Genomic DNA, 114,467 nt, shown 5'->3' on the forward strand with positions numbered 1-114,467 from the left:
CATTTGGAACAGTAGGACTTCCAGTTACAACAATGATTTCAAACTTTGGATTAAATCCTCAACAGACAGCATTATTTACATCATTGCTATTGTTAATATTAACTTGTATTATTCCTTTTATTTTAGTAGTTTTTGCAAATAAAGAAATGGATGGCGGAAAAAATCCAGCTTTTGGAAAAGGAATTTTGCCAGTAATTATCGCATCAATTATTGGGTATATGGTACAGCCATTAATAGCTATGGCAACTGGAGCTGAACTTCCTACAATTATTTCAAGTTTATTAGCAATGATTTTAATGATTATTGCAACAAAAATGTTTGTTAAGGCGGAAGAAGGATTTGAAACTGTGGCTGTTTCTACTAAAGATGCAATTTTAGCTTGGCTTCCGTATATTTTAATGGTAGTTTTAATCGTAGGGACAAGTCCGGTTGTTAAAGTTATAAATGAGCCTTTGCATGAACATACAATTTCAACAATTGATTTTTCATTTGGGCATTGGGCAACTTGGTTTAGAGATGCAAAAAGCGCAAAAGAAGCTGGAGTTGCGTTTAAATGGATTTTGGCACCAGCCGCACCTTTATTTGCAGCAACAGTTATCGCAGGATTTATTCAAAAAGTAAAAGTAAAAGACATGGTTGAAGTACTAGGTCATACAATTTATCATAAATTAGATAAGATGTTAGTAATCATGGGAATTGTAGCACTTTCAGTAGTTATGAAGCACAGCGGAATGACAGCAAGCATTGCTGACGGTCTTAAAACATTGACTGGATCAGGATTCCCATTCATTGCACCATTCTTAGGTACAATTGGAACATTTGTTACAGGAAGTGATTTGTCATCTAACTTGTTATTTGGTGGAATTCAAGTAGGAGTAGCGAAGGGATTATCACAAAATCCAGCACTGCAGTCATTGTTAATTGCGGCTAATACCGCTGGAGCTACAGGTGGTAAAATGATTTCACCACAAAATATCGCAATTGTAACATCAGTTTCTGCAGCATTAAATGGAAAAGACGGAGAACTTTTAGGAAAAACTATTAAATATTCTGTACTGTATGGACTTGTGCTAGGTATTTTGACATTTGTTGGAGCAGGAATGATACATTAGTAACTAAAAATTTGAATAAAATTTAAAAATTTAGATATAATAATTAAAGAAAAAGGAGAATACTAAAAATTTGGTATCTCCTTATTTGTATATTTAAGGACAATAACTAAGAAAAAAATAATATATAAAGCTGAGTTATTTTAAAATGTATAAAATTGTGATATAATAAAAAACATAAATAAAGAGAATAATTTAAAATAAAAATATGGGAGGAAAAATGTCGGAAAATAATAATGTGGAAGACAAGGTAGATTATGCAAAAACGCTAAATTTACCAAAGACGAGCTTTAAAATGAAAGCTAATCTGGCTCAAAAAGAACCTTTAACATTAAGGGACTGGAAAAAAGCTGAAATTTATGAAAAATCATTAAACGAAGGGGCACCATTTTTTGTGTTACATGATGGACCTCCGTATGCAAATGGAGATATTCACATTGGGCATGCATTAAATAAAATATTGAAGGATATTATCTTAAAATACAAAAGATTAAGAGGTTATAATGCACCATATATTCCAGGATGGGATACACATGGTCTTCCTATCGAGTGGAAAATAATGGAAGAACTTGGAGAAAAGGCAAAAAATATGACCCCATTGCAAATTAGGCAGGAATGTAAAAAATATGCTTTAAAATGGGTAGAAAAACAAAAAGAAGGATTCAAAAGGCTTGGAATTTTAGGAAACTGGGATAATCCTTATATTACTTTAATGCCTGAGTATGAAGCGGAACAGTTAAAAGTATTTAAGGAAATTTATGAAAACGGTTATGTTTATAAAGGGCTAAAACCAGTTTACTGGTCTCCTACTACTGAAACAGCTTTGGCTGAAGCGGAAATTGAGTATAAAGATGTAGAATCTCATTCAATTTATGTGAAATTTGAAGGGACACAGGATTTATTGGATAAATTAGGAGTGGAAGAGGCAAGTATTCTTATTTGGACAACAACGCCTTGGACATTGCCTGCAAACTTGGGAGTATTTTTACATCCTGAATTTGACTACGGATTATACAAAACAGAAAAAGGGAATTTAGTTTTAGCAAAAGAACTAGCTGAAACTGTATTTAACACACTTGGAATTTCTTATGAATTATTGAAGGAATTTAAAGGAACTGAACTTGAGAAAACTCATTACAAACATCCGTTCTTGGATAGAGAAGGGCTGGTAATGCTTGGAGATTACGTTACGGCTGATGCAGGGACTGGAGCAGTACACTCGGCACCTGGACACGGAGCGGACGATTACAATTATTCACGAAAATATGAACTTGGAGTATTGTCGCCAGTTGACGACAGAGGGCATATGACAAAGGAAGCTGGAAAATACGAAGGAATGTTTTATGCAAAAGCAAGCAATGTAATTGTGCAGGACTTGACAGAAAGCGGGCATTTATTGCATCACAGCAAATTTGTTCACTCGTATCCGCATGACTGGAGAAGTAAAAAACCTGTAATTTTCAGAGCGACTGAGCAATGGTTCATTAGTGTTGATGAAAGCGATATTAGGGAAAATGCTATAAAAGCGCTAGATGATGTGGAATTTGTACCATCTTGGGGTAAAAATAGAATTGGTTCAATGTTAGAAACTCGTCCAGACTGGACTATTTCAAGACAAAGAGTATGGGGTGTACCGATACCATTGTTCTACAACAGAGCGACTGATGAAGTTATCTATGAGCCAGAAATTATGGACAGAGTAATTCAAATGGTAAAAAAAGAAGGAACTGACATTTGGTGGAAATATGAAGCCAAAGAAATTATCGGGGATGAACTTTTGGAAAAATATAACTTGAAAGATGTGGATATTAGAAAAGAAAGAAGTATAATGGACGTCTGGTTTGACTCAGGAGTTTCACATAGAAGTGTGCTAGTGCCAAGAAACTTGCCAAGACCAGCAGACTTGTACCTTGAAGGAAGTGACCAGCATAGAGGGTGGTTCCAATCTTCATTGTTGACATCAATCGCAAGTACAAAAGATGCACCTTACAAGAGAATCCTAACTCATGGATTCACAATGGACGGACAAGGAAGAAAAATGTCTAAATCACTTGGAAATACAATACTTCCAAAAGATATTACAGAAAAATACGGAGCAGATATTTTAAGACTGTGGGTTTCTTCAGTAGATTACAGAGAAGATGTAAGAATTTCAGAAAATATTTTACAGCAAATGTCTGACGCTTATAGAAGAATCAGAAATACAGCTAGATTTTTGATGGGTAACTTAAATGATTTTGATTATGCAAATGATAAAGTTGACTATAAGGATATGTTTGAAATTGACAAGTGGGCAATGCACAAACTGGAAGAATTGAAGGCTAAAACAACAGAATTTTACGATAAATACGAATTTTACAGTCTATTCCAGGAAATTACATATTTCTGCTCAATGGAAATGTCTTCATTCTATCTGGACATCGTAAAAGACAGACTTTACTGCGAAGGGACAACTTCAATTGAAAGAAGAAGCACACAGACTGTATTGACAGAAGTTCTGAAAGTGCTAGTAAGAATAATTGCCCCAGTATTGTCGTTTACGGCTGATGAAATCTGGGAAAGAATTCCAGAAACACTAAAAGAAGAAGAAAGTGTACATTTATCAAAATGGATTGAAGCAAGACCTGAATGCTTAAATAAAGAATTAGCACAAAAATGGGATAAAATCGCACGTCTAAGAAGAGAAGTGAACAAAAAGCTGGAAGCAGAAAGACAAAATGGATTAATAGGACATTCTCTTGATGCAAGAGTTCTTTTAAACATTGCCAATGATGAATATTCATTTATAAAAGATTATACAGAAAATGAAGTTTCTGACTTGTTTATCGTATCTCAAGTTAAATTTGTAAGTGATAATTTAGCAGAAAGCGAAATCGAAGGAATTAACATCGCTGTGGAAAAAGCGTCTGGAGAAAAATGTGAAAGATGCTGGAAATACGATGAGGAAGTAGGCCATAATCACAACCACCCAGATGTATGTCCAAGATGTGCAAGCGTTTTGGAAAAAATGTAACATAAAATTTATTTTGTAAAATAAGACTAAATAAAGCTAAATTAAAAATAACTTATTTAGTTCGTTTTTTACAAATATGTGTTAATAAAAAATGTGAGGAGAAAAGAATGCCTTATATAATTATTATTTTGGTTTTAGCTGCATTAGATCAGATTACAAAGCAGTTAATGTACAACGTATCAGGTGGAACGCAAGGTTTTTCAATACCAATAATAGATAAATTCTTTCACTTGACTTATGTTGAAAATCACGGCGGAGTTTTTGGTCTATTGCAAGGAAAAATCAATTTATTTACAATAGCAAGTGCAGTTCTAATTATATACGTAATCGCTGTAGAGTACAAAAACTTTAAGAATTACAGCAAATGGACAAAAATAGGAGTAGCAGTAATTGCCGCTGGAGCTGCAGGAAATATGATTGACAGGATTCTTCGTGGATATGTAATTGACATGATAGATTTTCGAGGAATCTGGGCTTTCGTATTCAATGTAGCAGATATGTATGTGCATATTGGGATTTATATTATTGTAATTGATTATTTAGTAAGAAAGTGTAGAAAGAAAAAGAGTGGTGAATAATTGATGTTTGGAGGGCTAATCTTAGTATTGTTATTTTTTGTTCTAATTATAGTAGTGATTATTTTGATTATAAGCATAATAATTTCAAAAAATAAACTAAGAACAACATTTAAAATAAATATTGGAATACTAATTTTTGTGCTCTTATTTTTCTTTATTTGGTTTCCTGTTAAAGAAAATACAGTTTTAAAATTAAAAAATGGATATTTGGTAGAAATAGAAGATTTTGAACATACTGCTTATTATTTAACAAATGTCGGTTATTTAGAAGGTTTAAAAAAAGAAAAAAATAATTGGATTGGCTATATTAATAAAATTGAAGAGCTTCCAAGTGATATTTTTTATTTGGCAGGTATGATGAATTAACTGAAAAAGAAAGAAAAAAAATAGATGAAAAATCAGGATATTTTATCATTAATTCAAAAGAAGAAATATTTAATTTAACAGAAGAACAATTAAAAGAAAAATTAAAAATAAAAAACCTTAATTTGAAATATCCATTTAAAGTTATACGACAATATGGAGAAAAAAAGAAATTATCACCATACTATAAATTTATAGAGGATAATTATTTATCAAATAAAATAAATATAACAACGTTTAATACTATTAAATATACAACTATAGCATTATTGACTTTAGTAGCAGTGATTTTGAAAATAAAATTAATAAAAAAGAGAAAGGATAGAGATAAATGACTTTTCAGGAAATTATATTAACTCTTCAAAAGTTCTGGGGAGATAAAGGGTGTATAATATCAAATCCGTACGATATTGAAACAGGTGCGGGAACGTTTAATCCAGACACTTTTTTAATGTCGTTAGGGCCTGAACCTTGGAATGTTGCCTATGTTGAGCCATCACGTCGTCCAAAAGACGGAAGATATGGTGAAAATCCCAACAGAGTGTACCAACATCATCAGTTTCAAGTAATTATGAAACCATCGCCAGAAAATATTCAGGAACTTTACTTAGAAAGTTTAGTGGCATTAGGAATTAATCCTAAGGAACACGACATAAGATTTGTGGAAGATAACTGGGAAAGCCCTACGCTTGGAGCGTGGGGATTAGGATGGGAAGTTTGGCTGGATGGAATGGAAATTACACAGTTTACATATTTTCAGCAAGTTGGAGGACTGGAAGTTGACATTGTTCCATCTGAAATAACTTATGGACTTGAAAGAATTGCGCTTTATTTGCAAAATAAGGACGATGTAAAAGATTTAGAATGGACAAAAGGCGTAAAATACGGAGAAAGAAGATTCCAGTTTGAGTATGAATTATCAAAATACAGCTTTGAAGTGGCAGACGTTCCAATGCACTTCCAACTTTTTGATATGTACGAAAAGGAAGCTCAAAACTGCCTAAACAACGACTTAGTATTTCCAGCCTACGAATACGTTCTAAAATGCTCACACACATTCAACAACCTTGATGCAAGAGGTGCAATCAGTACCACAGAAAGAATGTCTTATATTTTAAGAATCAGGGATTTGGCTAAGAAATGTGCAGAGAAATTTGTGGAGGCAAGGGAGAGATTGGGATTCCCGTTGTTGAATAAAAATAATTAGAATTTAGAAATTATAGGGGAAAAGGGAACTTTTTATAATTTATAAAAAGAGAGGTGATAAAATTTGAAATTGAGTATAAATAATATTGGGAAATTAAAAAATGCAAAAGTAGAAATAAAGGGAATAACTGTAATTGCAGGGGAAAATGATACTGGGAAGAGCACAGTTGGAAAAATTTTATTTTCTGTATTTAACAGTTTTTACAAATTAGATGAAAAAATTATAAAATTAAAAAAGACAAATATTCAAAATTATTTGCAAAGGCTTATTACAACTAATCCATTTGAAGACTATCCAGATTTTTCAAAATTAATAGAAAAAATTTTTAAAGATAGTTCGATTTATGATAAAAATGATTTGAAGCTGAGAAATGATATTTTGTATTTTATTGCTGAAAACAAGACAAAAAGTGAAGTAGATGAAATTAATGAAACAAACGATGATTATTTTGAAAATCAGATAAAAAAAATACAGGAAATACTAAGAATTTCAGAAGAAGCGTTTATAAATTTTATTTTGACTAAAAATATTGGAAATGAATTTAGCAATCAAATCAATAATATTTATTTAAAATCAACTGGAGAAATTGAACTGGAAATTAGAAATAAAAGAGTGGCAATAGCAGTGGAAAATGATGATGTAAAAAGTCTGGGATCTAAATTTTATCTTGATAATGAGGCTATTTATATGGATGATCCATTTATACTGGATGAATTAAACTCAAATAAGAAAAATCGGAATAATGAAAATGATGTGATTTTAGCAAATCATAAAGAACATTTGCAAAATAAGCTGATTGATAAAAATCCAAATATAATAGAGGAAATAATTTTAAATTCAAAACTTGAAAAATTTTTGAAAAAATTGAATGAAATATTTAAAGGCTCAATCAGTGCAGATAGAAACGGGTATTTTGTTTACAAAAGGGAAGGACAGCCAAAAGAACTGAATATAAAAAATCTTTCTGCTGGATTAAAGTCTTTTGGAATATTAAAAATGTTATCTCAAAATAATTTGTTAGAGGAAAATGGAACAATAATTCTAGATGAACCTGAAATTCATTTACATCCTGAGTGGCAAATAAAATTTGCAGAATTAATTGTGTTGTTACAAAAAGAATTTGGAATGCATATTTTACTTACAACACATAGTCCTTACTTTCTCAAAGCTATCCAAGTTTATTCAAAAAAGTATGAAATATCAGACAAATGTAAATATTATATGAGTGAATTGGATGGAGAACAAGCAATTTTAGTTGACAAGACTAATAATTTGGAGGATATTTTTTACCAATTAACAATTCCTTTTGAAAATTTAATGAACAAGGAAGAATTATTATGATAAACAAAATATCAGAAAATTTTTTAGAAATTTTGGAACAATGTAGAACTACGATGAAAAAAGCGTCTTGGGATAAAGAAAATAAGGAATACATGGTTAAATCTGAATTAGAAGTTATTAATTTTGATAATTTGAAAAGTAAATATTGTAAAATGATGAAATTAAATGGTGAAGGTATCAAATCAAACGATGTTTTATTTATAAAAAATGATAAATTTGTATTTATTGAGTTTAAAAATGGTAAAAATATTAAAAGGTATGATTTACAGCAAAAAAATTATGATAGCATTTTGATATTTAATGATATTTTTAATAAGACATTGAAAGATACAAGAATAGAAATGGACTATATATTGGTGTATAATAGTAAGTACAATGAAAAACTCGGAGGACAATTTTTAGGAAAAATGAAAATTGTAACTGAGAAATTAGGATTAGAAAAGTTTGAAAACTATTTTTTCAATAAAGTACATACTTACTCAAAAGAAGAATTTGAGGAAAAATTTGTAAAAAATATGGAAAATTAAGAATATTGTTTAGAAAAATAGTTAAAAAAAATGTAAATTTGTAAAGGAGAGAATTAATTATGAATTTTCTTTTTGAAATAGGATTGGAAGAATTGCCTGCACGATATGTGGATCAGGCGGAGAAAGATCTGAAAAAAATAATAGAAAATGAATTAAAGGCTGAAAGAATTAAGTTTTCAGGCATTGAATCGTTTAGTACACCTAGAAGAGTTACTGCGATTATAAAGGATTTGGCTGAAAAACAGGATGATTTAGATAAAAAAAGCGTAGGGCCTTCGGTTGAGATTGCTTATAAGGAAGGACAGCTTACGAAAGCTGGAGAAGGGTTTGTGAAGTCGCAAGGTGCTACGACTGATGATATAAAGATTATTGAAAATGAAAAAGGAAAATATATTTCGATTGAAAAATTTATTGCAGGAAAAAATACTAAGGAGATTTTACCTGAAATATTGAAAAATGCGATAAAGAAAATAGAGTTTGAAAAGTCAATGAAATGGGCTGACAGAACATTCAGATTTGTAAGACCGATTAAATGGTTTGTAACTTTGTTTGATAATGGAGAAATTTTACCTTTTGAGTTTGAAGGGCTAAAAGGTGGGAATAAAACTCGTGGAATGAGATATTTTGCTTCTCAGGACATTAAGATTAATAATCCGCTTGACTATGAGAAAATATTGCTTGAAAATTTTGTTATTGTAGATGGTGAAAAAAGAAGAGAAGAAATTTTGAAAAGCATAAGGGAAAATGGTGAAAAGGATGGAGATACTGCTATAATCAATAAATATTTATTGGATGAAGTGGTTAATGTGGTAGAGTATCCTTATGCAATAAAAGGTGAATTTAGCAAGGATTATTTGCAACTTCCTGAAGATATTATCACGATTACATTGGAAACTCATCAAAGATATTTTCCGGTAAAAGATAAGGATGGTAAATTATCTAATAAATTTATTGTTATAAGAAATGCGCCTGAATATTCTGAAACTGTAAAAAAAGGGAATGAAAAGGTTGTAGAGCCAAGACTTGCTGATGCGAAATTCTTCTTTGACGAGGATTTGAAAAATAAATTTGCGGATAATGTGGAAAAACTGAAGGAAGTTACTTTCCAAAAGGATATGGGAACAATTTTTGAAAAAGTCAAAAGAAGTGAGAAAATTGCTGAATATCTGATTTCAGAGTTAAATTTGAATGATAAGAAGGAAAATATCATAAGAACTGTAGATTTAGCAAAAGCGGATCTTGTTTCAAATGTAATTGGAGAAAAGGAATTTACAAAATTGCAAGGATTTATGGGTTCTGTTTATGCTGAAAAGCAAGGCGAAGAGAAAGATGTAGCACTTGGGATTTTCGAGCATTACTTGCCACGTTATCAAGGAGATGAACTGCCAACAACTGTGGAAGGCTCTATCGCTGGAATAGCTGATAAGATGGATACAGTAATTGGATGTTTTTCAGTTGGATTAAAACCGACAAGCTCTAAAGACCCTTACGCATTAAGACGTGCGACACAAGGAATTATCCAAGTTGTATTAAATTCAAAATTATCTTTTGACTATAAAAAATTAATCGAAAAGGCTTATGAAATTTTTTCAAATGATAAAAAAGTGCTGGAAAAAGATGTTGTAAAAGATGTGACCGAGTTCTTTAAACAAAGAATAATTAACGTGCTTTCAGAAAAATATAAAAAAGATCTTATAAATTATGAGATAAATCTTGAAAGTAATATTGTGGAACTTGATAAAAAATTATCTGAACTTCTGAAATTATCACAGACTGAAAATTTTGAAATTTTGATAAATCTTTTGAAACGTGTAAAAAATATTGTGAAAGATGAAAAAAATGAAAATCTAAATATTGACACTACTTTATTTGAATTGGAAGAAGAAAAGACATTGTATAATTTAGCAAATCAATTGGAAAGTATTGAAAATACAGAATTTTCAAATTATATTGAAACATTGTTAAATAATGCATCTACGATTAATCAATTTTTTGATAATGTAATAATTAATGTTGATAACGAAAAATTGAAAGAAAATCGTATTGCATTATTGAAAAAATTAGAAATTTCTATTGATAAAATGATAAATATCTAATTTTTATCTATTTTTTTCCGATTGGCAGTAAATTTGAGAATAATTTTTGAAATTTATTTTAAAAGGAAAAAAATAAAATGAATGACTCAAGAGTCATCTAAATAGCTGTTTTGTTGAAAATGTACTGAATACAACGGATAAAACAATCTAAATAGTTGAATTTTTTTATTGACTTTTTATTAAAACAATGGTATCATATACTTGTAAACGTGAAGTTTTGGCTAAAGAATATTTTTTAATTATAAAGTTAAAGTATTGATTTTTTTCTTAAAATAGTGTATAATCTTAGAAGAGGATTAGAAGAAAACAGTACTAACTAAGTTAGAGAAAAAACAAAATGACATTCAGGAGGAATTGAAATGAAAAAATTAGTAATTTTAGGAACAGCTTTATTAGCTTTAAACGCTGTAGCATCTGAAGTCCAAATTAAAGGTGGATATGATTTCTACAGAAAATACAAATCTGGTTCAGACGTTAATGGTTCAGATTTTAGATTAAAACCAGGTCCAGTAGCTGGTTTAGAATACATCGTTGACAACCAAGGTGAATTTGAATGGGGAGTAGGTTCAGAATATAAATTCTCTGCTAACTCAGGAAAATTAAAAGATAAAAAAGAAAACACAAAAATTGCAAGAAGTGTACCTGTATACGCTTTAGGTAAATTCAACTTAATTACAACTAATAGTGGAAATGATGCACTATACGTATTAGGAAGAGCAGGATATAACTTTGCTAAAGAAGCAAAAGAAGCTAGAAGAGATGACTTGAAAGTATCAGGTGGACCATATGTAGCAGCTGGATTAGGAACAGAGTTCGGACCAGTTTCATTAGAAGCTATATATGAAAGATCTAACTTCAAAACTAGAGATACAGTAGCAGGAGACAGAAACAGAGATTATTCTGATTCAGTAGGAGTAAGATTAGGATATAGATTTGGACAATTGAAAAATGACAGATCACCTAAAATCATAACTCAAACAGTTACAGTGCCTGTACCAACTCCAGTGCCTGCACCAGCACCAACTCCATCAAGAGACATTGATCAGCCAAATACAGCTATATTACCATTTAGCTGTTCAGTTGATGATAAGAAGTGTGTAATTAGAGGATTTAAAGTGGATGGTAGAGTACCTAATGAAGGTGAAGCTGCTGACTTAAGAGCTATTGCAGGTGTAATTAACCAATTTGCTGATGGTGGATCAATTGATTTCGTTGGACATACAGATTCAACTGGATCAGCTGCATACAACCAAAAATTATCAGTAGCCAGAGCACAAAACGTTGCTAAATTGTTGAGAGAATATGGATTGAAAAACACAATTTCTTATGGAACAATCACTGGACAAGGAGAAAGCAATCCAGCAGATACTAATGATACTGTTGACGGAAGATACAATAACAGAAGAGTTGAATTATTCTTCCAAAACGTTGATTTCAGTAACGTAAGATTTATCAACAAATAATTGAAATTTAAAATTTTTTATAAATTAGGGAGATATTTTTAATATCTCTCTTTTTATATAATTTTAAAAGACTTTTAGTTTATCTTTATTAAAAAATTCATAAAAAATCTATATAAACATTGATTTTTAACTTAATAAATGATATTATTTACGTAAGATTAGCTTTATAGTCAAAGCTTTGTTGTAAAATTTAATAGGAGCACTAACATGAAAGGGGGGGCTATGACAGAAATTACTGTGGAAATAAAGAACGAGCAGGGGCTTCATGCCAGACCAGCTGGACAGATTGTCAATATCGCAAAAAGGTACAACCTGAAATTGGAAATAGAAAAAATTGGAGAAAATGAAGTTGTTAACGGAAAAAATGTATTTGGAGTGATGACTCTTGGAGCAGCAAAAGGAGAACAATTAAAACTTAGGGCTGTTTCAGAAAATGGAGAGAACAGCGATGAAGAAAGTAAACTATTGGACGAATTAAGACAACTGATTGAAATTGATAAATTTTTTGAAAAATAATTTTATAAACAAAATATAAAGAAGGGAGAAAGAACTAGCTAATATAAGTAGTTCTGGAGTGCAAAATGAACGAAAAAGAATTTGAAGTATTGTTGGAAGATTATTTGCCAGAAGAAAAAAAATCTGGAGATGTAGTGGAAGGAGTGATTACTAGAAAAGAGCTGGATTTCGGATTTCTTGATTTGAATGCAAAAAAAGAAGGAAGAATTTATGCTAGCGAAGTTAAGGATTTTGAAATAGGAGATAAAATTGAAGTAAAAGTTTTAAGAGAAGATGAAGACAATATCATTGTTTCAAAATTTTTATTGGATAAGGCAAAAGAACTGGCATCATTTAATGTAGACGACATTGTAACTGGAGAAATTATAAAGAAAATCAAAGGTGGATACACTGTAAGAATTGGGAAAAATGAAGCATTTCTACCATTTTCACTTGCCAGATTCGACAAAAATAAAGATTATACAGGACAAAAATTTAAATTTTTAATAAAGGAAAAAAATAAGAGCAACATAACTGTTTCAAGAAGTGACTTAATAAAAATTGAAGAAGAAAAATATTTTGAAAAAGTAAATATTGGAGATGTTGTTACTGGTAAAATTAAGGAAGTATTTGATTTTGGTATTATTCTGGACTTGGAAGCAACTAGCGGATTTATCCATATATCTGAAATTTCTTGGAATCAAGTGGATAATTTGACTGAAAAATATAAAATTGGTGATGAAATAAGTGCTAAAATTATTGAAAAGGATGCTGAAAAAAATAGATTGAAATTAAGCATAAAACAATTATCAGAAGATCCTTGGGTTGCATTTGCGGCAAGCCATAATGTAGGAGATGTAGTTGAGGCAGTTGTGAAGGATGTACTTGATTTTGGGATAGTTGTAACTGTTGACGGAAATTCTGGATTTGTACATGTTTCAGAGCTGGCTTGGCACAATGGAGCTAAGGAGCTTAAAAACTACAAGGAAGGGGATAAATTTTCTGCAAAGATTATTCAAATTGAAGATGAAAAGAAAAATGTCAAGTTAAGTGTAAAACAACTGTTAGAAAATCCTTGGGATACAGTTAAGGAAAAATACCACATCGGAGATATTATCGAAAAACCAATAACAGAAGTATTTGACTTTGGATTGTTAATTTCGCTGGAAAAAGATATTGATGGACTTTTACATGTGTCTGACTTGTCATATAAGAGAGAAACCAATTTAACTTCAAAATATAAGGCAGGAGACGTAATCAAATTTAAAATAGTTGACTTTAATGACGAAAAAAATAGAATTACTCTAAGTGCTAAAGCGTTGCTTGATGATAGATGGGAAATTCTTGAGGAAACTTATGACTTTGATAATGCATTTAAAGGAAAGGTCATGAATGTTCAGGATTATGGAATTTTTGTAGAATTGGAAAAAGGGATAGAAGTGTTTGTTCATAAAAATGAATTTTCATGGGACAGAAAAGAGCATAAGGAATACAAGGTTGGCGATGAAGTGGAATTTAAAGTAATTGTAATTGATAAACTTGCCAAGAAACTTTCTGGAAGTATCAAGCAACTTGAAAAATCGCCTTGGAAGGAAGTTACGGAGCAATATAAGAAAGGGAATATTGTAAATACTGAGATTGTGGAAATTCAGGAAAACTTTGTACTTGTTAAATTGACAGACAGATTTAACGGAATTATACCAAAACGTGAATTGGCAGATGAATTTTTGAAGGATATTTCTGAAAAATTCTCTGTTGGAGATAAAGTTGAGGCTGTAATTACAGATATTAATGATAAGAGAAAATCAATTGCGTTATCTGTAAAAAAAGTTCAGGAAATGGAAGAGAAAAAAGAGCTGGATGAACTTATGAAAGTTTATGGAGTCTAATTTTACAAATTCAAAATATAATAAAATTAAGAAAGAATTATAATCTTAGCATTTAAATATATATAATATATATAGTTAATTATAAAAAATAAATTTTACATAATTTTAAAAAAGTGCTAAAATATAAAAGTAAATATTAGAATACTGAAATACATGGAGGTAAAATTAGATGGCAAAGACAGAATTTATGAAATTTGCATATTTCGATAAAGAAATAGTGGAATTTGAAAAAGCAACAGTTAGTATTGCTACACACAGTTTACAATATGGAACAACTTGCTTTGGTGGAATCAGAGGATATTACAGAAATGGGAAAGTAGCGATTTTCAGATTGCAAGATCATTATACAAGACTTATGAATGCGTCAAAAATGTTAGGATTTGAATATTTTATAACTTGGGATGAATTTAAGGATATTGTTACAGAGTTAGTTAAGAAAAACGATGTAAAAGAAGACTTTTATATGCGTCCGTTCGTATTTTGCAAGGAGCCTAGATTATCGCCTAAAAAAGCAGGATTAGACTTTGATTTGGCAATTTACATGCTGCCGCTTGCAGATTATGTAAGTACAGAAGGTGGACTGAACTTAATGAGTTCGACTTATAGAAAATATAATGATTCGGCAATTCCTACGAAAGCGAAAGCAGGAGGTTCATACATTAACTCGTTCCTTGCGACAAGTGACGCTCAAAGAAACGGATATGATGATGCATTAATGTTTGATGACGCTGGAAACGTGGTAGAAGTGTCAGTTGCAAATATAATACTGGTTTACAGAGGGCAAATAATAATCCCTGACACTGGAAACGCGGCTCTTGAAGGGATTACAGTAAGATCGGCATTGGAATTACTGGAACACAATGGATATAAAATAAATCGTGGAAAAATCGACAGATCAATGGTATTCACAGCAGACGAACTGCTAGTAACAGGAACAGCAATGAAAATTACTTATGCAGAATCATTGGACAAACGTCCTATTGGGCAGTTAGACTTTAATGCAAAACCACAAGCAGGTAAATTTCATAAATTGTTAAAATCAGAATATGAAAAAGTAATCAATGGAGAACATGAATTGTCTTCTGAATGGTTATTTATTGTAGAATAAAGGTAAGTACACTGGAAATGCTTGAAAAAGGCATTGAAGGTGTACTTTTACATTATTGGTGGAAATTCTTTTATTATTTTGAAAAAAAACTTGTATTTAAGATAAATTAGGAGTAAAATATAGTTGAAAGGGAAGAAGGGATAATAGAAGATTATTGAAAATTTATAAATAATATGATTAAAAATGGAATTTCGATATAATTTTTTACGTTAATTAATTTAATTGAGAGAATCAAGGTGTGACAAGAGATTGAAACTTCTTGGGAAATTAAATAGTAATGTAAAATTTGGGAAGAGAGATGGTTATTTAAAATCATCTCTCTTTTTGGATAAATTTGTTTGGATTTTACTTGAATGGCGAGGTTTAGGTTATCAAGCAAGTATTAATTAAAAAAAAGAATAAAAATTTCTTGAAATTCTAAAATAAAAATGATACCATTATGATAAGCAAAAATAAACTTGAAAAATTCAGATTTATACTTGGATAGTATCGAAATGCTATTTAAGTGGTAAAAAATTATCATATTTAAGCAATTCAAAAACTGTTCGGGAGAAAATCACAGACTTTTAAGAAATAGAACAAAAATTTGGAGGGAAAAAGTGGAAAAGAGAGCAACAATAATAACTTATGGTTGTCAGATGAATGTAAATGAAAGTGCAAAAATGAAACAAATGCTGCAAACAATGGGGTACCAGATGACAGAAGATATTGAAAATACGGATTTGGTGTTTTTGAATACTTGTACAGTAAGAGAAGGAGCCGCTGTTAAGGTGTATGGAAAACTCGGAGATTTGAAAAGAATAAAGGAAGAAAAAGATGGGAAAATGATTATTGGCGTTACAGGATGCCTTGCTCAGGAAGTAAGGGATGAATTTATTAAAAAGACTCCTTACGTGGACTTGGTACTTGGAAATCAGAATATAGGAAGAATTCCTGATATTTTAGAAAGAATTGAATCTGGGGAAGAAACACATATTGTCATGGTGGATGATGAGGATGAATTGCCAACAAGGGTTGATGCTGACTTTGGGGATGATATTGTAGCTTCAATTTCCATAACTTATGGATGCAATAATTACTGTACATTTTGCATAGTTCCCTATGTACGTGGAATGGAGCGTTCTGTACCGCTTAACGAAATAGTTAGCGATGTTGAACAATACACAAAAAAGGGATACAAAGAAATATTATTTTTAGGACAGAATGTAAATTCGTATGGAAGCGATTTTGCAAATGGGCAGGATAATTTTGCAGAATTATTGGAGGAAAGTGCAAATGTAGAAGGAGATTTCTGGATAAAATATGTGTCGCCACATCCAAAGGACTTTAGTGATGAAGTAATTGATACAATCGCAAGAAACCCGAAAATAGCAAGAATGCTGCATCTGCCACTGCAATCCGGTTCTACAAAAATTTTGGATGCAATGAACAGAGGATACACAAAAGAGGAATTTATTGCACTTGCTAAAAAAATTAAGGAGAAAGTACCTGATATTGGGCTTACAACAGATATTATCGTAGGTTTTCCAGGGGAAACAGATGAAGATTTTCAAGACACGATGGATGTTGTGAATGAAGTTGGATTTGAAAATGCGTTTATGTTCATGTATTCAAAGAGAACAGGGACTCCTGCGGCTACGATGGGCGAACAAGTCGATGAGCAAATAAAAAATGAGAGACTGCAGCAGCTTATGAGATTACAGAATATGAAGGCAAAAGAAGAAAGCCAGAAATATCTTGGAAAAATTGTTAAAGTGCTTGTGGAAGGACCGAGCAGAAAAAATCCTGAAATGTTGACAGGAAGAAGTTCTACGCATAAAATAGTTTTATTTAAGAGCGATAGAAAGGATTTGAAAGGGAAATTTGTGAATACAAGAATTTATGATGCAAAAACATGGACATTATATGGAGAGTTGGTGGAGGAATAAATGAAGACAAAAGAGACAAAGATAGAAGTCGAGATGGGAAAAAATCAGCAAGAGCAGATTGAACCTGTAAAAAAGAAAAGAGGACGTCCGAAAGCGTCGGAAACAAAGGAAATTTTAGGACTTAGCGAAAATTTAGAAGAAAAAAAACAAATTGAAAAAGAAGAAGAAACAGAGAAAAAAAATAGTTCAGAAAATTTGAATCTTGAAGAGGAAATGATAAAGGATATTCTTTCACAAAATGTGACAAAACTAAAGAAAATGGCAAAAGAATATAAAATTGAAAATTTTTCAGGAATGTCAAAACATGAACTTATAAATGCTATTTTGATAAAAAAAGGGGAAGAAAGAGGAAAAACTTATGGATTTGGGAAACTGGATGTAATTGGAGATGGAAATTATGGATTTTTGAGAAATACTTCAATTGGTCCTGATGTTTATGTTTCAATGTCACAAATAAAAAGATTTTTCCTGAGAAATGAAGACATTGTATTTGGAGAATTAAGAATACCAATTGGTACAGAGAAGAATTATGGAATTTTAAAAGTACTGCTAGTAAATGGAGATTTGCCTGAAAAATCACTCGAACGTCCATATTTTGACGATTTAGTGCCATCATATCCAGATGAGAAGTTAAATTTGGGAAGCGGAGAAATTTCTTCAAGAATTATTGACTTAATTTCACCAATTGGAAAGGGTCAGAGAGGGCTTATAGTTGCACCGCCAAAAGCTGGGAAAACTGTACTCCTTTCTACAATTGCAAATGATATTATAAAATATAATCCAGAAATTGATGTGTGGATTTTACTAATTGATGAAAGACCGGAAGAAGTTACAGATATTAAGGAAAATGTGAAGGATGCGGAAGTGTATGCCGCGACTTTTGATGAAGATCCAAGAGTGCATACAGAAGTTACAGAAAATGTGCTTCGAATGGCAAAAAGGCAAGTGGAACGTGGGAAGAACATTTTAATTTTAATGGACAGCTTAACAAGATTGGCACGTTCGTATAACATAACAATCCCATCAAGTGGAAAATTGATTTCAGGAGGAATTGATCCGAATGCCCTTTATTATCCAAAAAGATTTTTAGGTGCCGCAAGAAATATAAAAAATGGCGGGAGCCTTACGATTATTGCAACCGCACTTGTTGAAACTGGAAGCAGAATGGATGAAGTAATTTTTGAAGAATTTAAAGGAACTGGAAATATGGAAATTATTTTAAGCCGAACACTTGAACAATTAAGAATATTTCCTGCAATTGATGTATTAAAGAGTGGCACAAGACGTGAAGAATTATTAATTCCAAGAGAAAATCTGGAAAAAATCTGGAAGTTGCGAAGAGAACTAAGTGAAATGTCAGAAGTTGAAGGGATGAGAAACTTAATTGAACTAATAAAGAAATACAAGAATAATGATGAATTGTTGGAAGATTTATATAAAGTAAAAAAAGGAAAATAAAAATAAATTATTAAGGAGAAAAAGATGTTTGGAAATGTAAAAAATGAAGCAGGATTGCTGTTTAACAAGGGAAATTTTAAATTGGTAAAGAAAATTTTGAAAAAAGATGAGAAAATTGCTAAGCACAATCATGAAGATGAGGAAATTGTTTTTACCGTTCTAAAAGGAAAAATGGAAATGTACCTGAATGAAACTGAAAAACATGTTTTAGTACCAGGAGATATTTTACATTTTGACGGAATAAACTTTATTAATGGAAGTGCTTTGGAAGATTCTGAAGTTAGTGTAACATTGATAAAAAAATAATTATATAATGAGGGTATAATTTTTTATGCCCTTATTTAGTTGAAATATACTAAAAATAATGGAAAAATGGTATTTTAGTAAAAAAAATCAAGAAAAATTGAAATTATCAGAAAAAAGTGTTGACATTCATTCTGATTTATGATATTATATTTCTTGTCTGAGAGTATTTGAAAAATTGAAGATATTCTTTAGAACGGTGTATAGCGCAGCTCGGTAGCGCACCTGCCTTGGGAGCAGGGGGTCGTAGGTTCAAATCCTACTACACCGACCATTATAGATTTTGCGGGAGTAGCTCAGTTGGTAGAGCGTCAGCCTTCCAAGCTGAATGTCGCGAGTTCGACCCTCGTCTCCCGCTCCATTTTATTTATAAGAACAATTTGGTTATAAATATATGGTGACCGTAGTTCAGTTGGTAGAGCGCCAGTTTGTGGCACTGGTTGTCGCGGGTTCAAGTCCCGTCGGTCACCCCATAACTGCGAGCCATTAGCTCAGTCGGTAGAGCACTTGACTTTTAATCAAGGTGTCACTGGTTCGATCCCAGTATGGCTCACCACTATGATAATTAAATAATAGATTTGCGAGAGTGGCGAAATTGGTATACGCACTAGACTTAGGATCTAGCGTCTTCGACATGTGGGTTCGAGTCCCACCTTTCGCACCATAAAACCCCACATAAAATAGTGGATTAGTTCAGTAATATCAGCACTTCTAAAGGTTGATATTTTTTTATTTTCACCCTTTTTATTAGCATTCTGAACATCAAGAATAAATTATATCTATCTGTTTCATCCATATTTTCTAACACTTCTTTTAAGATTTTTATATTGTCCAATTTTTCTTCACTTATTGTTTTATCTTTTATTATTCTATCAATATCATTCAAGGAATCTTCAAATACTCGTTTTCTATTTTTCAGTTCCTCAAGTTTATCATTTAATTCAAATTCATTTATCAATTCTTTAGTAAATAATTCTAAATACTTAGTTCTTTCTCTATCTATTTTTTTGATTTGCTTGTCTATATTTTCTCTATCTCTTTTATACTTTTCTAAATTAGGCTTTTCGTTTAAAAACTCTAATTCTTTCAAATTCAATAATTTACGTATTATAAACTTTTCGGCTTTATTCATGGATATTGCCTTTTTACATTTATCACATCTGTAATTAACGCTGTTTTTAAACATTTTTCCACCACAGGTACATTCCAGTATGCCTGTGAATAAAAATTTGCCTTCTTTACGTATTACACGTTGCTTGAATAACATTTGCCGCTGCACTTCTCTGAATAGATCTTCACTTATTAATGCTTGGTGATTTCCCTTAAATATTGTTATTTCCTTGTTTATCTTAACTTCTCCAGTATTAATATTATTTTCTTTTCTACCATACATAAGATTGCCGATATAAAACTCATTTTGTAGAATCCATTTAATAGATGAAATATTTCTATTAAATATACTTGCTGTTTCAGAAATACTTTTAGTATTTAAGTATGTATTAAAAATACTTATTACATCTTCAGAAGTTTCAGGATCTATTACAATATTATTATGTTCGTCTTTTTTATAGCCAATTGGGATATTTCCACCTTGCCATATTCCTGCTTTGGCTCTAGCCCATTTATTTGACTTTACCCTCATTGATATTTGTTTTCTTTCGTAGTCTGCTAACACAGCAAATATTTGAAAGAACAACATACCGGTGGGGGTTGTTGTATTTATTTCAGATTGTGAGATAGATACAAATTTTATATTACTTTTTTGAAGTTCCAAAACAAAATTTAACATAGTTAAAGTTATACGTGAAATACGAGAACTCTCGTAAACCACAAGCACATCAAATGATTTCTTTTTGATTTCCTGTTGTAATTTAAGAAAGCCTTCACGATTATCATTACCTCCGCTTTCTACGTCCTGTATAACTTCTTTTAATTTGTAACCGCTCATTTTACAAAAATCTTCGCATTTTCTTATCTGAAACTCAAGTGAACGCCCCTCTTCCTGCATTTCTGTGCTAACCCTAGCATATATAATGGCTTTCATCTATGCTCTCCTTTTGTCCTGTTCTGCTTTGATTTTGTATAATAGTTTTAATATTTCTTCCTTATTTTTCATTATCCCTCCGTTTCCGTCATATCAAAATAATTCGATATAACACAATCTTTTGAAACGTGTTTAGCAGTCTCTTCAAAAGTTGGACCGCTAAAACTTTCTTCTTGTATTTCTTCTCTGTCAATATACACTTTTGCTATGAATCTTATTTCATTTTCAATTTTTATTTTGTAAATTTCGGCATGTTTTATCATTGATCCATTCTTTCCCAATCCTCAACTTCCTCTCCTGTTTTGAGAACTTGAAAGCCTGTTTCTATAGTATCCCATAACCAAACATCAAATTCTTTTTCTAACTTTTCTTCATCATTTATTATTTCTTCCGCCTCTTTTTCTGTATAGCCGTAATCATCGACTAAATCTATAACTTCAGCATTTGTACAGAAAGCATTTGCATTGCTGTTTGCATAAAATCCTACCTTGTATTTGCTCATTTGTTCTCCTCCTGTTTGTTACAAAAAGTACCCTCAATTAATCCTCTCTTTTATCTTACAAGTAAACTTTGCGAAGTCTCCAAATGTACTCCAGCAATTTCTTCTCCGTTCTTAATTGCTTTTTTGATTTCTTCTTTTTCTATTTTATCGCTCTGAATCATAGTTACAAATTTTGCTGGTATTAAACTTTTGTCGTCAATCACTAAAGATGGATTGTTATTTTTAATTGTAAATGTACCTGTTTCAGTTTCTATTCTCTTAACATCCAATCCTTGCATGGCTTCTAAGATTAAACTTTTTAGTGCTTTTTTTCTTTCGCTTGCTTGTTTTGCTTTTTTAGTATAGAAATCAGCAATTTCTTTGCATTTTTCTGCTTTTAATTCTAAATCTTTCAATAGTAATTCCAGTTGGTCCGATTTTTCTTCTAATAGCAATGAAACACTTTCTTTTGTATCATTTATTGTTTGTTCGTCCAATTCATTATTTTGGTTATCCAAAAAATTTATTATATTATTTATTTCTTTTAATTCGTATTTTATTAAACTCAAATTATTCATTTTGTTTTCTCCTTTCTATCATTTCTTATTCTTATCAAAAGGAAATCCTTCGTCCTCATCAGAATCATAACGATTTCTGTTATTATTTTCACCGTTACCACTGTTTTTGCTGTCAATAAATTCAAAAGTATTTGCCAAAACTCTTGTAAATTTCCTTTTTTCTCCGTTCTGTTCGTAACTGTTTACGCTTAAACGTCCTTGTATTAATATTCTGTTGCCTTTCCCAAAATATTCTGCTATATTCTCAGCCGTCTTTTCCCAAGCCACACAGTCGATAAACTCAGCTTCATCTTTTGTTTTCTGTACAGCCAATGTAAAAGTTGTATATGCCTTTCCGTTTGATGTATATTTTAGCTCAGGATCTCGTGTTAATCTTCCCATTAATATTGCTACGTTCATAATTTATGCTCCCTTCTTTTGCTTATTGTTTTTTATATAGTTACATAATTTTTCTAAATCTTTAATTGGAACTTTGCTTAAATTGTCTGTTGAATTAGCGAGTAAATATTTATCTATCTCTTTTTCATTTCCTTTTAAATGTTCATTTATATATTTAACTGCTTTTTGGATTTTCTCCTCTTCTGTCGAATATTCTTTAGGTTTATTTTGTTGCTTATCTTTGTCAATTGTTGCGTTAATCATATCGTCTTCCACTATTTCTAAAGCGTTTAGATAACAGTAACGTTTTAAATAAGTATGCGTACTTCCTATCATTTGTAATCCATTCTGTCCTTTTAAAACTATTTCAGCCTTTGGAGTTACAAAAGTGATTGTTTCGTCCGTTTTCTCTGTATTAATTACAGTTAATACACCTTCGTTTTTCTAGCAAATCAAATTTTGAAAAAAGTTTTAAGTTTTCAAATATTTCATTCACTTTTGGCAAGAAGTCTTTTAGTTCAAAATATTTAAAGCCGGAAAATTTATTATGCCCTCCCATTTTCAATCCCAAACTTTGCAATTCAACTCTAGCCTTTTGTAATTTTTCGTAAATGTTCATTATTCTTTTCCTCCCATTTATCATTGTCTTGTTTTAATTCCTTGTTAAGTTCCTGCAAGTTCTTAGCAGCATTCTTAAAAAAGTTAAGACTTGCGTTTTGTTGTTTTATATAGTCATCTGTAAACATTATTTTCCCTCCAGCAATAATTTCTCGATTCTTTCAAATTCTCTATCACATTCTTCTTGTGTATCAAAACGAAGAACAAAGACTTCTTGAGAATACGAAAATTTTATTTCAAATTCCCTTTTTCCTATAGTATGAAAATTTGACAAATTAAGTAAAATATCTTTAATTTTTATCCACATAGTTTTTCTCCTTTAAAAAAATTCTCCCCTTTTACAAGACCCATAAATTCCTTAATTCTGCTTGGCACATACCATAGTAGTAGTGCCATTAAAAATGGAAACACTGTATTACCGCCAAATATCCAATGCCCTTTAACTCTAATCGTTTCAATCTGCATTAGAGCAGTTGTTATAATTAGAATTATCCATTTTATTGCACTCTTTGTTGTCAGCATTTTCTTCCTCCATTTCTTCAATTTCCTGTTTATCCATTTCTTTTTCCAGCTGTTCTCTTATTGTCATATTTTGCCTCCTGAAATTTATTTAAGATTATTAATATCTTATCCAAACCCACAATCGCTTATGGGCTTGGTAAAATATCAATTTATTTCCAGTTCGGATTAAAAAGTAGTGGCTTTGGTTGTTTTTTGTTAAACAGCCTTTTGATTCTATTTTTTAGTTTCTTAGCTTCTCTTTCCTTTTTCACTTTCTCGTTATTGCTGTTTACTAATGTTACCGATTCAAAATTCATTGTTATTCCTCCTATGCTATTTTTTTAGTTGTTACAGTTACATCTACAATTTCATCTTCCCACTCTGCTTCCTGATGTCCGTTGTCGTATGTTATTACTCCAACTTGATAACTTTTTTCAACTTGTTCCTCATATTCAAAGTTCTCAAAATATTCACGAATTTTCATAACTTCCTTTGTTGTGGCTCCGTCCAATATCCAGCTCATAAGCCAATTGTTCAACCATTCTTGAGTATATTCGATTTCATCGTTATCGTTTACCTTTAGTTCTTCACTATCAATTAAATCGAATATTACGCCTCTTACTTCTTTTTCTAAAGCTGTCATTTTTATCATCTCCTATTTATAACATTATGTAACGTTTTTGTTACATAAATTCCTTTAAAAAAGTAGTCTTATCTTGACTACAAAATTATTATAACACATTTGTAACAAAAATGCAACACTTTTTTGTAACAAAATTGTTACTTTTTGAAAAAATGTGGTAAAATTAGAATAAGAAAGCAGGAGGAATACTTATGAAACTAGGGGAATTATTAAAAGAAAAGAGAGAGCAAAGAAATTTAACTTTGCGACAAGTAGAGAATAAATTAAAAGGAAAAAATATTAATTACAGTCACACAAGTATAAAAAGATTAGAGAATGAGGAACACGAAAAAGTTCCAATAAAAGTTTTATCGGCTTTAGCAGAAATATTTAATCTAAATAAAATAGAATTGTTTAATCTGGCTGGTGCTGCCTTAGATAAAATAGACGATGATAGGGTTTTACAATTGAACAGAAGAGAAAAATTGCAAAGAGAGAAATTTTTAGAAGATAATGCCGTATTTTTCTTTAATGATGAAAATGTTTCGGAAGAAGACAAAGACAAGTTAATGCTTGCTCTGAATAACGCATATTTTAGATCAAAAGAAATAAAAAGGGATAAGAAAAATAAAAAATAGCCATTATTGGAGGAATATGAAAAAGAATTTTGTATTAAGAGTAAAAAATCTGATAGAAAAATACAGAACAAAGAATCCTTTTGAAATTTGCGAAAGAGCAGGCGTTGAAATAATATTTCAGGATTTAGGAAAAATAAAAGGATTTCATGTAAGAAACGCTGGAGTCAGTTTAATAATGATTAACAGCAAACTTTCTGAATTAATGATAATTATAGTGCTGTTACACGAGTTAGGACATGCCGTATTGAAGCATCCAACAAAAGATATTTCTTTTATGAAAGATAATTTTTTTGGATTTTCCAACCAGCTAGAAAACGAAGCAAATTTATTTTTGGCAGAATTTTTATTTAATTACATTCCGCTAGAGGATTATTTTGTTGGAAAAGAAGAAGAAAAAGCATTGATGAGATTGGCGGAGTTGAAAAGTAGATTTGGGAAATAAAGATAAATAAAAAAGAGATTTAAAAAGGGTTTATTGAGGAAAACTATAGTTAAGATACGGAGAAAAATGTGGAACATATAGATTTTCCTGAAGAAATGAAAAATAAATTTGAAATAATACAATTTTTAAATAATTTGTTATCTGCAAAAGATAACAAGCTATACTATAATATGAAAGAGATAAGGTTTTTTGAAGCTTCGTTGCTTCCGCTTTTTCACACTATTAACCAGCAGTTGTTTCAGACACATGAAAAAATATATTACAATGAAATAAAGAGTGAAATAATAGATTTTTTTGCAAAAAACAAATATTTAAAATTATTTAATAATGAAATTAGAATATCTGAAGATAATTATAAGACAATGCTGGATTTTACAATGTTAAAGAAGCAAGAAAATGAGAATGATACATTTGGAAAAATAAAAAATATAATATTAGAGAAAAAGTTATTGAATAATAGTAATTTGATTTATAGCTATCTATTAAGTAATATTGGAGAAATTACTAACAATAGTTATGAACATGGAGAAACAGCGGTAGCATATATATGTGGGCAGTATTATCCTAGACTTAGCAAACTTTCTTTTTCGGTAAGCAATTTAGGAAAAACAATAAATGAAAAGGTAAAAGAAGTTAAACCTAATTTATCAAATAAAAAATGTATAGAATGGATATTTAAAGAAGGTACAACCACAAGAAAAGATGGAACATCGGGCGGTTATGGTTTGTATGATTTAAAAGAAATGGTTGAAGAATTAGAAGGGAATATAACAGTAGTTTCAGGGTATGATTATTATTCTGTTGATAAAAACAGAAAAACAGTTTATAATAGACTAACTAACAAATATAAAGGAACAACGATTATTATTGATATTTATTATAAAAGATAATGATAGCTTAAAGGAGGAAAAATGGAAATAAATGTAAAAGAATTAATTAAAACAGAATTTGCAATTAAAGCTGAAAAAGGAGAAATTTTGCACAAAGAATTAGAAAAAGGGATAAAAAAGAACGAAGAAATCGTGTTAGATTTTAGTGGAATCGAGGCGAGCACAACAAGATTTTTTAATGTTTCAATAGGGAAACTTTATGGAGAATTTTCAGAGGAAACAATTGACAACATAAAAATAAATAATGCCAACGAAGTTGTAGCTAATCAGATAGAGGTGTCTAAAAATGGATCAAAAATATTTTACTCATCTAAATAATTATGATTTAAGAACAATTAATGAAAAAAAAGTAATATTTGATACAAATGTTCTGGTAAACCTCTATCATCCTGAAATAAACAAAAATAATACGATAAACCAAAACTACATTTCAAAAATAGAAGATTTACTCATAGATTGTAAAATAAAAAAAATAAAAATAAAGATAATAATTCCCATTATATCAGAATTTTATAATTTAGCATTGAATGCTGCTTTTGAAGACTATAAAATAAGTAAACTTAAAGATGAAAAATTTACTAAAAAAGATTATCGAAAAACTCCTGAGTTTAAAATTTCAAACGCAGGAATAATAAAGATAATAAATGACATTCTTCTGCATCAAGAATTTGAAGTTGAGCATTATAATTTTGAATATGAAAAAATAGAAAATAAAGAAACGTTGTTATCTAGTTTGGATTTTACAGATTTAATAATAAGTAAATATTGTGAAGAAAAAGATGTTTGTTTAGTAACTTTAGATAGTGATTTTAGAAAAACTTTTAGAAGAAATTTAAAATTTAGTATAATATCTAACTGATAAGTAAAGGCACTTTTAACTGGTTTCTTTTTTAATACTTTCAATTTTCTTTGAAATATGATATAATTTAATAAATTATAAAATAGAAAGCGAGGAAAAGAATGAAAAAGATATTATTGGTTTTGACGATGATGTTATTTGTATTCAGTTGTGGAACACCGCAAGCACAGAAAGATTTAGAAAGTGTATTAAAGGCACTTCAAACTGGAGATGCAAAAAAAATAAAGGAGTTGAATCCTAATTCGGAAATGTCGGCAAACGATGAAACTGTAAAAATTTTCTTAAGCGGATACAAAAAAATGAGTTACAAAATCAAGAAAACAAAAGTGGAAGGAGACAAAGCAATTGTAAATCTTGATATAAAAGCTCCTGATCTGAGTTCTTATTTTCCAGAATTTATGCAACAAGGAATGGCATTAGCTTTTTCAAATTTTGGAAAAAGTGAAGAAGAAATGAAAAAACTTGGAGAAGAATTTACAACAAAATATTTTGAGGAAAAATTAAAGTCAAAAGATTTGAAGTTTAATGAGAAAAATATGGATGTTGTGTTGAAAAAGAATGGTAAAAATTGGCAAGTTTATGGACAAGACGAAAAAAATAAAGAATTTTTTGAAGTGCTTACTTTTGGTTTTTCAAAATTAGCAGAAAATACAAATGGAGCTTCCGAACAAAAGCAACCTACCAAGTATTTTAAAAAAGGTGAAAGAGGCGTAATTGAAAATACGGCACAAACTGTAACAGATGTTAAAGTTGTAGAAAAAGGAGAGTATTCACAACCTAAAGAAGGGAATGAATACATAGTTATAAAACTTACTAAAGAAAATGTTTCAAAAAATATAGTGCCAGGTGCAATATCAGAACATTACCAAATTGAAACTAAGGATAAAAAACTAATTAAACCAGACGTAAGTGTTGTTGAATTTGGAGAATTTAATTTTGATGATATACCAGTTGGAAACAAAATTGACCAGACAATTGTCTTTGAAGTTCCAAAAGGGCAAGCAGGAACTTTTAACATAATAGAAAACGGACATAAACTGGCTGTATATGATATAGGATTATAAAAAATAAAAGGAAGCTGTAAAAAGCTTCTTTTTTGTTTTAAAAATTTTGTTGCAAAAATGTTACAAATGAGGTATAATGATTTTGAGGTGATAAAATTGAAAATAGAAGAAAAAAGAATGAGGACTATTAAAAGCCTTATTTTTTCAAGAGGTTTAACAATGAAAGAAGTGATGGAAAAATTTGGATACAATAGTTATGAAGGCTTTAAAAGAGCCATAAAACAAAATAGAAGAAACAGATATAATGAAGTCCTTAGTTATTTGAAGGATTAATTTTTTTGATTATTTTGTAACATTAAAGTTACAAAAACAAATCCCAAAAGAAAAGGAAGGAGGTGTGAGATGAAAATAAGAGTTAAGAAAGGAGAGAAATGAAAGATATAATAGCACTGATAATTTCTATGATAATTTATCATTTTTTTCAGGAAAAAATTAAAAAGATAGTGATGTATTCACTACCTTTTGCAATGTTGTATTTATTGATTAAATCAATTTTGTACGTTACTTTTTAGAAAGTTTTCTAAAAATAAAAGAAATAAAAGCAGGAGTTCCAATAGCAAAAGTAAGTTCAGCAAATTTCTTTGGAGTTTTATATTCCAAAACTATAACACCAAAAGATTTTAAAACTTCAACAATCCATTTGAGAACTTCTAATAAAACAGGCTCTAAAGCAGGAACAAATGTCGCATATGGTGCAAGCCAAAGAAAAATATAACTTGCAAATCCTAAATAAACAGAAATATTTTCAGGAATTTCCAAGTTTTGAAATATCCTGATATATTCATTTAATCGAGGTTTCAAAAAAATAACTGGAAAATTTTCGATAACAACTTCAAATTCCTCTTCTTGAGTAGAATTGTAAGCGTCAATAGCGGAATTTATAACATTATTCCAGTAATTATGATTTTTTAGATAAACTTCAGATAAAATTTTAAGATTTGAACTTATGGATTCAAATTGTCTGTGAATATCAGGAAAATTAATTTGTTTTGCCAAGATGTTTAGATTAGTCAAATTAGCAAAACTCATTTGTTGATTGATTAAATTAACACTTTGGAATGCTGAATTATTAATAGCTTCTTGTAATTTTTGAACATTATTCATTGCTAATTGGATTCTTTGAATATTAGGATTATTCATCAATCTTTGAGCAGCTTCCATAGAAGCAAGTGAATTTTTAGGAATAAGCATAATAACACCTCCTTTCAGTTTTAATATGTTTGGCGATATTATTATAACTCAAAAGGAGGTAAAAATGAAATAAGGGAGGCGTGAGAAATGAATTGGAAAAAGATATTGCTACAAATAATTTTATCAGCAGCAACATCAATAATAACACTGTATATTTTGGCTAGATACTTTAGTTAGTAGCTTTAAAAATCAAAGCGAACCATTTCCAATGATTTATTAGATACCATACAACAATTGTTGTTAAAATACTTGTTAATATTGGAACAAAAATAGAAGTTAATATTTTAAGTGAAAAGATTTTAAGTTCAGTAATAAATTTATTTTTACGTTCAATTTTAAAATCTTCAAGAAAGGCAATGCCGTTAGGATTAATTTCAATAATATCGTCATTAATGTTATTGTCGTAATAATTTGAAACATATTCAAAAATATTATTGATCCTTATATCTAAAACATCTCTTGAATGATGATTGAATCGTTTTAATAAATCGTTATACCTAACTTTTTTCTTTTCAGAAATATATTTTAATATTTTCAAATCAATAGAGTTCATAGTAGTTCTCCTTTGTTTTTGTTGATATTATAACACAAAATCAAAAAAGGAAAAATAAGGAGGCAAGAGAAATGCAAACAAGAGGTACGAATCCTAAGCCGACAACTCCTAGACCGTCAAATCCGAGAATAAAGCAGTTATACATCAATCCAAGAGAAAATATAAAAAGAGTGCATGGTGTAACTTTGAAAGTTTTGAAAATTATTGAAGAAGAAGGTGTAACCGAAGATGAATTTGATATAATTGTCAAATCAATTAGAAACGAATTTAAGAGATTGAACGGAAATAGGAACAGAAATGCTGAGTTTAAAATAAAATTTAAAAAGGCTTCGTTTGAACGATTTAAAGAAGTGCTTGAAAAAATATGTGATTCAAAAGGTGTTTTATAACAAAAAAGCACTTCAAATGAAGTGCATACAAATATTTTCATAATTTGATTATATCAAATTTAGTAAATTAAGTAAAGAGGTGTAGGAAATGAGATTCTCGACATATTTAAACAATGCCAAATGTATGGAGTGGAAAATAAATGCACAGCAAGGAATATTATTTGCTTTGTTGTATGAAGCTCCAGCCTGGGCAAAAGAAGAAATAATTGAAAATAAAACTTATTATTTTGTATCAAGAAATTTGATACTTGAAGAATTGCCGATGTTTTTTGAAAAATCTGATACTGTATACAGAAATTTAAAAGTATTGCAGGAAAAAGGGCTTATTGAATATATAAAGCAAGGCAAAAAAGATTTAATAAGAATTACCGCAAAAGGTAAAACTTGGAACGAGTTTAAAGATAATAACTCGGAGAAAAGTCCGAGTTCTGAACAAAATTCGGAAAAAAATCCGAATAATCTCGGAAAAAAATTCGACAAAGAGCCAAAAAACTCGGAAAAAAATCCGACAAATAATAATACTATATATAATTATAATAATACTAATATATTAAATAATATATATAGTCAGGTTATTAATTATTTGAATAAAAAAGCGAACAGCAAATTCAAAACAACAAGCAAAGATAATCAAAAACATATAAAAGCTCGTATAAACGAAGGATATGGTTTTGATGACTTCAAAAAAGTTGTAGACAATATGTGTTCAGCTTGGAAAAATACAGAATTCGAGAATTATTTAAGACCAAGCACCTTATTTGGTGTTAAATTTGAAAATTATTTAAACTGGAAAAAAACGGGAGGAAATAACAATGGCAACACCGCAAGAAATAAAAGATTTAATACAGGAGAAAATAGCAAACACACAAAAAGACCAGACAGAACCAACGATGGAAACGGATGGAATTAGGGTAGAGAGAGTAAGTTTTAAGAAAATAGACAGGGAAAACAAAATAAGGGAATATCAAAATTTATCAAGCCAAATGATGTTTTATGATGATTACAAGTGCGATTTCAAAACTTCATACATAAAAAACGAAACCGAGAAAGAATACAAAAAATCTTTTGAGAAATTTTGCGAAAATTTTGAAAAATTTAGATATGAAGGCTTTGGAATTTATATGTCTGGAGAAGTGGGGACAGGTAAGAGCCATTACACAAATTGCATTTATAACGAGCTGAAGGACAAATATATTGTGTACAAGACAAGTTTGCAGACTTTATTTGACGAAATAATTGAAAAGTTTGGAGAGAAGACGGCTACAAGTTTTTTAAGGGAAAGATTAGGCAAAGCTGAAATAATCATTTTGGAAGATTTAGGAAACGAATTTATGAAAGACTGGGCAAAGCAAAATATGTTTTTCATATTTAATTTTCTATTCAATGCTAGAAAATCAGTAATTATAAATACAAACTTGTCAGACGATCAAGCAAGTGATTTTTTCAGAATAATGGGGACAGATAAGCTGTTTTCAAGGCTCAAGAGTAAGTGTAAATACTACAAATTTGACTGGGAGGACAGAAGAATAGGAATGTATAAGGATGAAATAGATAAATGGTATTAGGAGGATAAATGCAAAATTTAAAAAGAGAAAAACCAGGAACTTATAGAATATAGAGAAGAAAACTGTACATTAGACTGGAACTGGAGGAACAAATGAAAAGATGTAAAAAGGACGTGACTTTAGGCGAAATAAAGGACATAGAGTATCTTTTTTATTATGAAAATCTTAGTGCTTATGAAACAGCAAAAATTTTGGAGATAAAAAAAGGCAGAGTGGACAATATTAGCCACAAATATTTGAAAAATCAAAGAAAAAGAAAGAAAATAGACACGGAAGAAAAAAATAAAATAGTAAAAATGTTTGAAGAAAAACACCTGCATTATATCACGATAGCCCAAAAAATGAAGAGAAGCAAGTATACGGTAAGAAATATAATAAGGGAGGAAACAGGAAATTATAACAACAACAGATTTATTTTTAAGAATTCAAGAAAAATATGGACAAAAGAAGAATTTGATTATGTGAGAAAAAATTACAAAGAACACACAGCGAAAGAAATAGCCAGAACTTTAGGAAGAAGTGAAGTGGCTGTTTTTACTAAAATAAGAGATTTGAGAAAGAATGAAAAAATCGACTACAAGCCAAGGGGAGGACATCCTAACTTTCGCATCGTTCTGAAATTATAGATTCTGGATAAATTTAAGCTGGAAGAAGGGAGAGAAAAGGATTGATAAAATTAGAATTACCCATAATGCCACCGTCCGTAAATACATTGTGGGTAAATAAGCATAGAGGGCGGTATAAATCAAAAAGGGGCAAGGAGTTTGAAGAAATAGCCAAGCATGAATTAAAAAAGCAGTACAAGGGCGAGGCAACAAAAAAAACGGCTCAAGGTTGAAATATGGCTATATTTTAAAACTAGAGCCAAAAGGGATATAGACAATTACAACAAGGCTATTTTAGACAGTCTTAAAGGAATTGTGATTGAGGATGACGAACTTATAGACGATTTGGCTGTGCACAAAATAAAAGGGTATGGCAAAGATAAGGTTTATATCGAAATTTTAGAGAGAGGGAATTAGAAAATGGTAAATGCAGAAATAATAAATTTAAGAAAAATGGATATGAGGTATTTAGAAAAAATGAAAAAACTTGTTAAGGAGTTCTATGTGGCTTTTGGACAAGAAAAATATCTGAACAAAGAAGTATATAGAGAGATAAGCGTTGAACGGATGAAACTAAGAAATAAATTATTTGATGAAGAACTAAAGGAATTTTTGGAAGCTGAAACAGATGTGGAGAAATTAGATGCTATTTGTGATATGTATTACATAGCGATAGGCACAACGCTTGAACTAGGAATATACGGTAATCAGTTTTTTGTAATTGATTATTACAAACAAAGAACTTGGTTTAACGATGAATTAATTATGGAAGCATTTGAAGAAGTTCACAGAAGCAATATGTCAAAACTTGAAAATGGGAAAGCAATTTTCAGGGAAGATGGGAAAATATTGAAAGGGAAAAATTATTTTAGACCGAATTTAAAAAAATTTATTGAATAAAATAGGAGGAATATTAATGAATGAATTGATGAATGTAGAAAGCAGAAACACATTGACAAGTTTGGAAGTGGCGGAGATAACAGGAAAAAGGCATGATAATGTTTTATCCGATATTAGAGATGAAATCGATAAACTAGGAGTAGAGAGAGGACTCCTAATTTTTCAGGAGTCCTATTATATAAATTCACAAAACAAGCAACAGCCAATGTTTCTTTTGAATTACAAAGGAGTTTTACAACTTGGGGCAAGATATAATGCTGAAACAAGATTTAGGCTTATTGAAAAGATTGAACAGCTTCAAAAACCAATGACAATAGAAGATATGATCATATTGCAGGCAAATGAAATGAAGAGTGTCAAGCATAGAATTGACATCGTGGAAAACAAAGTTGACAACGAGATAAGGATAGACCATACGGAACAAAGAAAATTACAAAAAGCAGTTTCGATAAGAGTTTATCAAAGGCTGGATGTGATAGATGCTGACAGAAATTTAATGTTTCCTGCAATTTACAGAGATTTAAAGGACAGGTTTGGAGTTGCAAGCTACCGTGATATTAAGAGAAAAGACTTAACTGAAGCACTGGCATACGTACAGAACTGGATAGAAAAAGCGGAATTAAGGAATTGAGATAGAAGAGATTAAGTTGATAAAAGGACAATGACAACTGAATAATAACTGTGATAAATAATTTTGAAATTTTTAGATTTTTAGGTATAATAAATATTATCAGAAACAGGAGGTAATCAATGAAATATAAGAAATTTAGAATAAGAAATTATAAGGCGATTAAAGATCTAACAATAGAATTGGATAATCAAAATTTGGTTCCAATAATAGGTTTAAATGAAACAGGAAAGAGCTCTATCTTACAAGCATTATTTGCATTTGATTGCTTTAATGACAAGCAATATAGTGGCGAATTTATAAATTATGACTATATAAAAAATAAATTCGAAAACAAACAAAATCCTATTATCGAAGCCGAAATAGAAAATATAAATAAAAACGATTTGATAGAGAACGCAATAGGATATATAATTACACAAAAAGAAGATTATTTTATTTCTAACAGCCGATACAAAGATAATAGTGAATTTAAAAAGCATCAATATTTAAATTTTATTCGAGATAAATTATTAAGTTTTATGGAAAATGTATTTTTTGATATAAAAGAAGATAGTTTAAAAATCGCAAGAGAATTTTCAATTACTCAAAATGGTATGTACAATAATAGATATTTAATTTCACAATTAAAAATCAAGGAGTTTAATGAAACAATATCAGTAAATGGTTATTCAATCGAAGAACTTTTATTTTATATACCAAAAGAAGAAATAGAACAATTAATAGGAGAATCAATTTTAAAATATTTACCTCATATAGTATATATTGATGATTTTAAAGATGCGATTCCAAATAGAATCAAAGAAAACGATGATTGGTATTTGTACATCAAGGAAATATTTTCTAGAAATAAAATGAATGTAAATGACTTTTTGAATAGCACTTTATCAGATAAAGGGACAATGCTGGAAGATATAAAATATGAACTTAATGAAAATCTAGCCAATTTATGGGATAAAATGCATGAAAACAGAATAAAAGAAGAATTTAAAACTATAGAAATTGATTTAAAATACGAAGATAAAGAATTCCAATTTTTAATAAATGATTTGAGAGAAAAAAGAGAAAACGGAAGACCAAGAACAGTGGTATTTCCAGTAAATATGCGTTCTAAAGGATTTCAGTGGTTTTTCAATTTTTTCATTAAAATGAAATATAATTGGAAACATATAAGTGATGAAAATTATGGGAGTATAATTTTATTGGATGAGCCAGGAGTATACTTACATACAACTTTTCAGTCAGAATTAGTAAAAATATTGAAAGAATTATCGTTAGAAAACAAAATATTCTATACAACACATTTAGAAAATATGGTTAATCCAAAAGTAATAAAAATAAATCAAGTTCATATAGCAAAAAGAAAAAATGAAAAAGTGATATTAGAAAGAATCACTAAAATTGAAGACAATAAAAATTTAGGAGAAATGACACCGATAATAAATGCTCTAAAAATAGATAATTTTCCATTATTACATTTTAATGAAAAAATTATAATAACAGAAGGAATGACAGATAAAATATTTCTAGAGATGCTAAAGGAAATTGAATTGCTGGATACAAATATAAAGATTATTCCTGGTGTAGGAGTTACAAATCTTAGTATTTTAATAGGTTTATTTAGCGGAATTACAGATAATTATACTGTAATTTTTGATAATGATGATGAAGGAAGAAAATTTTTTGAAAAATATAAAAATGAATATGGTAAAAGAGAAAGTAAAAAATGGATATTACATCGGTCAAAGGATAAGGGAAAACAAGATATTGTATTGGAGAGTTATTATAGTCCTAAAATAAAAGAAATTTTAGAGAAATATCCGAATGGAATAAAAACAGGATTAATAGAGTTTTATTATTCTGCAACATCCGAAGAAAAAGAAATATTTTATAAAGAATTAAAAGATTTAAATAGAAAGGGAGAGGATATTCATATTCTTATAAATCAAATAAAATCAAAATTGAAGTAAATTGAAATAAATTGAAATCACAGTTATTAATTTAGCTGTGATTTTTTTATGGAGGGAAAATGGATGAAAATGTATTGGAAAAAATAAAAATTAGATTACTAAGTGGAATCGAAGTAAATGAAAGTGATTTTAATTTCATGAAGTTGAACGCTAATCTATTTAAGAATATTAAATTTATCAAGAAAAGAAAGGCTAAAAAGAAATGGCTTACACGGAAATCAAAAACAGCGAGATAACAATAACATTAGCCGTAGAAAAAGTTTATCCAGGACTTAAGCAACAGCTGGAAGAGCGTCTTAATAATTTTCCAATCAAAGTTATTCCTGTAAAAAAATTGTCTAAGGCACAGAACGGACTGATACACGTTTTGTTAAAGCAGTTCGGAGATGAGATTGGGTACACTTTAATAGAGATTAAGGAACTAATGAAAGAGCAGTTTGCAGTATCCACAGATAGATTAGACTTTTCTACAGCAAAATGCGATATGGAAACAGCAAATGAATTTATTTCGTTTATCATAGAACAAGCGTTAGAACTTGGAATAAATTTATATATACTTGGAAAACACGATAAAAGATATAAACATATATTGGAAATTGACAATATAACACAAAGATACGTGATTGCCTGCTTGAGAAAAAGAGTTTGCTGTATCTGCGGAAAAGAGCATAACGAGTACAGCACAATAGAACTGCATCATTGGAATTCGGTAGCGAGCATAGGCGGATATGAAAACTGTGACGGATTAAAAACACCATTTATGAGCTTATGTACCAAGCATCATCAGGAATTCCACGCAACAGGCAAGGAAACGTTTAAGAATAAATATTATATTGAAGGGGTTTGGTTAAATGTGGAACTTGTAAAAGAGTTGAAAAAGATTTACAAAAATCATTTTAGAGCATTTGAGGAGGAATAAAATGAAATTTTTAAAAATATATTTGTTAGGATTTGCAATAGTTTTTGCATTTTTAACAACAACTGAAACAATAGCGAAAATAGCATCATATAGAAGAACAGGAAGATGGAATAGCCGTAAGTTCGAGTGGAAATATGTTATATATTTTTCACTCTACAGTTTTGGATTCGTTGTTTTGCTTTTACATGATTATATCGAAAACAGGAGATAGTTCAGTCACAGAAAGTCGATTGGATTAGAAAATTGCTGATGTCGGAAAAATGATATAAAGAACGTTTGGACGATGTAGGGAAAACGATAAATTAGGAGGAATAAATGGAAATAATAATAAGAATCATAAACGCTTTAATCACAGCAACAACTACTTTGGTGCTGGTAAATTTTATTTACGGATTAGTAATGAAATTTAAAATCAAGATGAAGACATTTAAATTCAACATAAGCAACATAATAGCATTTTTGATTGCTATGATTGTAAATCTATCCGTGATTTACGGATTGATTTGGATTATAAAGTTTTTTGCTATTAAAGTATAAAGTGGTATAATTAATTATAATAAAAAAAGCATTTAAGGAGGATGAAGAATGAGTGATATTCTAATAGACCAAATAGAAGACAAAATATTTATTTTAAGAAAAAAAACGAACGCAGTTAATAGCGAAATAGAAGAAAGAGAAAGAGATTATGAAATAAAATATCCAAATTCATACGTGATAATTGATTTTAGACTATTTGATTTATACAAAGAAAGAAAGTGTTTAGAAAACGAATTGTCGGAGTTGAAAAAATTTTTACCATGTGGTTACGGTATTTTGTTTTAGTTCAGCAAAAAAACATTGGCAAAGAGGAGTGGACAAGTGGGAAATTATGAATTAATAGATGAAAAAAAGTTTTTTTATGAAAATTTAACAGATTTTGGTTGGGGAGAATTTCGTAAATTTAAAATGGATTTCCTAAAAGAACATTTTCCAGAAAAATTTAAAAACAAACAAGTGATTGTACTTTTTAAAGGAGAATTTACAGAAGAAATGGAATTAGAATTGATAAGAGAATTTACAGAGAAAATGATTCGAGAAGAAGGGAAAAGATTTCTTGAATTTGCGGCAAATTATCTAGAAGAAAAAGAAAAACAGGAACAAAAGCAAAAAAAAAGGGGATGAAAAACATCAAAAAAGTTTATTGTTTAAAATTTTAAATTTTTTCAAGAAAAAACAAAGCTCAAACACTTGAAAAAACTGATAAAATAAGGTATAATTAGGAGGTAACGTGAACACAAAAAAAGAACTTACAAAAGATGATATAACAGAATTATTAAAAGATGAAGAAATTTTATATTTACTTGAGGATCTAAAAAAATCTAAAGAGCGTCAAGAAGATATAAAAATAACATTAGTATTAAAAAAAGGTAAAATTACTGGAAAAGAATATACGGTAAGAAAATTTAATAATAAAAACAGGGCAAGATAAACCTCAGATGAGTGAGCCGCTGAATAGATAGATTAGAAATAGTCTATTTGTTTAGTGGCTCTTTTTTTGTCTAAAAATCAAAGAAAGGGGGAACAAATGTCGGTTATATTATTGATTGCAAGTTTTTTTATTAATATAGCAGTAATATTGATACTATTTCAAATTATTTGTTATGGGACAAAAAAATACATAAAAGAAAGAATCAAAAGAAATTTGGAACTCTTAGACAAATTAGAAGAGATTGAAAAAGATATAGACAACAAGATAGATGGATTAAAGATAATGATATATGATAAATATCTTGATAGATGTAGAGTAGGAATGAAGAAACAAAGAGAAGAAGACAAAGGATTGAGAGATAAGCTAGTAGAATTAGAGAATAAATACTCGAAATAGCAAATACACCAAACAATCGTTAAAGCGAAAACAAAGAAAAAAAACAAAATTTTGATTAAAAAGGTACTTCCAGAGAGACAAAAAAGAGCGAACGGGTTCGAAGCCCCAGAAAAAATATGGGTACAATGTTTTTGAAACTTTAGTTCCGTACCAGAAAGGCGGTGTTTATGGTAGTTAAGGAAGGTCAAATTGTAAGAGCAATGGATTTAGCAAAAATGCTTGGTGTTTCAGATAGGCATATTAGGGATTTAGCTAATGAAAATGTTGTAAAAAAAACGGCACAAGGAAAATATCTGCTTTTAGAAAGTGTACGTGGGTATATTGAGTATTTAAAATCTAGGAATGATGCTGATATTAGCTTAAAAGATGAAAAAATTAAGGAAGAAACTAAAAGGATTATTAAAGATACCGAAATTAAGGAACTCAAAATTAAAGAATTGAAAAATCAATTGCATTCGGCTGATGTTATTGAAAAAGTAATGACAGATAGTCTTATAAATATGAAAGGTAAATTGCTTTCCTTATCTAACAAATTAGCACCGCAAATAATAGCATTAGATAATTTGGGAGAGATTCAAGATGTTATCCAAGATGGAATATTCGAAGCGTTGGAAGAACTTAGTGAATATAATCCAGAGATGTTCAGAAGTAAAAACTTTGTTGAAGACGATGAAGAAGAGGAAATGGAGGTTAAAAATGAAAAAAGAAAGCATGGCAGACCTAAAAAGAGCCAATGATTTATTTAAAAAGATTTTTTCAGTACTTAAACCTCCGCCAAAACTTACAATTGACACTTGGTCTGACAAATATAGGATTTTATCAACTAAGACTTCTAGCGAACCAGGACGGTGGAATACTGATAGAGTTCCATTTCAAAGAGAGGTAATGAGAGCGATATCAGATAAAAGGACTGAGAAGGTTGTAATGATGTATGGAGCTCAACTATCTAAAACTGAAATACTTATGAATACATTTGGGTTTTATGCTGATTATGATCCAGCTCCAATCATGTTTTTAATGCCTACCAAAGATATGGCTCAAGATTTTTCAAGCACTAGGCTTAACGATATGATTTTGAGTACTCCACAACTTAGAAACAAAATAATTGAGAGCGATAATTCAAGGGATACTAAAAGGCAAAAGGAATTTGCTGGGGGTTATATAGTTTTGACTGGAAGTAATTCTGCGGCGGAATTGTCAAGTAGACCGATTAGGATTTTATTAGCTGATGAAATTGATAGATTTCCGTCTAATGTAAAAGGCGAAGGTGATCCACTTAATCTAGCAATTGAAAGGACCAAAACATTTTGGAATAAAAAAATTGTGCTTACAAGTACGCCAACCATTAAAGGTGGAAGTAGAGTAGAACTGGAATACGAGAACAGCACAAAAGAAGAGTATTATGTGCCTTGTCCAAAATGTGGAGAAATGCAAACGTTAAAGTGGAGAAATATCATGTTTGAAGATGTGACACACAAATGTGAAAAATGTTTGGAAACTTCTAGTGAGTACGATTGGAAAAGAAATCTTATCAAAGGAGAATGGAGAGCACATAATAGTGAAGTTGACAGGTTTCAAGTAAGAGGATTTCATATTTCGGAACTTTATAGTCCGTTTTCTAAATGGAGTAGCATTATTAATAAATTTAAAGCGGCAAAAGGTGATGAACAGCTTATGAAAGTATTTGTTAATACAGCTCTTGGGGAATGCTGGGAAGAAAAAGTTGAAAGATTTAACTTTGAGGAAATACAAGCGAGAGCTGAAGATTACGGCGAATACTTGAATCATGAAGATGGAACTTATGAGGAAGTAGAAATTCCTGACAAAGTCAATGTGCTTACAGCTGGTGTCGATGTTCAAGACAATAGACTTGAGGTTGAAATCGTTGGATGGGCAAAAGGTGAAGAAAGCTGGGGTATTTATTATAAAGTTATTATGGGAAATCCTGCTTTGCCTTATGTTTGGAATGAATTAGACCAAATTTTATTGAAAGATTATTCTTATCAGAACGGAGAAAAAATAAGGGTTGCTTGTGCTTGTGTTGATACAGGTGGGCATCATACTGATGACGTTTATAGGTATGTGAAAGCAAGGGAACAACTAAATATATTTGGTATAAAAGGAAGTGGAGAAACTGGGAGACCTCTTATTTCGCGTCCTAGTAAGAACAATAAAGGAGGAATTTCCTTATTTGTCTTGGGAGTTAATACTGGGAAAGATACAATAATGAGTAATCTTAAAGTAAAAGAACCAGGAGCTAAATATATGCATTATCCAAGCAATCCTAAGCGTGGATATGATGAAATTTATTTTAAAGGACTTACGTCCGAAATAAAAGTTGTTACATTTAGCAAAGGACAAGCTAAAATCGAGTGGAAAACAGTAGGAGATAAAAGAAATGAACCGCTCGATATTCGTAATTATGCACAAGCTGCATTAAGAATTGCTAATCCAGATTTAGACATTAGGTACTCAACCGATTTGTTAAATGGATTAAGAACACAGAGAGTTAGTAGAAAAAGAAAAATACTGTCGAAAGGAATTAAGTAAATGGGAAAATCGAATTATTCAAGAGAATATATTTTAGAAATGATAGTTGAATATGGTAAAGCTGAACGAGCAGTTTTAACAGGAAAAAGCTATAAAATTGGGACAAGAGAACTTACTCGAATGGGAATAGATGAAATAAGAAAAGGGAGAGCTTATTGGGAAAATGAATTACAAAAATTAAATAGTATTGGAAAAAGAAGAGTGAGAAGAGGAGTTCCTAGAAATCTTTAAGTTAGAAAGAGAGGTGTGATATGAATTTAATTGACAATTTAGTGGCAGTATTTAATCCGCAAAAAGGAGTAGAAAGATTTAAAGCAAGAAGAAAACTGGAAATTTTAAATACAGGATATTCCAATCACGGAGCTTCAACTACTAAAAAAGCAATGATAGGTTGGCAAAGTACTGCGGGCGGTGTAAAAAAAGATATTTATAAAAATCGTAAGAAATTGATTGAGCGTTCAAGAGATTTATATATGGGAACTTCTGTTGCAACTGGAGCATTGAAAACCATTAACACAAATGTTGTGGGAAGTGGTTTGAAATTAAAAGCGGCTATTGATAGTGAAACAATAGGGATAAGTGATGATGAAGCGGCTAAGGTAGAAGAAATGATTGAAAAAGAATTTGAACTTTGGTCGAAAGATAAGATTGATAATTTAGGAACTATGAATTTTTATCAAGTTCAAGAACTTGTATTTTTGACAGTGCTACTAAATGGAGAATGCTTTATAAAATTAAATTATTTTGAAACACCTAAAAATCCGTATAGTTTGAAGTTAGAAATTTTAGAGCCTGATAGAATTTATACTCCTAATAATATGATTTCGGATAAAAGTGTAGTTGAAGGAGTAAAGATAGATAAAAATGGAAGAGTTGAAGGTTATTATGTTTCATCTGAACATCCATTGGACGCAACTGGTGCAGTAACAGAAAAATTTATTAAAGTTTATGGAAGTGAGAATCAAAAAAACATAATCCATCTTCTTTTTACCGAAAGACCTGAACAAGTAAGAGGAATCCCAATATTGTCACCAGTTATCGAAAATTTAAAACAGCTTGGAAATTATACTGAAGCAGAATTAATGGCTGCTGTTATAAGTGGATTGTATGCAATTTTTATTGAAAGTGAAGCTGATAGTCCGAGCGGGGCTGATGTCGGAGAACTTGAAGCGGTTGAAAATGATTTGCTGGTAGATTCAGAAGATGAAACCACTATAGAACTTGCACCAGGAATGATTGCTTCACTTAATCCAGGAGAAAAAGCAAAAGCCACTAATCCAGGAAGACCGAATGCGCAATTTGACCCATTTGTAACGAGTATTTTAAGACAAATAGGGAGTGCTTTAGAAGTTCCGTATGAACTTTTGATTAAGCATTTCACGGCGAGTTATTCAGCAAGTCGTGCGGCACTTTTGGAAGCATGGAAAATGTTCAGAAAAAGACGAGAGTGGTTTTCTGAAAACTTTACTCAACCAATTTATGAAGAATGGTTAAATGAAGCTTATTTATTAGGGAGAGTAGAACTTAAAAACTATGGAACTGATTTCCTTATAGATAAAGCTTGGTGTGGGTCACAATGGAATGGACCTTCGCAAGGGCAAATTGACCCATTAAAAGAGGCTAATGCTGCTGTTATAAGAATTAATAATGGATTATCAACTAGAACTAGAGAAACGGCAGAGCTAAATGGTGGAGATTTTGAACAAAATGTAAGAATTTTAGCAAAAGAAAATAAATTATTAAAAGAGAAAGGAGTGGTAATAAATGCCGAAACAACTAAAATTTTGGAATCTAGTGAAGAATGAGGAAGAAAAAACGGCGGAACTTATACTTTATGGGAGTATAGGAAGTGATGAGTATTGGGATGATGTATCCGATAAGGTATTTAAACAAGATATAGAAAACCTTGGAGATGTGGAAAATATTACTTTATATATAAATAGTCCAGGTGGGAGTGTATTTAGTGCTGTGGCAATAGCGAATACTCTTAAAAATCACAAAGCTAAAGTGACGGCAAATATTGATGGTTTGGCAGCAAGTGCTGCAACTATTATAACAAGTGCTTGTGATACTGTAAGAATGCCTAAAAATGCTTTATTTATGATTCACAATCCAATTACTTTTGCTTATGGGAACAATCAAGAAATGCAAAAAACTGTTGAAATGCTTGATAAGGTTAAAAACAGTATTATTGAAACATATTTAAATAAAACAAAAACTGATAAGGAAACTTTATCTGAATTAATGGATAATGAAACTTGGATGGATGCGGAAATGGCTAAAGATTACGGATTTGTTGATGAAATTGTGGATGAAGAAGTAGGGAAAGAATTTGTAGAAAATAAATTAATTATAAATAACATGGCTTTTGATATTTCAAAATTTAAAAATTTTAGAAAAGTAAAAGGTGTAGTTATTAATAATAAAAAAAATACTAAGGAGGTAAAAATGACTTTAGATGAGTTAAAAAACCAATTTCCTGATTTGTATGATTATGTATTAAATGAGGGAAAAAAGATTGGAAAAGAGGAAGAAAGGGAAAGAATAAAAGCTATTGATGATATAGGGGTCAATAATTATTCTGACTTAATAGAAAATGCGAAATATGTAAATCCTATGTCAGCTAGTGAATTGGCTATTAATATTTTGAAAAAGCAAAAAGAAGAAAAAGCTCAAAAGTTGCAAAATATTAAAAACGAAAGCCAAGGTAATTTTATACCACCAGCTGCGAATGATGGAACAACGCATGGCAAAAAAGAAGAAAAACAGTTTATGGGACTTGATATTATGACTATTTTTTCTAAAATGAATAAAAAAACAGAGGAGGGGAAATAAATGGATTTTGTAACAAAAGGCAATGAATATGCCAGTGAACAATTTTTGAGCGGTACAGGACACAGATATATGGAATTTGAAGTGCCGCAAGGTAAAAGTGTAAAAAGAGGTGATGCTGTAAATGTAACTGCCGAACTTTCAGATGGAACTGATTTATTTGGAATAGTTATGGAAAATGCTGACGGAACAACTGTGAAAACTAAAACAACTGTAGCTATTTCAGGGGAATTCATTTTTGAGGGATTAAATGTGAAAGCAGGTACACAAAAAGCAGATTTTACAAAAGCAGCTAGAGATAAAGGTATTGTAATAAAAGGATTAGGAGGTAAGGAATAATGCCAGCAGTAATAGAATTTATTGGGTTGTATGACCAGAATGTGATTAGACCGAAATCATTTATAAGAGACAGTTATTTTAAAAATAGAAAAACATCAGAAAATCAAAAAATGGAAATAGAATTTAGAAAAGGAAGACAACTTGTAGCACCTTTTGTATCTGAATTTATTCCAGGAACAGAAATGGTAAAGAACACTTATGAAAGTAAATTTTTTCAAGCTCCAAAAGTAGCACCAAAAAGAACTTTTTCGGCTTTTGAGTTGTTTTTTAATAAAACGGCAGGGGAAACAATTTATGGCGGGAAAAGTCCCGAGGAAAGAAAAGCAGACTTACTTGCAGAATCTTTTGCTGAATTTGAAGAACAAATTACAAGAAGAGAAGAAAAAATGTGTGCTGAAGCGTTGTTTGATGGGAAAGTAGTTGTAAAAGGTGAAGGAATAGAAGGGGAAATTAAATTTGGAACAGTTGAAGAAATTACACCAGCTGTTTTATGGACTCAACCTAATGCTGATATAATTGGAGATTTACAAGCGGCAATAACAAAAATAGGAGAAAACACAGGTTTAAGACCTGAAATGATTTTAATGGACCCAGTAACTGCAAAATTATTTGTAGAAAATGAAAAAGTTCAAAAATTATTAGATGTAAGAAATTATCACATGGGAGAAATTGATCCTAGAGAAATTGCAAGTGGAGCAATCTATATTGGAACTCTTGCACCATTTGGACTTCCTATTTATTCTTATCAGTCACAACATTCTGTGTTAAATGCTGATGGAAAAACTTATTCAACAAAAAATATTGTTCCTGAAGGTAAAGTGTTGTTAGCACCAAGCAATAATACAATTATCTACGGACCAGCAGCGGATGTAAAACAAGGAATTATTGTAGCAGAGCGTTCAGTTTTTACAGATGAAGATTCAAAATCTAACACTGTAGAAATCAGGACAGAATCAAGACCACTTCCTGTGGTTTATGATATCGAAGCTATAAAAATATTGAAAGTTAAATAGGAGGTAATGATGAAATTTAGAACATTAAAGCCTATGATTTATGGTGGAGTTAGTTATGAAGTAGACGGTGAAGTAGATATACAAGAAAAGTCAGTAATAAAAAGCTGTCTTGAAAGAGGGCTTATTGCTGAAATAAACGGTAAAACTGAAAAGTCTGAAGAATCAATTGAAACAGAAAATACTGAAGAAACAGATAAAAAAGATACAAAAAATAAGAAAAAATAGGTAAAAAACATGAATTTTAAAGATATTTTAGAAAATGATATACAAAATACATTTTTAAATTCAGAAGAGTTTGGTGAAACACATAATTTGAATGGTACTGATGTTATTTGTGTGACAGATGAGGACAGTTTTCAAGAAAAGGAAATTAGTGGAAAATTAACAATAGAAAGTGGATTTTACAAGGAAGGGATTACGGTATTTATTGACAAAAAGTATTTGAAGTATAAGCCTGAAGGCAATATGAGGATAGATTTTGACAATAAGGAATGGATAGTTGCAAACTGTAAAGAGAACTTTGGTATGTATGAACTTGATTTATATAGATACACGGATTATTAGGAGTTGATTTAGATGTTTACGATTCAATTTGATGAAAGTGTCCTTAATGATATTGAGAATAAGTTCGTTGAATTTCCGCAACAAGCTCCAAAGGCTTTAGCAAGTGCTTTAAATAGGGTTTCAACTATGAGTAAAACTCGTATGGTTAGAAATGCAACTAAGACCTATACGGTTAAATATGGGGATTTATTAAGCGGATTGACTATGAAAAGAGCTAATCCTGGTAAGCTGATGGCTGAAATCAATTCTAATGGAGGTTATTTGGGATTAGACCATTTCCAATTGAATCCGAGCACAAGAACAGGCAGAACATCGGTAACGGCTACAGTAAAGAATGGTAATGGGATAATGCTTAATGATAAAACATTTATAGCATATAAAGACGGTCATTTAGGGGCATTCGAAAGAGAAAGAAATGGACGATTGCCAATCAAAAGAAAATACGGACCGTCTGCTCCACAAATGTTAGGACCTACGACTTTTTTACCTGATCTCGATGAATTTATGTCTCAAAAGTTAAATGAAAGGTTTGAACATGAGTTGAATAGGCTCTTGTCAATGTAATTTATGAGTATTAAAGTGATTGAAAAAAGTTTGTATGACTTTTTGTGTGAAGAATTTAAAGATACTGATTATCAGATATTCCGAGGAGCGTTGCCAGTTAGGAGATACGGTGAAATTGACAAAAATACAGGACAGAAAAAGCCGTTTTTTCCTTGTGTGACATTAAGGGCTTTGAGTTCTAGGCAAGTTGCAGAAGGAATGGATAGCTATGATTGCGACGCTACTTTTGAAATAATAGTTGGTACTAAGAATGAAGATTATATTGATAATCTTTATAAAGGTGAAGAAATTAGAAGTAAACTTTTAACTAAAGTTTATGATGAAAGAGGATGGGCAATACGGGAAGATAAAGAATTTAAGTGTGATTTATATAGTGACGAGTTCGGAGATTTTATATTTTCAAGAATTACATTTACAGTTTGGGATTATCCTGTTGAGCCTGAAATTTTTAAGGAGGAATAATGGAAGATAAAAAGCAATATATTTATTTAGGAGATACGCTTGAATTTAAAGATATTAGATTTACAAAAGGTGTTATTTACTACAGTAATGAAGTGATCGAAGAAAAATTTGAGAAATATCCGCTTTTGAAAAGAATTTTGGTGGATGTTAATCAAGCTAGTGAAGCATTACAAAACGAAAAATTGCTTGAAACGGTAACACAGCAAATTAAAGACCAAATAAGGGAGGAGGCTGAATAATGGGTTATAAACACGGAACTTATCAAACTGAGACATCGAGTGATATATCACTACCAATAGTGCTTGATTATGGGCATTTTATTGTAGGGACTGCACCGATGAACAAAGTAAAAAGAGAAAACAGAAGAGCGAATGAGATTGTAAGATTAGGAACTTATAAAGAAGCTATTCAGTATTTTGGGGACACTTACGACTTAGATTTTTCAATTTCACAAGCTATAAAAGTGTTTTTTGAACTATATAAAGTAGCGCCGCTTTATGTTGTGAATATCTTAGATCTTGAAAAACATAAAACAGCTAAAAAGACTCAAAATGATTTGAGCTTAACAAATGGTAAAGTTGTTATTCCGAATCATAAATTGATAACAGATACATTAGTAGTTAAAGAGAATGCGACATCACAAGTTATTTCGGACGCTGTAACGATGTGGACAGACGAAGGACTTGAAATATATGCTAAACTGTCAAATGGCACTAAAATTGATATTGAATATGAAGAAATTGATTTGTCAAAAGTAACGAAAGCACAGGCTCTAGGTGGATATGATATTTCAACAATGAAAAGAACAGGATTAGAGCTATTAGATGAAGTTTTTTTAAAATATTCGGAATTACCAGCTTTCATTGACATTCCAGATTTTTCAAGTGATAGTGAAATTGCTGCGATTATGCAAACAAAAGCTAAAAATATAAATGGGAATATGTTTGAAGCAGTTGCATTGATTAATGCGCCGATTGACAAGCCTTATGACCAAATTCCTAAATGGAAAGATGATAATAATATTAATGGAAATGACCAAATTGTATTGTACGGAACATTAGGATTAGCTGGTAAAAAATATATTCAGTCTATTCAGTATGCTGCGTTGTCGCTATCAGTAGATAATGAAAATGGTGGAGTTCCATCACAAACTCCGTCTAATTATTTATATAAATGTGACAGTTTATATTGGAAAAATTCGATTGGAAATCTTGAAGAGATAATTTTGGATAAAGAACAACAAGCTAACTTATTAAATAAAAACGGAGTAGTAACCGCTATTAATTTCAAAGGTTGGAAATGTTGGGGGTCTGAAACTGCACTTAATCCAATGGCAACAGATCCGAAAGACAAATTCATATATACTCGTAGAATGTTTAAGTATATAGGGAATGAACTGGTTATAAGTTATTTTGATAAAGTGGATAAGAAATTTTCTAAAAAATTAGCTGAAACAGTAACAAAATCAATGAATATTAGATTAAATGCTATTGTAGCTAGAAATGATTTGTTGAGTGCAAATGCTGCTTTATCAGCTGAAGACAATGACACGATTAATGTTGCAAATGGGGATATAACTTGGGTTATTAAATTGGGAGTAATTCCTGGTATGAAATCAGCAACATTTAAGAAAAAATATGACGCAGACGCATTAACTGAGTTTGCGAATAGTTTAGGAAAATAGGAGGATAAAGAATGGCTAAAAAGAAACTGCCTTTGGGAATCGTTGACGCTGACCTTTATGTCAATGGTTCGAATGCATTAGAAGGAGTTGGAGTAGTAGAACTTCCAAATGTGGAATCAGCGACAATAACGACTGAACAGTTTGGTATGGCTGCAGAATTTGAAGCTCCGTTGATTGGACATTATAAAAAAATGTCAGCTAAGGTAAAAATGGATAGTATGAATGATACATTATTAAATTTTAATAATAATGATTCAATCACACTAGAGTGCTTAGGAGCTTTGCAAGAATTAGATAGAATGTCGCACTCGCCAAAAGTAACTGGTGCAGATGCAACATTGAAAGGATTTATCACAAAATTTGATGGTCCAAAAGTTGAGAACGGTAAGAAATTTGAAGGTTCATTTGATTTGAGTATAACTTATTACAAATTAATGATAAATGGTAAAACGATCATTGAAATTGATGTGTTGAATGGAATTTCAAATGTAAATGGAAGTTTGAATAATATCATAAGACAATTATTAGGACATATTTAGGAGGAATAGAATGATTATAAAATTAACGAAAGAATATGATTTAGGAAGTAAAAAATACAAAGAAATAGATTTGAAACTGGATAATTTGACAGGGGCAGATTTATTGGAATGTGGAAAAGATTATAAATCAAGAATGAAATCTAATGCCGAAAACTTTAAAGATTTTGATGATGCTTGGGCTTTGACTGTAGCTGAAAAGGCATCAGGCATTAAATACGGGCATTTAATGACATTAGGCGCTGAAGACTTTTTAAAAGTAGTAAATCAAACTAAGAATTTTTTAGTAAAAGGTTGGGGAACGGACGAAGACAAGGACGAGAAAACTCCAACGGCGGAAGTGTAACAGATGACTTTTTAGACTTGATTACAGATTTATTGAGTGGGCTCAACTATTTTAAAATGAATATTAGTTATGAAACACTTATGAAATGTACATTTGATGAGCTGGATTACTGGATAGCAAGGGCTAATAAGTTGATTGAGGAAGAAAAGGCAAGGCAAGAAGAAAGCGAATAAAAGGGAGGAAGGAGGTAAATTGTGGCAAAAAATTTAGAGTTGAACATAGTTCTGGGTGCGGCAGTAGCTAGTGCTATTAGTGGAATGAGTCAAGTTGCAAACGCTTTAAAAAATACGACGAAATCTGTCAAAGAATTTGAAAAAGAAATCAAAAGCATGGAAAAAGCACAAAAAGCGTTCCAAAATATGGACAAGGCTCGTGATGGATTAAATAAAATTAATTCAGAGTATAAAAAAGCTTCCGAACATTTGCAAAAATTGAAAGCTGAATATGAAAGAACTGGGAGTAGTAATAAACAGTTAGCTAAGGAAATAGAACAGGCTGAAAAAAATGTTGGAAAATTGAATAAGCAAAAAGAACGACAACAACATGCATTTGAAGCTGCAAGAAGTAAGATAGAAGCTGAAGGCGCTAGTTTATCTAACTACAGAAACAAGGTTCAAGAAGTTGAAAAAGAAATTGAAAAAATGAATAAACTGAAAGAAGCTCGAAAAAGATATGACGCTAGGCAAGAAACTGTCGGTAAAATGAAAGACTTTGGGGATAAGCAAATAATGCAAGGTGTGGGAATGGCTGGAGCTTTGACTGTTCCTGTTAAATTAGCAGTTGATTTAGAAAATGCTCAAGCAGACTTAAAAAAAGTTGCTGATTTTAGTTCGAAAGAAATGGAAACAGGATTTTACAAAGCAATGAGGAACTTTAGTGAAAATAGTCCACTTTCTCAAGTAGAATTATTTCAAATTGCAGGAGCGGGAGCTCAAGCGGGAATAAAAACAGACGAATTAGAAAGATATACCAAAGACGCTGCTAAAATTAAAGTTGCATTTGACATGAATACTGAAGCAGCAGGGAACTTTTTAGCAAAAACTAGAGCACAACTTAACTTAGATCAAAATGGAGTAATGGAATATGCTAACGTAATCAACTATTTGGCAAACAATGTAGCAGCAACAGCTCCAGAAATTGCTGATATTTCAAGCAGAGTTGCTGGGTTAGGTGGAATGGCTGGTATTTCCAAAGAAGGAGTTGCAGCACTAGGAGCAAGTTTAGTATCGGTTGGAGTACCTTCGGAAGTTGCAGCAACTGGATTAAAAAATATCTCATTAGGATTAATGGCTGGAGCATCGGCAACGAAAAAGCAATCAGCAGCTTTCAAATCTTTAGGGTTAGACGCAGAAGATGTAGCTAAAAGAATGACGAAAGATGGAGAAGGTACATTAATTGATGTTTTCCAAAGGATAAAGAAACTTCCAAAGGATGTACAGGCGGCGACACTTAAAAATTTATTTGGTAAAGAATCTATTCAATCTGCATCAGAATTGGCAAAACATATTGACGAAGTTGGAACAAATATAAAAAATGCTCATGACAAGATGAAAACATCAGGGAGTGTTGATGCAGAATATAATCAAAGGTTGAAAACAATGGGGAATTCTTTTGATACTTTGAAAAATAGAATTGTTAATATGGGAGTAGATTTAGGTTCGGCATTGGGACCGAGTTTAGTTCAAGTTGCAAATTCTATTGGTCCACTTATTACTAAATTTTCTCAATTAATACAAAAACATCCACAACTGACTGCAAATATTCTAAAAGCTGTAGCCGGATTTGCAGCATTTAAAATAGGAATTGGTGGCTTGGCAAAAGGATTCGCACCAGTTTTTAGCGGAATATCAAAAGGAATGTTGATATTTGATAAATTCAAGGCTGCTGGAAGTTTTACAGAAGGATTTAAAACAGCATTTCCAACAATTTCTAAAATTGGTAGTGGGCTAAAGAAATTAGGACAATCTGGATTAAAAGTAGGAAAAGTACTCGGAAAAGGATTAGTAAAAGGAGTACAAGCAACAGGAAAAGTTGCAAAAATAGCAAGTAGCGGAATAGTCAAAGGTGCTAAATTTGTTGGAAGTGGTGCTATAAAAGGTGCAAAAGCAATCGGCTCAGGAGCAAAGGCTGTTGGTGGAATGGCAATTCAAGGAGCAGCTAAAGGAATGCAGCTTTTAGCAACAGGAGCGCAGAAAGCTATTGGAGCAGTAAGAGCAGTTGGTGTGGCTTTGAAAGTTGCTTTTATGGCAAATCCAGTTGGATTTATTATTGCTGCAATAGTTGCTGTTGTTGTGATATTAGTTGTGCTTTATAACAAATGTTCGTGGTTTAGGAATGGTGTAAATGCAGCTTTTAGAGCAGTAGGTAATTTCATAAAACAGGTTTGGCAAGGTATTAAGCCAGTTGTAATGGCTGTTATTTCAGGTATCGCAGCTTATATAAGAGTGTACGTTGCTATTTGGAAAGCTATATTTAAAGGGATAGGTATTATATTTAAAGCTATTTGGAACGGAATAAAAGTAGTTGTAAAAGTAGTAATGGTCGCAATATCGGCTTACATTAGAACGTACATAAATGTCTGGAAAACAATTTTTAAAGTAATTGGTACAGTTGCCAAAGCTGTATGGAACGCTATCAAATCAACAGCATTAGCATTATGGAATGCTCTAAAAAGTGGGATAACAACAGTAGGCTCATTTTTTAAATCGACTTGGGAAGGAATAAAAGGAGCTGCAATTGCTGTATGGAATGGTATTAAATCAGCATTTGATAAAGTTGTTGAAGGATTAAAAAGTGCAATTAGTGGTGTTGTAAAATTTTTCACGGATAAATGGAACAGTTTAAAAAGCATGGTTTCTAGTGGACTTGGAGCAGTTGGAGGACTTTTAGGAATTGGAAAAAATGCAGCGGGAACTAACTACTGGAGTGGAGGACTTACAACAGTAGCTGAGCGTGGAGCAGAATTAATCCAAATGCCTGGTAAACCAGCTTTCTTAGCAGAACACGAAATGTTATTAAATTTACCTCGTGGTACTCAAATCTTGAATAATCGTGAAACTAGAAATAGTTTTAGAGATAAAATTAGTGGACTAAAAGAGCGAATGTCAGGGCTTAGAAATAATGAAGGTTCGAGTGGCGGAGACACTATTAATATTAGTATAACAGTAAATGGAAATGCTGATACAAGTGCAATTGAGAAAGCAGTAATGAGAGCATTGGCGAAAGCTAAAAATAAAAAAGAAAGGACGGCGTTTGGATAATGGCTAACATTAGAGTTTACAGGACACAAAGTGGTGACACTTGGGATTTGATAGCTTATAGAGTTTACGGAAGTGAAGGCTATTATCATGACCTTATAAGAAGTAATTTAGCTTTAATTGACATCGCCGTTTTTGATGCCAACATTCCAATTATTCTTCCTGAAATTGCTGAAGAAAGTGATAATGATACAAGTTTACCGCCGTGGAAGAGAGGTGAATAGGAATGGCTTTTGCTAGAAATATTAGGGTTATAGTTATATTTAATAAAGTTGATATTTCTGAAGAAGTAGCGCATTCTATTTCATCTCTTAACTACACGGACAATTCCAAAAATGCTATAGATGATTTAGAAATAGAACTAGAAAATCTAGATTATAGATGGCTTAAAGAGTGGTATCCTGATGAGAACGCTCAATTACTTGTTGGGATTCACGAAGAGCTGGAAAATGAAACTAATTTTTTAGATTTGGGAACTTTTTATGTGGATGAGCCGACTTTTGAAGACCATAAACTTACTTTAAAATGTTTGGCTTTACCGCTTGACCAAAACATTCGGGATCAGAAAAATAGCGTTGCTTGGGAAAATGTAACTTTGAAAGAGCTTGTTACACAGATTGCGAATAAACACGAAATGAATGCAGAGATTTATGCAGAGAATGTGTTTTTTGAGAGATTGGACCAGAATCAGGAAACAGATTTAGCCTTTATTAATCGAGTTGTAAAAGAGATTGGCTTGAATATGAAAGTATCCGACGATAAAATAATTATTTTTGATGATGAGGAAATGGAAAAAAATGATACTATTGAAGTTTTTAACATTAAAGACTATCGAATTAGAAGTTTTAGCTTGAAAAAGAAAAACAAAGAGATTTACGATAAAGTTGAAGTTTCCTACTATGATCCTGATAAGAAAAAAGTCGTTAAGGAAATCATTACAAAAGAGGAACTTGACAAGCGTAATCAAGTTACAACTGAAGAAAAAGAATCTAAAAATAAAGATAATAAGAAAAATAATAAGAAGAGTCAGAAAAAGACTAACAAAAAGCCAGTCAAAAAGGTTAAATCTAAGAAAAAATAAGAGGTTGAAATGAAGAAAAAGACAACTGGTAAGAAAAAAGGTAAAACAGTTAAAGAATCAAAAGAAAAATTACAGAAGAAAGCCGAAAGCAAGAAAAAAAGAACTAAAAAAGAAAAAACATTAAAGGTAAAAACAAAAGGAAAAACAGAGCCAAAGAAGGTTGCAAAAAAGACTTTGAAAGACAATCTTAAACAAGAATATCAGATAACTTTAAATGTTGATGGAAGTACTAAATACTTAGCTGGAGCAATAATTGAGCTTGATGAAAGCTGGGGAAAGTTTGAAGGTAAATACGTAATTGACAAGGTAACACACGAGATAAGCGGTGATTATACTTGCGAAATTACAGCAATGAAATTAGGTGCGAGAGAAAACGCAGAGAAAAAAGCAATAGCTCAAACTAAAGAAGAACAAAAGAAAAAAGAAGCTGAAAAAGCTAAGAAAAAAAGTGCGAAGAAGTCGAAAAGTAAAACAACTTCTAAAGGTAAAAACACTGTGAGAAAATCGGCTAAAAAAGTAAGAGATAAGAAAAATGGTAAAAAAGATAAAAGCATTAAAAAATCTGGTAAAAGGAAATAGAATTTTGTAGGACAATGATAATTGAATAATGACTGTGAAACTAAAATATTTGTTTTTGAGAGATAACAAGCAATTTTAATTTTCTTAAAAATAAGGTATAATATAATAAAATTATTTTTAGGAGGAATTAAGATGAAAAAATTACTAATCGTTTTAATTGTGTTGATTCTAGTTGCCAGTTGTGGAGAAGAACAAAGAGATAATTCTAAAGCGGAATCAACAAAACAACAAGTGGAAAATAATAATTTAAATTATGAAGTATTGAAAAATTCAAGAGATACAAGTAACTTAACTAAAAAAGAAAATACAATAGATATCTTAGTTAAAGATAATATTTCTGAAGAAAATCTAAAGAAAGTAATGAGAAAAGCAGGAAAAGAGCAAATAAAAGATGCGGATATTCTGTTTATTCGTGCTTATGGAGATAAAAAATTCTTTAATCTTGGTGGCGAAACACACGGAATGATAACTTATTATCCTGATGGAACTGTGAAAGATGAAACTTACAGGGCTAAAAAAGAAATTCCGAGTGATAAAGAAAAAGATATTTATATTGATTATTCAAAAACACTTCACGAAACTTTAAAATCAAAAGGAAACTACACTAAACAAGAAGAAGAAAATATTGAAGAAGAAATCAATAAAAAAATAGCTAAGAAATATGGAATTTCACAAGAAGAAGTAGAAAAAATCTTTGATAAAGTTGTTATTTATCAGGGCATGTAGTTTATAAAAAGGAAGATTGTTTATTCGTACTTTGTTAGAAATATTAGGAATAAAAGCAAATATGGATAGAGAAAAAGAAGGAGCATAAGATTTAAAAGAAAATCACAGTCATTAATTTGATTGTGATTTTTTTGTTGCAAAATTTCGAAAGGCGGTGATTGATTTGGTAGAAACATTAAAATCTGGAGAAGTAAGTGCAATAGACTCGAAAACTGGAAAAGTTAGAGTGCTATTAAAAGGTGATGACGATAAGACAACAGATTGGCTTAATGTATTAGTTCCTTATTCTGAAAGCCATAGTGATAATTATACACTCAGTCTAGGTCAAACTGTTTATTGCTTATTCTTTTCAGAAATGCCTGAGCAAGGAGTAGTACTTGGCTGTCCTATGCGAGGTGCTTCTAGTAGTGAAAGTGAAGTAAAAAGAACTTTTTCTGATGGCGGAAGCTGGAGTTATGACAAAAACACGTTGACTTTAAATATTAAAAAAATTGTGATTAATGGAGATTTAGAAGTCAGTGGAACTACAAAAACTGGTGGAAGTATTAATCTTAATATACATAGACATAGTGGCGTTATGATTGGTGGAGATAAGACAGGAGGACCTGAATAATGATAGGAAGTCTTGGAGATGTAATATTTGAAGCGTCAGAAGATCAGATTGTATCACTTAATAATCAAATAAGTAGGTCATACAAGGCTAAAATATCAGAGCATCAAGCGATTTGCGGTCCTGGAATGTTAAGATTCCAAGGGAGAGATTTACTAGAAGTTAGTTTTACGATGACTTTGGTATCATCTTTAATACAGCAAACTACTTTAAAAGAGGAGCTAGATACAATCAAGCAAATGTTTGAACTTGGAGAGTATGCTAATCTAGTTTTTGGCGGTCAAGTATTTGGTGAATACCCTTTTTTGATAACAGAATTATCAGAAGAAAGCAGTTATTTTAATAAAGAAGAGGGGGGATTTGATGTTGTTAAGTTGAATATTACGCTTAAAGAGTATATTGAAAATCCTAAGTTGTATAATCAATTAATTGAACAAAGAAAAATGCAAAAAAATCAGCAAGTCACTGAAGAAAATCAAGACGACATCGAGAATGAGCAGAAGGAGGCTGTAAACAATGATAACAGTAAATAGCTCTGAAGAAATAAATTATAATCCAAAAAACACTTTAGAAGAAGTAGTTGCAAATGTAGGAATGATTTTAAGAGTTTGCAAAGAAGAACAGCCACTCAATCGAGATTTTGCATTTGACAGTGATTTGATTGATAAGAACATTAATGTTGTGCAGAATAGGATCACAAGTCACTTGACTAAAATTATAAGAGAATACGAGCCAAGGGCTGTTTTAAGACAAACTAGAATCATTATGAAAGATACATATAATAATGATTTTGACATTGAATTAGGAATTGAGGTGGTAAACATTGAGTGAACAGATAGATGAAAATTATGAAATTATAGATGCTGATTCATGGGAACTTAAAAGAGATATGATTGATAAATTTCAGGAATTAAGTGGAAGAAAGCTTACAGAATCAAGCCCAGAGACATTGATTTTTGAAACAGTAGCGTATTTATTTGGATTAAGAGAAGAAAAATACAACGATGAAATGAAACAGAATTATTTAAGATTTGCAAGAAATGAGCGGCTAGATTTGAAAGGAGAGTTTTACGGAAATAGAGGTAAAAGACTTGTAGAACAACCAGCCGTGGCGACATTTAGATTTTATATTACTGATATTCAAGTAACGGATATAATAATTCCGAAAGGGTCAAGGATTCAATACAATGAGTTGTATTTTTCAACAGATGAACAATATAAAATAGAGAAAGGCGATTTATATGTAGATGGAATCGCAACTTGCAACACATCAGGAACTGTTGGAAATGATATTCCAGTCGGACAAATTAACACGATGGTCGACATTTTTCCACATTACGATAAAGTCGAGAACATTACAGCATCAAATAATGGAGCTGAAATAGAGCAAGACGATAATTATAGAGCTAGAATCAGAGAAATCCCTGAATCGTTTACAACAGCTGGAAGTAAAGGAGCTTATGAATTTTGGGCTAAGTCGACAAGTACGAATATTGTTGATGTTGTAGCGTATAGTCCAAGTGCAACAAATGTGGATATTTATGTTTTAACTGATTCTCTGACACTAACAAATGAGCTAAAAAAGAGAATTGAAGAAATGCTGAATACTGATAATATAAGACCTCTAACGGATAATGTAACAGTAAAACAGGCAATAAAAACATCATACACAATTGATTTTGACTACTACATTGATAAATCTAATGAAACGCTTGTAAATGTTATTAAAAATAATGTTGAAAAAGCCGTGAAAGATTTTAAGATTTGGCAACAAAATAAAATGGGCAGAGATATTAATCCAGACGAGCTTATAAAGTTACTAAAATTAGCTGGAGTAAAAAGAGTTGTATTAAGAAGTCCAACATTTAGAGTTTTAGATTTTAATGAAATAGCAGAGAATACAAGTGTTACAAGCAATTATTTAGGAGTTGAAAATATATGATAACTATTGATGATTTAAAATTAACTGATATAGCAGCAAAATCAACTTTGAATGATAAAACGACGCATTGGATATATGAATCAATAAATTTTGCTATCAAAAAGAAGCATGAAGCGATTAAAAGAAAATTTTTTTTGGAGTTATCAGAGTTAAATGATGTAGAATTAGATTTTTTGATGTGGGAATATCATGTTGATTACATTGATTCTAATATCACAAGAGATACTAAAATAAAATTAATAAAAAGATCTGTTTTTTCACACTTTAACAAAGGGACTGTAGGCGGAATTAAAGAAATATGTGAAATATTATTTAATGGAAACGTTGAAATAATAGAATGGTTTAAATATGGAGGAAATCCTGGATATTTTAAAGTAAATACAGATGGGAATTTATCAGATTATGAAGGCTACAAGAAAATAATTGAAGTTGTAGAGCAGTATAAAAATATTCGTTCTTGGCTTGAAGGAATAAGGCTTTTAAGAAAAGAAGAAAAGACAAATTATTATGGTTTCGTTGAAAAAAATAAAAAGAAATATTACTTGAACTCAACTGACATAAATATTCCAAATGAAATTATAACAGAAAATTTTGGAACAGTACACAGAACAAGAGTTCTAAGAGAAATAAGATAGGAGGTAAATTATGGCAAAATTTAATGGATTTATTTTAACGGAAAAAGGAAGAGAACTATTAGCAAAAGGATTGGCAGGAGAAACAATAACATTCACTAAAATGGCGATAGGAGATGGAACATCATTAACTTCTGAAAGAGAAAGGACAGCATTAGTCAATCAAATCACAACATTGCCAATTTTAAATATAAACGTAAAAAGAAATGGAACTTGTGAAATTAACGCTTTATTGACTAATAAATCAGTAACAACAGGGTTTTATATCAAAGAGTTAGGAATATTTGCACACGGAAATGATAACGTTGAAATACTTTATACTTACAATATTTCGACTAGTCCAGATTTTGTGCCGCCTTTTTCGGCTAACAATGTCGTAGAGATTGAATATGTAGATACGATTATTGTAGATCAAGTGGCAAATGTAACAGCTGTTATTGATCCGAGTATCACGTATATTACTAAAAAATATGCGGACGAAAATTATTTAGTTAGTTCGAGATTAGCTGAAATTCTAGGTTTACAATTTGGTGGAAATATACAAGATATTGGAAACAAGACAAAAGGTAAATTTTATTATGACAATGTGACCAAGTTCTATTATGAGTGCATAGCAGACACGAATTTGACTTACAATGATGTTACTAAATTTAGGGCTATTTCTAATAAGCCAATTTCAGATAGGATAGAAGATTTTTCCAAAACTGAAACTAAGTTTATGGCTGAAAAAGGAATCACTCTTTCTAAAAAGGGGAATTTAGTGATTCTTACTTGGGACAGCAACTATTATCTGACAGGCTCCTTGCCCAGAGGAACTGTCTTAGCTACATTGCCAGCCGGGTATCGTCCAAACGTAAGTATTTCTGCCCCAGTTGCTTTTTGGAACAGCAATAACTCAGGAACTATAAGAATAGGGACAGATGGGCGTATAACTTGGGAGTCATCAATCAACTTTCAAGGTACAATTTATGCAAACGTTTCTTATTTCATTAAATAAAAAAACATCAGAGGATAAGGAGGAAAATATAAATGAATGTTGTAATCTATAACAAAAAAAGTCTCGGAATAATAGCGAGACCGATTATCACTAACTTGGAAGAGTTTAAAAGCAGTCCTAATCTGTTTTACCCAAATTGGGATTCAGAAAAGCATATCTGGAACGAATCAGAATATCAAAATCCAGTTTTGGATAACGGAAATCTAAGAGAGGCGACAAAAGAGGAGCTGTATAAGGCAGAAAAATACACTCTTGCGGATAATGAAATATTTGCAGATGGAGAAGTCAAAACAGTTGAACTATCTGAATGCGAGTATGTTGAAAATAACATCATCAAGTTAAATAGGAAAAAACGCATAGAACAGATAAAAAATGAACTCTATGATATAAGACTTGAATACGATGTTGCCCCATTTGAGTTCGAAGTAGGAGGGGTTAAATACTTGCAGAATAATAGAAGTATTGACCAGTCCAACTTAACAAGAATAGTAGTAATGTGTCAAGCGATGAAAAAGACGGAATTTGAAAACTGGAAATTTTACACAAAATACAGCAGTGAGAAGTACGTGAATCTGACGTTGCAGGACATGATGAAAATGGCGAATATAATGCAGTCACAAACAACTAAAGCCATGGCTACTGAAACATTACTGTCTCACAGCTTAGAAAATTTAACCGATAAAGAGTTAAAAGAGTATGATGCTAAGGATAGATATGAAAAAGCGTATAAAAATATGTAAGGAGGTATTTATGCAATTAGAAAAAGACAAGCTATATATCAGCTTCCATAAGCCAAAGAGTATCATAGGCTTTCTGATAACATTAAGGACATTAGGGAAGTATTCTCATTGCGAATTCATCTATAATGACTATGTATATTTATCAAATCCTGGAGGAGTACGTATAAAGCCTTTTGTCTATAAGGATAATATGGATATTTTTGAACTGGATAGCCACATTGAAATTCCAGTTGTGCTAGAAGAGTTTATGAAACTGAAGGGCAAAGGATACGACTACGGTGCAATTTTCTTTAGCCAATTATTGGAGCTGGGAATTGAGCATAAGGACAGGTACTTCTGTTCGGAGCTGTGCTTACATCTAATTAACAAGGGATTAGATGAGAGCCTGACGTACAATTTAAAGACACTGAAGGCTAATCAATTTAGCCCAGCCAAATTATACAAATATTTAAAAGATATGGAACTGTTAGGAAGAAAGGCGGAGTGAAAATGGAAATAAGGAATTTAATCGGAACCGAAATCATGGAGCAGGGGAAAGTATTAAAAGTAACAGATGCCATGCTTGAAGGGGATAATATTGTTCTAATAACTGAAACAGTGGAAAAAGATATAAAGAAAAATGAGAAAAAGGAAGTGGTTTAGTATGGAAAGATTTGAAAGAATTTTTGACTATTTGTTAAGAGTTGAGGGAGGTTATTCTGATGACGAAAATGACAAGGGCGGAAAAACTAAGTATGGAATTACAGAAGAAGAAGCAAGAGACTTTGGATATAAGGGAGATATGCAAGACTTGACAAAAGACTTCGCAAAAAATATATATCTAAAAAAATATTATCTTGGGAATAAATTAGATAAAGTCGTGGATGACAAAGTGGCTTTATCAATATGTGACTGGGCAGTTAATTCAGGAAGAAATGGAACAAAAAACGCACAGATTGCTATAAACCAATTGACAAATGCAAATCTTGATGTAGACGGAATAATCGGAAACAAAACATTAGATGCATTAAATGCAGTAGATCCTGAAAAATTTTTAGAAGTTTATCATAACTTACAAAGAATCTATTACAAAGGAAAAGTTGAAGCTGACAGGACTCAAGAAAAATTTTTGACAGGATGGCTGAACAGGATTCAAAAAAAGGAGGAGTATTTGAGAGACTGGGATAAGGAAAATGTAGTAACAGAGAACAAAACATATTCTTTCAGCCAAACAAGTTTGGACAAAATGGAAAAAGTACATCCAAAGCTGGTTGAAGTTATGAAAGAAGCAATTGAAAATAGCCCATTTGATTTTAGAATTACAGACGGAGCTAGGACAACGGAAGAACAGTTTGCCTTGTATCAAAAAGGCAGAACTTTACCTGGACCAAAAGTAACAAATTGCGTTGGGAAAAAATTTAAATCTAATCATCAAATAAAATCTGATGGATTCGGACATGCTGTCGATATTTTCCCTTGCGGAGTTGTCGAAAATGGAGTATATAGAAAATTTACATCTGAAGAAGGGTATGACGAGAAAAAATTAAAATTAATTGCAAATCACATCTTGGCAGTAGCAAAAAGTAAAAATATAAATGTCGAATGGGGTGGAAACTGGAAAATGAAAGATACACCACATTTTGAACTGAAGTAATGTACAAATGGCTTGAGTACAAGCTGAATACAAGCGTTAAAAACAATTTTGGTATAAATGGCTGGCTGGCAAGAAAAAATTCACTGTAAAGCTTGCTAGCCACATTAGAAACGATATTAATAAAAACAAGGAAAAGGGAGAGATGAAAAATGGATAAATTAGCAGCAAAAATATATTTGACAGGTAAAATTTTAGAATTAGGGAAGACTTTAATTTACAAAACAGAAATAGTTGCAAAAGGAAAAGCTGGAGCAGAAAAATTTAATCAAGTGTATGAAGGTTTTTGGGATAAATTAGAAGAGTTATTGGAAAAAGAAAAAACAATTGACAGAAAATGGATTCCTAACTTTGCTGAAGAAGTTGGGGAAGAAGTTCTGACAGAAGTCTTAAAGGAAGCTAGAAAAACATTTGACTTAAAAGTTATATTGCAGCAAATTTTCGATGTAGAAAAAGCAGGAAACAAAAACATACTTTAAAATTCATAAATAAGGAGCAGAAATGGAAAATTACTTGGTAGATGTGGTATTTATAGCGTATGGTCTAATTTTAGGAACATTAGGGAATTTGCTGTACAGGGTAAACAATCACTTGAAAATAAATCCGATAGCGGTTAGACTTCTGTACGGAATAATGGCATTGGCTTTATATGTATTGATGTATTTGGGATTCCTGAAAAAGATTCCTGAAATAGATATTGTAGTGATGTTGCTGATAATTGTTGTAGGATATTTTGTGGAACTGATAATTGAAGTTCTTGAGGACAAAGTGCCAAAGGCGTTGGACAGGCTTATTGATAAATGGTTAGGTGGTGGGAACAATGGCGACAGTTGGGGCAAAAAAAGACGATTAGGGATTTAATATTTAAGGATAAAAGGCATAAGGATTTTCAAGAAAGTGAAAAGATAAATTTTGCAAATAAAGGGATAGTGAAATTGATTTTGCTTTATACTGTCAGTTCAATTTTGTCAGTAGCACAGAGAGACTGGCAGTACAAAAGAAATATAGAAAAATTGATCCTGGAAAATAAAACGCAAAAGATACATCTAATAGAGCAGTTAAGAGAAAAATCCTTGGTGGAAAATCTTATAATAGTCACGTTAAGTATAATAGTGTCTTTGATAATATTGTATTATTACAACAAAAAAATGAATGAAGTGAATAAGGGGTAGCCAGAAATGGCTATCTTTTTTTGTGAAATGAAAAAGTCATGATATTTTAAAAATATATTGAAAAAATACAAAAAATATTTAATATTTTCAAATTTTTAGGGTATAATTGTAATAGATATACGATGCAGTATTAAAATTTTTGTTGCACTTTTGCAATAAAAATGATAACATATGTAACATATCACAGTGAGGAGGAATTATGAAACCATACAAGGATACTAGAATTGCTTTAGAGAAAAAATCTGAAGAATTTAAAAATGCAGGAAACGTATTAATGGCACTAGATAATCCTCATTGTAATTCAGCAGTAGGAAGATACTACTATGCCATTTATATAAGAATAATGCAATTAACAAGAGTTTTAAATAAAGTAAAAAATACAGGAGATAAAAAGGATTCACACCGATATACAATCAGAATGTTTAATAAAACATTGCAGCAAGACATAATACCTAAAATGATAAAAAAAGATGTGCAAGAAAAAGCGCTTTTATTAGTAGGAAGATTAGAAAAATGTTCTGATTACAGGTTAAAGGCTGATTATAAAGATGATTTTTTACAAGTTAATAATGTGAATTATTTAAAAAAGACTTTAGATATTTTTGATGAAATTTATGATGAAATTCTTGAAATAATGGATGTAGAAAGTAATGAAGAATAAAGGTAGGTGTAGAAATGAAAAATGAAGAAATAAAATTTGGTGCTAAAAAAATACTGAAGAAGCTATCTGAAACTTATAATGATTTAGAGGCTTTTGTATTTTATAACGATGAATTTGAACAATATGAACTCGTTATAAACTCGGTTTACGAAGAAGATGATGAATTTGTAAAAACATTAAACAAACTTTTGATTTCTGAAATTATTTCAAAAAAAATGTATCTGTATTCTTATTTTACTGATGAATTTGAAGAGATGGCATCAAAATATCTTGATACGGATGATTGTGAGATAAGTATTATTTCGGAAGAGTTTTTACAAAATGATATTAAACGAGCTGTTTCAAATTATGTGAAAAAAAATCCTGAGCAACTTGATTTGACAATTACGTTAGATACAAATGAAGATGCCAAAAGGACAATCACGATTAAAGATGACTTGCTTATAAAGGAAAGTGTTTTTGGAGATATCCGACCTGTTTTACAAATAAAAGATGTCAAGAACACGAAAGAAGGGTGATTCAAATGAAAAAAATAAATAGAAAAATTTTGATAGATGATATACGGTTAATAAATTCAAAACTTAATATACAGGAAAAATTAGTAGAAAAATTCAATAATTCAGATAACCGAACTTTAAAAATGGATTTACAATTTAAATCTCCGAGATTTACTGAGATAAAAAAAGGTGCAGAAATGAAAAAAATATCGTTTGAACTTAAAATTTCAAACAATGATTATGAAATATTGAACATGGATTCAGAATACATAATTTCAATTATGTCGGAGAGTAGTATTAAAGACGAAAAAGAAGTCAAAAAGATTGAAAAATACATCACAAATTTATTACGAGTAAAAATTACAGAGGATATAAACGCTGTTATAAAAAACAGTATTTTCCCAATAGGTGTTCCGCATACCATTGAAGAATTATAAAAAAAGAGAGCTTAATCGCTCTCTTTTGTTTTTATAGCTGTTTCCGTTTTTATTTTCAAAATTTTCAAATCTTTCATTTATCGCTCCTTGATTTTTTGATAAGGATTTGATAAAATGAATTTGTAAAGAGTTATTTTATTTCTCTATCAATGTTCTGGCATTGATAGAGGTATATTTATAATAATCAATATAAATAGTGCTCTAAGTATGTGTGGTTAAGATTAGTGCGTACTTTCGCACCATTTGAAACTTAAAATTACCGATATATACAAGAGCAGAAATTGCTCTTTTTTTTATAATTAAATCATAAAGTATAAATTCAAAAATAACGTAGGATTGAAAGAAAAAAGAGGAAAAAATGGGAAAAAGAAATATAAAAATGATTTATCAGTATGATGGAAGTAAATTTTGCGGATTTCAGCGGCAAAAAAAGATGAAAACTGTACAAGGAGAAATTGAGAGAGCTGTTTTTAAAACTTTTAATCAAGAAATAAATATGATTTCATCGGGAAGAACTGATAAAGGAGTTCATGCTATGGAGCAGGTTTCTAATTTTGTCATTGATGAAAATATTCCGATAGAAGCGATAAAAAGACAAATTAATAAATGTCTAAAGGGAGAAGTTAAGGTTTTGGAAGTTGAGGAAGCTGGAAAAGATTTTAATGCACGGTTTGATGCAAAAAGTAGGACTTATCTGTATATTATGAGGAATGAGGAAGATATTACGCCGTTTGAAGCAAATTATGTGACAGGATTGAGGGCAAGCGTGAATGTGGAAAAATTTCAGGAGATAATGAATGATTTTGTTGGAAAATATGATTTTAGCAGCTTTATGAAAAAGGACAAGGCTTATAGGAATCCTGTGAGAGAAATTGTCTATATAAAATGCTATTATGATGAAAAAATTGGTCAAAAGCAGTTAAATGTCGAGATTTGTGGAAATGGATTTTTGAAAACGATGGTTAGAATTATGATTGGTTCAGCACTTGCGGTTTATTTTGGAAATGTAGAAGAAGATTACATAAAAAGAAGGCTGGAAAATCCTAATGCTGATGATAAGAAAATTTTGGCAGCTTCGGAAGGTCTGTATTTGTATAAAGTGAATTATTGATAAATTTTAAAAATGAAAAAATGTATATTTTAAAATAGTGTTTACTTTTGTAAAGTATAGATAATTTGACAAAGTTATAAAATTGGCTCAAAAAATTTATACTAAAATAATTTTTATAAAAAATAAATAGAGAAAGGAAAATTTTTATGGAAAGAAATTACAAAATAAAAATATTGGATGCAAAAAAGGATTCAGATTTGCTATTTAGGATTGTGGAGCATGAAAATGAGGTTTTTGGAGAAGCGACTGTCGGAAATTGGAATATTAAACCGTTTAGCAAATATGGGAAAGTTTTTGCGATGCTTAGTAATGATGTGAATGAGGAACTGATGTCAGTTATTGAAGTTTTGAGCAGCTTTGATAGGGAAGTGGCTTATGTGTATGGAGTTTCCACTGTTCCAAAGTTTGAAAGAAACGGATATGCAAGAATTTTGCTTGAGTATGTAATGAAAAATTTAAAGGAAATTGGTATAAAAAAAATAGAGCTTACTGTTGATATGGATAATTTTACAGCGAAAAAAATTTATGAAAATCTAGGATTTGAAATAGTGGGAAATTTGGATAATGAATATGGAGATAATATTGAGCGGTATTTAATGAGATATTTAGTGAAGTAATTGTGAAATGTACTAATAATTAGTTTTAAAAATATTTGGATATTAAAATCTTATATAGATTTAATGATTTATTAATGATAAATACAGCATAAACAAATGGACTTAGGGTATAATTTATGGTAGCATAGTTTTCGTTTATCGAAAATTTTGATAAAATTTGTGATTGAAGTGTCTGGGAATTCAACTATAAAATGAAATATTAAACATCTCAATTTTGCATTTCGGAAAACTTATAAAGGAGTGATTAATTATGAAGAAACTAATATTAGCAATATTTTTATTATTTGGTGTACTTGGTTTTTCAAGATATGTAGAACGTTGCAGAATAGTATCAGGTAATACTTGTGTGAGCCTTGAATCTGGAAAAAGATTTAATTTTAGAGGATACCCATTCTCAGGACTTGGAATTGGGGATGTTTATAGAGTATACTTTGAAGGAAGTGGATACAGAAATTTATACTACACAGGATCATCTTACCTTTATTAGATAAGTTCTATAATTTAATTGTATAAAAAAAATTGAATAATTTTTAATTATTTTACCAGACATGAAAATTAAATTATTATGATAAATTGAGATGTTTAAAAAATAAAAAAACAAATAAAATATTGGAAAAGAGGAAATAATAATGAAACTGTTATTTAAATTGGTTATTTTATTAAGCAGCGTAACAGGATTAATGAGTGCGGCTGAAAAAGTGTGCATTGATCCAGGACATCAAGCTAAGGGAAATATGCAAACAGAAGAAATAGCGCCAGGTTCAAGCAAGAGAAAACCAAAAGTAGCCTATGGAACAAAAGGTGTTTCGACTAAAAAAACTGAGTATCAATTGGCATTAGAAATAGGATTAAAATTAAGAGATGCTTTAAAGGCCAAAGGATATTCTGTATTTATGGTAAGAGAAACAAATAATGTAAATATAAGTAACAAGGAAAGAGCCTTGATGACAAATAAGGCAGGGTGTTCAGTCTACTTGAGATTACATGCGGATGCAGGTGGAAGCAGCGCCAGAGGTGCAACTGTACTTACATCATCAGCTAAAAATCCACATACAAGAAGTGTACAAAAGTCAAGCGATAGATTTTCAAGAGCTATTTTGTCAGAATATACAAAAGCAACTGGATTTAAAAGTCGAGGAGTTGCCTATAGAGATGATTTAACAGGAACAAACTGGTCAACAGTTACAAATACATTACTAGAAATGGGATTTATGACAAATCCTGAAGAAGATAGAAAAATGGCTTCTCCAGATTTTCAAAATGTAATGGTAAAAGGAATTGTGAATGGAATTGATAAATATTTCAGAGAAAGATAAAATAAAAAAATTCTGAATTTCATAATAGAAAAAAATTAAAGTTAATAATATGTAGATATAAGGACTGTTTTAGTTATTGATGACTAAGGGAGTCCTTTTTAATTTTAGGATTTTGTATAATAATACTAAACTTCGTTTAAATAACAAATGTATTAAGAACTTATCTAGTAAGGGGTAAAAACTTATATTATTTCCCATTTAAATAATAGGAATCAGAAAATTCATGGAATTAAAGCTTTTTTTTACAAGGTTGTACTGTTTACAATCTATGTACTTATAAAATATCCTTTAATTAAATTTAATCATTAAGTATCCATCTTAAAGACTTTTGTGATTTTATTTATAAATATTATGATTAATAAATACTTTTTCTTATTTCATTTATATGTTTTTTTAACATAAGGGCATCAGATGCCATGCCCTTTTTCGCAATAGCAGTTATTTTTACATGCATAACTGGTTATTATTTAAAGATAATGGTGAAACGTTCTACGAACTACCCCGCTTAACGAAAAACTTTCTTATAAAGAAAAAACAAAATTCGCTTTTAGTAAAGGTTGCTTTCATTATTATCAATTTAAATAAAATAGAAAAGGTCAGACAAGTTGTATTTTACTGAAAAATTAAAATCTCAAAAATTTTATAATAAATATTTTAAAATTATAAACTTGATAAAACCCTGTGTTTATCATTGTTATTTTAATATTATAAAAATTTTCTGAAAAAATGAAAAAAATTTTAAAAAAAGTGTTGACAAATTTAAAAAAATGTAATATTATATATTTGTAGTTAGCAACCTAAGTTAGAGAGTGCTAACAATAAAAAGGAAGGTGCCGAGATGAATGATAGGGAGCAATTAATTCTAAAGGCTATTATCAAGCATTATCTGGAATTTGGTGAAAGTGTAGGATCACGGACGCTGGAGAAAAAGTATAACATTGGAGTGTCGTCAGCGACTATCCGAAATACAATGGCAGATTTGGAAGATAAGGGCCTAATTGTAAAAACACATACATCTTCTGGACGTATTCCGACAAGTGAAGGATATAAGCTGTATGTCGATGAGCTTTTGAAAATTAGAGATATTTCTCAGGAGGAAAAGGCGAAGGTCATGCAGGCGTACAATAAGAGGATGAATCAAATTGATACGATATTTGAGGAAACGTCTAGATTATTGTCAAAAATTAGTCAATATGCCGGAGTTGTATTGGAGCCGGCGTTTACGCAGGAAGGTGTAAAAAAGGTAAAATTGGTACATATTAATGAAACGACAGTACTTGCTGTAGTTGTAATGAATTCTTCCCTTACAAAAAATTTAAATATCTTTCTGGAAAATCCTGTAACTGAAAATGAAGTGGAAGCAATAAATAGTTTTTTAAATGAAAAAATTGCGAACAGTAAGTATTTTACATTATCTGACTTAAAGGATTTTTTCACGAATACAAATTTATTTATGCAAAGCGATTTTCAGGATAATATGATTTCCGATGAAGGAAAATTATTTTTTGAAGGTGGAACGAATCTCATTGAAAATAACGCATCTGATGTAATGAACCTTATAAATCGGGTAAAACTGTTTAATAATCCGAATGATTTACGAAATGTATTTGCACAGTTTTTACAGATGGAGGAATTTAAAGATAGAGAAGTGAATGTAATTTTTGGAGAAGATTTGAATATTGCAGGACTAGAGGATTTTTCATTTGTGTTCTCGGTTTATACGCTTAATAATGCGAAGGGGATTATCGGTGTGATTGGACCAAAACGAATGGAATATTCAAAGACGGTTGGACTCGTTGAATATGTAGCAGAAGAAGTAAATCAGTTATTAAATCAAAAAAATAAATAATAAGAAGGAGAGTGGGTTTTTTAAATGGCGGAAAAAGATTTGGAAAAGGAAAATTTGGAAGGTGAGGCTGTACAGAATGAAGCGGTTGAAGAGCAAAATAAAAATGTAGAAAATCAAGAAGCTGAAAAAAGTGCAGAAGAAATTTCTGATAATTGTGATGATAAGGTAAAGAAATTAGAAGCTGAACTTGAAGAATGGAAAAATTCATATACAAGAAAGTTGGCTGAATTTCAAAACTTCACAAAAAGAAAAGAAAACGAAGTTGCTGAAATGAGAAAATACGCTTCTGAAGGAATTATCGTAAAATTGCTTGACAATATAGATAATCTGGAAAGAGCGGTTGACGCATCGAAGGAAAGTCAAAACTTTGATTCATTAATCGAAGGAGTTAATATGATTTTGAATAATCTAAAAAATCTGTTGACAGAAGAAGGCGTAGAAGAAATTGAAGCAGCAGGAAAAGAGTACGATCCTTACGAACATAAAGCTATGATTACTGAAAACAAAGAGGAACTGGATGACAACGTGGTTGTGCGAGTTTTCCAAAAAGGTTACAAAATGAAAGGGAAAGTTGTAAGACCTGCGATGGTAACGGTTAATAAGAAACAATAAAAATTGAAATAAAAAATAAATAAATTAAATTTATAAAAAATTGATAATAAAGGAGAATGATAGATATGAGTAAAATAATAGGAATAGATTTAGGGACAACAAACAGCTGCGTGGCAGTTATGGAAGGTGGAAACTTTGCTATAATACCAAATAGTGATGGAGGAAGAACTACACCTTCAGTAGTAAACATTAAAGATAATGGAGAAATTATTGTAGGAGAAATTGCAAAAAGACAGGCTATTACAAATCCTGATTCAACTGTAATTTCAATTAAAACTCACATGGGAAGCGACTATAAAGTTGATATTAACGGAAAAAGCTATACACCACAAGAAATTTCAGCAATGATTCTTAAAAAATTGAAAAAAGATGCTGAGGCTTATTTGGGTGAAGATGTAACAGAAGCTGTAATTACAGTGCCTGCATACTTTACAGATGCACAAAGACAAGCTACAAAAGATGCTGGGGAAATTGCAGGACTTAAAGTTCAAAGAATTATAAATGAGCCAACAGCGGCTGCGTTATCTTATGGAATGGATAAGAAAAAAGAAGAAAAAGTATTAGTATTTGACTTGGGTGGAGGTACATTTGACGTATCTGTGCTTGAAATTGGAGATGGAGTTGTGGAAGTTATTTCAACTTCTGGAAATAACCACTTAGGTGGAGATAATTTTGACCAAAAAATTATTGACTGGTTAGCTGACGAATTTAAAAAAGAAACTGGAATTGACTTGAGAAATGATAAAATGGCAATTCAAAGATTGAAAGATGCGGCAGAAGATGCTAAGAAAAAATTGTCAACTACACTAGAAACACAAATTTCATTACCATTTATCACAATGGATGCAACAGGGCCTAAACATTTGGAGAAAAAATTGACTCGTGCGGCATTTGATGAATTGACAAAAGACTTGGTTGAAGCAACTAAAGGACCAGTAAAACAAGCATTGGAAGATGCTGATTTAAGCCCTAGTGATATTGATGAAGTGTTATTAGTTGGAGGTTCTACAAGAATTCCAGCGGTTCAAGAATGGGTAAAATCTTTCTTAGGAAAAGAACCTAACAAATCAATAAACCCTGATGAAGTAGTTGCGGCAGGAGCGGCAATTCAAGGTGGAGTATTGATGGGAGACGTTAAAGACGTATTATTATTAGACGTAACACCATTATCATTAGGAATTGAAACAATGGGAGGAGTATTTACTAAAATTATCGAAAGAAATACTACAGTTCCTGTTAAAAAATCACAAGTGTTCTCAACAGCGGCAGATAATCAGCCAGCTGTATCAATAGTTGTACTGCAAGGGGAAAGAGCAAGAGCGGCTGACAACCATAAATTAGGAGAATTTAACTTAAACGATATTCCACCTGCACCAAGAGGAGTACCTCAAATCGAAGTAACATTCGACATTGACGCAAACGGAATTGTACACGTTTCTGCAAAAGACTTGGGAACTGGAAAAGAAAACACAGTAACAATTTCTGGAAGTTCTAACTTATCTAAAGACGACATAGAAAAAATGAAAAAAGATGCCGAAGCGCATGAAGCTGAAGATAAGAAATTCCAAGAATTAGTAGAAGCAAGAAACCAAGCTGACCAATTAGTAATCGCAACAGAAAAAACTATAAAAGAAAACGAAGATAAACTTCAAGGAACTGAAAAAGAAGACATCGAAAAAGCAATCGAAGAATTGAAAAAAGTAAAAGATGGCGACGATGTAGAAGCAATCAGAAAATCAATTGAAGAATTATCAAAAGTTTCTCAAGGTTTCGCAACAAGAATGTACCAAGAAGCAGCTCAAGCCCAACAAGCGGCACAAGGCGGAGAAACAGCTGGAGAAAGTAACAATTCTGGTGCTAATGATGTGGAAGATGCAGAAGTTGTGGATTAATTAAGAAATAGAAATTTAAAGTGAAAAATAGGATTGAGAAGGGGAATTATTTCTCCTTCTTTTGTAAAAAATAATTGATTTTTTCACAAAAAAAGTATATACTATGTATATACTTATTAGAAAGAGAGATTATTATGGCAGAGGTTTTAAAAATACAAAAATGGGGAAACAGTCAAGGAATAAGACTTCCTAAAAAAATATTGGAAATGCTGGATTTAAAGGTAAATGATACTATTTTGATAGAAGAGGAAGATGATTGCCTTAAATTAAAAAAAATAAAAAAAGAAAAAAGAAAGACAATAAAGGAATTATTTGCAAATTATAATGAGGATTATGAAAAAAAGGAAATAGATTGGGGAGAACCAGTAGGTAAAGAGGTATGGTAAAACAAGGGGATATAATAAAGATAAATTTTAATCCGCAGGTAGGACATGAACAAGCTGGATATCGTCCTGCGGTTATAGTAAGCAATGATACTTTCAATAAGGTAACAAATTTAGTTTTAGTTTGTCCAATTACAAATTCAATAGACAAATTTCCGCTTCATATAAAATTAGATAATCGGACTGCTACTACGGGCATAATTTTATGTGAACACCTTAAATCTTTGGATATTACTACAAGAAACTATAAAATTATTGAAAAATTACCAGAGGATATTTTAGAAAAAGTCGTGGACATTATTTTTTCTGAAGTAGAAATTGAATAAAAAATAAATTTGAAATTGAGATAATAAGATTGAAAAATAAATTTGGTACAATAATAAAATTGAAAAATCAAAATAAATAAAAATCTTTAAAAAAGGATGTGTTAAAAATGGAAAGTACAATAAACACTCTAAAATACGGAAATGTTGAAATTACAGTTGCGGATAGAGGAGCGGAATTACGAAGTTATAAAGTGGATGGAGAAGAGTTTATGTGGAACAGAAAGCCTGAGTTTTGGGCTGCCAGTTCACCTGTGCTGTTTCCATTTGTTGGAAGTATAAAAAATGGAGCTTATAGTTACAACGGAAAAGAGTATAAAATTTCTACACGGCATGGGTTTGCTCGGACTGAGGATTTTGAACTGGTTGAGAAAACTGAAAATTCTTTGAAATTTAGATTTTCTTCAAATAGTGAAACTTTAAAAAAATATCCGTTTGAATTTGATTTGTTTTTAACTTATACAGTTAATGACGGTATCTTGGAAATTGGATATGATGTTGTAAATAAAAATAATTCTGAGATGTATTTTTCACTAGGAACACATCCTGCATTTGCACTTAATGTGAACGATGGTCTAAAATTAGATGACTATTACTTGGAATTTGAAAAAAATGAAACTTCGCAAAAATATAAACTTACTAATAATGGGCTAGTTTTTGATGAAAAAGTTGATTATTTGAATAATACTAACAAGATTCAAATTACTGAAAATGTATTTGATGATGATGCAATAGTATTTGAAGGTTTAAAATCAGAAAAAGTTACAATAAAAAATAATAAAAATTCTAAAGAATTAAGCGTTGAATATAAAGGATTCCCGTATATTGCATTTTGGAGTAAGCCAAAAGCTCCTTATGTGTGTATAGAACCTTGGTATGGAATTTCAGATTTTGAAAACTGTACAGGGAAATTGGAAGAAAAGACAGGGATTCTAAAATTGGAAAATGGTGAAAACTTTTTTGCAAAATTAATTGTAAAAGGTAAAAAATAACGAAAAATTGAAAAAACTCAAATTTAGTGTTGGATTTCTTGGAAAATTAGGTTATAATATGTTTAATTAGCTTTAAAACCAATTATTAAATGATTATAATTTTTAGAGGTATTTAAGGTTTAATATAAACTTAAAAATTATAAATTCCTAATAATTAGAGAATATTTGTGGAATGTTATAATAGAAGGATGTGAAAATGTTAGAAGTACTAAAAAATAATTTAAAAAAGTTCGCGATTTTTGTAGGTGCAGGATCGCTTGGATTGTTATCTTATAATTATAATTTTAACTTTCCAAACTTGTACATGTTTATTATATATTTTCTAATTGTGTTAGGTCTCTATTATTTTATTAGCAAGGCACTAAAGGTAGGATTTGAAAGTGCGATTGTAGAAACTGTGCTAGTAATTATAATTTATATGATTCCCTCATTGAATCCAAATTTCAAGTCATTTTTATATGGAGTGTTTATATATATTTTAATTAGTTCAATTTTTAATAAAATAAAGGAAGTTGGAAAAATCAAAGAGGCTGTAATAGGAGCTTTATATTTATCAATTGCTCTGACGATAGTGTTTATAAATTATAAATATCCGGGATCTATAATGTATTTTAAGGGCATGGAAAATCTAAACAATGAAATGTTGCTATTATTTAGTTTAATAAGCCTGATTGGAAGTATTTGAGTTTTAAAATGCAGTAATTTATGAAAACAAGAAAAATTAGGGAAATAAAATTTGCAGAAGTGGAAAGGATAAAAGATAGAAAATGGCAAAAAGAGATTATTATGAAGTGCTTGGCGTACCCAAAAACGCTTCGGAACAGGATATAAAAAAAGCGTATAGAAGTATGGCAAAAAAATATCATCCAGATAGAAATAAGGATAATCCTGAAGCTGAAGCCAAATTTAAGGAAGTACAGGAAGCAAATGAAGTGTTAAGCGATCCTCAAAAGAAGGCAGCCTATGATCAATATGGACATGCGGCATTTGAAAATGGGGGAGCTGGAGCAGGAGGCTTTGGTGGACAAGGCTTTGGAGGCTTTAGCGGTAGTGCTGGCGGATTTGATTTTGAGGATTTAGGAGATATTTTTGGAAGTTTTTTTGGTGGAAGAGGTCGAAGTCAAGGACCAAGAGTGCATCAAGGGGATGATTTAAGATACAATTTAACATTGACTCTTGAGGAAGTGGCTTTTGGTACAGAAAAAGAATTAAAATATAAAAGAAATGGGCAATGTAAAACTTGTCACGGAAGTGGAGCTGAACCAGGACACAGTATGAAAACATGTGATAAATGTAATGGTTCGGGACATGTAAGAGTGCAGCAGAGAACATTGTTTGGCATGACAAGTGGAATACAGGAATGTGACAAGTGTCATGGAACAGGAAAAATTCCTGAAAAAGAATGCCATACTTGTCATGGAACAGGACTGGAAAGAGAAACGTTTACAAAAAAGGTAAGATTCCCATCAGGACTTCAGACTGGACAAAGATTAGTAGTAAGAGAGTGTGGGGACGCAGGGGCAAATGGTGGAGTCTTTGGAGATTTGCGAGTGCATATAACTGTTGCAAAGCATGATATTTTTGAAAGAATAAGTGAATACGATATTCGTTGTGAAGTGCCTTTGAAAATGACAACGGCTATTTTAGGTGGAGAAGTAGAAGTGCCTACACTTAACGGCAAGAAAAAGATAGTAATTCCTGAAGGAACACAAAATGGAAAAACATTCAGATTGAGAAATGAAGGAATTAAATATGCTCGAAGTGAAAACAGGGGAGATGAAATTGTCGAAATAAAAGTGGAAACTCCGACAAATCTTACTGACAAGCAAAAAGAAATCTTACGTGAATTTGACGACTCGCTTGACAATAAGAAAAACTATAAAAAGGCACATTCATTTAAGGATAAAATAAAAAGATTTTTCAGTAAATTTGAAAATTGAGAATTTTGGTAAAGTGTCACATTAGTGTCGCAATTTATGGTAAATTAATGAAAATGAATAATAATAAAAAATAGGAATGCAGATTATTAAGTTGATGAGCATTCCTTTTGTTATATTTGCATAAGTTATTTTTTAAAAAATAATTCAATAATTCTCAAAATGCAGAAAGTAATTCCACTGGCAATAACGGGACCTGCCGCAATGCCTTTGAAAAATACGACTCCCATAATAGTTCCGATTACCAGGGCAACTGTGATTTCAGGCTGTCCTGAGAGCAGCGCTACACCTTTTGAGGACAGGATGGAAACTGTAATTCCACTAATAATCGCAACCCATCCAATTGGAGATTTGAAGGCGCTTAATAAATGGGAAAACCCAATTTCCCCTGTGGCTATTGGAATTAAGATGGCGACTGTAATTACTAAAACCCCCCAGCTAATTCCATTTTCCTTAAATTGAACCATCAAGCTGCCAATATTGACGCCTCTTACTTTATAAATTTCAGTAATACTGAATAGACATTTTAAAATTAGTACAAAATTTGTTGCATAAACAATAGACTTGTTATTAGTAACTCTTCCGACTAATAAAATAATTCCTAAGAAAATAAAGCTTTCCAAATTTTTCTCCCTTCTTTTTTGTTTCGTACTACGATTTTATTATGATTATTATATTTTATCATAGTTTGAGAAATTTTAACAGTTGACAATATATTTAATATTTGTTATTATATATTCAAATCTATTTAATATCAAATTGTTAAAATTAAGAAATTCATGATTTAGATGGAATAGTTATAACTTTGAGTTTGGTTTTAAGTGAATAGATTGGCATGTTAGTAGGATAGTAGGGTAGAAGGAAATTTAATCTTAATTGAAAAATGAAGATACAGGGTAGTTTAGAGAATTAGTAGTGTTGAAGATTTGCAGGATTTACAAAAGAATAGAGACTTATAGTTAATTAATTTTGAATAATTTTGGAAAAATGAGAGATTTGAGGTTAATTAAGTGTAATTGCTGGATGTAGAGGTTTGAAGTATAATAATTGCTTATGATGATTAAAAGTATTTTTGATTTGTTTAGGCAAATTTTATAAATTTTGGCTGTAGTAAATAAACTATTAAAGTATCGTAAAATATAGAAATAAATGTTATGTATAAATATTTAGATTTATCCTCTCCTAAAGTCATTTTAAGAGAGTTTTTTTTTACAAAAATTTAGAAAAGAGGTAAAGATATGGTTATTACAACTACAAATGAAATTCAGGATAAGAAAGTCATTGAATATAAAGGGATTGTTTTTGGAGAGGTTATTTCAGGGATTAATATGTTCAAAGATATGGGGGCAAGCTTGAGAAATATTTTTGGAGGAAGATCTAAAGGCTATGAAGATGAGCTTTTGACGGCAAGAGAAAATGCTCTGGAGGAAATGAAAACTAGGGCTTCAAATCTTGGTGCAAATGCCATTATTGGTGTAAAAATGGATTACGAAGTATTAGGAGCAGATAATGGGATGCTTATGGTAACTTGCAGCGGAACAGCTGTAGTTGTAGGTTAATTTGAAATTGTGCAGTGAAATCGTTTTATAATTTACGTAATGAAAATGGAATAGGAGAAAAAATGATGATTATTAAAGTAGATGGCGGAATAAGTGAAAAAATCTTGGAAAAATTGATAAACAGATTGGAAACGGAAAATAATGTAAGCGTTAAATTAATTGCTGGCAAAGAATATTCAATTTTAGGATTGGTTGGAGATATTAGCACAATTGATATAAAGCATATTCAGGCGCTAGATTACGTGCTGGATGTACAAAGGGTGCAAGAGCCTTATAAGAGAGCAAGTAGAAAATTTAAACCAGAGGACACTATTGTAAAAGTGGGAAATGTAGAAATTGGGGGAAATAGCCTTGTGATGATGGCAGGACCTTGTTCTGTGGAAAATGAAAAACAAATTATTGATACAGCAAAAGCTGTAAAAGCTGCTGGAGCAAATATCTTAAGAGGTGGAGTTGTTAAACCTAGAACATCGCCTTATGCCTTTCAAGGATTAGGTATGGAAGGTATTGAATTGATGAAAAAAGCAAAAGAAGAAACAGGACTTCCAATAATATGCGAAGTTATGTCAATTGCTCAATTACATGAATTTGGTCCGCATCTTGATATGATTCAGTTAGGTGCGAGAAATATGCAAAATTTTGATTTGCTGAAAGAAGTTGGGAAAACAAATATTCCAGTATTGTTAAAAAGAGGATTGAGTGCAACAATAGAAGAATGGTTAATGTCGGCAGAATACATTTTGGCTGGCGGAAATGAAAATGTAGTTCTTTGTGAAAGAGGAATCAGAACTTATGAAACAGCGTACAGAAATGTATTGGACTTGAATGCAGTACCTATGATTAAAAAATTGACACATTTGCCAATAATCGTAGATTCAGCCCATGCAACTGGAAAATACTGGATGGTAAAACCTCTTGCAATGGCAGGAATCGCCGCTGGAGCAGACGGATTAATGGTAGAAGTGCATCCTGAACCAGACAAGGCATTGTCAGATGGGCCTCAATCATTGAAATTTGAAGTGTTTGACGATTTAATGCAAGATGTGGAGAAGATTGCAAATGTGCTGGGGAAAAGTTTTAAATAAAAATAATAGGAGAATTTAATAGTGAAAAGAAAGATAGAGTGGCAAACGTTACTATTTGGAATATTTTGGACAGGATATACTTTATTTACATTGTTTCAATATTTTAATGGAACCTTAGGCAGTTTTAGAGTTCCCAAAATAATAGCGTTGGTATATGATTCAATAGGATTTATGCCAACAATGATTTTACAATTAGTTTTTGGATTATTTCTTATATTTATAGCGTTTTCTAAAAAAGAAGAAAAAAATGACAAAGAGAAAGAATAAATTATGAAAAAACAAATAGAAAATTTGACAGTAACAATAGTTGGACTCGGAGTGATTGGAGCTGCTTTTGCACAGAGTTTTAAGGAGATTGGTATTAAGACTGTTTATGGGATTGATATTGATGAGGAAACGATAAAGAAGGCAGAAGAGAAAAATATTATAAATAAAGGTTTTTTGGAAACAAGAGAGCCTTTGGAAAAATCGGATTTTGTGGTAATTACTCTTTATCCGAATTTGATGAAGTCGTTTTTTGTGAATAATATTAATTATTTTAAGGAAAATGCGATAATTACTGATGTTGTTGGAATTAAAGAGAAAATCATTAAGGATATTGATCCAATTATTGAGAAGAGTGGAAGAAATATTGACTTTATTTTTGGACATCCTATGGCAGGACGTGAGAAACGCGGGATTGATTTTGCAGACAATAGAGTATTTAAAGATGCAAATTATATAATTATTAAGAACGAAAAAAATAAAAAAGAAAATCTAGAACTGCTGTCGGAAATTGTTAAGCTGATGGGCTTTAAGAAAGTCAGTTTTCTTATGGCACAGGAACATGATGAAATTATTGCGTTTACGAGCCAGCTTACGCATGCAATTGCCGTTTCACTTGTAAACAGTGATAGTGAAAAGTACGATACAAACCGATTTATTGGGGATTCTTATAGGGATTTGACGAGGATTGCGAAAATAAACGAGGATTTGTGGGCAGAACTTTTTATGGGAAATAAAAAGAATCTTTTAAAAATGATACAGCAGTTTGAACGGGAACTTGATATAATAAAAGAAGCCTTAAACAGCAATGATTTAGGAACTTTAAAGGAAAAGTTTATAATTTCAACAAAACGGCGGGAAAAAATTGATTAAGAGAGATTAATTTGGGAGGAATAAAATGGAAAATAAGTCTGAGAAAAAGTATTTGAAAAAATTGACAGGAGATAACATTTATCTTTCGCCAATTTCTGTTGATGATGTTGAGGAATATGCTGAAATGGTAAATAATATAGAAGTTTCAGTAGGACTGGGATGCGTTGTTTATACAAGTATTATGGATTTTGAAAGTGAAAAAGAATTATTAAATTCAATCAAAAAAGAGAAAATATTTGCTGTCAGATTATTGGAAAATGATGAACTTTTGGGAAATGTAGGTTTTAAATCAGTAGGAGAGATACATAGAACAGCTGAAATGGGAATTATGCTTGGAAATCCAAAATATCAGCGAAAAGGTTATGGAATGGAAGCTATAAACTTGCTGCTTGATTACGGCTTTTCATTTTTAAATCTGAGAAATATATCGTTAAATGTATTTGAATATAATGAGGTTGCTTATAATTTATATAAAAAAATAGGCTTTAAGGAAGCTGGGAGATTGCGTAAAGCAGTTGAGATTCTGGGAAAAACTTATGATGTAATTATAATGGATATGTTAAAAGAAGAGTTTCAGTCAGTTTATATAAAAAGGGAACTTGAAAAAAGATATAATTTGTAAAACATTTTTGACAAACAAAAACTTATATGGAGGGTAAAATGGCAGAAGTTATAAAAGATGAATTATTAGGTGAAATTGAATGTGTCGATGGATTTGAAACAGAGGTTAACTGGGTAAATAATAAAAAAATAGATGTGTATTTTGATATATCTGATTATCAGCTGTTAAATGAGAAGGATGAGAAAAAGACTGATAAGGAAAGAATGGAAGACAGAATTAAAACTTTAAAGGAAATTCTGTCAGATGTGAATGGCTGGAATGAAAAAATTATAAAAAATTCGGCAGAAGTAATGTTGGAATTAGCAAACGACTGGTTTGATGTCGAAGATTATTATGAAGACGATGAAATTGATGAATTTGTTGAAGATATGAAACAAGTGTTATCAGAAGAAAGTGCTGAAAAATTGAGAGATAGTGAAATAACACAAGAAACAATGGAAAAAATAATGTCTGTGGAAAGACTGACTATTTATGGGGATGGGAATTTCAGTATTTATCTTTCAGATAACGATATGATATTTTCAGGACATATAATAAATGTTCTTGCAAATATTAATGGGGAATTTTCTGAAGGAGATATAATGGGATAGTTTTAAATAAAATTTTATTTATAGTAAAATCATTTTAAATTTTGAATTTAGTGGTTTTGCTATATTTTAATATACACATAAAGAATAGAAAATGGAGAAAATTATGGAAATATTGAATGTTGGATTAGGGGAAAATTCTTATGATATTGTAATTGGAAAGAATTTTTTTGATAAATTTCCTAAGTATATTGAAAAGATTTATAATGGAAAAAAATTATTTGTGATTACGGATTCTAATGTGGATAAAATTTACAGGAATCAGTATGAGAAGATGTTTAAAGGCTTTGATTATACAATTTATGTGCTGGAAGCAGGAGAAAAAAATAAGCATATTGGAATAATGCCTGGAATTTATTCTGCAATGGTAAATGCAGGACTTACAAGAAAGGATATGGTTGTTGCATTTGGTGGTGGAGTTGTTGGAGATATTGCTGGATTTGCGGCTGCCAGTTATATGCGTGGGATTGGATTTATACAGATACCGACGACAATTGTTTCACAGGTTGACAGCAGTGTTGGTGGAAAAGTCGGTGTTGACTTGCCTGAGGGGAAAAATCTTGTTGGGGCGTTTCATCAGCCTAAGCTTGTTTTAATTGACAATTATTTTTTGAATACATTGACAGACAGATATTTTTATGACGGATTTGCGGAAATTGTGAAATATGGATGTATTTATGATAAGAAGTTTTTTGACAGACTTATGGAAATAGTGGAAACAGTTGAAGTTTCTTATGATGATGAAAATTATAAGCAGAAATTGCGTGAACATCTGATGAAGTATGTGAATGAACTTGTTTACCGTTCCTGTGAGATAAAGAAGGAAGTTGTGGAAAAAGATGAGAAGGAAAGTAATTTGAGAATGATATTGAATTTTGGACATACTATCGGACATGCAATAGAGCAGTTTACAAATTATGAGAAATATTCACATGGGGAAGCAATTTCTGCTGGAATGGTAGACATTACAAAAATTGGGGAGAAAAAAGGATTTACTAAAAAGAATGAATTTTTAAAAATTGAGAAACTATTGAGGGCATTGAATTTACCGACTGAGATTGAATATCCGAAAGACAGGATTTCTGAAATTATGAAAAGGGATAAGAAAAGTACGAATGACGGAATTAATTTTGTAATTCTGAAGGAAATTGGGGAAGTTGAAATTAGAAAGATAGGGGAGAGGGAGATTTTTGAGTAAATTTTAGGTTGTAAAAATGAAAATAGTTAAGCAAAGGAACTGAAAAGGTCAGACGCTGTCTGACTTAATTTGAAATATTAGAGGAGTTAAAAAAATATGTTACAGGAAAATTTTAAAAAAGTGGAAAAGGCGAACTGGTTAAAAATAATTTTTAATTCGGCAAAATTTTTAATTTCTTTGCTGGTATTAAATATAGGAGTAGTTTTATTATTTACAGTTGAAATTAGCAGAAATTTTTATATTTCTACTATTATGATTTTTATAGTTTTATTAATTATATTGGGTATAGTAGATTTCTTTGTATTTTCGTATTATAAAAAGAAATATCCAAATATTTATTTTTGTGATGATGGTTTTAGTGTAGGAAAAAATGAAAAAAATTATTATAAAAATTTGCAATATTTTCTTTCGAAGGAAGTATACATGCTGGGAAATACATTTACAGCCATCTTTTTCAAATCTAACGAAGGAAAGTGGGAAAAAATCAATGCAGGCGGGTATAGAAAAGATGCTTTTGATTTATTTCAGGAAGATTTTGTAAAACAGAATTATCCAAGTGCATTAGAAAAGATTGAAAATGGGGGAAGTGAGGAGTTTCCATTTAGAAAATCACATAAATTAAGTTTCAGTCTTTTCTCAGACAAGAAGCAAATTGAGAATTTTGATAATTTAAAGAAAATAAAAGTTTCAAAAGAAAATATTACATTTGATGATGAAATATATAACTGGGAAGAATATATAATTGGTGTAGCAGATGGAGTGATATTTGTAAAGGATTTAAATAATAATATTATTTTAGCTTTTGGAAATGAAATGGAGATTTTCTGCGAAAATTTGTTAATCTTTTTAATAGAAAAACTGAATGAAAATTAGATGAAAGGGATTATTTATGAAGAGATATTTAAATGGAATTTTATTTGCAGGGTTAAGTTCTATTGTTGCAACTATGATTTGCTTAGGATTTTCGATGATTTTTTTAGGATATAAAATAATTTCTATAATTATATTTTTTATAGTTTTTTTTGGCTGGATATTTGGAATAAAAATTAAAAAGACAGAGACAGAGGGTAAAAATATTGCCGAACCTATACGTCAAAGTAAATTTGGAGCAAATGCTAAAAATGAAAATCTACTAAATCCAAAATATGAAGCTTTGCCAATGAGGGATATTACAAAAGGAATTCCTGTAATTACAATTTTTTCTATGATTGCAGTATACTTTGTTGATGTAGTTTTGGTAGCTTATTATTTGAAAAAAGAGCAAAAATTACCATTTCTAGAAGGTTTATCTTATTCGTGGATGGGAGTTTTTAAGATAAGTAGTGAAATATATACAGATTGGGCTTGGATAATTTTAGTTGCAATTGTATCTATAGTTGCTTTTATAAAAGCTGAGAAAAAGGAACAGATGAATAAGGAGAATTAAGAGGGAAATTAGATTTTATATAGTTTATTCAAAAAATGGAATTCGTCAGACAGTGTCTGATGAATTTATTTGGGATTAAAAAAGAATAAAATGGAGGACTAATATGAGTGATGCTATAAAAGATGAAGTTTTTGGAGAAATAAAAAATTTTGAAACTGAAGTTGAGTGGCTTGGGAGAAAAATAGGTGTGAGTTTTGATGGTGGAATTGAGAGTGATTGGAATGAAGAGAAAAAAGTAGAGGAAGTTAAAGAGGCGGTTGAACAATTTAAAATTATGTATCTCAATCAAAAAGAATGGGACACAAAAATGAAAGATTTGGTAAGTGATTATAGGAAAGACCGAGTTATGGATTGGCTTTGTGTTGACGATGAAGAAGAATTGGAAGAATTTATTGAGAATATTCATGAAAATTCAGAGATTGAATTATCAGAGGAAGAAATTGAAGAATTGAAGAGAGAAATAGTTCCTGAAAGAGTATTTAGAAGTTGTATTTATTTGCAAGGTTTATGGGTAACTGCTGATGGAGATTTTACAGCATTTTATTATGACAATGACATATTTTTTCTTGGACATGCTATTATGTTAAGTGGAAATATTAATGGAGAGTTGGATTGTGATGGTGAAGTAGGATAAAATTTTTAAAGTAGAATGAATAAAAAGGAGAAAAAATTTATGAAAATAAAAATAAAACCAAGCATATTAAATGGAAAAATAGAAATCCCGCCATCTAAAAGTTATTCACACAGAGCAGTGATTGCAGCTGCATTAGCTGAAAATAAGGATAATCGGAAGTCTAAGATTGATAATTTGAAGTTCTCGGTGGATATTACAACAACAACGGATATTATGGAAAACTGGGGAGCAAAAATCAATCGAGAGGAAAGTTCTCTTGAAATTATTGGAAATGGCGGAAAAGTCGTTCCAAAGGATAAGTATGTGCAATGTAATGAATCGGGATCTACAATCAGGTTTTTGATACCGATTGGGATTACAGATGAAAATGAACTGATTTTCGACGGAAAAGGGAAACTCGTGGACAGACCGCTTGACTCGTATTATAGGATTTTTGATAAACAGGGAATTTTTTATAAAAATGAGAATGGGAAATTGTCGCTTACAGTGAATGGAAAATTGAAGGCGGGAAATTATGAAATTGACGGGAATATAAGTTCACAGTTTATTACGGGACTTTTGTATGCCCTGCCACTCTTGGACGGAGATTCAAAGCTGACTATTAATAAGAATTTGGAATCTAAGGGGTATATTGATTTGACATTGGAAATATTGAAACTGGCTGGAATTGAGATTGTGAACAATGATTATAAGAGTTTTGATATAAGGGGAAATCAGATTTATAAGCCGTTTGATTATACTGTTGAGGGGGATTATTCACAAGTGGCGTTTTGGATTGTGGCTGGAATAATTTCTGCAAACAGGGATAACGAGGTGAAATGCCTGCATGTAAATAAAAATTCGTTGCAGGGCGACAGGGAAATAATAGAAATTGTTGAAAGAATGGGGGCAAATCTTGAGATTTTTGATGATTATGTGATTGTTAAGCCTTCTAAAACTCAAGGAACAGTAATTGATATTTCGCAATGTCCTGATATTGGGCCAATTTTGACAGTATTAGGGGCCTTGAGTGAAGGGGAAACTAGGATTATTAATGGAGAAAGACTTAGAATTAAGGAGTCGGATAGAATAACTTCGATAAAGACGGAATTGAATAAACTTGGAGCGAATGTAGCTGAGGAAGGGGACAGTTTGATTATTCAAGGTGTAGAAGGATTTACTGGTGGAGTAACGGTAAGTGCTTGGAATGACCATAGAATTGCAATGTCGCTTGCGATTGCTTCAACAAGATGTGAAAAGGAAATAATTCTAGAAGAGGCTGAAAGTGTTAGAAAATCTTATCCGCATTTCTGGGATGATTTTGTGAAAATGGGTGGAGAGATAAGGAAAGATTGCTAAAAAGATTTTTTAGAAAGATAAAGTTTATTTATAATTGATAAATAAGTTAAAAATGGTAAAATCTAAAATAAAAATTTTTTTAATGAGATAGAAAATTAATAGAATATACGGATGTAAAATTTAATTAAATTTTGTTGATACCGTTAGGAAAGGAATTTATATGAGTAAATTATTTTTGACATCATATTTAGCAGGAACGAAAAATTTAGTGAAAGAATTTTTAAAAGATGTACCAGAAAAAGAAATTACATTTGTTCCGACTGCTTCAAACACTGAAGATTATAAAGGATATGTAGACGAAGCTAAGCAGGCATTTTTGAAATTGGGATTTTCAATAAATATTTTAGATATTTCAAAAACAGAAAGACAAAAAATAGAAAATATATTGAAAGATACAAAAATTTTGTATGTATCAGGTGGAAATACATTTTATCTATTGCAGGAACTAAAACGTAAAAAAATTTTAGATACTATCAAAGACAAAATTTCAAATGGAATGCTTTATATAGGAGAATCGGCTGGGGCGATTATTACTTCTAAAAATATAGAATACAATCAGATAATGGATAATAAGGAAATTGCTCTTGATTTGGATAATTATGAAGCAATGAATATTACAGATTTTTATATTTTGCCACATAATAATGAATTTCCATTTGTCGAAAGTACAAAAGAAACTATAAAAATTTATGAAAATAAATTAAATTTACTTCCAATAAGCAATAATGAGGCAGTTTTTGTAAATGGAAAAGATTTTGTTGTAAAAAATGATGATAAATAAAAATGTGGGATAATAGAAAGGAAAAAAATGGCAGCAAATTTTGGAAAAAATTATAAAATATCAATTTTTGGTGAATCACATGGTAGCGCATTAGGGATAAATATTGATGGAATTCCAGCAGGAACTGAACTGGATTTGGAATTTATCTCGCAGGAAATGAGAAGAAGAGCGCCAGGAAGATCAAAATTGACAACACCTAGAGTGGAAAAGGATGAATTTGAGATTTTGAGTGGATTTTTTGATGGAAAAACTACAGGAACGCCACTTGCGATGATTATTAGAAATTCAAATCAGCGTTCAAAGGATTACAGCGAATTAAAAAGAAAGCCAAGACCGGGTCATGCAGACTGGAGCGGATTTAACAGATATAACGGATTTAATGATATTCGTGGAAGTGGGCATTTTTCTGGTAGAATAACGGCTTCACTGGTATTTGCTGGAGCGATTGCAAAACAGATTTTGAAAGAGCAGGGGATTTTAATTGCAGCACATATCAAATCGGTAAAGGATATTAAAGATAGGGATTTTGTGGAAAGCGATATTACAGAAGAAAATATTGATAAACTTAGAAATATGACTTTGCCTGTCTTGAATGAGGAAATTGTGGAAAAAATCGAGAAGGCTGTGGAAAAAACTAGGGAAGAAAAAGATTCACTTGGTGGAATTGTAGAACTTATGGTTACAGGGCTTCCTGCGGGAATAGGAGATCCATATTTTGAATCTATGGAAAGCGAGCTTTCAAGAATGATTTTCTCGGTGCCAGCCACAAAGGGAATAGAATTTGGAGCAGGCTTTGGAATTACGGAAATGACAGGGTACGAAGCAAATGATGAAATGTTTTATGATGAAAAAGGTAACATAAAATCATTTACAAATAATAACGGTGGAATCATAGGTGGAATAACGACTGGAATGCCAATTTCATTTAAAGTGGCAATAAAACCTACAGCTTCGATCGAGAAAGCGCAAAAAACTGTGAATCTTGAAACAGAGCAAAATGATATTTTGGAAGTGAGAGGAAGACATGATCCAATAATAGTGCCAAGAGTAGTGCCAGTATTGGAAGCGGCTACGGCAATTGTGATTTTGGATAGGGTTTTGGAAAGTAAAAAAAGAAAATTGTAAAAATAATTATTTTGTTTAAGGGAGGTTATATGTGTAGAAAAAATTTATTTGTTTTATTTTTTATCTTTTTTATTTCCAGCGTGGTTCTGGCAGCTTCGGTAAGGAATGTTAAGATTGAACAGACGGAAGTGAAAAATGAAGTTTTGTATATTGCTGGAGAGAATGAGCCATTTACTGGAATTGTACAGAAATTTTATGAAGATGGCAATTTGGAAATAGAAAGTGAATTTAAAGAAGGGATTTTGGATGGAGTATCTAAAAGTTACTATAAAAATACTAAACTGGAAATGGAGGGTTTTTATACAGAAGGTAGAAAAAATGGTGTTTTTAAGGAATATTATGAAAATGGGAAAATAAAGTCAGAAATTAATTATTCCTACGATTTAAAAGAAGGTTTAGCCAAAACATACTATTCAAATGGAAATGTAGAAGCTGAAGGAAATTTTGAAAATGGCGAGGAAATTGGAACAACACGTGTTTATTATGAAAATGGAAAGCTGAAAGAGGAAATACCTTATACTAAAGGCGTTATTAACGGACATAATATTCAATATTCTGAAAATGGAAAAGTTTTAAAAAAGACATTTTATGATAATGGTGTGGAATATAAAGGTATTCCATCTGAAACCATTGTATTAATAATAGCTGTTATTATTATCGTTATACTTATTGTGATAAAGATTGCGAGAACTTTGCCAAGTTTTAAGTTGCTGGAGGATTATCAGAAAGAATGGATTCTAAAAAAATTTATTGAATACGACAATGGCGATGAGAACTTGTATTCTTCCTATAGGCTTAATGGCTGTGGAACAGGATTTTACACAGTTAGAACTTTTACGGTATATAACGAAAAAATAAAAGTGCTAGCAAAAATGATTTCGGTATTTTTTATTCCAATTCCTTTTGCATTAGGCTATCTTGTATGTTATGATAACAAAAAAATTATCTGCTCGATTTCAAAAGAACACTTTAATATATTGAAAAAGGAAATTAAGGAGCAGTTGTAGAACATCTTGTAAATAAAAAAATAGGCAAGGAGTTAATTTACTCCTTGCTTTTTATAATTTAACTTGATAACTAATTTCCAGTTTCTTGATTAAAAAAAGATCCAGTATCATTATTTAGATTTGAATTATCTAAAGAATCTTCTTGTGGTGCAGTAACGGGAGCTACATCAAGATTTGATGGAGCAGTATAGCCAAGTTCAGGATGTAACTTATATTCAGGTATTCTGTAATTGTTTATTCTTTGTATAGTTAGCACGCCATCTTTAGAAACAACCCCATTAACATCCAAATTGACTATATCTTCATCGGTTACGCCATATTTTTTCCCAATAAAGTCATAAATACGATCAAGCAGCCCAGTAGAATCCTTTACTGTGTAGTTAAGAGTCTTATTTGGAAATACTAGATTATCCTTTATGTAGATAAAAGTATTTGTTGATCTTGAATAATCCCCCTTATAGGATTTGTTTGCAGCTTTTGATTTTGCAGCTGTCCCAATAACAGATATCATTAGCATCATTGCTGTTAATAATATTTTTTTCATGAAAAGCCTCCTTCATTTAGTATTATTTATGGAAACCTAAATCAGCAGGATTGACGTCTCCAGAGATTTTTTTTACAGTTCCACCTTTTTTTTCAAATTCATTTCTCATTAAAGTTACTTTTTTTATAAGTTCAATTGTGTCATTTTCCAGATTAGAACTATTATATCGTCCTTTTGACCAGTATTCAATAATTAGCGAACTATCTCCGCAAATAACCTTTGTGCCGTATTTCTTAGCATAGACAAAAGCTGTGTAAATCCCGACTAATTCACCAAAATTATTTGTTCTGGTGTCAGCAACATAATAATTTCCAAATTCATTAATATTTTTTTCATTCATAATTTTGTAAAGCAGTGAATTACCGTTAAAATCAGTTAATCTAACTTCCACACCGTTACCACGCCCTGTTCCTGCATCGAAATAAATTGCATCTCGATTTAGTTCAGAGTACAGTTCTGTTAAATCAGCCTTTTCCTTTTTCTCGTAATTTGCTCCAGAATTTAGCCATTTTTCTGCTTCCAAAAAAGTTTTGAATGATTTATAACGTGCCTTCTTGCCGCTTACTTTTCTTTGACAATTTGACCAGTTTTCAAGTATTCCATTTTCATTTGTATCTATAATGAAATAAGCATAGAATTTTTTATTTTTTGACATTTTTAAATAAATTTATTTAAATTATAAATTTAATCCTCCATCAACTCTTAAAACTTGTCCTGTAACAAATTTAGACATATCACTTGCCAAATATAATGCGGCATTTGCAACATCTTCAGCGTCTCCCATTTTTTTAAGCGGAGTATTTGCAAGTACAGTTTCTATAAGTTTTTCAGGCAATACATGTGTCATATTTGTTTCGATGAATCCTGGTGCAATTGCATTTGATCTAAGGTTTTTTCTACCGAATTCTTTTGCCCAAGTTTTTGCCATAGCTATTACTCCACCTTTTGTAGCTGCGTAGTTAGTTTGACCAGCATTTCCATCAATTCCTACAACAGAAGCCATGTTTATTACACTTGAGGCTTTACTCTTCAATAGTAAAGAAACAAATCCTTGCATCACGTTGTAAACACCCTTTAAGTTAATGTCAATTACTAAATCCCAGTCTTCTTCCTTCATTCTTTGAAGCAAGGAATCTCTTGTAATTCCTGCATTATTTACAAGAATATCCAATCTTCCGTACTTTTCCTTGATTTCGCTTGCAATTTCCTTTATGTTTTCTCTATCAGTAACATTTAATTTTACATGAGAAACATTTGCATGGCTATAATCAGGATCAATCAAATCTCCAGAAATTACTGTCGCTCCATTTTCTGCAAATTTTAGTGCGATTTCCTTTCCAATTCCTCTTGAACCACCTGTAATTAATGCAATTTTACCATTTAACACTATATTTCCACCTTTCTTTTCTCTATTTTAAGATTTATAATTATAATTCTAAAATAACTAAACAATTATTTTAAAGAATTTAAAACTTCAAGTTTTACTTTCGTAAGTCCTTTTCCAGGATTTTCTATTTTTGAAAAAGCTCCATAACTCAAGTCAATTACACGTCCTTTAGTAAAAGGACCTCTATCGTTAATTTTTACAACTACTTCTTTTCCGTTGCTCAAGTTTGTTACTTTTACTTTTGTACCAAATGGAAGCGATCTATGTGCCGCTACCATTTCATGTCTGTTATGTCTTTCTCCACTAGCTGTTCTGCTTCCATGTAATCCTTTACTATAGTATGAAGCAGTTCCAGTTTGTGAATGTTTAGAACTTCCTGAATTTGAAGTTTTTTCTTTTGTAGAAGTTTTGTTTGATTTTACAGCATATAAATCAGCACTATTATCAACAGCTTTTATCATTTCGTTTTTTATGTAGATTATATTATTGTTATCAGTATTTATTTCTGCAGCTAATGATAGTGATACTGCTAAACCTGCAAACAAAGTAACTATTTTTTTCATTATTTTTCTCCTTAAATAAAATTTTTATAACATCAAGTTGTTATAGTGTTTAACATTTAAAAGGATTAATTTTAAAGTTTAAACAACTTCTACATTATATCATATTTTTAATGTTTAATTACTTATTTTTTACTTAGTTATTTCAGTTCAGGCTGCTTAACATGTTGAATTTTTGGACTATTTACATCTAGTGTTTCAAATGTATATCCAGCTTTTCTATATCCGTCAATAATTCTTTGTAAAGCTTGGACTGTTGTTTTTTTGGCATTTGTATCGTGCATTAGGACATTAATATCAGGGTGAGTTGTGCAGACGCCGTATTTAACCAGTTTTTCCACAGGTACATTATTTCCGGAAGCGTCAGTAGAATCACAGTTCCAGTCAAAATACACATATCCTTCTTTTGTCATTCTGTTAATTATAGCCGTTTTTAAAGCCTTAGATGCTATCGCATTGCTTGAACCGCCTGGAAATCTTGTGATTTTTACATCTAATCCTGTTGTCGATTTTACAGCATCTCTTATTTTATAAAGATCTTTAAAGAAACTTTCCTCGTTTGCATAAACTTCTTTATATATGTGTGAATAGGTATGCAACCCAAGCGCATGCCCATGATCAATTATTTTTTTATAGTCGTTATAATTTTTTCCGATTCCAATTACAAAAAATGTCGCTTTTATATTATTCTTTTTCAAAATTTCAAGAATTTGATCAGTGTGTCCTGAAGGCCCGTCATCAAAAGTCAAGTATACAGTCTTAATTTTTTTGTCAGCCTTCAGTTGTTCATATTGTGCCTTTACTTCTGCATTTTTTTTAGTAAGTGCCGCAAGCTCCTCAGTTTTCTTGTTCTTATCGGCAGTCAATTTTTTTATGTTTGATTTTAGGTTATGCTGTTCTATAAATTTTGCAGTTGTTCCAAAGATATGGAAACCTGAATATAAAAATCCTGCTATAGCAAGTGTTAAACCGATAATTGATAATATTTTTTTCATTCATCTACTCCTTCTTATTTATATTTATTTACTAGCGCTTCAACTTTTTTATAGCTTTCTTCACTATGTTTTACACGTCCGTTAAGTACTTCGACTTCTTTTTCAAGTGTCTGCCTGTTTTCTTTTAAAACAGGGATTTCCTTTTCAAATTTTTCCTTTTTTCCAATTAATACGAAATGTGAAAGCAGGACAAGAAGTATTGAAAAAATAAGTAAAATAAACGCGATTTTTCCTAATCCTTTTCCACTTTCATCATGATCATTTCTGTAATCATAAAGAAATTGTTGTTGTTTTGCCATTTTTCTCCTCTTTTCTATATTTAATTTTTTAATTTAATAAATCAGTTGATTATTATGCTGAAATCCTTAGATGTATAAAAAGTAAAAAGCCCTCTTAAAAAAGAGGGCCATAAAAGGGGGGGTTAATTGAGGTTTCAGATCTTTTAATCGATCTGAATATAGTATACACCATAATCATTAAATCCCAATTAAATCAAAATTGTTTTTTGATTAATTTATTTCTCTTTTTTAGTAAAAGTTACATTATTTATGTTTTTTAACTAAAATTCTAAATTTACATTCTATCTACAGTCTTAATTCCAAGAAGGCTAAGACCTTCTTTTAAAACAAATGCAGTTTTTTTCGCCAGTAAAATTCGTGCATCCATGACTTTTTTATTTTCTTCCTTCAAAATAGAACTTGAATTATAGAAATTATTAAATAATTTTGCCATATCAAATAAGTAGTCAGCTATTATGTTTGGACGATAACTTTCATAGGATTTTACTACTGCCTGTGGGAATCTTAAAAGCTCTGCAGCTAATTCTCGTTCAATGCCAGTCATATCATCTAAAATAATGTTTTCATTTTCTACATCAATATTTTCTTCCTTCAATTTTCTAAAAATTGACATAATCCGAACATAAGTATATTGCAGATAAGGACCTGTATTTCCTTCAAAACTAAGAACCTTGTCCCAAGTAAATGTTATATCAGAAGTTCTGTTTTGGCTTAAATCAAAATATTTTATAGCTCCGCTTCCGACAATTTCAGCAATATTTTCTTTCTCATCTTCAGGAATATTCGGATTTTTTTCATCAATTACCTTTTTAACTTGAGTTTTCGCCTCATCCAGTAAATCAACAAGTCTTATTATATTCCCACTTCTAGAAGAAAAAATCATCCCATCTCCAAATCTCATAATTCCAAATACAACATGAGTCTTTTTGTAATTATAAGGTTCTCCCAGCATTTCTCCAATTTCAAAAACCTGCTTAAAGTGATTTTGCTGCCTGTCATCAGTCAGATAAACTGCCTCATCCACATTTAGATTATTTTTTCTAAATTTCATTGTAGCCAGGTCAGAAGTTGTATACAGGAAGCTTCCATCTTTTTTCTGTACAATTGCAGGCGGCAGCTTGTCATTTTCAAAAAATACGACCAATGCTCCCTGATCTTCACGTGCAATGCCTTTTTCCTTTAATTCTTCTAATACAGATGGCATCATATCATTGTAAAATGATTCGCCGTAGTAGTAATCAAAGTTTACATCAAGCCTGTCGTAAATTTTATTGTATTCCTTTAGCGAAATATCTATAAATTCCTTCCACAGTTTTTGATTATCTTCATCTCCAAGCTGTAATTTTTTCAGTTCTTCACGAGCCTCATCCTCCAAAGCAGGATTTTTTTTAGCTTCATCAGAAAACTGCACATAAATTCTTTCAAGTTCACCAATCGGATCTTCTTCATAAGCCTTTTTGTTCAGCCAATTTTTATAAGCTACAATAAGTTTTCCAAACTGTGTTCCCCAATCACCTATATGATTGTCAGCAAGTGTATGAAATCCTAAAAATTGTAAAATTCTTTTTATAGAGTCCCCAATAATCGTACTTCTCAAATGTCCAATGTGCATTCTTTTAGCAATATTGGGAGAAGAATAATCAATAATAACAGTTTTATCTGTATTTAAGAAGGAAAAATCATATTTCTCATTTTCCACTTTTTTTATCTCTTCATTTAAAAAGCTATTTTTCAAATAAATATTAATAAACCCTGGTCCTGCAATTTCCAACTTTTCAATAATATCATTTTCTTTAAAATTATCTACAAGTGTACTTGCAATTTCTCGTGGATTTTTACCAATTAATTTTGAACTGACCATCGCAAAATTTGTCTGAAAATCCCCAAATTCTTTTTTCGTGGAATTTTGAATATCGACTTTTTCTGTATAATCAGCACTAAAAATATTATTTATATTTTCTGAAAACAATTTTTTTAATTTTATTGTCAGCAATTCCATTATTTAAACATTTCATCCTTTCCTTTCATAAATTTACGTTAATTAAGGGATAACGCATAATCCTTTTATTAAAAAATATTTACTTGAATATTATATAACAAATTTAATAAAATTTGAAGTGCTTATTTATTATTTATTTGGCTAAATAAAAAATTTTAAATTTTTTAATTAATGATGCCTTTTTCTCATTTGACAGCTGTTTATTAATGCTATTCAAATATAAACTATGGAATATATGTCAGCTTTTTTAACATGTTTTATTAAAACAAAAATTGACAAAAAAAATAAAAAATGTTAAAATACTATAAATTATATATGTATATTTAATATGTAAAAAAAAACAAACAGGGAGAGAGCATGTTATTTAAAGAAACAGAAAGATTTTTAAAAAGAATTTTAAAGAAAAAATACAAATACACAAAAATGTTGCTAATAACATTTTTAATGACAGGCGGACTGGGAACGGCAGCGCCAATAACCCCAAATGCAAATGGAGAATACATTGTAAATTCAGGTACAGGAGATGGAGAAATTTTAAATTTTTCTAATTCATACAATTCACATGGAGCATTTAGAATTAGTGAGGGTAAAAAATTTACTTTGAAAGGATATGGAGATATTGATGCGACAACGCAAGCACCTTTGTTTACACCTAGAACTGCAATAACAGTCACAAATTCAAATACAGAATTTGAGGCAACAGGTACAGGTGTAGGCGGGGATTCTGTTGAAATATCTATTCTTCCGTCAAAAGAAGCAATTTTGTATACAGTAACAGATCCAATTACTGGTGTAAGTTCTAGTGCTATAAATCAAAAAGTAACTTTAAAAGATGTGTTTATATGGGCACCAAGAAATTCGACAGAATCTACTGTGAAAGTTGAAGCAAAAAATGGAAAGAGCATAAAAAATGCAGAACTTAATTTAATTGGCAGCAATGGTTTTAAATCACAAATTCATTCAAATAATAGTGGCTGGGTAGTTGAAGTTGAAGCTGATGAAACAAATGGAGTTTATTCAGAACTAACAGTTAATGGAATAGATGATGGCACTGAAGGCGATGGAGGAACGCAAATATTAGGTTTAATGACAAAACATGGAAAATCTGTTTTAAATGTAAATTTAATAGATGGAGCATACTGGGGATTAAGTAAAAATAATTCACTTTCTGAACAAAGAGCAACACTTAATTCGTTAAATATAGGTAATAAGTCCTTTATATCATTTGATGAAGATAATGTTACAGAAAGTGACGGAGTAACTTCAATTTATTATATAAAATTAACATCTGATGGAATTAATAATGATGGAACTCTTAATAACAGTGGACTTATTCAACTAAAAAATGATTCCAGTAAAGATAAACTTATTATAGAAGGAAATTATCACGGAAATAACGCTACAATTGAAATGAATACTATTTGGAATGCTCCAGGGGATGAAAATGGAGCAAATTCAGAATCAGATTTAGTTTACATTACGGGAAATGCTACAGGTACAACAAAGGTAGTACCAGTTTATATTGATGACACTCCAGAAGAAAATCAATTTGATAATTATATTCCAGGAAATGTACAACAATTATCACAACGTATAAACAGTGTACCGGTTGTAAAAGTGGCTGGAAATTCTACACCAACTACATTTACTGGAACAGCAAGAACGGCTGGAGCGGCAGAGGCTCAACTTGCGAGCAGACAAGTTAATGGTATTTGGGAATACTACTGGACTATTGCACCTCTTGGAAGTTCTGGAGCCACTGCTGGAGTGATTGGTGGAGCTGGAAGTACTGGAAGTTCAAGTTCGAGCCGTCCAATTTACATTATGGCACAGCCAGTATCGGCTTATGTATTAATGCCAAAAATAAATATGGAAATGGGTTATTCTTCTGCTGGAACTTTATATGAAAGAAGAGGAGAAAACCAAATATTAGATTTAGAAAAGATGTCAGCTGATAAAGGACAGTTATGGACAAGAATTTACGGTAGTGGTGTGAGCGAAAAAGGTAAGGAAAGATTTGAATACGAAAGTAATCTTTATGGAGTGCAGCTGGGGCATGACTTTAAAATAAATAAGGATAAAAATGGGCATAATCATTTATTAGGTGGCTATATTTCATATAATAGGGCAAGTGCAGATTTTTTTGACAGATACCGTACTGAAAATGGAAGAATTTCTGATGATAAATATACAGGTAAAGGAAAAGCGGAAAGTATTTCATTAGGTATTACAAAAACAAAATATACAGAAAACGGCTCATATTATGATTTAGTAGGACAAATTTCATATTTACAAAATAAATATAAATCAAGAGATGACTTTAATGCAAAACAAAGAGGATATGGATTATTATTTTCAGGAGAAGCTGGAAAATCATTTGGAATTGGAAAAACTGGGACATGGGCAATTCAGCCACAAGCACAGTTAATATATCAGTACTTGAACACAAAGTCGTTTAATGATGGATTGAGAAAAGTCAGTCAGGATAATAGAAATGGATTACGTGGAAGAACAGGAATCAAACTTTCTTATAATGGAAATTCAGATGAGGGGCGAATAAATACATATTATGCTGTAGCAAATGTTTGGCATGATTTTACAAAATATGAAAATAAATACGCAAACATAGGTTCTGACAAAGCAACTGAAAAACTTGGTACAACTTGGGGAGAAATAGGGTTAGGAGCACAAGCACCATTAGGACAAAAAAGCAATTTATACATCGACACAAGATATGAACAGTCGTTTGGTAATTCAAGACGTTCTGGATTTAGAGGAACAATTGGATTTAAACATACTTTTTAATAAAAAAATTTAGTTGATTTAAAATAACTTATGTGATATGATTATTCCATAAAACTAATTAACATTTGGAGATAAAAAAAGAGAGTGGTGCAACACTCTCTTTTCCTTTTACAGGAATTTTTCAATTAAGTATCTCAATACTTCCAGTAAAATTAGTAAAAGAATTTTGATAGTTTCTTTTGCTCTCATCTTTATTCAGATTCTAACATTTTGAGTTAATATTTTATTTATTAATATAATTAAAATAAATAAATCCATCATTCATAACAGTCATCTTTGTAATGCTCCCATTATCCAGCCTGAATTGCCAGTAGCCATCAAGATTATTGAATAAATAATAACTGATTAAGGATTGAATAACACCAGCATGAGCGACAACAAGGATTTTTTTATTTTTACATTCATTCTTTATTTTATTAATTTTTGCGACACTTCGTTTTTGCAAATCAGAAAGGCTTTCTCCACCTTCTGCCTTAAAATTTCTCCAGTTATTTTTCATTTCATTTACATAATGTGGAAACTGGTTTTCAATCTCTTTGTAAGTTTTTCCTTCAAGTATCCCAAAATTCAGTTCTCTCAGGTTTTCAGAAAAATGCTGTTTTATATTTTTGTCAATTTCCAAAATTTCCAGACTTTCTCGGCATCGTTTTAAGTCGCTTGAAAATATTATATCAATTTTTTCGTTCATTTTTTCAAGTTTTTTTTTCGTATTTTTTAACTGGTTTATTCCCGTTTCATTCAAACTAGGGTTCAAATGCCCATAATATAAATGTTTTTTGTTACAGTCTGTTTCCCCGTGCCTTATAAATAAAATTTCTGTCATTTGGCTTTTCCTTTCTTTTTTACTATTCTTATTTATTCTATTTTATTTATCGTAAAATAATTCCTAAAAATAAAACTAAAATCGAAGTCAGCTCAAGAGAAGCTCCCATTGTGTCACCAGTTATCCCTCCAATTTTTTTCCGTACGTTCAGCATAAACAGAATTATAAATAAAAGTGCAACAAATACAGTAACAGTACCTTTTGAGCCAATTATAAAAAATACTAGGATATTGGTTAAAACAAGTGAAAAGATTACTTCAAAAATTCCATTTTCAGAAATTATGGCGTTACTCATTCCAGATTTTCTGGCGTAATCTGTAAGTCCAGCGTTTGTAGAGGTTGACAATCTTGCAATGATTGGAAAAATTATTAAATATTTAGGATTTATTGCTATAATTTCAGAGATAAGGGCTATTTTTGCAATAAAATATAAAATTAAAACTACAGCTCCATTTGTTCCAATTCTAGAATCTTTCATAATTTCCAGCATTCTTTCTTTCTTCGCATAACTGAAAAGTCCGTCAAAAGTATCGCCAAGCCCATCAATATGAATTATTCCAACAGTCATAATTTCGACAATTATTAAAAGTATGGCAATTATTGTCTTGCTGTAAAGAATGTTTTTTAAATAAGTTGCAATTAAAAAGTGTGTACAATATAGGATTAATCCGATAATTAATCCAACTAAAGGAAAGAATTTGATTGATTTTCCCAGCTTTTTTTCGCTATAATCTACTTTTATCGGAATAGGAATACGAGTCATAAATTGGATTAAAATAATAAATTGTTCAAAAAAATTTTTTATGTATTTCATAAATTTTCTCCATTTTTGTTTTTAAATTTTTTATATTTTATCATTTTTATTGAAAAAAATCACGTTATTTTGATACTTTATATTATTTTCGCTATTTAAACAGGATATGGTATGAAATGAGAACGACAGGTTAAGCTATATCCGCTATTTTTACATATTTTTATTCCAAATTTTAAGTAAATTGGTTATAATTTCAAATACTTATAGCTTTTAGGCAGGTATAATAAAAAAGGATTCCCAAAATTATTTTAATTTCAGGAATTCCTTATTTTAATTTTATTTATGTTTTTTATAAGCTCTGATTCTGTTTGGAAGTGAGAATAATTTTATAAATCCTTCTGCGTCTTTGTGACTGTAAAGTTCACTTGCACCAAATGAAGAGATTTCTTCATCATACAATGCAAAATCAGTAAATCTTCCAGCAATTTTTATACTTCCTTTGTATAATTTCAGTTTTATTGTACCATTTACATTTTTTGAAGTTTCATCTACAAATGCGTCAAGTCCTTCACGAAGGGGTGTAAACCATTGTCCTGAATAAGCTATGCTTGCATATTTTTGAGAAACAAGTTTTTTAAATTCAAAAGTATCTTTATCAAAAATTAAAGTTTCAAGCTCTTTTAGTGCTTCCATTAACAATGTTCCGCCTGGTGTTTCATAAATTCCTCTTGATTTCATTCCAACCAATCTATTTTCAACAATGTCAATAACACCAACACCATTTTCTCCAGCAATTTTATTTAATTTTCTTAATAATTCCACTGGCTCCAATGCTTCGCCGTCAACTTTTACTGGCCAACCTTGTTCAAATGTAATATCTACGTATGTTGGCTTGTCTGGTGCTTTTTCAGGTGGAGTTGTCATCATATAGACAATATCTTCCTTATGCTCATTTTCAAGCCCTTCAATATCTCCGCCTTCGTGTGAAATATGCCATAGATTTTGATCTCTTGAGTAAATTTTTTCTTTTGTTACAGTTATTTTTATATCATTTTTTTGTGCATAGTCAATTGCATCTTCTCTTGAAGAAATGTCCCAAAGTCTCCAAGGTGCAAGAATTTTTAATGTTGGATCTAATGAAAATACGCCAGTTTCAAATCTAACCTGATCATTTCCTTTTCCAGTACATCCGTGACAAATATACGTCGCTCCTTCTTTGTGGGCAACATCCACCAATGCTTTAGAAATTAATGGTCTTGCAAATGAAGTTCCCAATAAATATTTATTTTCATAAACTGCCCCTGCTCTTAAAGCACGGAAAGCATAATCTTTTACAAATTCTTCTTTTTTATCTTCTACATAAACTTTAGAAGCACCTGATTCAATGGCTTTAACTTTTACAGCTTCCATATCTTCATCTTGTCCAACATCAACACAGCACGCAATCACTTCTAAATCATAATTTTCTTTTAGCCAAGGTATGATAATCGATGTATCAAGTCCACCTGAATATGCTAAAACTACTTTTTCTTTTGCCATTTTTTTGTTCCCTTCAATTAAAATTTATTTGGAAAATTTTGTTTTAATGTTTTATTCCAGCTGTCAACACGAGTTTTTTGAGTTTTTAAGAAAGCATCAACATCTCCCTCAACTACAACTTTTGTCATTACATCTCCATTAGATAATTTTTTTACAACAGCTAAATCAGCATCCGACACAACTTCTCCAAAAATTGTATGATTACCATTTAACCATTCTGTTGGTACAGTTGTAATGAAAAACTGACTTCCATTTGTTCCTGGTCCAGCATTTGCCATAGCTAGTTTACCAGCTTTAGAAAAATTCAGTCCATTATTAACTTCGTCTTCAAATTGGTATCCTGGTCCTCCTGCTCCTGTTCCAGTTGGATCTCCTCCTTGTGCCATAAAGTTGTCAATAACCCTATGGAATTTTAATCCATCATAATATCCTTTTTTTGCTAAGTTTACAAAATTAGCAACAGTTACAGGCGATTTATCAGGTAATAAATTAATATTAACATCACCTTTTGCAGTAATAATCTTTACTTTCATTTTATACTCTTTACTGTATGATTGCACAGCAACAGTCATCATCATTAAAATTGATAACATCAGTAATGATACTCTTTTAATCATACATCTCCTTTCATTTCAATATATATTTTATGTTTTAAAGAAAGATTAGCTTTAAATCTAGCTTTAAAAATCTAAATACATTTTATCATATTGTAGAGGATTTTTGAATAAGATTTTAAAATAATTCTCTTTTCACAGCTATTTTTATTATTTAAAAATTATTACATGAATCATTAGCTTGTGTCTCCCCTGCAGGACAATGAGTTGTAGCAGTTAAAACAATCAAAACTTTTATAGTTCTAATTTAATCCCTTTTTTTTGCAAATTTTCGATACACTCAACTAAATATTCATTATCATGTTCTTTGTAAATTGGGCTATCTATATTTTTTTCTTCAAGATTATTATAATTTTCTGCTTTCTTTCCCCTATAATTCTTATCTCTCCATTCTTTAGAAACTTTATACCCTCTTTTTTCCATTTCATCCATAACCAATGAATGATAAATAAATAAATAATATGGAGAATATAAAAATACATAGTCTACTGTTTTGTGTTTCTTTTTCCATCCATTTCCCCTAAGCGCACAACATTCTCTATGTTGACCAAGAAGCTGGTTTTTAGGTAATAGATGAATAATTTGTTCATGCCATAGTCTCATTGTTTTCTCCTGTTAATAAAGTAGATTCTTGTAAATATTTATTTGGATATTTCTTTAGTAAAGTATTGATATATTCAATTAGCGATTTCTGATTACTTCTTCCTCCCATGTATTCTTCCAATATGTTAAATAATCCTTGTTTTTCGATCTTCGTTGCCTTTTTTTTGAAATATCCCCATAAATGAAGAATTGCATTACTAAAATCTTTTTTACTTTCTTTCATATCCCTTACTTTTTGTATTCTTTCATTAATAAATACAATATCAATTTCTTTTTCTTTCAAATAATTTCTTATTTCCAAGTACACTTTATGCGATTTGCTTAACACATAATATTTATTTTTTGCCCATAGCTCTTCGCATTCTTTTTTTTTATTCATGTGGTTCACATCAGCCCTTCTTTAAAGATATTCAAATCATATATGAACATTAACTTCATCTATGTTCTCCTTTCAATTTTTCGTTAGTTAATTTTTTTAATAGCTGTTTTTTTTATGTTTGCGAGTATTAAAAATTTAATCTAATCTTCATGCATTTGTTATGAAAATAATTTATTAAGTATATTCCAACCCATTTAAAAATGAACTACTAAAAATTATGGTAAATTTAGGGTTTGAGTAAAATAGTCATAGCTTTTGAGTTTGATTTTAAAGAAGTTTTGCTACAAAATCTAACCTCAAAAATTATAAAAACGGCAATTTAATAAAACTGCCGTCCTAAATTTATTTATAAATTATTTACCATCAAATACTGTTGGATAAGCTTTATCATTATTAAATGCCCAAGAACCATTGTAATAGTAGCTGTTGTCATTTGAATTATAAACTAGGTTTTTACCTGCTTTTAAATGCATGTATTTGTATTTTTTCAAATATTTTTCAGTTTTTTCAACATTTTGAATTAACACGCCAACTTTTACATTTTCATAAGTTTCTCCATCAAATACACATTTTTCAAAATCTACATCAACTCTGTAGTCTTTATCGTTTATCTTTTTAAATTCTCCATAAGAACCAGGTTTGTTACAGTATGAATCCTTTTCCAGTTTTGCTGTCTTCTCATGAACTTTTTTCACATCGTTCCCTCCAGCCGCAAATAATGTCATTGAAATTGCAAATACTGCCAATATACTTTTTTTCATAATAAATTTCCTCCTTGGTTTTATTTCCATTATAATTTGTTTATAATAGTATATCATATTTTCTTTGATTTTTCTATTTTTTTTAAGCTAAAAATGAGGACAATCATTAAATTGAAAAAGTAAACATCGCTTTTGTGACTGTTTTGTCAAAATTTATTTAGCTATGTCCCAAAACAAAAAAAGAAGCAGAATCCCCAAAATCCTGCTTCCACACACATTAATCAACTCGATTCCCATATTTATCCTTGCAGTAATAAATTCCATCAGCTCTTTTATAACATCTTCTACCTTCTTCTCTTCTGGACTTCTCTACCCTATCCCAGTAACTCTTGCTAAACAGTTCACAACTTACCGTAGACATCGCAAGTATCAAAATTAAAAGTAATTTTTTCATAAAATCCACTCCTATACAATATTTTATTTATTTATAATTTTCAAATTTCAATCGGTTGTTTTGTTTTTTTGATTATAGTTTTATTATATCATAAATTATTTTAATTTCCATGTTGTTGGGGAAAATAGTATTAACATTGGGAAAATTTCCAGCCTTCCTGCCAGCATTCCAAAACTTAGGATTACTTTTGAAAAATTATTCAGTTCAGCAAAGCTGAATGCTGGACCTACTTTTCCTAGTCCGGGGCCGATATTGTTAAATGTGGCTGCAACAGCGCTGAATGCTGTCATAAAATCATCCGCTGAATAGGAAATTATTAGTAAAATTCCTCCAAAAACAAGAGCATATACTAGAAAATATACTGCGATGCTTTTTTGCATTTTCACATTTACTGCCTTATCATCATATTTTACTGAAACTACACGATTTGGGCTTATCATTTGGACTATTTCTGCAAAGTAGATTTTTACCATTAACACTACTCTTGATATTTTCAGTCCCCCAGCCGTAGAGCCTGCACATGCACCAAAAAACATTAGGATCAGCAAGATAACTTGTGAAAATAACGGCCATTTTCCGAAGTCGGCTGTGGAATATCCCGTTGTTGTAATAACCGAGGAAACAGAGAAGAATACATCTCTTATGCACTTCCAGATTGAGCCGTATGTTTGATATATATTAAAAACTATTAATGCGATTGCTCCAAAAACTATTAACAAATAATATTTTAATTCTTCATTTTTAAATACATCTTTTACTTTTCCAATTAAAATAAAATAATAAATATTGAAGTTTACTCCAAAAACTAGCATTCCAATTCCTAAAACAATTTCAATATAAGGGTTGTTATACGGTAAAATGCTCCCATTTCTTACTCCGAAACCACCTGTTCCAGCCGTACCAAATGCAAGAAGCGAAGATTCAAACAAGTCCAGCCCTCCAAACATTAATAAAATTATTACAGCAATTGTCATCACAATATAAATTTTATAAAGCATTCTGGCTGTTGTTGATAATTTGGACACCAGCTTTCCAAATGTCGGACCTGGAACTTCTGCCTTCATTACGTGAACTGAAGTGGCAGAACTGGGAAAAATTGCAAGTGCCAGAACTAGCACTCCCATTCCTCCGACAAAATGAGTAAAACTTCGCCAGAATAAATTGGAATGGCTAATTTTACTAAGATCAGTTATTATACTTGAACCAGTCGTCGTAAAACCGCTCACAATTTCAAAAAAAGCATCTACAAACGACGGTATTTCCTTTGTGAATACAAACGGCAATGCTCCAAACATAGACATTAAAATCCACGAAAGCGAAACAATTATATAGCCTTCTCTTCCCTGAATCCGCTCATCTTTAGGAAGCTTTGCTGAAAGCAGAAAGCCAGTTGCCAGAAGAAGAAGTATTACAGAGCCGTAAGCAATTTTATATTTTGCGCTTTCATTGTACAAAAAACTTATAATTAGAGGTAAAACCATTAATCCAGCTTCAAGTATAAGTATTTTTCCAATTATGTAACCTATCATTTTTTTATTCATTTTTACTCCTTAAACTCGCTCAAGTATATCGTCAAAATCTTCTATTGAAGGAATTGTCGAAACTATCATCACGCTGTCATTACTTTTTATCATATCATTTCCACCTGGAAAAATCATTTTTCCATTTCTCAATATGCTTGCAACCAATGTTCCTTTTTTTATTTTCAAGTCTTTTAAAGGAATATCAATAGCGGCGCTATTTTCATTAATTTCAAAAGTAATAAGTTCCACTTTATTTTCAAGTCTGTATAATAAACTCATTGTAGAACTTCGCATATCGGTTCTTGATCTTACAACACTTATTATCATATCAGAAATAACTTTTTTAGGTACGACTGTTGAAGTCCCTGTGCTGCTTTCCAATATTGGAAGCAATAAAGTCCTGTTCATTTTTGTAATCAATTTGGCATCTGTTATAGAATTTGCAAACATTGAAATAACTGCATTTTCCTCATCGCTGTCAGTAATGATTACAACAGCATCATAATTTTTTATACCTTCCTGAATCAAAAATTCCTGATCTGCTTCATTTCCCCGTATTACAATGGCTTTTGAATATGCCTCGCTCAGTTTTTCAGCACGTTCTTTATCGTTTTCAATAACCTTGACTTTATTTTTATTTTCCAGCAGCTTTCTAATCAGATAATGAGAAATTGTTCCGCCTCCAATAACTATTGTTGACTTTATTTTTAAATTGCTTTGCTCAATTTTATCGTAAAATTTACGTACTGCGTCAATAGATCCGGCAATATAAATAATATCGCCTTCAAGAATTTTAAAATCTCCACTTGGTATAAATATTTCGTCACCTCTTTTAACAGTACAGATTATTATCTTGTCCTGCGAATCAAATTCCAGATATTTTAACTGCGTTCCGTTCAAAAAGCTATGCTTTTCGACTCTTATTGAAATAAAATTTGCTTTCTGCCCAAAAAAATTCTCCACACTTAATGCTACTGGAAACATCAGTTTATTGGCAATATTTTTCGCTGATTCAAATTCAGGGTTTAACATGAGTGAAATTCCCAAATTTTCTCTTACAAACTGCATATTAGAACTGTACTCAGGATTTCTTACCCTTGCTATTGTAAATTTTGCTCCTATTTTTTTTGCAATAATTGAGGAAATTATATTTAACTCATCGGACTCTGTCGCCGCAATAAAAATATCGGCACTGTCTGCGCCAGCTTCCAGCAGCGTTTCGTATGAAGCCCCATTTCCAACCATTCCCGTTATATCATAAATTTCCATAAGCTTATTTAGTACTTTTTCCTCTTTTTCAATTAAGATTACGTCGTTTCCCACCTCTGACAGTTCGCTGCAAAGTGATTCCCCAACGACACCAGCTCCTGCTATAACTATTTTCATACTTTATACTCTCTCTTTTTTATTTTTTATTTTTCCAAATATTTTGCAATTTCCTTTGCGTAATATGTAATAATGGCATTTGCTCCAGCTCTTTTCATCGCATACATCTGCTCCATTACTATTTTCATTTCGTCAATCCAGCCATTTTGAGCCGCGGCCTTTACCATCGAATATTCTCCAGAAACACTATAAGCCACAATTGGCACTTCAAAAGCATCACTTACTTTTTTTATTATATCAAGATACGCCATCGCAGGCTTTACGATTATAATGTCTGCTCCCTGCCGCAAGTCTTCATTGACTTCATCTATTGAATCCTTTGAATATTGAAAGTTCATTTGATAAGACTTTCTATCTCCAAACTGAGGCGCTGAATCTGCAGCATCTCTAAAAGGTCCATAAAATGCTGATGAATATTTTACTGAATATGCCATTATCGGAATATTTTCAAAATTATTTTTAGCCAGGACTTCAGCAATTTTTTCCACACGTCCGTCCATCATGTCTGAAGGTGCCATAATATCTGCTCCTGCTTTTGCATACGAAAGTGCTGTTTTTGCAAGAACTTCCAAAGTTTCATCATTTTTTACGTAGCCATTTTCATCGAGTATTCCACAATGTCCGTGACTCGTGTACTCACAGCAGCAAATATCACAGATTACAAGAAAATTATCATAATTTTCCTTTATAAATCTGACTGCATTCTGAACAACCCCATTCTCGTTATATGCTTCTGTAGCGCAAGCATCCTTGTTTTTAGGAATTCCAAATAGCAAAATCGAATTTATCCCCAATTTTAACAGCTCATCGAGTTCTTCCGAAAGCCTGTCAATAGAATATCTAAAGATTCCTGGCATTGAAGGAATTTCACTTTTGATATTTTCTCCTTCCTCAATAAAAATTGGATAAATCAAGTCCTCCTTTGCAACATACACATCTTTTACAAGGTTTCTTATTACTTCATTTTTTCGTAACTTTCTATGTCTTTTAAACATTTTTGCTTCACCTTTTTTCATTTTATTATTTCTAAAATTTAAAATATTTATTTTTCTATTTTATCAAGAACTTTTTGAATTTCACTTTTCATGGCACGTGAACGCTTGCAGTTTTTCCCGCTTGTAGAAATTGCAATTTGAAACTCACTATTTTTCACAATTCCTCCAAACATTGCATTCATCTTGATTTTTGAAGATACATTGTTAATAAGCATTCCATTGGAATCACAAACATTTGCTATATTTTCATTTAATTCCTCGTTGTCTGTAGCTGCAATTACCAAAAAATATCCTTTTACAAGCTTTTCAATCTTGGCTTTATCATTTTCAATTTTTTGGTTATTTTCAATCTTAACATTTTCCAGCTTCAACAATTTCTCTTCCACAACATTTTCAGTTACGACTGTAATATCAGCTCCATATTCTAAAATTTTCTCAATTTTCTTAGCGGCAACTTTTCCTCCTCCAATTACTAGAATTTTCTTATTTTCCAAATTTATAAACAATGGAAACCACATTTTAATACTCCTTTCACTTTTTATTTTCTGACAATAGAATACCACATAATAAATATAAAAACAAGGTATTTACAGAATAATATTTTTTCATTGTAATACTAAGCCCCATAAAAAAAATAGAAGCAAAATTCAATAATAATTAATTTGATAACCTTGTTAAAAAAATCAAATTTAATTCTTAAGCATGTATCTTAAAAATTTTTATAATTTTATTTCTATTTCTTAAATGGGGCTTGGTATAACATTACAGTAAAAAAGCAGTTTACAGTTAAACTCAAAAATTTAATTTACAGAGTTAGCCTAAAAAGTTTCTACTGCAAAAAATATTTATTTAAAGTCTTGGACTTGTTTAGTTTTAGCGACTGGAATTTGAAACATCCTGAATATGTTTATAAAACAACATCTTTAACCTTTGCAATTCCTAAAAGGCTGTCAATCAGCTGTTCAAAAATAAAATTTCGTTTTTTTTCATCATTGTACAGGATTAGAAAGAAAAGGTCGGAATAAAATTCTTTTTTTATTCCATTAATGAAATAGCTCCCGCATCTTATATTTTTTCTATTTTTTACAACTAAAATTCTATCTTTATCGTTTTTTCGTTCTGAAAAGTAAATTCCGAATTTTAAGTTTTCAAGCTGAATTTTTTCAATGTTTTCATCCTTAATTTCATTTTCCCTGAATAGGAAATTTTTCTGCATCTGCTGATTTAAGCTTCCAATATTTTCCATATCAGTAAAGCAGATGTAGTCTTTAAAATCATCTTTCATAATTAATCTCTCCTTTTATTATTTAATAATTTATCAATTTATTTATAATAAAACATAGTTTAACAGTGATAATGCTATCATTTAAATTCTAATTTCATTAAAAAAATAAATTGATGTTAGAATTGTAGCATAATATTAAAATATTTTTTAGAGTCAATTTTATTATTTTTGAAATATATTCAAAGTAGCTAAAACAGATGTTTTATTTTTATATTTAACATTAAAATAATATTAATATAGTTGATTTTTTGAATAGTTAAAATATGATATAGAACTTTAATTAAAAGGTTTTTGTTGTATTTGAAGGCGTATAAAAATAATAGGATTTTGGAAGTAAAAATTAACTAATTTTAATAATGAAAAAAACATTAAAATAAATATGAAAAATAGATGAAATGTTATAAATAAAAAATAGCCGTATTTAACTAAATCAGTAAATTTCTTAAATATTTTAGGCTATAAGGTATTACGGAACATTGTTAATGTTTGATTAAAGAGATTAGAGCAGATAAGCATAAAATTTAGTTTTAATTGAAAAGTATTTTGGTTTTTCAAAGTAAATTTATAAAATAAAAAAATCCGGTCTACCGTTCTAACTTGATTTTTGGTTGCCTGTAAAATGTTACAGGTGGTAGTCATATTTATAAACTGTACAGAATCCGTACAAAACGTAGCGCAGTCGTGATTTTCCTGAGACAGAATATAAAGGGATAACCCCATTAAAATAGAGTAAAGCCCAAAAATACGGTGTTAGTGGCGTATAGACCAGAAATATTGATTTTTATGATTTAATTGTTTTATTGACCTTTATTACGTATTTATTATAACCGTTATCTAAAAAAATGTCAAATATTCTTTTCAATAAGATTAGTGGAATTTATTAGGTAAATGCCATTTTCTCCCTTTGTTAGGATATTTCTTTTGCATAAATTGGAAATTTCCCTTGATAATGCGGGGCGGGTTACTTCAAAACGTTTTGCCAGTGCCGAAATACTGGGAAGAAATTTGATTTTGCCGTTTTCGGAATTTTCCTTTATATAGCTGAGTATTTTTTCTTCAATTGTTTTATGAGTGAAGTTGAACCATATTCTTTTTGAGAGATGCTGGCTTCTGTTGGAAATCTCGTTTATAAAATTAAGCAGAAGCCTTTTGTCTGTTTGAATCAGATTCAGATATTTTTCTTTGCTGAAAAATAGGAATTTGGAGTTTTCAAGAGTTACGAGGTCAACTGGAAAAATATTGTCTTTTCCGAATAGAAAAGCTGACGCCAGCACTTCTCCAGATTTCATCTGATTAATAATGATTGTATCTCCGTTAAATTTCTGCATTTCTCCATGTGCCGTTCCCCCAATAATAATTATTACTTTCTTCAGTGCATCTCCACGAAAGAACACGGTTTCATTTTTTTTATAGTTTTTTATTTCAAAATCAGTTTTTGTCAGGCAATTTGCAATTTCTTCGGAATTTAATCCTTTAAATAGTGAAACTTTTGTTAAAAAAAGTGATAAATCTTCTATTTTCATTTCTAACCTTCTATCTATCTATTGTTTTTATGGTAAAATACTTTGTTTTTAAAATATTTTGATTATGGTTTATATTATCATTTTTGTTTTTTGATTTCAAGAAAAAATTTTTGACTTTTTCCAGCAGTTCACAAATCATTTTAAAAATGCTATAATATCAGATAGCAATAAAAAAGGGTGAGAACATTGAATATTACTTTATATAGAAAATATCGGCCTCAGAACTTTGATGAAATTGCAGGGCAGGAATTTGTGTTAAGGGCAATAAAAAATTCTTTGAGGGAAAATAAACTTTCGCATGCGTACTTGTTTACAGGGCCACGTGGAGTTGGGAAAACAACTATCGCAAGGCTTATTGCAAAAGGTGTAAACTGCCTGAATAGTGAAGATGTGACAGATAATCCTTGTGGAGAGTGTGAAAACTGCCGTGAAATTTCTCAAGGGATTTCTATGGATATGATTGAAATTGATGCGGCTTCTAATCGTGGGATTGATGAAATTAGGGAACTGAAGGAAAAAATAAATTATCAGCCTGTTAAAGGAAGAAAAAAAATATATATAATTGATGAAGTCCACATGCTTACAAAAGAGGCTTTTAATGCGCTTTTGAAGACGCTAGAGGAACCTCCTTCACATGTTATATTTATTCTTGCGACTACCGAGATTGACAAGATTCCAGATACAGTTATTTCCAGGTGTCAGCGATATGATTTTTTGCCAATTGATAAGGAAGATATAAAAAAATTGTTAAAAAATGTGGCTGAAAAGGAAAATATTAAGATTGACGATGCAAGTCTTGATTTGATTTACCGAAAGTCTGAAGGAAGTGCAAGGGACAGTTTTTCCATATTTGAGCAAGTTGTGTCAAACTTCAACAATGAAGAAATTGATATTACAAAGACGCAGAATGCTTTGGGAGTTGTGCCTGACGTTATTCTGGAAGAATTTTTAAACCTGGTAAAAGAAGGCGATAAAGAAAAATTAGTTGATTTTATTGATAAAATCTGGGAAGACGGACTTATTATCGAAACTTTTTTAAAGGATTTTTCGTATTATTTAAAAGAGCAGTTTAGGAAAAAAACGGATTTATCAGTAAATTTTCTGCTGGATACGATAAGTGCGATTTTTTTTACCTTGAATGAATTTAAGTATGAAGAGGATAAAAGGCTGCTTGGCTATGTGCTTATCCACGAGCTTTACAAAAAGAAGAAGAAAAATTCCCAAAGTGCAAATTCTAGCGAAAGCATGCCTGCTTTTAATAAAAACGATATGAAAGATATGTCAAACAGCATTTATGAAAAAGTATTAAGCCAAGTTATGAAAAATGCTAATATTGTGAATCAGAAGGCTGGCTCTATGGGAATTTCCGAACCTGTAAATATGGAAAAAACTGTAAAAGATTATGATATTTCAATTTTTACTGAAAATTGGAAAAAAGTTTTGGCTGGAATAAAAAAGGTAAGCGTTATGCTGGGGGCACTAGCGATAGAAAGCAGCCCAGATAGAGTGGAAAATGGAGTTTTGTATATAAAATTCCCCAAAAATCAAAAATTTCACAGCGAACAAGTTTTACTGCCCGAGAAAAAGCCGAAAATTGAAGCAGTTATTAATCAGATTTGTAATTCAGATATTATGATACAAACTTTTCTCGAAAGTGAAGATTCACAAAATGAAGAGGATAAATTTTTGCAGAATGCAGTCAAGTTCTTTGATGGAGAGATTTTGGAAAAAAAATAATGTTAAAATATTGAACAAAAAAATTTAAACAAAGAAAGGAATGATTAAATATGAAAATTAAAGTAATTTTGAAGGAAACAATAAAAGGTGTCGGAAAAAAAGATGAAATTGTGGAAGTAAAAGATGGATATGCAAATAACTTTTTATTAAATAAAAATAAGGCAATACTCGCAACTCCTGAGAATGTTAATAAATTGAAGGCAAAAAATGAAAAAATTCAAAAAAATCATGATAGAGATGTGAAAAACGCAAATGAACTAAAAGAATTCTTGGCTGACAAAGAAATTGTTCTAAAAGTGAAGGCTGGAGAAAATAATAAAGTGTTTGGTTCAATTGGGGCAAAGGAAATTGTAGAGGCATTGAAGGAGCAGTTAAATGTTGAAATTGATAAAAAGAAAGTTTCTGCTAATTCAAAAGTTAAGGAAATTGGAGTGCATAACGTAGAATTAAAACTTCACTCTGAAGTTAAAGCAAATTTAAAAGTTAGAGTTGAAGCGAAATAACTTAAATTATATTCAAACTTAGTAAAATCAGAATAGAAGAAATTCGTTTGGTAAATATATGATTATAAAAAAATATTGACAAAAGGGGGGGCTTGCCCCCTTATAAAAATAAAAAACAGTAAATTATCAAGCACATTTATAATATTATAGCTTCTAGTTTTGATTTTTAAATGGGAATTTTATAGAAAGTGAGAAATTTTAAAAATGGGATTGTATGATTTAGAAGAAGAAGAAAACAGTAAGCCGTTTAGTATTGAAGCTGAAGAGGCTTTGCTTGGATCTATCTTTATAAATCCTAATGTTATTGGAGATGTTGTCGATATTGTAACATCTGAGGACTTTTACAAAAATAATTATAAGCTGATTTTCTCAGAAATGGTAAAGGCTTATAATATTGGGAAAATAATTGATGTGCTTTTAATTATTGAATCGCTGAAAAAGCAGGAAATGATGGATGAAGTTGGGGGCGAGGACATTATTTACGATTTGACGGAAGTTGTGCCGACTGCTGCAAATGCGATGAACTACGCTCAAATTGTAAAAGATAAATCTATACAGCGGCAATTAATAGGCATTGGGGAAGAGATCGTCAAAATGGCTGTGCGTGGTTACGAAGATGTCGATAAAATGCTAGATAAATCAGAGAGCATGATTTTTAAAATTGCTGAATCTAAGCAGAAAAAGGACATTGTCCCTTTATTTGAGCTTGTTCAAGGCAAAGTTACACAAATGGACAATTATAGTGAGAGCAAAGGCAAGATAACTGGTATTTCTTCGGGATTTGATAGATATGACAGCATAACCAGCGGGTTTCATGGCTCTGACTTATTAATTCTTGCGGCACGTCCTGCCATGGGGAAAACAGCTTTTGCCTTAAATTTGGCTATAAATGTTGCACGACAGGGAAAAGGAGTACTTATATACAGTTTGGAAATGGGAAATGAGCAATTGTTTGACAGGCTTGTAGCGAGTGAGGCAAAAATACGGCTAAAAGCTCTAAAAGACAGCACGATGACACCAGAAGAACTTGTAAATCTGGGAAGCGGATTAGGTCGGCTTTCTGAAATGCCAATTTATATTTCAGATTCCTCAAGTGTGACAATGTTGGAAATAAAGGCCACTGCACGGCGATTAAAATCCGAAGGGAAATTAGACTTTATGTTAATTGACTACTTGCAGTTAATTAATCCATCTGAAAATTCAAGAAAAAGCAGGGAACAGGAAATATCTGAAATTTCACGTTCATTAAAAATATTGGCAAAAGAGCTGAATATCCCAATTGTAACACTTTCACAGCTATCACGTGGAGTAGAGCAGAGAGTGGATAAAAGACCAATTTTGTCAGATTTGCGGGAATCAGGGGCAATCGAGCAGGATGCAGATATGGTAATGTTTTTATATCGTGATAAATACTATCATAAAGACACTGCTCCTGAAGTAGACAACATGAATGTTCCGTCAAAATATCTAAGTGCATCACAGGAAGTCCCAAAAGATAATGAAAATGAACTTGAAAAAGTGGAACTAATAATTGGTAAACATAGAAGCGGGCCGACTGGAACTATAGAATTAGGATTTAGACCAAGCTATCAACAGTTTGTAAACGTTGTAGACGATGAATTTGTACCGCCTGCTGAATAATAAAAATAAAGAAAAAGAAAAATTAAGGAGAGAAAATAAAAAAATGGAAACAAAAAAAAGAGTAGAATTATTGGCACCAGCTGGAAATATGGAAAAGTTAAAAACAGCTTTTCATTTTGGAGCTGATGCCTGTTTTGTTGGAGGAAGCGCTTTCAACTTGAGAGGAATGTCTTCAAACTTTAAAAATAAAGAATTAAAGGAAGCCGTGGACTATGTTCACAGTTTAGGTAAAAAAATATATGTTACACTAAATATTTTTGCACATAATACAGAGATCGAATATATGCCAAGATTTATAAAAAAACTTGATGAATTTGGCGTGGATGCGGTAATTGTGGCTGATCTAGGAGTTTTCCAGATGGTTAGGCAGCATGCTCCGAATATGAAAATTCATGTAAGTACTCAAGCAAATAATACAAACTGGATGAGTGTAAAAACTTGGAAGGATATGGGAGCAAAAAGAGTTATTTTAGCTAGAGAAATGTCGTTAAAAGAAATAAAAACTATTCGTGAAAAAGTACCTGATGTGGAAATTGAAGTATTTATTCATGGAGCAATGTGTATGGCTTATTCAGGAAGATGCCTATTAAGCAACTACTTTACAAACCGTGATGCAAACCGTGGAATCTGTGCACAGGATTGCCGTTGGAATTATAAGGTAATTGCGGAAGGGCATGAGGAAACTGGGGCTCACGATATTGTAGAAAATGAAGAAGGGACATATATGTTTAACGCTAAAGATTTATGTTCCATCGAGTTTATTGACAAAGTTCTTGAAACTGGTGTGGATTCATTAAAAATTGAAGGAAGAATGAAAAGTATCTACTACAATTCAACAGTAGTAAAACAATATAAAAGAGCATTGGATAATTATTATTCAGGAAATTACAAATATGATCCAGACTGGCTGAAGGAACTTAAAACAATCAGCCATAGACAATATTCAAATGGATTTTATTTAGGACCGACTTCTGAAAAGGATCAAAATTATGAAACAGGACTTTCTTATAGCCAAACATATAGACTTGTTGCAAATGTACTTGAAAAAGTTGATACAAATAAATATAAAATTCAGATAAGAAATAAAGTTTATGCAACTGAAACTTTGGAATTGGTACGTCCAATTGGAGATGCTGTTAAATTCAAAGTAGAAAACTTTTTAAACACAAAAAATAACGAATTTCAAGAATATGTAAATCCAAATACAATCGCTATTATTGAGACTGATGTGGAAATGGGACCGATGGATTTAATTAGAATTAAACTGCCTGAAGGACAGTCTGACAGTGATATGGACACTGCTGAATTTTAATAAATATAAACTTTAATTTAACAATAATTTTAACTAAAAAAAAGGGTAATATTCAGAACACCATATTTTTTAATGATAACTAAACTATATGTTCACTAAAAATTATAATAAAAAAAAGATAAAATACTATACAAATCAAAAAAAATA

The 114,467-nt window shown here is 30.8% G+C and carries 141 protein-coding genes, 5 tRNA genes and 1 other RNA gene (1 of these 147 running past the window's edge); 110 read left to right on the top strand and 37 right to left on the bottom strand.

From position 1 onward, the window contains the following. The 20 genes from FVE77_RS01570 to FVE77_RS01665 form a co-directional block, all read left to right on the top strand. Nucleotides 1-1,112, top strand: partial view of an L-lactate permease gene (locus FVE77_RS01570; RefSeq protein WP_026745246.1) — the 3' portion only. It extends 466 nt beyond the left edge of the window; 1,112 of the gene's 1,578 nt are visible here — the last part of the coding sequence; its start codon lies beyond the left edge, outside the window; it ends in the stop codon at nt 1,110-1,112. Nucleotides 1,113-1,329: 217 nt separating this feature from the next. Further along, nucleotides 1,330-4,122 (top strand): isoleucine--tRNA ligase, encoded by a 2,793-nt coding sequence (gene ileS / locus FVE77_RS01575; protein WP_026745247.1) that lies wholly within the window; start codon nt 1,330-1,332, stop codon nt 4,120-4,122. Nucleotides 4,123-4,196: 74 nt separating this feature from the next. Next, entirely contained in the window at nt 4,197-4,700 is a 504-nt protein-coding gene (gene lspA / locus FVE77_RS01580) for a signal peptidase II (RefSeq protein WP_269472247.1), read from the top strand. Between the two features lie 207 nt (nt 4,701-4,907). Beyond that, nucleotides 4,908-5,066, top strand: coding sequence for a hypothetical protein (locus FVE77_RS12575; RefSeq protein ID WP_172966407.1), 159 nt, complete (start codon nt 4,908-4,910; stop codon nt 5,064-5,066). Between the two features lie 328 nt (nt 5,067-5,394). Then, a complete protein-coding gene (glyQ, locus tag FVE77_RS01590) occupies nt 5,395-6,270 on the top strand; it encodes a glycine--tRNA ligase subunit alpha (protein ID WP_006805766.1) in 876 nt (291 codons plus the stop codon). A gap of 63 nt (nt 6,271-6,333) precedes the next feature. After that, nucleotides 6,334-7,611, top strand: coding sequence for an AAA family ATPase (locus tag FVE77_RS01595; protein ID WP_026745251.1), 1,278 nt, complete (start codon nt 6,334-6,336; stop codon nt 7,609-7,611). Then, a complete protein-coding gene (locus tag FVE77_RS01600) occupies nt 7,608-8,138 on the top strand; it encodes a hypothetical protein (protein WP_026745252.1) in 531 nt (176 codons plus the stop codon). Before FVE77_RS01595 ends, FVE77_RS01600 begins: the two co-directional genes overlap by 4 nt. A 59-nt stretch (nt 8,139-8,197) precedes the next feature. Continuing rightward, complete coding sequence (gene glyS, locus FVE77_RS01605; protein ID WP_026745253.1) at nt 8,198-10,234, top strand: glycine--tRNA ligase subunit beta; 2,037 nt, start codon at nt 8,198-8,200, stop codon at nt 10,232-10,234. A gap of 359 nt (nt 10,235-10,593) precedes the next feature. Next, complete coding sequence (locus FVE77_RS01610; RefSeq protein ID WP_026745254.1) at nt 10,594-11,697, top strand: OmpA family protein; 1,104 nt, start codon at nt 10,594-10,596, stop codon at nt 11,695-11,697. Nucleotides 11,698-11,919: 222 nt separating this feature from the next. Beyond that, on the top strand, nt 11,920-12,213 hold the full coding sequence (locus tag FVE77_RS01615; protein ID WP_026745255.1) for an HPr family phosphocarrier protein: 294 nt from the start codon (nt 11,920-11,922) through the stop codon (nt 12,211-12,213). Nucleotides 12,214-12,278: 65 nt separating this feature from the next. Next, nucleotides 12,279-14,081, top strand: a complete 1,803-nt coding sequence (locus tag FVE77_RS01620) for a S1 RNA-binding domain-containing protein (protein ID WP_026745256.1) — start codon at nt 12,279-12,281, stop codon at nt 14,079-14,081. Between the two features lie 169 nt (nt 14,082-14,250). Then, complete coding sequence (locus FVE77_RS01625; RefSeq protein ID WP_006805774.1) at nt 14,251-15,189, top strand: branched-chain amino acid transaminase; 939 nt, start codon at nt 14,251-14,253, stop codon at nt 15,187-15,189. 599 nt (nt 15,190-15,788) lie between these two features. Next, nucleotides 15,789-17,117 (top strand): tRNA (N6-isopentenyl adenosine(37)-C2)-methylthiotransferase MiaB, encoded by a 1,329-nt coding sequence (miaB, locus tag FVE77_RS01630; RefSeq protein ID WP_026745257.1) that lies wholly within the window; start codon nt 15,789-15,791, stop codon nt 17,115-17,117. Between the two features lie 213 nt (nt 17,118-17,330). Next, a complete protein-coding gene (gene rho / locus FVE77_RS01635; RefSeq protein WP_036087473.1) occupies nt 17,331-18,575 on the top strand; it encodes a transcription termination factor Rho in 1,245 nt (414 codons plus the stop codon). Between the two features lie 24 nt (nt 18,576-18,599). Continuing rightward, nucleotides 18,600-18,881 (top strand): cupin domain-containing protein, encoded by a 282-nt coding sequence (locus FVE77_RS01640; RefSeq protein WP_026745259.1) that lies wholly within the window; start codon nt 18,600-18,602, stop codon nt 18,879-18,881. 194 nt (nt 18,882-19,075) lie between these two features. Then, nucleotides 19,076-19,152, top strand: a tRNA-Pro gene (locus tag FVE77_RS01645). A gap of 11 nt (nt 19,153-19,163) precedes the next feature. After that, a tRNA-Gly gene (locus tag FVE77_RS01650) sits at nt 19,164-19,239 on the top strand. Nucleotides 19,240-19,275: 36 nt separating this feature from the next. Continuing rightward, nucleotides 19,276-19,351, top strand: a tRNA-His gene (locus FVE77_RS01655). Nucleotides 19,352-19,358: 7 nt separating this feature from the next. After that, nucleotides 19,359-19,434: transfer RNA gene (locus FVE77_RS01660), tRNA-Lys, on the top strand. A 24-nt stretch (nt 19,435-19,458) separates the two neighbouring features. Then, a tRNA-Leu gene (locus FVE77_RS01665) sits at nt 19,459-19,542 on the top strand. A gap of 24 nt (nt 19,543-19,566) precedes the next feature. On the opposite strand, the gene FVE77_RS01670 is transcribed toward FVE77_RS01665, so the two are convergent. The 12 genes from FVE77_RS01670 to FVE77_RS01715 form a co-directional block, all read right to left on the bottom strand. After that, nucleotides 19,567-20,922, bottom strand: coding sequence for a recombinase family protein (locus tag FVE77_RS01670; RefSeq protein WP_026745260.1), 1,356 nt, complete (start codon nt 20,920-20,922; stop codon nt 19,567-19,569). A 71-nt stretch (nt 20,923-20,993) separates the two neighbouring features. Then, nucleotides 20,994-21,203 carry a hypothetical protein gene (locus FVE77_RS01675; RefSeq protein WP_026745261.1) on the bottom strand — a complete coding sequence of 70 codons (210 nt, stop codon included), beginning with the start codon at nt 21,201-21,203 and terminating at the stop codon, nt 20,994-20,996. Then, nucleotides 21,182-21,424 (bottom strand): hypothetical protein, encoded by a 243-nt coding sequence (locus FVE77_RS01680; RefSeq protein ID WP_026745262.1) that lies wholly within the window; start codon nt 21,422-21,424, stop codon nt 21,182-21,184. Before FVE77_RS01680 ends, FVE77_RS01675 begins: the two co-directional genes overlap by 22 nt. Nucleotides 21,425-21,474: 50 nt before the next feature. Beyond that, nucleotides 21,475-21,981 (bottom strand): siphovirus Gp157 family protein, encoded by a 507-nt coding sequence (locus tag FVE77_RS01685; RefSeq protein WP_051254435.1) that lies wholly within the window; start codon nt 21,979-21,981, stop codon nt 21,475-21,477. An 18-nt stretch (nt 21,982-21,999) separates the two neighbouring features. Beyond that, nucleotides 22,000-22,380 (bottom strand): single-stranded DNA-binding protein, encoded by a 381-nt coding sequence (locus tag FVE77_RS01690; RefSeq protein ID WP_146967789.1) that lies wholly within the window; start codon nt 22,378-22,380, stop codon nt 22,000-22,002. A gap of 3 nt (nt 22,381-22,383) precedes the next feature. After that, nucleotides 22,384-22,779, bottom strand: a complete 396-nt coding sequence (locus FVE77_RS01695) for an ERF family protein (protein ID WP_172966420.1) — start codon at nt 22,777-22,779, stop codon at nt 22,384-22,386. Further along, nucleotides 22,775-22,978 (bottom strand): ERF family protein, encoded by a 204-nt coding sequence (locus FVE77_RS01700; protein ID WP_146967794.1) that lies wholly within the window; start codon nt 22,976-22,978, stop codon nt 22,775-22,777. The genes FVE77_RS01695 and FVE77_RS01700 overlap by 5 nt, the downstream gene beginning before the upstream one ends. Continuing rightward, nucleotides 22,947-23,105 (bottom strand): hypothetical protein, encoded by a 159-nt coding sequence (locus tag FVE77_RS01705; RefSeq protein WP_036087392.1) that lies wholly within the window; start codon nt 23,103-23,105, stop codon nt 22,947-22,949. Before FVE77_RS01705 ends, FVE77_RS01700 begins: the two co-directional genes overlap by 32 nt. Beyond that, nucleotides 23,105-23,284, bottom strand: a complete 180-nt coding sequence (locus tag FVE77_RS01710) for a hypothetical protein (RefSeq protein ID WP_026745265.1) — start codon at nt 23,282-23,284, stop codon at nt 23,105-23,107. Before FVE77_RS01710 ends, FVE77_RS01705 begins: the two co-directional genes overlap by 1 nt. Before the next feature lie 147 nt (nt 23,285-23,431). Beyond that, nucleotides 23,432-23,566, bottom strand: a complete 135-nt coding sequence (locus FVE77_RS12950) for a hypothetical protein (protein WP_269472241.1) — start codon at nt 23,564-23,566, stop codon at nt 23,432-23,434. A gap of 82 nt (nt 23,567-23,648) precedes the next feature. Beyond that, the gene (locus FVE77_RS12585; protein ID WP_169718703.1) at nt 23,649-23,795 is read right to left on the bottom strand and encodes a hypothetical protein; all 147 of its coding nucleotides are present in this window, start codon (nt 23,793-23,795) and stop codon (nt 23,649-23,651) included. A gap of 11 nt (nt 23,796-23,806) precedes the next feature. Beyond that, nucleotides 23,807-24,121 (bottom strand): hypothetical protein, encoded by a 315-nt coding sequence (locus FVE77_RS01715; RefSeq protein ID WP_026745266.1) that lies wholly within the window; start codon nt 24,119-24,121, stop codon nt 23,807-23,809. 191 nt (nt 24,122-24,312) lie between these two features. Between FVE77_RS01715 and FVE77_RS01720 the strand changes: the two genes are divergently transcribed. From FVE77_RS01720 to FVE77_RS01745, 6 genes are all read left to right on the top strand, one after another. Continuing rightward, entirely contained in the window at nt 24,313-24,738 is a 426-nt protein-coding gene (locus FVE77_RS01720; protein ID WP_036087399.1) for a helix-turn-helix domain-containing protein, read from the top strand. Nucleotides 24,739-24,754: 16 nt separating this feature from the next. Further along, a complete protein-coding gene (locus FVE77_RS01725) occupies nt 24,755-25,180 on the top strand; it encodes an ImmA/IrrE family metallo-endopeptidase (RefSeq protein ID WP_036087401.1) in 426 nt (141 codons plus the stop codon). 68 nt (nt 25,181-25,248) lie between these two features. Continuing rightward, nucleotides 25,249-26,070, top strand: coding sequence for an ATP-binding protein (locus FVE77_RS01730; RefSeq protein WP_026745268.1), 822 nt, complete (start codon nt 25,249-25,251; stop codon nt 26,068-26,070). A 21-nt stretch (nt 26,071-26,091) separates the two neighbouring features. Beyond that, nucleotides 26,092-26,388 (top strand): STAS-like domain-containing protein, encoded by a 297-nt coding sequence (locus FVE77_RS01735; RefSeq protein WP_051254437.1) that lies wholly within the window; start codon nt 26,092-26,094, stop codon nt 26,386-26,388. Further along, nucleotides 26,357-26,929 (top strand): PIN domain-containing protein, encoded by a 573-nt coding sequence (locus tag FVE77_RS01740; protein ID WP_026745269.1) that lies wholly within the window; start codon nt 26,357-26,359, stop codon nt 26,927-26,929. The genes FVE77_RS01735 and FVE77_RS01740 overlap by 32 nt, the downstream gene beginning before the upstream one ends. Nucleotides 26,930-27,030: 101 nt before the next feature. Further along, a complete protein-coding gene (locus FVE77_RS01745) occupies nt 27,031-27,993 on the top strand; it encodes a DUF4352 domain-containing protein (protein ID WP_051254438.1) in 963 nt (320 codons plus the stop codon). 501 nt (nt 27,994-28,494) lie between these two features. Here the strand turns inward: FVE77_RS01745 and FVE77_RS01750 are convergent. Together FVE77_RS01750 and FVE77_RS01755 are read right to left on the bottom strand one after the other, a co-directional pair. Further along, nucleotides 28,495-29,184, bottom strand: a complete 690-nt coding sequence (locus FVE77_RS01750; protein ID WP_026745270.1) for a hypothetical protein — start codon at nt 29,182-29,184, stop codon at nt 28,495-28,497. A gap of 169 nt (nt 29,185-29,353) precedes the next feature. Next, nucleotides 29,354-29,737 carry a hypothetical protein gene (locus FVE77_RS01755; protein ID WP_026745271.1) on the bottom strand — a complete coding sequence of 128 codons (384 nt, stop codon included), beginning with the start codon at nt 29,735-29,737 and terminating at the stop codon, nt 29,354-29,356. Nucleotides 29,738-29,808: 71 nt separating this feature from the next. Here FVE77_RS01755 and FVE77_RS01760 point away from each other — a divergent pair, with 71 nt between their 5' ends. The 65 genes from FVE77_RS01760 (at nt 29,809) to dnaJ (ending at nt 75,463) form a co-directional block, all read left to right on the top strand. Then, entirely contained in the window at nt 29,809-30,126 is a 318-nt protein-coding gene (locus FVE77_RS01760) for a hypothetical protein (protein ID WP_026745272.1), read from the top strand. A gap of 88 nt (nt 30,127-30,214) precedes the next feature. Beyond that, a complete protein-coding gene (locus FVE77_RS01765) occupies nt 30,215-31,036 on the top strand; it encodes a conserved phage C-terminal domain-containing protein (RefSeq protein WP_051254439.1) in 822 nt (273 codons plus the stop codon). Beyond that, entirely contained in the window at nt 30,939-31,691 is a 753-nt protein-coding gene (locus FVE77_RS01770) for a DnaA ATPase domain-containing protein (RefSeq protein WP_051254440.1), read from the top strand. Before FVE77_RS01765 ends, FVE77_RS01770 begins: the two co-directional genes overlap by 98 nt. Nucleotides 31,692-31,783: 92 nt before the next feature. After that, on the top strand, nt 31,784-32,317 hold the full coding sequence (locus FVE77_RS01775; protein WP_026745274.1) for a hypothetical protein: 534 nt from the start codon (nt 31,784-31,786) through the stop codon (nt 32,315-32,317). A gap of 41 nt (nt 32,318-32,358) precedes the next feature. Continuing rightward, nucleotides 32,359-32,529, top strand: coding sequence for a hypothetical protein (locus FVE77_RS12415; RefSeq protein WP_154669745.1), 171 nt, complete (start codon nt 32,359-32,361; stop codon nt 32,527-32,529). A 1-nt stretch (nt 32,530) separates the two neighbouring features. Further along, entirely contained in the window at nt 32,531-32,713 is a 183-nt protein-coding gene (locus FVE77_RS13080) for a RusA family crossover junction endodeoxyribonuclease (protein WP_081690266.1), read from the top strand. A 3-nt stretch (nt 32,714-32,716) separates the two neighbouring features. Then, nucleotides 32,717-33,196, top strand: coding sequence for a nucleoside triphosphate pyrophosphohydrolase family protein (locus FVE77_RS01785; RefSeq protein ID WP_051254441.1), 480 nt, complete (start codon nt 32,717-32,719; stop codon nt 33,194-33,196). A 16-nt stretch (nt 33,197-33,212) separates the two neighbouring features. After that, nucleotides 33,213-33,827: a Rha family transcriptional regulator gene (locus FVE77_RS01790; protein WP_051254442.1), complete on the top strand. Its 615-nt coding sequence runs from the start codon at nt 33,213-33,215 to the stop codon at nt 33,825-33,827. Nucleotides 33,828-33,946: 119 nt separating this feature from the next. Further along, the gene (locus tag FVE77_RS01795) at nt 33,947-35,794 is read left to right on the top strand and encodes an AAA family ATPase (protein WP_026745276.1); all 1,848 of its coding nucleotides are present in this window, start codon (nt 33,947-33,949) and stop codon (nt 35,792-35,794) included. Between the two features lie 59 nt (nt 35,795-35,853). Then, nucleotides 35,854-36,030, top strand: coding sequence for a hypothetical protein (locus tag FVE77_RS12420; protein WP_154669746.1), 177 nt, complete (start codon nt 35,854-35,856; stop codon nt 36,028-36,030). Then, complete coding sequence (locus FVE77_RS01800) at nt 35,997-36,713, top strand: putative HNHc nuclease (protein WP_026745277.1); 717 nt, start codon at nt 35,997-35,999, stop codon at nt 36,711-36,713. Before FVE77_RS12420 ends, FVE77_RS01800 begins: the two co-directional genes overlap by 34 nt. Nucleotide 36,714: 1 nt before the next feature. After that, nucleotides 36,715-36,924: a hypothetical protein gene (locus tag FVE77_RS01805; RefSeq protein ID WP_026745278.1), complete on the top strand. Its 210-nt coding sequence runs from the start codon at nt 36,715-36,717 to the stop codon at nt 36,922-36,924. 104 nt (nt 36,925-37,028) lie between these two features. After that, nucleotides 37,029-37,250, top strand: coding sequence for a hypothetical protein (locus tag FVE77_RS01810; RefSeq protein ID WP_026745279.1), 222 nt, complete (start codon nt 37,029-37,031; stop codon nt 37,248-37,250). A gap of 48 nt (nt 37,251-37,298) precedes the next feature. After that, nucleotides 37,299-37,535, top strand: a complete 237-nt coding sequence (locus tag FVE77_RS01815; protein WP_026745280.1) for a hypothetical protein — start codon at nt 37,299-37,301, stop codon at nt 37,533-37,535. A 36-nt stretch (nt 37,536-37,571) separates the two neighbouring features. After that, nucleotides 37,572-37,874 carry a hypothetical protein gene (locus FVE77_RS01820; RefSeq protein ID WP_026745281.1) on the top strand — a complete coding sequence of 101 codons (303 nt, stop codon included), beginning with the start codon at nt 37,572-37,574 and terminating at the stop codon, nt 37,872-37,874. A 106-nt stretch (nt 37,875-37,980) separates the two neighbouring features. Then, nucleotides 37,981-38,181, top strand: coding sequence for a hypothetical protein (locus tag FVE77_RS01825; protein WP_026745282.1), 201 nt, complete (start codon nt 37,981-37,983; stop codon nt 38,179-38,181). A 96-nt stretch (nt 38,182-38,277) separates the two neighbouring features. Beyond that, nucleotides 38,278-38,577, top strand: a complete 300-nt coding sequence (locus FVE77_RS01830; protein WP_026745283.1) for a hypothetical protein — start codon at nt 38,278-38,280, stop codon at nt 38,575-38,577. A 167-nt stretch (nt 38,578-38,744) separates the two neighbouring features. Next, nucleotides 38,745-39,314, top strand: a complete 570-nt coding sequence (locus FVE77_RS01835) for a hypothetical protein (RefSeq protein ID WP_026745284.1) — start codon at nt 38,745-38,747, stop codon at nt 39,312-39,314. Further along, a complete protein-coding gene (locus FVE77_RS01840; protein WP_232052513.1) occupies nt 39,274-41,127 on the top strand; it encodes a phage terminase large subunit family protein in 1,854 nt (617 codons plus the stop codon). Before FVE77_RS01835 ends, FVE77_RS01840 begins: the two co-directional genes overlap by 41 nt. Then, the gene (locus FVE77_RS01845) at nt 41,128-41,358 is read left to right on the top strand and encodes a DUF6148 family protein (RefSeq protein WP_018450293.1); all 231 of its coding nucleotides are present in this window, start codon (nt 41,128-41,130) and stop codon (nt 41,356-41,358) included. Between the two features lie 20 nt (nt 41,359-41,378). Then, nucleotides 41,379-42,932 (top strand): phage portal protein, encoded by a 1,554-nt coding sequence (locus tag FVE77_RS01850; RefSeq protein WP_026745286.1) that lies wholly within the window; start codon nt 41,379-41,381, stop codon nt 42,930-42,932. After that, the gene (locus FVE77_RS01855) at nt 42,892-43,962 is read left to right on the top strand and encodes a head maturation protease, ClpP-related (RefSeq protein ID WP_026745287.1); all 1,071 of its coding nucleotides are present in this window, start codon (nt 42,892-42,894) and stop codon (nt 43,960-43,962) included. Before FVE77_RS01850 ends, FVE77_RS01855 begins: the two co-directional genes overlap by 41 nt. Next, complete coding sequence (locus tag FVE77_RS01860; protein ID WP_006803895.1) at nt 43,963-44,298, top strand: hypothetical protein; 336 nt, start codon at nt 43,963-43,965, stop codon at nt 44,296-44,298. Continuing rightward, nucleotides 44,298-45,311, top strand: a complete 1,014-nt coding sequence (locus FVE77_RS01865) for a major capsid protein (RefSeq protein ID WP_026745288.1) — start codon at nt 44,298-44,300, stop codon at nt 45,309-45,311. The genes FVE77_RS01860 and FVE77_RS01865 overlap by 1 nt, the downstream gene beginning before the upstream one ends. 9 nt (nt 45,312-45,320) lie before the next feature. Next, nucleotides 45,321-45,536 (top strand): hypothetical protein, encoded by a 216-nt coding sequence (locus tag FVE77_RS01870; protein WP_026745289.1) that lies wholly within the window; start codon nt 45,321-45,323, stop codon nt 45,534-45,536. A 9-nt stretch (nt 45,537-45,545) separates the two neighbouring features. Continuing rightward, on the top strand, nt 45,546-45,875 hold the full coding sequence (locus tag FVE77_RS01875) for a hypothetical protein (RefSeq protein WP_026745290.1): 330 nt from the start codon (nt 45,546-45,548) through the stop codon (nt 45,873-45,875). Between the two features lie 12 nt (nt 45,876-45,887). Beyond that, a complete protein-coding gene (locus FVE77_RS01880; protein WP_026745291.1) occupies nt 45,888-46,439 on the top strand; it encodes a phage tail protein in 552 nt (183 codons plus the stop codon). Nucleotides 46,440-46,442: 3 nt separating this feature from the next. After that, a complete protein-coding gene (locus FVE77_RS01885; RefSeq protein WP_172966408.1) occupies nt 46,443-46,901 on the top strand; it encodes a hypothetical protein in 459 nt (152 codons plus the stop codon). Beyond that, nucleotides 46,901-47,140 carry a hypothetical protein gene (locus tag FVE77_RS01890; RefSeq protein WP_026745293.1) on the top strand — a complete coding sequence of 80 codons (240 nt, stop codon included), beginning with the start codon at nt 46,901-46,903 and terminating at the stop codon, nt 47,138-47,140. The genes FVE77_RS01885 and FVE77_RS01890 overlap by 1 nt, the downstream gene beginning before the upstream one ends. After that, a complete protein-coding gene (locus tag FVE77_RS01895) occupies nt 47,140-48,585 on the top strand; it encodes a phage tail sheath protein (RefSeq protein WP_026745294.1) in 1,446 nt (481 codons plus the stop codon). The genes FVE77_RS01890 and FVE77_RS01895 overlap by 1 nt, the downstream gene beginning before the upstream one ends. Before the next feature lie 11 nt (nt 48,586-48,596). Next, the gene (locus FVE77_RS01900) at nt 48,597-49,124 is read left to right on the top strand and encodes a phage major tail tube protein (RefSeq protein ID WP_018450282.1); all 528 of its coding nucleotides are present in this window, start codon (nt 48,597-48,599) and stop codon (nt 49,122-49,124) included. Nucleotides 49,125-49,134: 10 nt separating this feature from the next. Beyond that, nucleotides 49,135-49,467, top strand: coding sequence for a hypothetical protein (locus FVE77_RS01905; RefSeq protein ID WP_026745295.1), 333 nt, complete (start codon nt 49,135-49,137; stop codon nt 49,465-49,467). A 194-nt stretch (nt 49,468-49,661) separates the two neighbouring features. Beyond that, the gene (locus FVE77_RS01910) at nt 49,662-52,727 is read left to right on the top strand and encodes a phage tail tape measure protein (protein ID WP_026745296.1); all 3,066 of its coding nucleotides are present in this window, start codon (nt 49,662-49,664) and stop codon (nt 52,725-52,727) included. Beyond that, nucleotides 52,727-52,948 carry a tail protein X gene (locus FVE77_RS01915; protein ID WP_026745297.1) on the top strand — a complete coding sequence of 74 codons (222 nt, stop codon included), beginning with the start codon at nt 52,727-52,729 and terminating at the stop codon, nt 52,946-52,948. Before FVE77_RS01910 ends, FVE77_RS01915 begins: the two co-directional genes overlap by 1 nt. Before the next feature lie 2 nt (nt 52,949-52,950). Further along, entirely contained in the window at nt 52,951-53,805 is an 855-nt protein-coding gene (locus tag FVE77_RS01920; RefSeq protein ID WP_026745298.1) for a phage late control D family protein, read from the top strand. Nucleotides 53,806-53,814: 9 nt separating this feature from the next. Further along, on the top strand, nt 53,815-54,384 hold the full coding sequence (locus FVE77_RS01925) for a hypothetical protein (RefSeq protein ID WP_051254443.1): 570 nt from the start codon (nt 53,815-53,817) through the stop codon (nt 54,382-54,384). A gap of 132 nt (nt 54,385-54,516) precedes the next feature. Then, on the top strand, nt 54,517-55,110 hold the full coding sequence (locus FVE77_RS01930) for a hypothetical protein (RefSeq protein WP_026745299.1): 594 nt from the start codon (nt 54,517-54,519) through the stop codon (nt 55,108-55,110). Between the two features lie 154 nt (nt 55,111-55,264). After that, complete coding sequence (locus FVE77_RS01935; RefSeq protein WP_232052947.1) at nt 55,265-55,723, top strand: phage baseplate protein; 459 nt, start codon at nt 55,265-55,267, stop codon at nt 55,721-55,723. Beyond that, nucleotides 55,723-56,253 carry a phage tail protein gene (locus FVE77_RS01940; protein WP_026745301.1) on the top strand — a complete coding sequence of 177 codons (531 nt, stop codon included), beginning with the start codon at nt 55,723-55,725 and terminating at the stop codon, nt 56,251-56,253. The genes FVE77_RS01935 and FVE77_RS01940 overlap by 1 nt, the downstream gene beginning before the upstream one ends. Further along, entirely contained in the window at nt 56,237-56,551 is a 315-nt protein-coding gene (locus FVE77_RS01945) for a hypothetical protein (RefSeq protein ID WP_026745302.1), read from the top strand. The genes FVE77_RS01940 and FVE77_RS01945 overlap by 17 nt, the downstream gene beginning before the upstream one ends. Next, nucleotides 56,544-57,662, top strand: coding sequence for a baseplate assembly protein (locus FVE77_RS01950; protein WP_026745303.1), 1,119 nt, complete (start codon nt 56,544-56,546; stop codon nt 57,660-57,662). Before FVE77_RS01945 ends, FVE77_RS01950 begins: the two co-directional genes overlap by 8 nt. Next, nucleotides 57,659-58,297 carry a phage tail protein I gene (locus FVE77_RS01955; protein ID WP_026745304.1) on the top strand — a complete coding sequence of 213 codons (639 nt, stop codon included), beginning with the start codon at nt 57,659-57,661 and terminating at the stop codon, nt 58,295-58,297. The genes FVE77_RS01950 and FVE77_RS01955 overlap by 4 nt, the downstream gene beginning before the upstream one ends. Before the next feature lie 10 nt (nt 58,298-58,307). Beyond that, a complete protein-coding gene (locus FVE77_RS01960; protein ID WP_232052948.1) occupies nt 58,308-59,291 on the top strand; it encodes a phage tail-collar fiber domain-containing protein in 984 nt (327 codons plus the stop codon). A gap of 32 nt (nt 59,292-59,323) precedes the next feature. Next, entirely contained in the window at nt 59,324-60,031 is a 708-nt protein-coding gene (locus FVE77_RS01965; RefSeq protein ID WP_026745305.1) for a hypothetical protein, read from the top strand. Between the two features lie 10 nt (nt 60,032-60,041). After that, nucleotides 60,042-60,518, top strand: a complete 477-nt coding sequence (locus tag FVE77_RS01970; protein ID WP_026745306.1) for a hypothetical protein — start codon at nt 60,042-60,044, stop codon at nt 60,516-60,518. Nucleotides 60,519-60,520: 2 nt separating this feature from the next. After that, nucleotides 60,521-60,673, top strand: a complete 153-nt coding sequence (locus FVE77_RS12425; RefSeq protein WP_154669747.1) for a hypothetical protein — start codon at nt 60,521-60,523, stop codon at nt 60,671-60,673. Between the two features lies 1 nt (nt 60,674). Continuing rightward, nucleotides 60,675-61,664: a glycosyl hydrolase 108 family protein gene (locus FVE77_RS01975; protein WP_146967796.1), complete on the top strand. Its 990-nt coding sequence runs from the start codon at nt 60,675-60,677 to the stop codon at nt 61,662-61,664. Between the two features lie 149 nt (nt 61,665-61,813). Continuing rightward, the gene (locus FVE77_RS01980; RefSeq protein ID WP_006803927.1) at nt 61,814-62,140 is read left to right on the top strand and encodes a hypothetical protein; all 327 of its coding nucleotides are present in this window, start codon (nt 61,814-61,816) and stop codon (nt 62,138-62,140) included. Nucleotides 62,141-62,162: 22 nt separating this feature from the next. Next, the gene (locus tag FVE77_RS01985) at nt 62,163-62,522 is read left to right on the top strand and encodes a hypothetical protein (RefSeq protein ID WP_146967798.1); all 360 of its coding nucleotides are present in this window, start codon (nt 62,163-62,165) and stop codon (nt 62,520-62,522) included. Then, on the top strand, nt 62,462-62,833 hold the full coding sequence (locus FVE77_RS01990; RefSeq protein WP_146967801.1) for a hypothetical protein: 372 nt from the start codon (nt 62,462-62,464) through the stop codon (nt 62,831-62,833). The genes FVE77_RS01985 and FVE77_RS01990 overlap by 61 nt, the downstream gene beginning before the upstream one ends. 199 nt (nt 62,834-63,032) lie before the next feature. Then, nucleotides 63,033-63,494 carry a hypothetical protein gene (locus tag FVE77_RS01995; RefSeq protein WP_026745309.1) on the top strand — a complete coding sequence of 154 codons (462 nt, stop codon included), beginning with the start codon at nt 63,033-63,035 and terminating at the stop codon, nt 63,492-63,494. Nucleotides 63,495-63,508: 14 nt separating this feature from the next. Next, on the top strand, nt 63,509-64,012 hold the full coding sequence (locus tag FVE77_RS02000; protein ID WP_026745310.1) for a hypothetical protein: 504 nt from the start codon (nt 63,509-63,511) through the stop codon (nt 64,010-64,012). A 5-nt stretch (nt 64,013-64,017) separates the two neighbouring features. Next, nucleotides 64,018-64,428: a hypothetical protein gene (locus tag FVE77_RS02005; RefSeq protein WP_026745311.1), complete on the top strand. Its 411-nt coding sequence runs from the start codon at nt 64,018-64,020 to the stop codon at nt 64,426-64,428. Between the two features lie 358 nt (nt 64,429-64,786). Next, complete coding sequence (gene truA / locus FVE77_RS02010; protein WP_026745312.1) at nt 64,787-65,539, top strand: tRNA pseudouridine(38-40) synthase TruA; 753 nt, start codon at nt 64,787-64,789, stop codon at nt 65,537-65,539. Nucleotides 65,540-65,685: 146 nt separating this feature from the next. After that, nucleotides 65,686-66,156: a GNAT family N-acetyltransferase gene (locus tag FVE77_RS02015; RefSeq protein WP_026745313.1), complete on the top strand. Its 471-nt coding sequence runs from the start codon at nt 65,686-65,688 to the stop codon at nt 66,154-66,156. Between the two features lie 250 nt (nt 66,157-66,406). Continuing rightward, nucleotides 66,407-66,643 carry a hypothetical protein gene (locus FVE77_RS02020; protein ID WP_026745314.1) on the top strand — a complete coding sequence of 79 codons (237 nt, stop codon included), beginning with the start codon at nt 66,407-66,409 and terminating at the stop codon, nt 66,641-66,643. Nucleotides 66,644-66,785: 142 nt separating this feature from the next. Next, the gene (locus tag FVE77_RS02025) at nt 66,786-67,472 is read left to right on the top strand and encodes an N-acetylmuramoyl-L-alanine amidase (protein WP_026745315.1); all 687 of its coding nucleotides are present in this window, start codon (nt 66,786-66,788) and stop codon (nt 67,470-67,472) included. Between the two features lie 838 nt (nt 67,473-68,310). After that, nucleotides 68,311-69,321 carry a heat-inducible transcriptional repressor HrcA gene (gene hrcA, locus FVE77_RS02030; RefSeq protein ID WP_026745316.1) on the top strand — a complete coding sequence of 337 codons (1,011 nt, stop codon included), beginning with the start codon at nt 68,311-68,313 and terminating at the stop codon, nt 69,319-69,321. Nucleotides 69,322-69,345: 24 nt separating this feature from the next. Beyond that, complete coding sequence (gene grpE, locus FVE77_RS02035; protein WP_026745317.1) at nt 69,346-69,933, top strand: nucleotide exchange factor GrpE; 588 nt, start codon at nt 69,346-69,348, stop codon at nt 69,931-69,933. A 65-nt stretch (nt 69,934-69,998) separates the two neighbouring features. Further along, a complete protein-coding gene (gene dnaK, locus FVE77_RS02040) occupies nt 69,999-71,825 on the top strand; it encodes a molecular chaperone DnaK (protein WP_026745318.1) in 1,827 nt (608 codons plus the stop codon). A gap of 134 nt (nt 71,826-71,959) precedes the next feature. Further along, a complete protein-coding gene (locus FVE77_RS02045; protein WP_026745319.1) occupies nt 71,960-72,211 on the top strand; it encodes an AbrB/MazE/SpoVT family DNA-binding domain-containing protein in 252 nt (83 codons plus the stop codon). Continuing rightward, nucleotides 72,205-72,534 carry a type II toxin-antitoxin system PemK/MazF family toxin gene (locus FVE77_RS02050; protein WP_026745320.1) on the top strand — a complete coding sequence of 110 codons (330 nt, stop codon included), beginning with the start codon at nt 72,205-72,207 and terminating at the stop codon, nt 72,532-72,534. The genes FVE77_RS02045 and FVE77_RS02050 overlap by 7 nt, the downstream gene beginning before the upstream one ends. 107 nt (nt 72,535-72,641) lie before the next feature. Continuing rightward, complete coding sequence (locus tag FVE77_RS02055) at nt 72,642-73,523, top strand: aldose 1-epimerase family protein (protein WP_026745321.1); 882 nt, start codon at nt 72,642-72,644, stop codon at nt 73,521-73,523. A 196-nt stretch (nt 73,524-73,719) separates the two neighbouring features. Then, the gene (locus FVE77_RS02060; RefSeq protein WP_026745322.1) at nt 73,720-74,208 is read left to right on the top strand and encodes a hypothetical protein; all 489 of its coding nucleotides are present in this window, start codon (nt 73,720-73,722) and stop codon (nt 74,206-74,208) included. Between the two features lie 82 nt (nt 74,209-74,290). Further along, entirely contained in the window at nt 74,291-75,463 is a 1,173-nt protein-coding gene (dnaJ, locus tag FVE77_RS02065; RefSeq protein ID WP_006805793.1) for a molecular chaperone DnaJ, read from the top strand. A 125-nt stretch (nt 75,464-75,588) separates the two neighbouring features. Here the strand turns inward: dnaJ and FVE77_RS02070 are convergent, their stop codons facing one another. Then, the gene (locus FVE77_RS02070; RefSeq protein ID WP_006805794.1) at nt 75,589-76,083 is read right to left on the bottom strand and encodes a DUF441 domain-containing protein; all 495 of its coding nucleotides are present in this window, start codon (nt 76,081-76,083) and stop codon (nt 75,589-75,591) included. A gap of 615 nt (nt 76,084-76,698) precedes the next feature. Here FVE77_RS02070 and FVE77_RS02075 point away from each other — a divergent pair. The 14 genes from FVE77_RS02075 (at nt 76,699) to FVE77_RS02140 (ending at nt 87,959) form a co-directional block, all read left to right on the top strand. Further along, nucleotides 76,699-77,019, top strand: coding sequence for a putative heavy metal-binding protein (locus FVE77_RS02075; RefSeq protein WP_026745323.1), 321 nt, complete (start codon nt 76,699-76,701; stop codon nt 77,017-77,019). Between the two features lie 65 nt (nt 77,020-77,084). After that, entirely contained in the window at nt 77,085-78,104 is a 1,020-nt protein-coding gene (gene aroF / locus FVE77_RS02080) for a 3-deoxy-7-phosphoheptulonate synthase (protein ID WP_026745324.1), read from the top strand. A gap of 21 nt (nt 78,105-78,125) precedes the next feature. Then, a complete protein-coding gene (locus tag FVE77_RS02085; RefSeq protein WP_026745325.1) occupies nt 78,126-78,371 on the top strand; it encodes a hypothetical protein in 246 nt (81 codons plus the stop codon). A gap of 3 nt (nt 78,372-78,374) precedes the next feature. Beyond that, entirely contained in the window at nt 78,375-79,241 is an 867-nt protein-coding gene (locus FVE77_RS02090; protein ID WP_081690267.1) for a prephenate dehydrogenase, read from the top strand. Nucleotides 79,242-79,266: 25 nt separating this feature from the next. After that, nucleotides 79,267-79,863 (top strand): GNAT family N-acetyltransferase, encoded by a 597-nt coding sequence (locus tag FVE77_RS02095; RefSeq protein ID WP_026745327.1) that lies wholly within the window; start codon nt 79,267-79,269, stop codon nt 79,861-79,863. Between the two features lie 38 nt (nt 79,864-79,901). Next, nucleotides 79,902-80,453 (top strand): DUF2262 domain-containing protein, encoded by a 552-nt coding sequence (locus FVE77_RS02100; protein ID WP_026745328.1) that lies wholly within the window; start codon nt 79,902-79,904, stop codon nt 80,451-80,453. A 103-nt stretch (nt 80,454-80,556) separates the two neighbouring features. Further along, nucleotides 80,557-81,648: a 3-dehydroquinate synthase gene (gene aroB / locus FVE77_RS02105; RefSeq protein ID WP_026745329.1), complete on the top strand. Its 1,092-nt coding sequence runs from the start codon at nt 80,557-80,559 to the stop codon at nt 81,646-81,648. 96 nt (nt 81,649-81,744) lie between these two features. Next, nucleotides 81,745-82,521: a hypothetical protein gene (locus FVE77_RS02110; RefSeq protein ID WP_051254444.1), complete on the top strand. Its 777-nt coding sequence runs from the start codon at nt 81,745-81,747 to the stop codon at nt 82,519-82,521. 16 nt (nt 82,522-82,537) lie between these two features. Beyond that, entirely contained in the window at nt 82,538-83,074 is a 537-nt protein-coding gene (locus FVE77_RS02115; RefSeq protein ID WP_026745330.1) for a hypothetical protein, read from the top strand. A 103-nt stretch (nt 83,075-83,177) separates the two neighbouring features. After that, a complete protein-coding gene (locus tag FVE77_RS02120) occupies nt 83,178-83,708 on the top strand; it encodes a DUF2262 domain-containing protein (RefSeq protein ID WP_026745331.1) in 531 nt (176 codons plus the stop codon). Nucleotides 83,709-83,747: 39 nt separating this feature from the next. Continuing rightward, nucleotides 83,748-85,046, top strand: a complete 1,299-nt coding sequence (aroA, locus tag FVE77_RS02125; RefSeq protein ID WP_026745332.1) for a 3-phosphoshikimate 1-carboxyvinyltransferase — start codon at nt 83,748-83,750, stop codon at nt 85,044-85,046. 160 nt (nt 85,047-85,206) lie between these two features. After that, on the top strand, nt 85,207-85,827 hold the full coding sequence (locus FVE77_RS02130) for a Type 1 glutamine amidotransferase-like domain-containing protein (protein ID WP_026745333.1): 621 nt from the start codon (nt 85,207-85,209) through the stop codon (nt 85,825-85,827). A 27-nt stretch (nt 85,828-85,854) separates the two neighbouring features. Further along, complete coding sequence (aroC, locus tag FVE77_RS02135; protein ID WP_026745334.1) at nt 85,855-86,952, top strand: chorismate synthase; 1,098 nt, start codon at nt 85,855-85,857, stop codon at nt 86,950-86,952. A 29-nt stretch (nt 86,953-86,981) separates the two neighbouring features. Next, a complete protein-coding gene (locus FVE77_RS02140) occupies nt 86,982-87,959 on the top strand; it encodes a toxin-antitoxin system YwqK family antitoxin (RefSeq protein ID WP_026745335.1) in 978 nt (325 codons plus the stop codon). Between the two features lie 70 nt (nt 87,960-88,029). On the opposite strand, the gene FVE77_RS02145 is transcribed toward FVE77_RS02140, so the two are convergent. The 7 genes from FVE77_RS02145 to argS all read right to left on the bottom strand — a co-directional run bounded on the left by FVE77_RS02145 (nt 88,030) and on the right by argS (nt 93,743). Continuing rightward, entirely contained in the window at nt 88,030-88,479 is a 450-nt protein-coding gene (locus FVE77_RS02145) for a hypothetical protein (protein ID WP_231284763.1), read from the bottom strand. A 46-nt stretch (nt 88,480-88,525) separates the two neighbouring features. Beyond that, complete coding sequence (locus tag FVE77_RS02150; RefSeq protein ID WP_026745336.1) at nt 88,526-89,158, bottom strand: RNase H1/viroplasmin domain-containing protein; 633 nt, start codon at nt 89,156-89,158, stop codon at nt 88,526-88,528. A gap of 21 nt (nt 89,159-89,179) precedes the next feature. Next, the gene (gene fabG, locus FVE77_RS02155) at nt 89,180-89,890 is read right to left on the bottom strand and encodes a 3-oxoacyl-ACP reductase FabG (RefSeq protein WP_026745337.1); all 711 of its coding nucleotides are present in this window, start codon (nt 89,888-89,890) and stop codon (nt 89,180-89,182) included. A gap of 65 nt (nt 89,891-89,955) precedes the next feature. Continuing rightward, a complete protein-coding gene (locus FVE77_RS02160; RefSeq protein WP_036087420.1) occupies nt 89,956-90,453 on the bottom strand; it encodes a septal ring lytic transglycosylase RlpA family protein in 498 nt (165 codons plus the stop codon). Nucleotides 90,454-90,590: 137 nt separating this feature from the next. After that, nucleotides 90,591-91,445 (bottom strand): polysaccharide deacetylase family protein, encoded by an 855-nt coding sequence (locus tag FVE77_RS02165; protein WP_026745339.1) that lies wholly within the window; start codon nt 91,443-91,445, stop codon nt 90,591-90,593. Nucleotides 91,446-91,459: 14 nt separating this feature from the next. Further along, on the bottom strand, nt 91,460-91,744 hold the full coding sequence (locus FVE77_RS02170) for a hypothetical protein (RefSeq protein ID WP_006805817.1): 285 nt from the start codon (nt 91,742-91,744) through the stop codon (nt 91,460-91,462). Nucleotides 91,745-92,018: 274 nt separating this feature from the next. Further along, nucleotides 92,019-93,743 carry an arginine--tRNA ligase gene (argS, locus tag FVE77_RS02175; protein ID WP_026745340.1) on the bottom strand — a complete coding sequence of 575 codons (1,725 nt, stop codon included), beginning with the start codon at nt 93,741-93,743 and terminating at the stop codon, nt 92,019-92,021. A gap of 357 nt (nt 93,744-94,100) precedes the next feature. Here argS and FVE77_RS02180 point away from each other — a divergent pair, with 357 nt between their 5' ends. Beyond that, complete coding sequence (locus FVE77_RS02180; protein WP_051254445.1) at nt 94,101-96,548, top strand: autotransporter outer membrane beta-barrel domain-containing protein; 2,448 nt, start codon at nt 94,101-94,103, stop codon at nt 96,546-96,548. A gap of 223 nt (nt 96,549-96,771) precedes the next feature. Here the strand turns inward: FVE77_RS02180 and FVE77_RS02185 are convergent, their stop codons facing one another. From FVE77_RS02185 to FVE77_RS02250, 15 genes are all read right to left on the bottom strand, one after another. Next, nucleotides 96,772-97,371, bottom strand: coding sequence for a histidine phosphatase family protein (locus FVE77_RS02185; RefSeq protein WP_026745341.1), 600 nt, complete (start codon nt 97,369-97,371; stop codon nt 96,772-96,774). 46 nt (nt 97,372-97,417) lie between these two features. After that, nucleotides 97,418-98,185, bottom strand: coding sequence for an adenosylcobinamide-GDP ribazoletransferase (gene cobS / locus FVE77_RS02190; RefSeq protein WP_026745342.1), 768 nt, complete (start codon nt 98,183-98,185; stop codon nt 97,418-97,420). A gap of 276 nt (nt 98,186-98,461) precedes the next feature. Beyond that, the gene (locus FVE77_RS02195; protein WP_026745343.1) at nt 98,462-99,664 is read right to left on the bottom strand and encodes an argininosuccinate synthase; all 1,203 of its coding nucleotides are present in this window, start codon (nt 99,662-99,664) and stop codon (nt 98,462-98,464) included. A gap of 17 nt (nt 99,665-99,681) precedes the next feature. Further along, nucleotides 99,682-100,236 (bottom strand): peptidylprolyl isomerase, encoded by a 555-nt coding sequence (locus FVE77_RS02200; protein ID WP_051254449.1) that lies wholly within the window; start codon nt 100,234-100,236, stop codon nt 99,682-99,684. Between the two features lie 276 nt (nt 100,237-100,512). After that, nucleotides 100,513-100,881 (bottom strand): TIGR02328 family protein, encoded by a 369-nt coding sequence (locus tag FVE77_RS02205; RefSeq protein WP_026745345.1) that lies wholly within the window; start codon nt 100,879-100,881, stop codon nt 100,513-100,515. After that, nucleotides 100,865-101,260: a YbgA family protein gene (locus FVE77_RS02210; protein ID WP_036087422.1), complete on the bottom strand. Its 396-nt coding sequence runs from the start codon at nt 101,258-101,260 to the stop codon at nt 100,865-100,867. Before FVE77_RS02210 ends, FVE77_RS02205 begins: the two co-directional genes overlap by 17 nt. Nucleotides 101,261-101,613: 353 nt before the next feature. Next, nucleotides 101,614-102,021, bottom strand: a complete 408-nt coding sequence (locus FVE77_RS02215) for a hypothetical protein (protein ID WP_026745347.1) — start codon at nt 102,019-102,021, stop codon at nt 101,614-101,616. A gap of 217 nt (nt 102,022-102,238) precedes the next feature. After that, complete coding sequence (locus FVE77_RS12590; protein ID WP_026745348.1) at nt 102,239-102,415, bottom strand: hypothetical protein; 177 nt, start codon at nt 102,413-102,415, stop codon at nt 102,239-102,241. A 95-nt stretch (nt 102,416-102,510) separates the two neighbouring features. Beyond that, nucleotides 102,511-103,956 carry a TrkH family potassium uptake protein gene (locus FVE77_RS02220; protein WP_026745349.1) on the bottom strand — a complete coding sequence of 482 codons (1,446 nt, stop codon included), beginning with the start codon at nt 103,954-103,956 and terminating at the stop codon, nt 102,511-102,513. A gap of 9 nt (nt 103,957-103,965) precedes the next feature. Next, the gene (trkA, locus tag FVE77_RS02225) at nt 103,966-105,324 is read right to left on the bottom strand and encodes a Trk system potassium transporter TrkA (RefSeq protein WP_026745350.1); all 1,359 of its coding nucleotides are present in this window, start codon (nt 105,322-105,324) and stop codon (nt 103,966-103,968) included. 26 nt (nt 105,325-105,350) lie between these two features. Continuing rightward, nucleotides 105,351-106,319, bottom strand: coding sequence for a porphobilinogen synthase (gene hemB, locus FVE77_RS02230; RefSeq protein WP_026745351.1), 969 nt, complete (start codon nt 106,317-106,319; stop codon nt 105,351-105,353). Nucleotides 106,320-106,366: 47 nt separating this feature from the next. Further along, nucleotides 106,367-106,837, bottom strand: coding sequence for a precorrin-2 dehydrogenase/sirohydrochlorin ferrochelatase family protein (locus FVE77_RS02235; RefSeq protein ID WP_026745352.1), 471 nt, complete (start codon nt 106,835-106,837; stop codon nt 106,367-106,369). A gap of 389 nt (nt 106,838-107,226) precedes the next feature. Beyond that, nucleotides 107,227-107,604, bottom strand: a complete 378-nt coding sequence (locus FVE77_RS02240) for a hypothetical protein (protein WP_026745353.1) — start codon at nt 107,602-107,604, stop codon at nt 107,227-107,229. 572 nt (nt 107,605-108,176) lie between these two features. Continuing rightward, nucleotides 108,177-108,379: non-coding RNA, 6S RNA (gene ssrS, locus FVE77_RS02245), on the bottom strand. Nucleotides 108,380-108,449: 70 nt separating this feature from the next. Next, nucleotides 108,450-109,127, bottom strand: a complete 678-nt coding sequence (locus FVE77_RS02250; RefSeq protein ID WP_026745354.1) for a Crp/Fnr family transcriptional regulator — start codon at nt 109,125-109,127, stop codon at nt 108,450-108,452. Nucleotides 109,128-109,313: 186 nt separating this feature from the next. On the opposite strand from FVE77_RS02250, the gene dnaX reads away from it, so the two are divergent. From dnaX to FVE77_RS02270, 4 genes are all read left to right on the top strand, one after another. Continuing rightward, nucleotides 109,314-110,864, top strand: a complete 1,551-nt coding sequence (dnaX, locus tag FVE77_RS02255; protein ID WP_026745355.1) for a DNA polymerase III subunit gamma/tau — start codon at nt 109,314-109,316, stop codon at nt 110,862-110,864. A gap of 50 nt (nt 110,865-110,914) precedes the next feature. Then, complete coding sequence (gene rplI / locus FVE77_RS02260) at nt 110,915-111,367, top strand: 50S ribosomal protein L9 (protein ID WP_036087426.1); 453 nt, start codon at nt 110,915-110,917, stop codon at nt 111,365-111,367. A 204-nt stretch (nt 111,368-111,571) separates the two neighbouring features. Beyond that, entirely contained in the window at nt 111,572-113,008 is a 1,437-nt protein-coding gene (gene dnaB, locus FVE77_RS02265) for a replicative DNA helicase (RefSeq protein WP_026745357.1), read from the top strand. Between the two features lie 43 nt (nt 113,009-113,051). Then, nucleotides 113,052-114,320 (top strand): peptidase U32 family protein, encoded by a 1,269-nt coding sequence (locus tag FVE77_RS02270; RefSeq protein ID WP_026745358.1) that lies wholly within the window; start codon nt 113,052-113,054, stop codon nt 114,318-114,320. Nucleotides 114,321-114,467 lie beyond the last annotated feature (147 nt).

This window comes from Leptotrichia hofstadii (assembly GCF_007990525.1).
Lineage (GTDB): Bacteria > Fusobacteriota > Fusobacteriia > Fusobacteriales > Leptotrichiaceae > Leptotrichia > Leptotrichia hofstadii.

Bases quoted from the DNA above. Each gene is read 5' to 3' on its own strand.
- FVE77_RS02270 (WP_026745358.1), top strand. From the start codon at position 113,052: ATGGAAACAAAAAAAAGAGTAGAATTATTGGCACCAGCTGGAAATATG.
- FVE77_RS01945 (WP_026745302.1), top strand. From the start codon at position 56,237: ATGATAACAGTAAATAGCTCTGAAGAAATAAATTATAATCCAAAAAAC.
- FVE77_RS01785 (WP_051254441.1), top strand. From the start codon at position 32,717: ATGGTAAATGCAGAAATAATAAATTTAAGAAAAATGGATATGAGGTAT.
- FVE77_RS01875 (WP_026745290.1), top strand. From the start codon at position 45,546: ATGAATTTTAAAGATATTTTAGAAAATGATATACAAAATACATTTTTA.
- FVE77_RS01930 (WP_026745299.1), top strand. From the start codon at position 54,517: ATGAAAAAATTACTAATCGTTTTAATTGTGTTGATTCTAGTTGCCAGT.
- FVE77_RS01690 (WP_146967789.1), bottom strand. From the start codon at position 22,380: ATGAACGTAGCAATATTAATGGGAAGATTAACACGAGATCCTGAGCTA.
- FVE77_RS01885 (WP_172966408.1), top strand. From the start codon at position 46,443: ATGAGTATTAAAGTGATTGAAAAAAGTTTGTATGACTTTTTGTGTGAA.
- aroB (WP_026745329.1), top strand. From the start codon at position 80,557: ATGGAAATATTGAATGTTGGATTAGGGGAAAATTCTTATGATATTGTA.
- argS (WP_026745340.1), bottom strand. From the start codon at position 93,743: ATGGAATTGCTGACAATAAAATTAAAAAAATTGTTTTCAGAAAATATA.
- FVE77_RS02205 (WP_026745345.1), bottom strand. From the start codon at position 100,881: ATGAGACTATGGCATGAACAAATTATTCATCTATTACCTAAAAACCAG.
- FVE77_RS01975 (WP_146967796.1), top strand. From the start codon at position 60,675: ATGGAAAGATTTGAAAGAATTTTTGACTATTTGTTAAGAGTTGAGGGA.
- FVE77_RS02020 (WP_026745314.1), top strand. From the start codon at position 66,407: ATGAAGAAACTAATATTAGCAATATTTTTATTATTTGGTGTACTTGGT.
- FVE77_RS01865 (WP_026745288.1), top strand. From the start codon at position 44,298: ATGCCAGCAGTAATAGAATTTATTGGGTTGTATGACCAGAATGTGATT.
- FVE77_RS02185 (WP_026745341.1), bottom strand. From the start codon at position 97,371: ATGACAGAAATTTTATTTATAAGGCACGGGGAAACAGACTGTAACAAA.
- FVE77_RS02055 (WP_026745321.1), top strand. From the start codon at position 72,642: ATGGAAAGTACAATAAACACTCTAAAATACGGAAATGTTGAAATTACA.
- hemB (WP_026745351.1), bottom strand. From the start codon at position 106,319: ATGTTTAAAAGACATAGAAAGTTACGAAAAAATGAAGTAATAAGAAAC.
- FVE77_RS12585 (WP_169718703.1), bottom strand. From the start codon at position 23,795: ATGAATTTTGAATCGGTAACATTAGTAAACAGCAATAACGAGAAAGTG.
- FVE77_RS02050 (WP_026745320.1), top strand. From the start codon at position 72,205: ATGGTAAAACAAGGGGATATAATAAAGATAAATTTTAATCCGCAGGTA.
- FVE77_RS01980 (WP_006803927.1), top strand. From the start codon at position 61,814: ATGGATAAATTAGCAGCAAAAATATATTTGACAGGTAAAATTTTAGAA.
- FVE77_RS01995 (WP_026745309.1), top strand. From the start codon at position 63,033: ATGAAACCATACAAGGATACTAGAATTGCTTTAGAGAAAAAATCTGAA.
- FVE77_RS01770 (WP_051254440.1), top strand. From the start codon at position 30,939: ATGGCAACACCGCAAGAAATAAAAGATTTAATACAGGAGAAAATAGCA.
- glyS (WP_026745253.1), top strand. From the start codon at position 8,198: ATGAATTTTCTTTTTGAAATAGGATTGGAAGAATTGCCTGCACGATAT.
- FVE77_RS02090 (WP_081690267.1), top strand. From the start codon at position 78,375: ATGAAAAAACAAATAGAAAATTTGACAGTAACAATAGTTGGACTCGGA.
- FVE77_RS01685 (WP_051254435.1), bottom strand. From the start codon at position 21,981: ATGAATAATTTGAGTTTAATAAAATACGAATTAAAAGAAATAAATAAT.
- FVE77_RS01725 (WP_036087401.1), top strand. From the start codon at position 24,755: ATGAAAAAGAATTTTGTATTAAGAGTAAAAAATCTGATAGAAAAATAC.
- FVE77_RS01815 (WP_026745280.1), top strand. From the start codon at position 37,299: ATGAGTGATATTCTAATAGACCAAATAGAAGACAAAATATTTATTTTA.
- FVE77_RS01795 (WP_026745276.1), top strand. From the start codon at position 33,947: ATGAAATATAAGAAATTTAGAATAAGAAATTATAAGGCGATTAAAGAT.
- ileS (WP_026745247.1), top strand. From the start codon at position 1,330: ATGTCGGAAAATAATAATGTGGAAGACAAGGTAGATTATGCAAAAACG.
- FVE77_RS02015 (WP_026745313.1), top strand. From the start codon at position 65,686: ATGGAAAGAAATTACAAAATAAAAATATTGGATGCAAAAAAGGATTCA.
- FVE77_RS01955 (WP_026745304.1), top strand. From the start codon at position 57,659: ATGATAACTATTGATGATTTAAAATTAACTGATATAGCAGCAAAATCA.
- FVE77_RS02060 (WP_026745322.1), top strand. From the start codon at position 73,720: ATGTTAGAAGTACTAAAAAATAATTTAAAAAAGTTCGCGATTTTTGTA.
- FVE77_RS01790 (WP_051254442.1), top strand. From the start codon at position 33,213: ATGAATGAATTGATGAATGTAGAAAGCAGAAACACATTGACAAGTTTG.
- FVE77_RS01705 (WP_036087392.1), bottom strand. From the start codon at position 23,105: ATGTTTACAGATGACTATATAAAACAACAAAACGCAAGTCTTAACTTT.
- FVE77_RS01925 (WP_051254443.1), top strand. From the start codon at position 53,815: ATGAAGAAAAAGACAACTGGTAAGAAAAAAGGTAAAACAGTTAAAGAA.
- FVE77_RS02025 (WP_026745315.1), top strand. From the start codon at position 66,786: ATGAAACTGTTATTTAAATTGGTTATTTTATTAAGCAGCGTAACAGGA.
- FVE77_RS01680 (WP_026745262.1), bottom strand. From the start codon at position 21,424: ATGAGCAAATACAAGGTAGGATTTTATGCAAACAGCAATGCAAATGCT.
- FVE77_RS01860 (WP_006803895.1), top strand. From the start codon at position 43,963: ATGGATTTTGTAACAAAAGGCAATGAATATGCCAGTGAACAATTTTTG.
- FVE77_RS01715 (WP_026745266.1), bottom strand. From the start codon at position 24,121: ATGACAGCTTTAGAAAAAGAAGTAAGAGGCGTAATATTCGATTTAATT.
- FVE77_RS02150 (WP_026745336.1), bottom strand. From the start codon at position 89,158: ATGTCAAAAAATAAAAAATTCTATGCTTATTTCATTATAGATACAAAT.
- FVE77_RS02100 (WP_026745328.1), top strand. From the start codon at position 79,902: ATGGCAGAAGTTATAAAAGATGAATTATTAGGTGAAATTGAATGTGTC.
- FVE77_RS01640 (WP_026745259.1), top strand. From the start codon at position 18,600: ATGTTTGGAAATGTAAAAAATGAAGCAGGATTGCTGTTTAACAAGGGA.
- FVE77_RS01965 (WP_026745305.1), top strand. From the start codon at position 59,324: ATGAATGTTGTAATCTATAACAAAAAAAGTCTCGGAATAATAGCGAGA.
- FVE77_RS02000 (WP_026745310.1), top strand. From the start codon at position 63,509: ATGAAAAATGAAGAAATAAAATTTGGTGCTAAAAAAATACTGAAGAAG.
- FVE77_RS01810 (WP_026745279.1), top strand. From the start codon at position 37,029: ATGGAAATAATAATAAGAATCATAAACGCTTTAATCACAGCAACAACT.
- FVE77_RS02130 (WP_026745333.1), top strand. From the start codon at position 85,207: ATGAGTAAATTATTTTTGACATCATATTTAGCAGGAACGAAAAATTTA.
- FVE77_RS02180 (WP_051254445.1), top strand. From the start codon at position 94,101: ATGTTATTTAAAGAAACAGAAAGATTTTTAAAAAGAATTTTAAAGAAA.
- FVE77_RS01915 (WP_026745297.1), top strand. From the start codon at position 52,727: ATGGCTAACATTAGAGTTTACAGGACACAAAGTGGTGACACTTGGGAT.
- FVE77_RS02045 (WP_026745319.1), top strand. From the start codon at position 71,960: ATGGCAGAGGTTTTAAAAATACAAAAATGGGGAAACAGTCAAGGAATA.
- FVE77_RS01850 (WP_026745286.1), top strand. From the start codon at position 41,379: ATGAATTTAATTGACAATTTAGTGGCAGTATTTAATCCGCAAAAAGGA.
- FVE77_RS01840 (WP_232052513.1), top strand. From the start codon at position 39,274: ATGAAAAAAGAAAGCATGGCAGACCTAAAAAGAGCCAATGATTTATTT.
- truA (WP_026745312.1), top strand. From the start codon at position 64,787: ATGGGAAAAAGAAATATAAAAATGATTTATCAGTATGATGGAAGTAAA.
- FVE77_RS01830 (WP_026745283.1), top strand. From the start codon at position 38,278: ATGTCGGTTATATTATTGATTGCAAGTTTTTTTATTAATATAGCAGTA.
- FVE77_RS02200 (WP_051254449.1), bottom strand. From the start codon at position 100,236: ATGACTGTTGCTGTGCAATCATACAGTAAAGAGTATAAAATGAAAGTA.
- FVE77_RS02110 (WP_051254444.1), top strand. From the start codon at position 81,745: ATGTTACAGGAAAATTTTAAAAAAGTGGAAAAGGCGAACTGGTTAAAA.
- FVE77_RS01670 (WP_026745260.1), bottom strand. From the start codon at position 20,922: ATGAAAGCCATTATATATGCTAGGGTTAGCACAGAAATGCAGGAAGAG.
- dnaK (WP_026745318.1), top strand. From the start codon at position 69,999: ATGAGTAAAATAATAGGAATAGATTTAGGGACAACAAACAGCTGCGTG.
- FVE77_RS02145 (WP_231284763.1), bottom strand. From the start codon at position 88,479: ATGATGCTAATGATATCTGTTATTGGGACAGCTGCAAAATCAAAAGCT.
- FVE77_RS12420 (WP_154669746.1), top strand. From the start codon at position 35,854: ATGGATGAAAATGTATTGGAAAAAATAAAAATTAGATTACTAAGTGGA.
- FVE77_RS01905 (WP_026745295.1), top strand. From the start codon at position 49,135: ATGATTATAAAATTAACGAAAGAATATGATTTAGGAAGTAAAAAATAC.
- FVE77_RS02075 (WP_026745323.1), top strand. From the start codon at position 76,699: ATGGTTATTACAACTACAAATGAAATTCAGGATAAGAAAGTCATTGAA.
- FVE77_RS01890 (WP_026745293.1), top strand. From the start codon at position 46,901: ATGGAAGATAAAAAGCAATATATTTATTTAGGAGATACGCTTGAATTT.
- FVE77_RS02160 (WP_036087420.1), bottom strand. From the start codon at position 90,453: ATGAAAAAAATAGTTACTTTGTTTGCAGGTTTAGCAGTATCACTATCA.
- FVE77_RS01765 (WP_051254439.1), top strand. From the start codon at position 30,215: ATGAGATTCTCGACATATTTAAACAATGCCAAATGTATGGAGTGGAAA.
- FVE77_RS01720 (WP_036087399.1), top strand. From the start codon at position 24,313: ATGAAACTAGGGGAATTATTAAAAGAAAAGAGAGAGCAAAGAAATTTA.
- FVE77_RS01900 (WP_018450282.1), top strand. From the start codon at position 48,597: ATGGCTAAAAAGAAACTGCCTTTGGGAATCGTTGACGCTGACCTTTAT.
- FVE77_RS02195 (WP_026745343.1), bottom strand. From the start codon at position 99,664: ATGGCAAAAGAAAAAGTAGTTTTAGCATATTCAGGTGGACTTGATACA.
- FVE77_RS01750 (WP_026745270.1), bottom strand. From the start codon at position 29,184: ATGCTTATTCCTAAAAATTCACTTGCTTCTATGGAAGCTGCTCAAAGA.
- FVE77_RS01745 (WP_051254438.1), top strand. From the start codon at position 27,031: ATGAAAAAGATATTATTGGTTTTGACGATGATGTTATTTGTATTCAGT.
- FVE77_RS02220 (WP_026745349.1), bottom strand. From the start codon at position 103,956: ATGAATAAAAAAATGATAGGTTACATAATTGGAAAAATACTTATACTT.
- FVE77_RS02250 (WP_026745354.1), bottom strand. From the start codon at position 109,127: ATGAAAATAGAAGATTTATCACTTTTTTTAACAAAAGTTTCACTATTT.
- FVE77_RS01895 (WP_026745294.1), top strand. From the start codon at position 47,140: ATGGGTTATAAACACGGAACTTATCAAACTGAGACATCGAGTGATATA.
- FVE77_RS02005 (WP_026745311.1), top strand. From the start codon at position 64,018: ATGAAAAAAATAAATAGAAAAATTTTGATAGATGATATACGGTTAATA.
- aroA (WP_026745332.1), top strand. From the start codon at position 83,748: ATGAAAATAAAAATAAAACCAAGCATATTAAATGGAAAAATAGAAATC.
- FVE77_RS02170 (WP_006805817.1), bottom strand. From the start codon at position 91,744: ATGGCAAAACAACAACAATTTCTTTATGATTACAGAAATGATCATGAT.
- rplI (WP_036087426.1), top strand. From the start codon at position 110,915: ATGAAAATTAAAGTAATTTTGAAGGAAACAATAAAAGGTGTCGGAAAA.
- glyQ (WP_006805766.1), top strand. From the start codon at position 5,395: ATGACTTTTCAGGAAATTATATTAACTCTTCAAAAGTTCTGGGGAGAT.
- FVE77_RS01615 (WP_026745255.1), top strand. From the start codon at position 11,920: ATGACAGAAATTACTGTGGAAATAAAGAACGAGCAGGGGCTTCATGCC.
- cobS (WP_026745342.1), bottom strand. From the start codon at position 98,185: ATGAAATACATAAAAAATTTTTTTGAACAATTTATTATTTTAATCCAA.
- FVE77_RS01600 (WP_026745252.1), top strand. From the start codon at position 7,608: ATGATAAACAAAATATCAGAAAATTTTTTAGAAATTTTGGAACAATGT.
- FVE77_RS01740 (WP_026745269.1), top strand. From the start codon at position 26,357: ATGGATCAAAAATATTTTACTCATCTAAATAATTATGATTTAAGAACA.
- FVE77_RS02240 (WP_026745353.1), bottom strand. From the start codon at position 107,604: ATGAAAGATGATTTTAAAGACTACATCTGCTTTACTGATATGGAAAAT.
- FVE77_RS01940 (WP_026745301.1), top strand. From the start codon at position 55,723: ATGATAGGAAGTCTTGGAGATGTAATATTTGAAGCGTCAGAAGATCAG.
- FVE77_RS02140 (WP_026745335.1), top strand. From the start codon at position 86,982: ATGTGTAGAAAAAATTTATTTGTTTTATTTTTTATCTTTTTTATTTCC.
- FVE77_RS01805 (WP_026745278.1), top strand. From the start codon at position 36,715: ATGAAATTTTTAAAAATATATTTGTTAGGATTTGCAATAGTTTTTGCA.
- FVE77_RS12950 (WP_269472241.1), bottom strand. From the start codon at position 23,566: ATGACAATAAGAGAACAGCTGGAAAAAGAAATGGATAAACAGGAAATT.
- trkA (WP_026745350.1), bottom strand. From the start codon at position 105,324: ATGAAAATAGTTATAGCAGGAGCTGGTGTCGTTGGGGAATCACTTTGC.
- aroC (WP_026745334.1), top strand. From the start codon at position 85,855: ATGGCAGCAAATTTTGGAAAAAATTATAAAATATCAATTTTTGGTGAA.
- FVE77_RS01985 (WP_146967798.1), top strand. From the start codon at position 62,163: ATGGAAAATTACTTGGTAGATGTGGTATTTATAGCGTATGGTCTAATT.
- FVE77_RS01625 (WP_006805774.1), top strand. From the start codon at position 14,251: ATGGCAAAGACAGAATTTATGAAATTTGCATATTTCGATAAAGAAATA.
- FVE77_RS02210 (WP_036087422.1), bottom strand. From the start codon at position 101,260: ATGAATAAAAAAAAAGAATGCGAAGAGCTATGGGCAAAAAATAAATAT.
- FVE77_RS01870 (WP_026745289.1), top strand. From the start codon at position 45,321: ATGAAATTTAGAACATTAAAGCCTATGATTTATGGTGGAGTTAGTTAT.
- grpE (WP_026745317.1), top strand. From the start codon at position 69,346: ATGGCGGAAAAAGATTTGGAAAAGGAAAATTTGGAAGGTGAGGCTGTA.
- dnaB (WP_026745357.1), top strand. From the start codon at position 111,572: ATGGGATTGTATGATTTAGAAGAAGAAGAAAACAGTAAGCCGTTTAGT.
- FVE77_RS02120 (WP_026745331.1), top strand. From the start codon at position 83,178: ATGAGTGATGCTATAAAAGATGAAGTTTTTGGAGAAATAAAAAATTTT.
- FVE77_RS02215 (WP_026745347.1), bottom strand. From the start codon at position 102,021: ATGAAAAAAAGTATATTGGCAGTATTTGCAATTTCAATGACATTATTT.
- FVE77_RS01800 (WP_026745277.1), top strand. From the start codon at position 35,997: ATGGCTTACACGGAAATCAAAAACAGCGAGATAACAATAACATTAGCC.
- FVE77_RS01710 (WP_026745265.1), bottom strand. From the start codon at position 23,284: ATGTGGATAAAAATTAAAGATATTTTACTTAATTTGTCAAATTTTCAT.
- dnaJ (WP_006805793.1), top strand. From the start codon at position 74,291: ATGGCAAAAAGAGATTATTATGAAGTGCTTGGCGTACCCAAAAACGCT.
- FVE77_RS12425 (WP_154669747.1), top strand. From the start codon at position 60,521: ATGGAAATAAGGAATTTAATCGGAACCGAAATCATGGAGCAGGGGAAA.
- FVE77_RS01845 (WP_018450293.1), top strand. From the start codon at position 41,128: ATGGGAAAATCGAATTATTCAAGAGAATATATTTTAGAAATGATAGTT.
- FVE77_RS01855 (WP_026745287.1), top strand. From the start codon at position 42,892: ATGCCGAAACAACTAAAATTTTGGAATCTAGTGAAGAATGAGGAAGAA.
- aroF (WP_026745324.1), top strand. From the start codon at position 77,085: ATGATTATTAAAGTAGATGGCGGAATAAGTGAAAAAATCTTGGAAAAA.
- FVE77_RS02235 (WP_026745352.1), bottom strand. From the start codon at position 106,837: ATGTGGTTTCCATTGTTTATAAATTTGGAAAATAAGAAAATTCTAGTA.
- FVE77_RS01620 (WP_026745256.1), top strand. From the start codon at position 12,279: ATGAACGAAAAAGAATTTGAAGTATTGTTGGAAGATTATTTGCCAGAA.
- FVE77_RS02115 (WP_026745330.1), top strand. From the start codon at position 82,538: ATGAAGAGATATTTAAATGGAATTTTATTTGCAGGGTTAAGTTCTATT.
- rho (WP_036087473.1), top strand. From the start codon at position 17,331: ATGATAAAGGATATTCTTTCACAAAATGTGACAAAACTAAAGAAAATG.
- FVE77_RS01970 (WP_026745306.1), top strand. From the start codon at position 60,042: ATGCAATTAGAAAAAGACAAGCTATATATCAGCTTCCATAAGCCAAAG.
- FVE77_RS01735 (WP_051254437.1), top strand. From the start codon at position 26,092: ATGGAAATAAATGTAAAAGAATTAATTAAAACAGAATTTGCAATTAAA.
- FVE77_RS02165 (WP_026745339.1), bottom strand. From the start codon at position 91,445: ATGAAAAAAATATTATCAATTATCGGTTTAACACTTGCTATAGCAGGA.
- FVE77_RS01775 (WP_026745274.1), top strand. From the start codon at position 31,784: ATGAAAAGATGTAAAAAGGACGTGACTTTAGGCGAAATAAAGGACATA.
- FVE77_RS01960 (WP_232052948.1), top strand. From the start codon at position 58,308: ATGGCAAAATTTAATGGATTTATTTTAACGGAAAAAGGAAGAGAACTA.
- FVE77_RS01755 (WP_026745271.1), bottom strand. From the start codon at position 29,737: ATGAACTCTATTGATTTGAAAATATTAAAATATATTTCTGAAAAGAAA.
- FVE77_RS01920 (WP_026745298.1), top strand. From the start codon at position 52,951: ATGGCTTTTGCTAGAAATATTAGGGTTATAGTTATATTTAATAAAGTT.
- FVE77_RS01990 (WP_146967801.1), top strand. From the start codon at position 62,462: ATGGTTAGGTGGTGGGAACAATGGCGACAGTTGGGGCAAAAAAAGACG.
- hrcA (WP_026745316.1), top strand. From the start codon at position 68,311: ATGAATGATAGGGAGCAATTAATTCTAAAGGCTATTATCAAGCATTAT.
- FVE77_RS01835 (WP_026745284.1), top strand. From the start codon at position 38,745: ATGGTAGTTAAGGAAGGTCAAATTGTAAGAGCAATGGATTTAGCAAAA.
- FVE77_RS01880 (WP_026745291.1), top strand. From the start codon at position 45,888: ATGTTTACGATTCAATTTGATGAAAGTGTCCTTAATGATATTGAGAAT.
- FVE77_RS02095 (WP_026745327.1), top strand. From the start codon at position 79,267: ATGGAAAATAAGTCTGAGAAAAAGTATTTGAAAAAATTGACAGGAGAT.
- FVE77_RS01610 (WP_026745254.1), top strand. From the start codon at position 10,594: ATGAAAAAATTAGTAATTTTAGGAACAGCTTTATTAGCTTTAAACGCT.
- FVE77_RS12590 (WP_026745348.1), bottom strand. From the start codon at position 102,415: ATGAAAAAATTACTTTTAATTTTGATACTTGCGATGTCTACGGTAAGT.
- FVE77_RS01760 (WP_026745272.1), top strand. From the start codon at position 29,809: ATGCAAACAAGAGGTACGAATCCTAAGCCGACAACTCCTAGACCGTCA.
- FVE77_RS01700 (WP_146967794.1), bottom strand. From the start codon at position 22,978: ATGAACATTTACGAAAAATTACAAAAGGCTAGAGTTGAATTGCAAAGT.